This is a genomic window from Hyphomicrobium sp. 99, from assembly GCF_000384335.2.
In the GTDB taxonomy this organism is placed as follows: domain Bacteria; phylum Pseudomonadota; class Alphaproteobacteria; order Rhizobiales; family Hyphomicrobiaceae; genus Hyphomicrobium_B.
Window position 1 is genome coordinate 1,720,707 of the sequence record NZ_KQ031382.1, and the last position, 115,343, is coordinate 1,836,049.

Annotated in this window: 102 protein-coding genes, 3 tRNA genes and 1 pseudogene (2 of these 106 cut by a window edge); 74 read left to right on the top strand and 32 right to left on the bottom strand. The window is 60.5% G+C overall.

Going from position 1 to position 115,343, the window contains the following annotated elements; genetic code table 11:
- From G359_RS08295 to G359_RS08330, 8 genes are all read left to right on the top strand, one after another.
- Positions 1-2,163: the 3' portion of a GcvT family protein gene (locus G359_RS08295; protein WP_045835735.1), read on the top strand. 285 nt of this gene lie to the left of the window's left edge; the window shows 2,163 of its 2,448 coding nt (coding positions 286-2,448); its start codon lies off the left edge, out of view; it ends in the stop codon at positions 2,161-2,163.
- A 65-nt stretch (positions 2,164-2,228) separates the two neighbouring features.
- On the top strand, positions 2,229-3,164 hold the full coding sequence (locus G359_RS08300; RefSeq protein WP_045835736.1) for an ABC transporter substrate-binding protein: 936 nt from the start codon (positions 2,229-2,231) through the stop codon (positions 3,162-3,164).
- 76 nt (positions 3,165-3,240) lie between these two features.
- Complete coding sequence (locus G359_RS08305) at positions 3,241-4,293, top strand: ATP-binding cassette domain-containing protein (protein ID WP_052699487.1); 1,053 nt, start codon at positions 3,241-3,243, stop codon at positions 4,291-4,293.
- A gap of 17 nt (positions 4,294-4,310) precedes the next feature.
- Positions 4,311-6,293, top strand: coding sequence for an ABC transporter permease (locus tag G359_RS08310; RefSeq protein ID WP_197077553.1), 1,983 nt, complete (start codon positions 4,311-4,313; stop codon positions 6,291-6,293).
- 24 nt (positions 6,294-6,317) lie between these two features.
- Positions 6,318-8,729: a GcvT family protein gene (locus G359_RS08315; protein WP_045835739.1), complete on the top strand. Its 2,412-nt coding sequence runs from the start codon at positions 6,318-6,320 to the stop codon at positions 8,727-8,729.
- 17 nt (positions 8,730-8,746) lie between these two features.
- Positions 8,747-9,703 carry a choline kinase family protein gene (locus G359_RS08320; protein WP_045835740.1) on the top strand — a complete coding sequence of 319 codons (957 nt, stop codon included), beginning with the start codon at positions 8,747-8,749 and terminating at the stop codon, positions 9,701-9,703.
- 6 nt (positions 9,704-9,709) lie between these two features.
- Entirely contained in the window at positions 9,710-10,459 is a 750-nt protein-coding gene (locus G359_RS08325; RefSeq protein WP_045835741.1) for an electron transfer flavoprotein subunit beta/FixA family protein, read from the top strand.
- A gap of 23 nt (positions 10,460-10,482) precedes the next feature.
- Entirely contained in the window at positions 10,483-11,412 is a 930-nt protein-coding gene (locus G359_RS08330) for an electron transfer flavoprotein subunit alpha/FixB family protein (protein ID WP_045835742.1), read from the top strand.
- Between the two features lie 226 nt (positions 11,413-11,638).
- Here G359_RS08330 and G359_RS20410 read toward each other — a convergent pair whose 3' ends face one another.
- The 3 genes from G359_RS20410 to G359_RS08345 all read right to left on the bottom strand — a co-directional run bounded on the left by G359_RS20410 (position 11,639) and on the right by G359_RS08345 (position 13,842).
- Positions 11,639-11,806: a hypothetical protein gene (locus G359_RS20410; RefSeq protein WP_156150711.1), complete on the bottom strand. Its 168-nt coding sequence runs from the start codon at positions 11,804-11,806 to the stop codon at positions 11,639-11,641.
- A 785-nt stretch (positions 11,807-12,591) separates the two neighbouring features.
- A complete protein-coding gene (locus G359_RS08340) occupies positions 12,592-13,200 on the bottom strand; it encodes a pyridoxamine 5'-phosphate oxidase family protein (RefSeq protein WP_045835744.1) in 609 nt (202 codons plus the stop codon).
- A 42-nt stretch (positions 13,201-13,242) separates the two neighbouring features.
- A complete protein-coding gene (locus tag G359_RS08345; RefSeq protein WP_045835745.1) occupies positions 13,243-13,842 on the bottom strand; it encodes a glutathione S-transferase family protein in 600 nt (199 codons plus the stop codon).
- 108 nt (positions 13,843-13,950) lie between these two features.
- On the opposite strand from G359_RS08345, the gene G359_RS08350 reads away from it, so the two are divergent.
- The 4 genes from G359_RS08350 to G359_RS08370 all read left to right on the top strand — a co-directional run bounded on the left by G359_RS08350 (position 13,951) and on the right by G359_RS08370 (position 17,495).
- Positions 13,951-14,868, top strand: a complete 918-nt coding sequence (locus G359_RS08350; protein WP_045835746.1) for a LysR family transcriptional regulator — start codon at positions 13,951-13,953, stop codon at positions 14,866-14,868.
- Positions 14,869-15,504: 636 nt separating this feature from the next.
- Entirely contained in the window at positions 15,505-16,677 is a 1,173-nt protein-coding gene (gene glsA, locus G359_RS08360; RefSeq protein ID WP_245279963.1) for a glutaminase A, read from the top strand.
- 51 nt (positions 16,678-16,728) lie between these two features.
- Positions 16,729-17,064 (top strand): STAS domain-containing protein, encoded by a 336-nt coding sequence (locus G359_RS08365; RefSeq protein ID WP_045835748.1) that lies wholly within the window; start codon positions 16,729-16,731, stop codon positions 17,062-17,064.
- 14 nt (positions 17,065-17,078) lie between these two features.
- Positions 17,079-17,495: an ATP-binding protein gene (locus G359_RS08370; RefSeq protein WP_045835749.1), complete on the top strand. Its 417-nt coding sequence runs from the start codon at positions 17,079-17,081 to the stop codon at positions 17,493-17,495.
- Here the strand turns inward: G359_RS08370 and G359_RS19660 are convergent.
- Positions 17,485-19,524, bottom strand: coding sequence for a CHASE2 domain-containing protein (locus tag G359_RS19660; protein ID WP_052699262.1), 2,040 nt, complete (start codon positions 19,522-19,524; stop codon positions 17,485-17,487). The two genes, G359_RS08370 and G359_RS19660, sit on opposite strands and share 11 nt — an antisense overlap.
- Positions 19,525-19,668: 144 nt before the next feature.
- Here G359_RS19660 and G359_RS19665 point away from each other — a divergent pair, with 144 nt between their 5' ends.
- The 14 genes from G359_RS19665 (at position 19,669) to G359_RS08445 (ending at position 36,276) form a co-directional block, all read left to right on the top strand.
- Positions 19,669-20,469 carry a FecR family protein gene (locus G359_RS19665; protein WP_052699263.1) on the top strand — a complete coding sequence of 267 codons (801 nt, stop codon included), beginning with the start codon at positions 19,669-19,671 and terminating at the stop codon, positions 20,467-20,469.
- Between the two features lie 466 nt (positions 20,470-20,935).
- Complete coding sequence (locus G359_RS08385) at positions 20,936-21,376, top strand: VOC family protein (RefSeq protein WP_045835750.1); 441 nt, start codon at positions 20,936-20,938, stop codon at positions 21,374-21,376.
- A gap of 295 nt (positions 21,377-21,671) precedes the next feature.
- On the top strand, positions 21,672-22,853 hold the full coding sequence (locus G359_RS08390; RefSeq protein ID WP_045835751.1) for an aromatic ring-hydroxylating oxygenase subunit alpha: 1,182 nt from the start codon (positions 21,672-21,674) through the stop codon (positions 22,851-22,853).
- Positions 22,854-22,866: 13 nt separating this feature from the next.
- Positions 22,867-23,862, top strand: a complete 996-nt coding sequence (locus G359_RS08395) for a PDR/VanB family oxidoreductase (RefSeq protein ID WP_052699264.1) — start codon at positions 22,867-22,869, stop codon at positions 23,860-23,862.
- Positions 23,863-23,878: 16 nt separating this feature from the next.
- Positions 23,879-24,748, top strand: coding sequence for an NAD-dependent epimerase/dehydratase family protein (locus G359_RS08400; RefSeq protein WP_045835752.1), 870 nt, complete (start codon positions 23,879-23,881; stop codon positions 24,746-24,748).
- A complete protein-coding gene (locus G359_RS08405; RefSeq protein WP_045835753.1) occupies positions 24,745-25,356 on the top strand; it encodes a hypothetical protein in 612 nt (203 codons plus the stop codon). Before G359_RS08400 ends, G359_RS08405 begins: the two co-directional genes overlap by 4 nt.
- Positions 25,357-26,544, top strand: coding sequence for an oxamate carbamoyltransferase subunit AllG family protein (locus tag G359_RS08410; protein WP_052699265.1), 1,188 nt, complete (start codon positions 25,357-25,359; stop codon positions 26,542-26,544).
- Positions 26,545-26,600: 56 nt separating this feature from the next.
- Positions 26,601-27,536: a LysR family transcriptional regulator gene (locus G359_RS08415; RefSeq protein WP_045835754.1), complete on the top strand. Its 936-nt coding sequence runs from the start codon at positions 26,601-26,603 to the stop codon at positions 27,534-27,536.
- A gap of 6 nt (positions 27,537-27,542) precedes the next feature.
- Entirely contained in the window at positions 27,543-28,817 is a 1,275-nt protein-coding gene (locus G359_RS08420) for an amidase (RefSeq protein ID WP_045835755.1), read from the top strand.
- 58 nt (positions 28,818-28,875) lie between these two features.
- The gene (locus tag G359_RS08425) at positions 28,876-30,366 is read left to right on the top strand and encodes an aldehyde dehydrogenase (RefSeq protein WP_045837815.1); all 1,491 of its coding nucleotides are present in this window, start codon (positions 28,876-28,878) and stop codon (positions 30,364-30,366) included.
- A 262-nt stretch (positions 30,367-30,628) separates the two neighbouring features.
- Complete coding sequence (locus G359_RS08430; RefSeq protein WP_045837816.1) at positions 30,629-31,579, top strand: ABC transporter substrate-binding protein; 951 nt, start codon at positions 30,629-30,631, stop codon at positions 31,577-31,579.
- 25 nt (positions 31,580-31,604) lie between these two features.
- Entirely contained in the window at positions 31,605-33,602 is a 1,998-nt protein-coding gene (locus tag G359_RS08435) for an ABC transporter permease (protein WP_156150714.1), read from the top strand.
- Positions 33,603-33,623: 21 nt separating this feature from the next.
- A complete protein-coding gene (locus G359_RS08440) occupies positions 33,624-35,222 on the top strand; it encodes a GMC family oxidoreductase (RefSeq protein ID WP_045835756.1) in 1,599 nt (532 codons plus the stop codon).
- A 4-nt stretch (positions 35,223-35,226) separates the two neighbouring features.
- Entirely contained in the window at positions 35,227-36,276 is a 1,050-nt protein-coding gene (locus G359_RS08445) for a quaternary amine ABC transporter ATP-binding protein (RefSeq protein WP_045835757.1), read from the top strand.
- Between the two features lie 830 nt (positions 36,277-37,106).
- Here G359_RS08445 and G359_RS08450 read toward each other — a convergent pair.
- The 4 genes from G359_RS08450 to G359_RS08465 form a co-directional block, all read right to left on the bottom strand.
- Complete coding sequence (locus G359_RS08450) at positions 37,107-37,775, bottom strand: type 1 glutamine amidotransferase (protein ID WP_045835758.1); 669 nt, start codon at positions 37,773-37,775, stop codon at positions 37,107-37,109.
- Between the two features lie 45 nt (positions 37,776-37,820).
- The gene (locus G359_RS08455) at positions 37,821-38,759 is read right to left on the bottom strand and encodes a carbon-nitrogen hydrolase family protein (protein WP_045835759.1); all 939 of its coding nucleotides are present in this window, start codon (positions 38,757-38,759) and stop codon (positions 37,821-37,823) included.
- A 45-nt stretch (positions 38,760-38,804) separates the two neighbouring features.
- Complete coding sequence (locus tag G359_RS08460) at positions 38,805-40,256, bottom strand: glutamine synthetase family protein (protein WP_045837818.1); 1,452 nt, start codon at positions 40,254-40,256, stop codon at positions 38,805-38,807.
- Between the two features lie 87 nt (positions 40,257-40,343).
- Positions 40,344-41,939 (bottom strand): APC family permease, encoded by a 1,596-nt coding sequence (locus tag G359_RS08465; RefSeq protein ID WP_045835760.1) that lies wholly within the window; start codon positions 41,937-41,939, stop codon positions 40,344-40,346.
- Between the two features lie 351 nt (positions 41,940-42,290).
- Here G359_RS08465 and G359_RS08470 point away from each other — a divergent pair, with 351 nt between their 5' ends.
- From G359_RS08470 to G359_RS08475, 3 genes and pseudogenes are all read left to right on the top strand, one after another.
- Positions 42,291-43,154 carry a MurR/RpiR family transcriptional regulator gene (locus G359_RS08470; RefSeq protein ID WP_045837819.1) on the top strand — a complete coding sequence of 288 codons (864 nt, stop codon included), beginning with the start codon at positions 42,291-42,293 and terminating at the stop codon, positions 43,152-43,154.
- A 248-nt stretch (positions 43,155-43,402) separates the two neighbouring features.
- A complete protein-coding gene (locus G359_RS19995) occupies positions 43,403-43,576 on the top strand; it encodes a DUF1656 domain-containing protein (RefSeq protein ID WP_245280124.1) in 174 nt (57 codons plus the stop codon).
- A gap of 47 nt (positions 43,577-43,623) precedes the next feature.
- Positions 43,624-43,752: pseudogene (locus G359_RS08475) on the top strand (biotin/lipoyl-binding protein); the annotation flags it as partial.
- 106 nt (positions 43,753-43,858) lie between these two features.
- Here the strand turns inward: G359_RS08475 and G359_RS08480 are convergent.
- The 7 genes from G359_RS08480 to G359_RS08510 all read right to left on the bottom strand — a co-directional run bounded on the left by G359_RS08480 (position 43,859) and on the right by G359_RS08510 (position 50,117).
- Positions 43,859-45,418, bottom strand: coding sequence for an aldehyde dehydrogenase family protein (locus G359_RS08480; protein WP_371199047.1), 1,560 nt, complete (start codon positions 45,416-45,418; stop codon positions 43,859-43,861).
- A 107-nt stretch (positions 45,419-45,525) separates the two neighbouring features.
- Positions 45,526-46,662 carry an NAD(P)-dependent alcohol dehydrogenase gene (locus tag G359_RS08485; RefSeq protein WP_045835763.1) on the bottom strand — a complete coding sequence of 379 codons (1,137 nt, stop codon included), beginning with the start codon at positions 46,660-46,662 and terminating at the stop codon, positions 45,526-45,528.
- 61 nt (positions 46,663-46,723) lie between these two features.
- Entirely contained in the window at positions 46,724-48,274 is a 1,551-nt protein-coding gene (locus G359_RS08490) for an FAD-binding oxidoreductase (RefSeq protein WP_045835764.1), read from the bottom strand.
- A 14-nt stretch (positions 48,275-48,288) separates the two neighbouring features.
- Positions 48,289-48,987 carry a hypothetical protein gene (locus tag G359_RS08495; RefSeq protein ID WP_045835765.1) on the bottom strand — a complete coding sequence of 233 codons (699 nt, stop codon included), beginning with the start codon at positions 48,985-48,987 and terminating at the stop codon, positions 48,289-48,291.
- Between the two features lie 10 nt (positions 48,988-48,997).
- Positions 48,998-49,441, bottom strand: coding sequence for a c-type cytochrome (locus G359_RS08500; RefSeq protein ID WP_245279964.1), 444 nt, complete (start codon positions 49,439-49,441; stop codon positions 48,998-49,000).
- Positions 49,442-49,516: 75 nt separating this feature from the next.
- A complete protein-coding gene (locus G359_RS21110; RefSeq protein ID WP_045835767.1) occupies positions 49,517-49,885 on the bottom strand; it encodes a phage integrase central domain-containing protein in 369 nt (122 codons plus the stop codon).
- A 157-nt stretch (positions 49,886-50,042) separates the two neighbouring features.
- Positions 50,043-50,117, bottom strand: a tRNA-Asn gene (locus tag G359_RS08510).
- A gap of 347 nt (positions 50,118-50,464) precedes the next feature.
- On the opposite strand from G359_RS08510, the gene G359_RS08515 reads away from it, so the two are divergent.
- Together G359_RS08515 and G359_RS08520 are read left to right on the top strand one after the other, a co-directional pair.
- On the top strand, positions 50,465-51,214 hold the full coding sequence (locus tag G359_RS08515) for a COG4280 domain-containing protein (protein WP_045835768.1): 750 nt from the start codon (positions 50,465-50,467) through the stop codon (positions 51,212-51,214).
- Entirely contained in the window at positions 51,211-51,432 is a 222-nt protein-coding gene (locus tag G359_RS08520) for a hypothetical protein (RefSeq protein WP_045835769.1), read from the top strand. The genes G359_RS08515 and G359_RS08520 overlap by 4 nt, the downstream gene beginning before the upstream one ends.
- A 47-nt stretch (positions 51,433-51,479) precedes the next feature.
- On the opposite strand, the gene G359_RS08525 is transcribed toward G359_RS08520, so the two are convergent.
- Positions 51,480-52,079 (bottom strand): hypothetical protein, encoded by a 600-nt coding sequence (locus G359_RS08525; RefSeq protein WP_045835770.1) that lies wholly within the window; start codon positions 52,077-52,079, stop codon positions 51,480-51,482.
- Positions 52,080-52,339: 260 nt separating this feature from the next.
- Positions 52,340-52,413 (bottom strand) — tRNA-Cys (locus G359_RS08530).
- A 244-nt stretch (positions 52,414-52,657) separates the two neighbouring features.
- Here G359_RS08530 and G359_RS08535 point away from each other — a divergent pair.
- The 5 genes from G359_RS08535 to G359_RS08560 all read left to right on the top strand — a co-directional run bounded on the left by G359_RS08535 (position 52,658) and on the right by G359_RS08560 (position 60,955).
- The gene (locus G359_RS08535; protein ID WP_045835771.1) at positions 52,658-53,311 is read left to right on the top strand and encodes a protein-L-isoaspartate O-methyltransferase family protein; all 654 of its coding nucleotides are present in this window, start codon (positions 52,658-52,660) and stop codon (positions 53,309-53,311) included.
- A gap of 285 nt (positions 53,312-53,596) precedes the next feature.
- The gene (locus G359_RS08540; RefSeq protein WP_045835772.1) at positions 53,597-55,063 is read left to right on the top strand and encodes a TolC family outer membrane protein; all 1,467 of its coding nucleotides are present in this window, start codon (positions 53,597-53,599) and stop codon (positions 55,061-55,063) included.
- Positions 55,064-55,316: 253 nt separating this feature from the next.
- Complete coding sequence (locus G359_RS20910; protein WP_245279965.1) at positions 55,317-57,038, top strand: DUF2497 domain-containing protein; 1,722 nt, start codon at positions 55,317-55,319, stop codon at positions 57,036-57,038.
- Positions 57,039-57,359: 321 nt separating this feature from the next.
- Positions 57,360-58,061 carry a DUF2497 domain-containing protein gene (locus tag G359_RS08555; protein ID WP_045835775.1) on the top strand — a complete coding sequence of 234 codons (702 nt, stop codon included), beginning with the start codon at positions 57,360-57,362 and terminating at the stop codon, positions 58,059-58,061.
- A 128-nt stretch (positions 58,062-58,189) separates the two neighbouring features.
- Entirely contained in the window at positions 58,190-60,955 is a 2,766-nt protein-coding gene (locus G359_RS08560) for a valine--tRNA ligase (protein ID WP_045835776.1), read from the top strand.
- A gap of 21 nt (positions 60,956-60,976) precedes the next feature.
- Here G359_RS08560 and G359_RS08565 read toward each other — a convergent pair whose 3' ends face one another.
- Positions 60,977-61,750, bottom strand: coding sequence for an AraC family transcriptional regulator (locus G359_RS08565; protein ID WP_045835777.1), 774 nt, complete (start codon positions 61,748-61,750; stop codon positions 60,977-60,979).
- Between the two features lie 96 nt (positions 61,751-61,846).
- On the opposite strand from G359_RS08565, the gene G359_RS08570 reads away from it, so the two are divergent.
- Entirely contained in the window at positions 61,847-62,770 is a 924-nt protein-coding gene (locus G359_RS08570; RefSeq protein WP_045835778.1) for a DMT family transporter, read from the top strand.
- Between the two features lie 19 nt (positions 62,771-62,789).
- On the opposite strand, the gene G359_RS08575 is transcribed toward G359_RS08570, so the two are convergent.
- Positions 62,790-63,407: a DUF2939 domain-containing protein gene (locus tag G359_RS08575; RefSeq protein ID WP_045835779.1), complete on the bottom strand. Its 618-nt coding sequence runs from the start codon at positions 63,405-63,407 to the stop codon at positions 62,790-62,792.
- Positions 63,408-63,515: 108 nt separating this feature from the next.
- Entirely contained in the window at positions 63,516-64,640 is a 1,125-nt protein-coding gene (locus G359_RS08580; RefSeq protein WP_045835780.1) for a M48 family metallopeptidase, read from the bottom strand.
- A gap of 415 nt (positions 64,641-65,055) precedes the next feature.
- Here G359_RS08580 and ilvD point away from each other — a divergent pair, with 415 nt between their 5' ends.
- Both ilvD and G359_RS08590 read left to right on the top strand, forming a co-directional pair.
- Entirely contained in the window at positions 65,056-66,780 is a 1,725-nt protein-coding gene (ilvD, locus tag G359_RS08585) for a dihydroxy-acid dehydratase (RefSeq protein WP_045835781.1), read from the top strand.
- The gene (locus tag G359_RS08590; RefSeq protein WP_045835782.1) at positions 66,767-67,858 is read left to right on the top strand and encodes a tetratricopeptide repeat protein; all 1,092 of its coding nucleotides are present in this window, start codon (positions 66,767-66,769) and stop codon (positions 67,856-67,858) included. Before ilvD ends, G359_RS08590 begins: the two co-directional genes overlap by 14 nt.
- A gap of 74 nt (positions 67,859-67,932) precedes the next feature.
- On the opposite strand, the gene xth is transcribed toward G359_RS08590, so the two are convergent.
- Positions 67,933-68,715: an exodeoxyribonuclease III gene (gene xth / locus G359_RS08595; RefSeq protein ID WP_045837820.1), complete on the bottom strand. Its 783-nt coding sequence runs from the start codon at positions 68,713-68,715 to the stop codon at positions 67,933-67,935.
- Between the two features lie 96 nt (positions 68,716-68,811).
- Positions 68,812-69,135, bottom strand: a complete 324-nt coding sequence (erpA, locus tag G359_RS08600; protein ID WP_045835783.1) for an iron-sulfur cluster insertion protein ErpA — start codon at positions 69,133-69,135, stop codon at positions 68,812-68,814.
- A gap of 102 nt (positions 69,136-69,237) precedes the next feature.
- Between erpA and G359_RS08605 the strand changes: the two genes are divergently transcribed.
- From G359_RS08605 to G359_RS08660, 12 genes are all read left to right on the top strand, one after another.
- On the top strand, positions 69,238-70,464 hold the full coding sequence (locus G359_RS08605) for a deoxyguanosinetriphosphate triphosphohydrolase (RefSeq protein WP_045835784.1): 1,227 nt from the start codon (positions 69,238-69,240) through the stop codon (positions 70,462-70,464).
- Between the two features lie 65 nt (positions 70,465-70,529).
- Entirely contained in the window at positions 70,530-72,290 is a 1,761-nt protein-coding gene (gene argS / locus G359_RS08610) for an arginine--tRNA ligase (protein WP_045835785.1), read from the top strand.
- A 63-nt stretch (positions 72,291-72,353) separates the two neighbouring features.
- Positions 72,354-74,114 carry an SPOR domain-containing protein gene (locus tag G359_RS08615; RefSeq protein WP_045835786.1) on the top strand — a complete coding sequence of 587 codons (1,761 nt, stop codon included), beginning with the start codon at positions 72,354-72,356 and terminating at the stop codon, positions 74,112-74,114.
- A 96-nt stretch (positions 74,115-74,210) separates the two neighbouring features.
- Positions 74,211-75,233 carry a beta-N-acetylhexosaminidase gene (gene nagZ / locus G359_RS08620; protein WP_045837821.1) on the top strand — a complete coding sequence of 341 codons (1,023 nt, stop codon included), beginning with the start codon at positions 74,211-74,213 and terminating at the stop codon, positions 75,231-75,233.
- 70 nt (positions 75,234-75,303) lie between these two features.
- A complete protein-coding gene (locus G359_RS08625) occupies positions 75,304-76,140 on the top strand; it encodes a segregation and condensation protein A (protein WP_045835787.1) in 837 nt (278 codons plus the stop codon).
- Positions 76,141-76,173: 33 nt separating this feature from the next.
- Positions 76,174-77,025, top strand: coding sequence for an SMC-Scp complex subunit ScpB (gene scpB, locus G359_RS08630; protein ID WP_045835788.1), 852 nt, complete (start codon positions 76,174-76,176; stop codon positions 77,023-77,025).
- Positions 77,026-77,264: 239 nt separating this feature from the next.
- Positions 77,265-77,477: a twin-arginine translocase TatA/TatE family subunit gene (locus G359_RS08635; protein WP_045835789.1), complete on the top strand. Its 213-nt coding sequence runs from the start codon at positions 77,265-77,267 to the stop codon at positions 77,475-77,477.
- Positions 77,478-77,524: 47 nt separating this feature from the next.
- Positions 77,525-77,953 carry a Sec-independent protein translocase protein TatB gene (gene tatB, locus G359_RS08640; protein ID WP_045835790.1) on the top strand — a complete coding sequence of 143 codons (429 nt, stop codon included), beginning with the start codon at positions 77,525-77,527 and terminating at the stop codon, positions 77,951-77,953.
- Between the two features lie 4 nt (positions 77,954-77,957).
- Positions 77,958-78,788 carry a twin-arginine translocase subunit TatC gene (tatC, locus tag G359_RS08645; protein ID WP_045835791.1) on the top strand — a complete coding sequence of 277 codons (831 nt, stop codon included), beginning with the start codon at positions 77,958-77,960 and terminating at the stop codon, positions 78,786-78,788.
- A gap of 418 nt (positions 78,789-79,206) precedes the next feature.
- On the top strand, positions 79,207-80,487 hold the full coding sequence (gene serS, locus G359_RS08650; RefSeq protein WP_045837822.1) for a serine--tRNA ligase: 1,281 nt from the start codon (positions 79,207-79,209) through the stop codon (positions 80,485-80,487).
- A gap of 111 nt (positions 80,488-80,598) precedes the next feature.
- On the top strand, positions 80,599-81,363 hold the full coding sequence (gene surE / locus G359_RS08655) for a 5'/3'-nucleotidase SurE (protein ID WP_045835792.1): 765 nt from the start codon (positions 80,599-80,601) through the stop codon (positions 81,361-81,363).
- Between the two features lie 282 nt (positions 81,364-81,645).
- Positions 81,646-83,271, top strand: a complete 1,626-nt coding sequence (locus G359_RS08660) for a LysM peptidoglycan-binding domain-containing M23 family metallopeptidase (protein ID WP_045835793.1) — start codon at positions 81,646-81,648, stop codon at positions 83,269-83,271.
- A gap of 250 nt (positions 83,272-83,521) precedes the next feature.
- On the opposite strand, the gene G359_RS08665 is transcribed toward G359_RS08660, so the two are convergent.
- Positions 83,522-84,385: an ATP-binding protein gene (locus G359_RS08665; RefSeq protein ID WP_045835794.1), complete on the bottom strand. Its 864-nt coding sequence runs from the start codon at positions 84,383-84,385 to the stop codon at positions 83,522-83,524.
- Between the two features lie 227 nt (positions 84,386-84,612).
- On the opposite strand from G359_RS08665, the gene yajC reads away from it, so the two are divergent.
- From yajC to G359_RS08695, 6 genes are all read left to right on the top strand, one after another.
- The gene (gene yajC / locus G359_RS08670; RefSeq protein WP_045835795.1) at positions 84,613-84,951 is read left to right on the top strand and encodes a preprotein translocase subunit YajC; all 339 of its coding nucleotides are present in this window, start codon (positions 84,613-84,615) and stop codon (positions 84,949-84,951) included.
- An 88-nt stretch (positions 84,952-85,039) separates the two neighbouring features.
- Positions 85,040-86,659: a protein translocase subunit SecD gene (gene secD / locus G359_RS08675; RefSeq protein WP_045835796.1), complete on the top strand. Its 1,620-nt coding sequence runs from the start codon at positions 85,040-85,042 to the stop codon at positions 86,657-86,659.
- 18 nt (positions 86,660-86,677) lie between these two features.
- A complete protein-coding gene (secF, locus tag G359_RS08680; protein WP_245280125.1) occupies positions 86,678-87,649 on the top strand; it encodes a protein translocase subunit SecF in 972 nt (323 codons plus the stop codon).
- A 28-nt stretch (positions 87,650-87,677) separates the two neighbouring features.
- A complete protein-coding gene (locus G359_RS08685; protein ID WP_045835798.1) occupies positions 87,678-88,055 on the top strand; it encodes an Mth938-like domain-containing protein in 378 nt (125 codons plus the stop codon).
- A gap of 39 nt (positions 88,056-88,094) precedes the next feature.
- Entirely contained in the window at positions 88,095-88,928 is an 834-nt protein-coding gene (locus G359_RS08690; RefSeq protein WP_045835799.1) for a squalene/phytoene synthase family protein, read from the top strand.
- Between the two features lie 20 nt (positions 88,929-88,948).
- Positions 88,949-91,375 (top strand): hypothetical protein, encoded by a 2,427-nt coding sequence (locus G359_RS08695; RefSeq protein WP_045835800.1) that lies wholly within the window; start codon positions 88,949-88,951, stop codon positions 91,373-91,375.
- Between the two features lie 5 nt (positions 91,376-91,380).
- On the opposite strand, the gene trmFO is transcribed toward G359_RS08695, so the two are convergent.
- Positions 91,381-92,814, bottom strand: a complete 1,434-nt coding sequence (gene trmFO / locus G359_RS08700) for a methylenetetrahydrofolate--tRNA-(uracil(54)-C(5))-methyltransferase (FADH(2)-oxidizing) TrmFO (RefSeq protein ID WP_045835801.1) — start codon at positions 92,812-92,814, stop codon at positions 91,381-91,383.
- A 199-nt stretch (positions 92,815-93,013) separates the two neighbouring features.
- Positions 93,014-94,384 carry an Nramp family divalent metal transporter gene (locus G359_RS08705; protein WP_045835802.1) on the bottom strand — a complete coding sequence of 457 codons (1,371 nt, stop codon included), beginning with the start codon at positions 94,382-94,384 and terminating at the stop codon, positions 93,014-93,016.
- A 238-nt stretch (positions 94,385-94,622) separates the two neighbouring features.
- On the opposite strand from G359_RS08705, the gene G359_RS08710 reads away from it, so the two are divergent.
- The 4 genes from G359_RS08710 to G359_RS08725 all read left to right on the top strand — a co-directional run bounded on the left by G359_RS08710 (position 94,623) and on the right by G359_RS08725 (position 97,254).
- The gene (locus G359_RS08710) at positions 94,623-95,729 is read left to right on the top strand and encodes a DUF2157 domain-containing protein (protein ID WP_045835803.1); all 1,107 of its coding nucleotides are present in this window, start codon (positions 94,623-94,625) and stop codon (positions 95,727-95,729) included.
- Positions 95,726-96,313 (top strand): GDYXXLXY domain-containing protein, encoded by a 588-nt coding sequence (locus G359_RS08715; RefSeq protein WP_045835804.1) that lies wholly within the window; start codon positions 95,726-95,728, stop codon positions 96,311-96,313. The genes G359_RS08710 and G359_RS08715 overlap by 4 nt, the downstream gene beginning before the upstream one ends.
- A gap of 65 nt (positions 96,314-96,378) precedes the next feature.
- Positions 96,379-96,726 carry a RidA family protein gene (locus tag G359_RS08720; protein ID WP_045835805.1) on the top strand — a complete coding sequence of 116 codons (348 nt, stop codon included), beginning with the start codon at positions 96,379-96,381 and terminating at the stop codon, positions 96,724-96,726.
- A gap of 180 nt (positions 96,727-96,906) precedes the next feature.
- The gene (locus G359_RS08725) at positions 96,907-97,254 is read left to right on the top strand and encodes a hypothetical protein (RefSeq protein ID WP_045835806.1); all 348 of its coding nucleotides are present in this window, start codon (positions 96,907-96,909) and stop codon (positions 97,252-97,254) included.
- A gap of 95 nt (positions 97,255-97,349) precedes the next feature.
- Here the strand turns inward: G359_RS08725 and G359_RS08730 are convergent, their stop codons facing one another.
- The gene (locus G359_RS08730) at positions 97,350-98,249 is read right to left on the bottom strand and encodes a DUF937 domain-containing protein (protein WP_045835807.1); all 900 of its coding nucleotides are present in this window, start codon (positions 98,247-98,249) and stop codon (positions 97,350-97,352) included.
- Positions 98,250-98,507: 258 nt separating this feature from the next.
- Here G359_RS08730 and G359_RS20000 point away from each other — a divergent pair, with 258 nt between their 5' ends.
- Together G359_RS20000 and G359_RS08740 are read left to right on the top strand one after the other, a co-directional pair.
- Positions 98,508-98,954 (top strand): VrrB protein, encoded by a 447-nt coding sequence (locus G359_RS20000; RefSeq protein WP_082072877.1) that lies wholly within the window; start codon positions 98,508-98,510, stop codon positions 98,952-98,954.
- 262 nt (positions 98,955-99,216) lie between these two features.
- Entirely contained in the window at positions 99,217-101,373 is a 2,157-nt protein-coding gene (locus tag G359_RS08740; protein WP_045835809.1) for a sodium-translocating pyrophosphatase, read from the top strand.
- Between the two features lie 81 nt (positions 101,374-101,454).
- On the opposite strand, the gene G359_RS08745 is transcribed toward G359_RS08740, so the two are convergent.
- Both G359_RS08745 and G359_RS08750 read right to left on the bottom strand, forming a co-directional pair.
- A complete protein-coding gene (locus G359_RS08745; protein WP_045835810.1) occupies positions 101,455-101,709 on the bottom strand; it encodes a hypothetical protein in 255 nt (84 codons plus the stop codon).
- A 169-nt stretch (positions 101,710-101,878) separates the two neighbouring features.
- Complete coding sequence (locus tag G359_RS08750; RefSeq protein ID WP_245279966.1) at positions 101,879-102,313, bottom strand: outer membrane protein assembly factor BamE; 435 nt, start codon at positions 102,311-102,313, stop codon at positions 101,879-101,881.
- A gap of 237 nt (positions 102,314-102,550) precedes the next feature.
- Here G359_RS08750 and G359_RS08755 point away from each other — a divergent pair, with 237 nt between their 5' ends.
- From G359_RS08755 to G359_RS08785, 7 genes are all read left to right on the top strand, one after another.
- Positions 102,551-103,087: a ubiquinol-cytochrome C chaperone family protein gene (locus G359_RS08755; protein ID WP_245279967.1), complete on the top strand. Its 537-nt coding sequence runs from the start codon at positions 102,551-102,553 to the stop codon at positions 103,085-103,087.
- Positions 103,084-103,605 carry a YceD family protein gene (locus G359_RS08760; RefSeq protein ID WP_045835812.1) on the top strand — a complete coding sequence of 174 codons (522 nt, stop codon included), beginning with the start codon at positions 103,084-103,086 and terminating at the stop codon, positions 103,603-103,605. Before G359_RS08755 ends, G359_RS08760 begins: the two co-directional genes overlap by 4 nt.
- Before the next feature lie 238 nt (positions 103,606-103,843).
- Positions 103,844-104,929, top strand: a complete 1,086-nt coding sequence (gene plsX, locus G359_RS08765; protein ID WP_045835813.1) for a phosphate acyltransferase PlsX — start codon at positions 103,844-103,846, stop codon at positions 104,927-104,929.
- Positions 104,930-104,931: 2 nt separating this feature from the next.
- Entirely contained in the window at positions 104,932-105,909 is a 978-nt protein-coding gene (locus G359_RS08770; protein ID WP_045835814.1) for a beta-ketoacyl-ACP synthase III, read from the top strand.
- A gap of 128 nt (positions 105,910-106,037) precedes the next feature.
- Positions 106,038-106,343: an integration host factor subunit alpha gene (locus G359_RS08775; RefSeq protein ID WP_045835815.1), complete on the top strand. Its 306-nt coding sequence runs from the start codon at positions 106,038-106,040 to the stop codon at positions 106,341-106,343.
- Between the two features lie 72 nt (positions 106,344-106,415).
- On the top strand, positions 106,416-106,931 hold the full coding sequence (locus tag G359_RS08780; protein WP_045835816.1) for a MerR family transcriptional regulator: 516 nt from the start codon (positions 106,416-106,418) through the stop codon (positions 106,929-106,931).
- Positions 106,915-107,688, top strand: coding sequence for a 4'-phosphopantetheinyl transferase family protein (locus tag G359_RS08785; RefSeq protein WP_245279968.1), 774 nt, complete (start codon positions 106,915-106,917; stop codon positions 107,686-107,688). The genes G359_RS08780 and G359_RS08785 overlap by 17 nt, the downstream gene beginning before the upstream one ends.
- Before the next feature lie 19 nt (positions 107,689-107,707).
- On the opposite strand, the gene G359_RS08790 is transcribed toward G359_RS08785, so the two are convergent.
- Positions 107,708-108,985: a hypothetical protein gene (locus G359_RS08790; RefSeq protein WP_052699269.1), complete on the bottom strand. Its 1,278-nt coding sequence runs from the start codon at positions 108,983-108,985 to the stop codon at positions 107,708-107,710.
- Between the two features lie 8 nt (positions 108,986-108,993).
- The gene (locus tag G359_RS08795) at positions 108,994-110,352 is read right to left on the bottom strand and encodes an APC family permease (RefSeq protein WP_045835819.1); all 1,359 of its coding nucleotides are present in this window, start codon (positions 110,350-110,352) and stop codon (positions 108,994-108,996) included.
- Positions 110,353-110,656: 304 nt separating this feature from the next.
- On the opposite strand from G359_RS08795, the gene G359_RS08800 reads away from it, so the two are divergent.
- From G359_RS08800 to G359_RS19670, 4 genes are all read left to right on the top strand, one after another.
- Positions 110,657-111,688: an alpha/beta hydrolase gene (locus G359_RS08800; RefSeq protein WP_045835820.1), complete on the top strand. Its 1,032-nt coding sequence runs from the start codon at positions 110,657-110,659 to the stop codon at positions 111,686-111,688.
- Between the two features lie 200 nt (positions 111,689-111,888).
- Positions 111,889-111,966: transfer RNA gene (locus G359_RS08805), tRNA-Pro, on the top strand.
- A gap of 361 nt (positions 111,967-112,327) precedes the next feature.
- On the top strand, positions 112,328-112,669 hold the full coding sequence (locus G359_RS08810; RefSeq protein ID WP_197077555.1) for a helix-turn-helix domain-containing protein: 342 nt from the start codon (positions 112,328-112,330) through the stop codon (positions 112,667-112,669).
- 12 nt (positions 112,670-112,681) lie between these two features.
- On the top strand, positions 112,682-113,491 hold the full coding sequence (locus G359_RS19670; RefSeq protein ID WP_052699270.1) for a vWA domain-containing protein: 810 nt from the start codon (positions 112,682-112,684) through the stop codon (positions 113,489-113,491).
- Between the two features lie 410 nt (positions 113,492-113,901).
- Here G359_RS19670 and G359_RS08820 read toward each other — a convergent pair whose 3' ends face one another.
- Together G359_RS08820 and G359_RS19675 are read right to left on the bottom strand one after the other, a co-directional pair.
- Complete coding sequence (locus G359_RS08820) at positions 113,902-114,462, bottom strand: invasion associated locus B family protein (protein ID WP_045835822.1); 561 nt, start codon at positions 114,460-114,462, stop codon at positions 113,902-113,904.
- 87 nt (positions 114,463-114,549) lie between these two features.
- Positions 114,550-115,343, bottom strand: partial view of a beta strand repeat-containing protein gene (locus G359_RS19675; protein ID WP_052699271.1) — the end only. The gene runs 4,009 nt beyond the window's last position; the window shows 794 of its 4,803 coding nt (coding positions 4,010-4,803); its start codon lies off the right edge, out of view; the stop codon is at positions 114,550-114,552.

A 115,343-nucleotide genomic window follows, 5' to 3' on the forward strand; every position in this document is an offset into this window, starting at 1 on the left:
TTCGCACGCACAAAAGAGCGCCGCGCGGAATTTGAGCGGGCGGCCACCACAGCGCGATCTTTCGGCTTGCAATTCGACATCATCACGCCAGCCGAAGCGAAGAAGATCATTCCTCAGATCGACATCACTGGCATCGATTGCGCGGCCTTCGTGCCGAGTGACGGCGTCGCCAACCCGAGCGACATAACGATGGCACTCGCAAAGGGTGCGCGCCAAGGCGGAGTACAGATTTACGAGGACGTCATCGTCACCGCGATCGAAACCGATAACGGTTCGGTCGAGGCCGTGGTTACCAATCAGGGACGCATTGCCTGCGATACCGTCGTCAATTGCGGAGGCATTTGGGCTCCGGAACTTGGCAGGATGGCGGGTGTCAACGTGCCATTGCAGCCCGCGTATCACCAGTACTTCGTGACCGAAAAGATCGAAGGGCTGCAGCGTCACGCGCCGACCATTCGCGATCCAGACTATCAAACGTATTTCAAGGAAGACGTCGGAGGTCTTCAGGTCGGCGGCTACGAGTTCAATCCAATTCCCTTCGACGTGCCGCGCATTCCCGACGGCCACGAATTCAAGTTGATGGAGCCCGATGTCGAGCATTTCGAGCATTTGCTCGAAAACGCGATGCAGCTCGTGCCGGCACTTCGGAACGTGGGTGTGAAGACCTGGTTCAACGGCATCGAGTCATTCACCGAAGACGGCATGTTCATTTTGGGCGAGGCGCCCGAGGTGAGGAATTATTTCGTCGGTGCTGGCTTCAATGCGTTCGGTATTGCAGCGGGCGGCGGAGCAGGCAGAGCGCTTGCCGAATGGATCGTCGAGGGCGTGCCGGCTTTCGACATGTGGTCGGTCGACATCCGCCGGTTCGGCAACCATCATCGTTCGCGGCGCACCGTCATGGCTCGCTCGCTCGAAGGTCAGGCCGCGCACTATGCGATGGGATGGCCGCATCTTGAATCGAAAGCGGCGCGGCCGCTGCGGCGTAGCCCTCTCTATGATCGCCTAAAGGGACAGGGCTGCAGTTTCGGAGCCAAGTATGGCTGGGAACGGCCGAATTGGTTTGCACCAGCAGGCGTCGAGCCGGTCGACGTTTATAGCTTCGGCCACCAGAACTGGCGGCCTTACGTCGCCGAAGAGCACCATGCGGCGCGCAATAATGCCGCGATCTTCGATCAGACGTCCTTCGCGAAATTCATCATCGAAGGCCCGGATGCCGAAGCTGAACTGCAGCGCATTTGCGCCAACGATGTCGCGAAGCCGGTCGGCAGCCTCATCTATACGCAGATGCTCAATCAGCGCGGCGGCATCGAAGCCGACGTCACGATCAGCAGGCTCGGTGAAAACCGCTTCTACATGGTGACGGGAACCGGCTTCGCCAATCACGATGCCGATCATCTGCTCAGGAACATCACGCCGGGCGCTCGCGTGTCGGTGCAGGATGTCACGTCAGCATACGCCTGCCTCTCCGTCATGGGGCCGGCTGCTCGACAAATCCTGCAACCACTTGCCGAGGCCGATCTGAGCAATGCTGCATTTCCGTTCGCGACGTGTCAGCAGATCTTCATCGCCGGCGCGCCTGTCATCGCAGCACGCGTTACCTTCGTTGGCGAACTCGGCTGGGAACTTCATGTGCCGACCGAGTACGGGCTCACGCTCTATGACGCGATCAAGGCCGCGGGAGCTTCGTATGGAATCCGCGATGCGGGATACAGGACGATCGACTCGCTCAGGTTGGAGAAGACCTATCGCGTCTGGGCGGCCGACATCGGGCCGGATTACACGCCCTACGAAGCCGGTCTCGGTTTCGCTGTTCGCTTGAAGAAGGCCGTCGACTTCATCGGTCGCGAGGCGCTGCTGAAGGCGAAGGAACGCCCCCTGACGAAGCGTCTCGTTGCTTTCAGCGTCGATCCCGAGATCGTGCTGCTCGGCCGCGAGACCATTTACCGGGATGGCGAGCGCATCGGATGGCTGACCTCAGGCGGTTCGGGTCACACCGTCGGCCGGAGCATAGGTCTTGGATATTTGCGTTCGGAAAACGGATTGGACGACGCGATCCTCAAGTCCGCCAACAACTATGAGCTTGAAGTCAGAACCCGGCGGGTTCCGGCAACGCTACATCTCGAACCGCTTTATGACGCGCCCGGAGTGAAGGTTCGCTCCTGACGCGCCCATAAAAAGGACCGGCTTATCCGGCGACGAACCGCACGAAAGAAAACCAGGGGACTGAAATGCGAAAGACCCAGTTGTCTTTATTACTCAGCGCGATTGCCGCGATATCAGCTTCGACTTTCAGCGGCCAGACATTGGCGGCGGACTCTAGTGATCCCATCAAGCTCGTTCTCAATGACTGGACGGGCGAGCTCCTGAGCACGCGCATTATGGGCGAGGCACTGAAGCGGGAAGGAATCAAGGTCGACTACGTTCAAGCCGATGCCATGGCTCAGTTTCAAGGACTTCAGACCGGCGATCTCGACGTCGTAATGGAAGTCTGGGCGACGACGCAGAGGGATGTGTTCGAAAAGGCGTTGAAGACCGGGAAGGTCGAGAACCTCGGCGAGTCCGGCATGAAGGCCCGCGAGGAATGGTGGTATCCGGAGTACATGAAGGAGAAATGCCCCGGGCTGCCGGACTGGAAGGCATTGAAGGAGCCCGAGTGCGTCAAAGCATTCTCGACGGCCGATACCGCGCCTAAAGGGCGCTATCTCGGTGCGCCAGTCACATGGGGCGGGTTCGACGAAGAGCGGGTCGCGGCACTGGGATTGGATTTCGAAGTGATCCACGCGGGTACGGATGCGGCGCTCTTCGCTGAACTCGATTCCGCCTACGCTCGCAAAGCGCCGATCCTTCTGTGGATCTATGCGCCGCACTGGGCGCCTTCAGTCTACAAGGGTGAATTCGTCGAGTTCCCGCCCTATACGCCCCCTTGCTACGAAGAAAAGAAATACGACTGCGGCAAGCCATTTGGTCCGATCTGGAAAGCTGCCTGGTCGGGCGTGAAGGACAAATGGCCAAAAGCGCACGCCGCCATCTCGAAGTTCCAGATGCCCACGGACGAGATGAACGCACTCATCGTCAAGGTCGATCGCGACAAGCAGCCCTTGGAGGATGTTGCCGCGAAATGGCTCGATGAAAACGAAGCACGCTGGAAGGCCTGGTTTCAATAAATGAGCACCGCAGGCAGTGCTCAGCGCTGCCTGCGGATCGTCTTCCCTGATCGCGCCCCACCGGATGATCCCGACGATGAAGAAAGAGATAGGTCAATTCTCTGATAGCCCGGTGAAGCTGAGCTGCAGGAATCTCTGGAAGCTGTACGGACCCTTTCCGGAGCGGTTCGCGCAGGAATCGCAGCTTCACGAAGCTCTGAGCAGCGGACGCGAGTTCACGGCGCTCCGGGACATCAATCTCGATATCCGGGACGGCGAGATTTTCGTCGTGATGGGGTTATCGGGATCGGGCAAGTCAACGCTACTGCGCTGTTTGACGCGACTTGTGGAGCCGAGCTTCGGCGAAGTCCTGCTGGACGGCGCGCCGCTGTCGTCTCTCGACGCACAAAGCCTGATGAACATTCGCCGTCACAAGATGGCGATGGTATTCCAGAATTTCGCCCTCCTGCCGCATCTCACTGTCGCCGAAAACATCGCTTTGCCGCTGAAGATCCGCGGATCCGATACGGCAGAAATCAATAGAGTCGTTCCGGAGATGACGGCACTCGTCGGGCTCTCGGGCATGTCGCAGCGATTGCCGCATCAACTTTCGGGCGGTCAACAGCAACGCGTCGGATTGGCTCGCGCACTCGCCGGTGATCCCGAACTTCTCCTTCTCGATGAGCCTTTTTCCGCACTCGATCCGCTGATCCGACGCGAACTGCAAAGCGAAGTCATCCGGCTGCAGTCCCGACTGAAGAAGACGATGATTTTCGTCACGCATGATTTCAATGAGGCTGTCCGGCTGGGCGACACGATCGTCATCATGAAGGACGGCAAGGTCGTTCAGACGGGTGCGCCGGAAGATATCGTCGCCAATCCTGTCGACGATTATGTCGGCTCGTTCGTGGCAGGCGTCGATCAGACCCGCGTCATCAGCTGCGGCCGCATCGCGACACCCGCAAAATCCAGTTCCTATGCTGTGACAGTGGATGACCGGGCGAAAATTGTCGAAGTCGCGGATCTCGTTGCGAACTCGAAAGGCCCCGTAGGCGTGGTCGATCAAAGCGGACGCGTAAGCGGCGAGATCGACGCGACGACTGTTCTTCGCATGTTGGCGTCAGGCTCTAGAGAAAGGCTGGCGTCTTGACGATCAGGATGGACTCCATGCCGCTGAGGGATGGCGGGTTCTTGCGGGAACGGCGCTTTGGTGTCGTCATTGCGATCGCACTCGCTCTCATTCTCATCTCAACGATGGTGCCGGCCGCCGGGGTCTATCCGCTGGCGTGGAAGCTGCCGCTCGGCAGCATACTGACGTCGGTGCTCGAGGTCATCGTCGAGCAAATTTCATTCATAACCCGTGCGATCGCTCAGATCGTGCAAGCTCCACTGGTGCTCGCCTCCGGATTGCTTGTGAACGGGACGGAAATCTCGTTCGGCACAACAACGATCACGCTGCCGCCGCTGTCGTGGGCTGGAATTTCCGGCGCCGTGATCTGGGCCGGCTATTATGCGGGCGGATTCCGGCTTGCCCTGCTGCAAGCCTTGGGCTGCGCCTACCTTCTGCTGTTCGGGCAATGGAACGGCGCGATGTTGACGCTGGCGTCCGTCGCCGTTTGTGTGCCGGTTGCCGTCATATCGGGACTTCTCGTCGGCGTGCTCGCGCATCTTCGGCCGAAATTGAATACGTGGCTGTTGGCGCCTGGCCTCGACCTCATGCAGACGGTCCCGGCATTCGCCTATCTCATTCCAACGCTTCTGCTGTTCGGCTTCGGGCCTGTGGCCGCGATGATCGCGACTGTCATCTTCGCAATGCCGCCGATGGCGCGCGTGACGTGCCTGGCGCTCAACCAGACGCCGGTCGAGATCCGTGAGCTTGCGAAAATGATCGGCTGCACGGAGCGGCAGACCATCTGGCGCATTCTCCTGCCGTCGGCACTGCCATCACTGCTCGTCGGGCTCAATCAGACGGTGATGATGACCCTCAACATGGTCATCGTGGCATCGATGATCGGCGCGGGTGGTTTGGGCTTCGACGTTCTGCGCGCCTTGCGGCAACTCGATATCGATCGTGGCTTCGAAGCCGGTGCGGCGATCGTTGCGATCGCAGTGATGCTTGATCGGCAAGGCGTTGCTATCGCTCACCTCGCATGTCCGGCGGAGACATTGCGCTCGCGGCGGTGGGTGTGGATCGCGCCCGTCGTCTTCATCATCGCGATGACGTTGCTCGGCGCTGAATTCGGTTGGCTGCAGAATTTTCCCCGTGAGCTGCGTTTCTCGACCGGCGGCGTCCTCGGCGAAGCCGTGCGCTGGATCAACGTCAATTACTTCGACACGATGGAAGCCTTTCGTGTGTTTGTGCTGACGTATCTGATGAACCCGATCAAGATTCTGCTGACCACGACGCCGTGGCTCATCACTTTGGGTTTTGTCACGATCGCAGCCTATCTCATCGCCGGCTTCCGATTGGCCCTGTTGAGCGGCTTCGCGTTTGGTTTCTGCCTTGTCACCGGACTTTGGGACAAGGCGATGATCACGCTCTATCTCTGCCTTTCGGCGACAGTGGTGGCGGCAGTGATCGGCATTCCGATCGCCATTCTCGCAGCGCGCTTCGACGGTCTTTATCGGGCAACGAACGTCGCGGTCGAAGTGCTGCAGACTCTGCCGAGCTTTGTCTATCTCATTCCGGCAGTGATGCTGTTTCGCGTCGGCGATTTTGCGGCACTCCTCGCCATCGTCGCGTTTGCAATCACGCCGATCATCAAGTTCACGATGACAGCCTTGCGTGCGGTTCCTGCAGATCTCATCGAGGCGGGACGGTCCATGGGCTGCTCGAACTCGCAGTTGGACAGATACATTCTTTTGCCCATCGCGTTTCCGACGATCCTTCTCGGCATCAATCAAGCTATTCTGTTCGCGCTCGCCATGGTGGTGATCACGGCGCTCGTCGGCACGCGGGATCTTGGCCAGGAAGTCTACATGGCGCTGACGGCCGCCGATCCTGGTCGCGGCATCGTTGCCGGCCTCGCCTTGGCATTTCTCGGAATCTTCATCGATAGGCTCTTCCAAGCGGGCGTCGCCGGCTTGCAGCGCCGATCAAACGTAAACGACGGCATCGGACAAGAGCCGGTGCTGAGCGAAGTCAAATAGCAAGCAAAATAGGACCCGTAGGCAATGGTGCCGACCTCAGCGGAATTCGTAATTATTGGCGGCGGCATTATCGGCTGCAGCATCGCTTATCATCTTGCCAAGGCGGGCAAGACCGACATCGTCGTGCTGGAACAGTTTCAGCTAACGCACGGAGCGACTTGGCACGCGGCAGGCGTCGTCGGTCAGCTTCGCCCGTCGCGAAACGTCACGCGGATGCTGCAGAAGAGCATCGAGCTGTATGACACCCTCGAGGCCGATACCGGACAGGCAATCGACTGGAAGAAGGTCGGCAGTCTCCGCATCGCATCGTCGAAAGATCGAATGAAGGAGTACAAGCGCTCCGCGACGACGGCGAAATCCTTCGGTCTCGAAATGCACCTCCTGTCCCCCAAGGAGGCGCAGGATCTCTTTCCAATCATGACGCTCGATGGCGTCGAGGGCGCGACCTACATCGACTCCGACGGCTATGTCGATCCCGCGAGCTTGTGTCAGGCACTAGCGGCTGGCGCGCGCAAGCGCGGCGTGAAGTTCGTGCAAAATTGCCAAGTCACCGGCTTCAAGTCGGAAGGCCGCCGCGTCGTCGAAGTGCAGACGAGCCAAGGCAACATCCGCGCCGAGACGGTTGTGAACGCGAGCGGCATGTGGGGACACGAGCTCGGCAAGATGATGGGCACGCGGGTGCCCGCTTTCGCCGTCGAGCATCAATACCTCATCACCGATCCTATTCCCGATTTGCCTAAGGGCATGCCGACGGTTCGCGATCCCGATCTCCTTCTCTACTGGAAGCCGGAGGTGCGCGGCATCGTCGTCGGCGGCTATGAGCCGAACACGGTCGCATTTGCACGGGACGGCATTCCGGCAGGCTGGGATCAACGCCTGATCCAGGAAAACTACGAGCGCTTCGAACAGCTGGCGATCAATGCCGCCAAGCGTACGCCGGTCGTCGGCACCGTCGGCGTCAGAGCTATGATCAACGGAGCCATTCCGATTTCCGCCGACGGCGACTTTGTCATGGGGCGCGTCTCTGAACTCGACAACGTCTTCGTGTCGTGCGGTTTCATCTACGGAATCGCGGCAGCCGGTGGTGCGGGTGCGGCGATGGCCGAATGGATCCTCGAAGGCCGTCCGACCAACAACTTGTGGCCGCTCGACGTGCGCCGGTTCAACTTCCATCACAACACCAAGTACTTCATGTACGACCGTGCGATCGAGATCTACGCCAAGCATTATGCGATGAAGTGGCCGGTCGAGGAGCGCGATTCCGTTCGCAACATCCGCTGCTCGCCGCTTTATTTCCCATTGAAGGAACGGGGCGCTGTCTTCGGTTCTCGCGCGGGTTGGGAACGGCCGAACTGGTTCGCGCCTCCGGGTGTCGAAGCCGTCGACAAGCCGTCCTTCGATTGGCCGAATTGGTTCGAGCCTGTCGCAGAGGAGCATCGCCACGTTCGCGAGAGCGTTGGATTGATCGATCTTTCCTCCTTCGCGAAGATGGAAATCTTCGGTCCGGGCGCGCTCGCCAGCCTGCAGCGGTTGGCGGTCGCCGATGTCGACCGGCCGATCGGCAGCCTCATCTACACGCAGCTCTGCAACGAGCGCGGCGGCATCGAAGCCGATGTCACCTTCTGCCGCCTGGAAGAAGACCGCTTCTATGTGATCACGGGTACGGCATACGGCGACCACGACTTCGGCTGGATACGCAAGCATCTGCCGACCGACGGTTCCGTCCGGACGCTCGACGTGACGTCGGCCTATGCCGTTATCAACATTTGCGGTCCGAAAGCGCGCGACGTGCTTGCGAAGGTCGCCGAGCAGAATGTCGGTGGCGATGTCTTCAAGTACGGAGAGATGAAGCATCTGACCGTCGGCGCCGCGCCCGTGATGGCACTTCGCGTGTCGTTCACAGGCGAGCTTGGATATGAGCTGCACATTCCGACCGAATATGCAGTCCACGTCTATCGCGTTCTTCACGAGGCGGGCGCAGAGTTCGGCATCAAGGATTTTGGCTATCGCGCGCTCAACAGCCTGCGTATTGAGAAGGGATACCAGATCTGGGCGACCGATATATCGCCGGACTATTCCCCTTACGCAGCCGGCCTCGATTGGGTGATCGGAAAGAACAAGAAGGACTTCATCGGCCGCGAGGCGCTTGAAAAAATCGCCGCCGAAGGCCCGGATCGTAAGCTCTGCGTCTTCAAGCTCAGCCGCAAGGTTCCGGTCTACGGCGGAGAAGCCATCCTGCGTAACGGCAAGGTGCTCGGTGTCACGACGAGCGCCGACTTCGGACACACGGTCGGTGCGCCGATCGTTTACGGCTACGTCGCTGCTTCCGAGGCTGTCCACGAAGACTACGACATCGAAGTCTACAGCGAAATCGTCCCTGCCACGAGAGCGAGCGAACCGCTCTACGATCCGGCCGGGTCGCGCTTCACTCTTTAAAAATCAGGGGATCGAAAATGGATATCCAAGAACAGGAACGGCAGCGCCGTGCCCGCGAAGTCGCAGCCTCCGTTGTCGGCGGCGGCAGCGTTCGGCCCGAAGACGTAGCAATCGAGCTACTCGGTGGCATGACGAACCGCAATTATCTGGTGAAGGTTGCCGGCGAAACCTACGTCGTCCGCATTCCGGGCGAGGGGACAGAAGAGTACTTGGACCGCAAGGCCGATGGGCAGGCGGCGCAGATAACGTCCGATCTCGGAGTCAATGCGCACTTGGTCCACTACGATACGGCCAAAGGCGTGCAGATCACGAAGTTCATCGAGAACGGCAAGACGATGAGCGCGGAACTCTTCCAGGACCCGGACGCCGTTCGCAGGGCCGCGCTGAGTTTCCGCAAGCTCCACACGAGCGGCGCAAAATTTCACAATCGCTTCGATGAAAAGGTCATCGCGCAAGAATACCTCGACATGCTTCGCAGCAAGGGTGCGCGTTTTCCCGACGGCTACGAGCGGGTCCAGAGCGAGGCTGATGCCATTCGCGAAGTTCTGACGTCGACCTGCGGAGAACTCGCTCCTTGCCACAACGATCCGGCTCCGGAAAACCTCGTCGATACCGGCGAGCGGGTTCACATCCTGGATTGGGAGTTCGGCGGTAATAACGATCCGTTCTGGGATCTCGCGGATCTCTCCGTTGAGACGGGCTTCACCGAAGAGCAGGATCGCATTCTGCTTGAAGCCTATCTCGGACGGCCGCCCAAGGAGAGCGAGTACGGCCGGATGGTCTTGCACAAATCACTGGTCTTTCTTCTTTGGACACTCTGGGGCGTGATCCAAGAGACGAACAAAAATCCGCGTCCTGCTTATCACTTTGCCAGCTTCTGGGATTATGCAATGGACCGGTTCACGCGGTGCCAGCAGATCATGAACGCGGATAATTTCCGTGGTCTCGTCGAAGTCGTGCGCACGGGGGGCTGAAGAGCAATGAAGGTTCTCGTTCCCGTAAAGCGCGTCGTCGACTTCAACGTGAAGATTCGCGTGAAGCCCGACAACTCGGGCGTCGATCTAGCTAACGTCAAAATGGCGATCAATCCGTTCGATGAGATTTCGGTCGAGGCGGCCGTTCGGTTGAAAGAAGCCGGGCAGGCCACCGAGGTCGTGGTCGTTTCGATCGGTCCGGCAAAGGCCGAGGAAACGTTGCGGTCAGCGCTCGCCATGGGCGCCGATCGCGCCATCCTCATCGAAACCGATGACACGGTCGAGCCGTTGGCGGTCGCCAAAATCCTGAAAAGCGTCGCGGATACCGAAAAGCCGGGACTGATCATCGTCGGCAAGCAAGCGATCGATGACGATTCAAATCAGACCGGGCAGATGCTGGCTGCGCTGCTCGGCTGGGCGCAGGCGACCTTCGCTTCCAAGATCGAACTGGCCGATCAAAAGGCGGCCGTAACGCGCGAAGTCGATGGCGGTTTGCAGACCATCGAGGTCAAGCTTCCAGCGGTGGTCACCACCGATCTGAGATTGAACGAGCCGCGCTATGCTTCGCTTCCGAACATCATGAAGGCGAAGAAGAAGCCGATCGAAAAGAAAAGCGCCGCTGATTTGGGTGTCGCGACCGCGCCGCGCCTCAAAGTTTTGAAGACCGAAGAACCGGCGTCCCGCAAGGCAGGCATCAAGGTGACATCGGTCGGGGAGCTCATCGACAAGCTCAGAAGCGAAGCCGGCGTACTTTGAGATTAGAAGGAAAGAACAGAGCAATGGCCATTCTTCTTCTGGCTGAACACGACAATCGGACGCTTTCCGATCAGACCGCCAGGGCGTTGACTGCCGCCCGTGAGATCGGCAGCGAAATACATGTTCTGGTCGCGGGCAAGGATGCAAATGCAGCGGCCGGTGAAGCAGCCAAGCTTGCAGGTGTTTCAAAGGTTCTTCTCGCCGATAGCGATACTCTTGCCAACAATCTGGCAGAGCCGCTCGCAGCATTGATCGTTTCGATCGCCGGTGGTTACGACACCATCATTGCTGCGGCGACGGCCTCCGCGAAAAACGTGATGCCGCGCGTCGCTGCACTTCTCGATGTTGCGCAGGTCTCCGAGATTATCAGCGTTGTTGCGCCCGATACCTTCAAGCGTCCGATCTATGCGGGTAATGCCATCCAGACCGTGCAGACGACGGACGCCAAGAAGGTGATCACGGTTCGTGCCGCCGCTTTCCAGCCTTCGGATGCAGGCGGTTCAGCTGCCATCGGGGTTGTGCCGGCAGTAGCTGACCCGGGCTTGTCGAGCTTCGTGAAGGAAGCCCTCTCATCGAGCGACCGGCCTGAACTGACGTCCGCAAAAATCGTCATCTCCGGTGGCCGGGCGCTCGGATCGTCGGAAAAATTCAAAGAGGTCATCCTTCCCGTTGCCGAGAAACTCGGAGCGGCTGTCGGCGCCTCGCGCGCAGCAGTCGATGCGGGCTACGCACCGAACGATTGGCAGGTGGGGCAGACCGGCAAAGTCGTGGCGCCCAATCTCTACATCGCTTGCGGTATCTCGGGAGCTATTCAGCATCTCGCCGGCATGAAAGATTCCAAATTCATCGTGGCGATCAATAAGGATGCGGACGCACCCATCTTTCAGGTCGCGGACTATGGGCTGGTCGCCGATTTGTTCGACGTCCTGCCGGAACTCGAAAAGGCGCTGTGACGAGGCGGCGGCCGGATCGCAACTCGCGATGTTCTAAGGCGTGGCGTTGACTAGCGAAGCATTCCTGCTTGCAAGGAGGTGTGACGCCGGTGCGCGCTCAGCGCGTCGCTCTGCGAGGGGAGCGAGGCCAAGTTTTTCAGAATACCTCGATGAGTGGGATGCGGCACCGGCCGGCAGAGGGGCTGAAAAGCCCCGAGTTCGATGCCGGCCGATTGGAAGTTTCGTCTCACGCGGCCAGTTTGACGTCGGCCTCACGGTATCCCGAATGTGCGGTCGCGCTATTTACCTTCGCGGGTGATTGTCTCCAGCTCCATGCGTTGGAAGCCAGGGCTATCGCGAACACGGCGAACGCCGCGAGGCACAGCACGAGGTAGTACATTTCGAATATCGTCATTGTCGCCTCCCTTAGAAGAGTGAGGCGAGTTTAGAGCCGCGCACAATTGATGAATTGACTCATGTCAATTGCGAGAAGCATTCATGCTCGCAGAGCCGCAGCCGCGCGCGAGACATCCCGAGCGTTGGGCCAAGATATCTGACGAATGGCGTGAAGCTGCAGCAGGCGTGACGGAACAAGTTCCGCTGATCGAAGTCTGCGGAACGACTGGATGCGTTAAGCGATTGAGTGAATTGGCTCCGCGGGTAGGAGTCGAATCCTAAACGTAAGGTTCTGTTGCTATTGATAAATATCGCTAGGACCACTTCGATGTCCCACATTTTATCCCACACACAAACAAACTTGGTCAGAGCTGACTCTTAATCAGCGGGTCCACGGTTCGCGCCCCTGATCACCCACCAAATGCAAGAAAATCCGAGGAAGTTCTTGCGGTCAGTTTTACATTTGCAGCTGACCATCAAATTTTCGATCACGAGATGTCAGTTCTTCATCTGAAATCAGACGGGATCAACTTCGACGTGGATGTCAGCTATGGGCCAATAGCGGAAGAGCAATCTTCGGAGATTTTGCGCTCCCCAACGACTTCTAAATCCCACTAGCGGAAGTCGGCCTCACTTAGATGGGCCACGCGTACTCCGTCGCCCGCCAGGTCCGCTTTTTGGGGACGACCGGTTGAAGTTGCGGGCGGCTCGATGCGTGCTCATGACCCAAAGCGGTCATTCGCTGGGCATAGAAGTCCACTTGCTGCTATCAACCCAACACGCTCGGTGCGGGAGCAGCGCGCCCTACCCGCCCGCTCGCACCCGTGCGAGTTCCGCTTCGAGGGCAGTGATGCGCTCCTGAAGCGTCATCACCGCCGACTCCACGTCCTCGATGGCGACAAGCTGCGGGATGTGCTGCGGGCAGTTGCGGTCCCAGGCCTCGATCTCAAACACGATGCACCGCTCCGCGACGGTGTGGCCCTGCGTCGGACGCAAGCGCGCCAACAGCTCGTCGTCGTTCTCGACCACGCGCGCGCGGCCCCAGATCTTGACCCGCCGACGCCGCGCGTAATCCATGATAAAAATGAAGGCGCGCGGGTTCTCGGCGAGATTGCCCGTCGTGATGTATTGCCGGTTTCCGGAAAGATCCGCGAAGGCAAGCGTCCGCTCGTCCAACACCTGGAGAAAACCCGGCGGCCCACCGCGATGCTGGATGTATGGCTGCCCCTCGGCGTTCGCGGTGCCGAGATAGAACGATCGCGCGGCGCCGATCTGCGCGGCAAGGTCCGGCGTGACGGTACTCGCCCAGCCCTTCGCCTGCTCCATGCGTGCATACTGCGCACGTGAGCCGTTCCGCTCCTGCTCGGCTTTCACGGACGGCGTGAACGCGATGTCGGATACAGGCCGCGCCACGATTGTTACTCCAGTTCGAGTTGAAACCGCGAGCTCGCGATCTCAGATCCCCGGCATCCCGACGAAGCCCGGCAGCGCCTTCACGCGCTCAACCCAGGCCGTTACTGCAGGATAGCCATCGATCGGGACGCCGCCTTCGTGACTGAGCGCAACATACGGCATGCATGCAATGTCTGCGATCGTCACGCGGTCGAGCGCGAGCCAAGCGGTCCGCGCCAGGTGGTTTTCCATGAGCCCGAGTATGTGCTTCGCCTTGCTGCGAGCCGCATCGGCATCGAGCTTGTAGCCAAACTTGTCGTGCAGGCGCGCATCGTTGGGTCCCCGCGCGATCTCGTTCTCGGCCACCATCAACCACACCGCTACGAGCGCGAGGTCCGCGGCATCCGTCGGCAGCCAGCTTTCGCCACCCCACTTCCGCGCCATGTAGACGAGGATCGCCTGGCTGTCGCGCAGCACCAGGCCGCCGTCTTCGAAAATCGGAATTTCGCCGAAGGCATTGAGATCGACGAGCGGCGGCTTCTTGTGCACGCCGGCGAGAAAATCCACGGGAACGATATCGAGCGGAACGCCGAGCAGCGCTGCCAACAGCCGCACTTTGTAACAGTTCCCGGATAATTCGAGGTCGTAGAGCTTGGCGGCCATGTCGCGTTCCTGAAATCAGTTGTGCCCACGCACACAAGTGGCGCACCTGCGATTTATCCGGTAGACAGAAAGTAAGAGAAATATATTTGCAAAATCTGGAATAATGTCATGGACCGCTTCCGCGCCATGAAGGCCTTCGTTGCGGTCGCCGACGCAGGCAGCCTGTCGGCGGCGGCGCGCCGCATGGGCACACCACTGGCCAACATCAGCCGGCTACTTGCACAGCTCGAAGGACAACTCGACTGCGTACTCATCGAGCGCACCACGCGCCGCATGGCGCTCACGGCAGCAGGACGCGACTACCTGGATGCCTGCAGACGGGTCATCGAAACGCTCGAGGCGTCGGAGAGCCGCATAGCAGGTCAGTCCGAGGAACTCGCCGGAGCAATCGCCATAACCGCCCCCGTCAGTTTCGGCCGCCTGCAAATCCTGCCCCTTGTCACCGAATTTCTCGGCCCCCACCCGCGCATCGACGTCCGCTTGCTGCTGACCGATCGCAACATCGATCTCGTCGAGGACGACATCGACGTGGCGGTTCGCATTGGGGATTTGCGGGATTCGGGCCTGCTTGCGATGCGCGTCGGATCATTGCGCCTCGTGACCTGCGCGTCGCCGCAATTGTTGAAGGGCCGAGCCATACCCTCCTCGCCGTCGGATCTCGCGGATCGGCCCTGTATCACTTTCAGCGGACTCATGCAGGGCGGCTCTCGCTGGGTGTTCAAGAGCAAACGCCACGGCCGCAAGGCGGTACGCGTTCACCCCCGCTTCAACGTGAACACGGCCGAGGCCGCTGTTGACGCCAGTATTTCCGGAGTCGGCATCGTGCGTGTGCTGTCGTATCAGGCCGAGGCGGCGATCCAGGCCGGGCAGCTCGTGCCGCTTCTGCAGCACTTCGAGGACACGCCCATTCCGATCCATCTGGTCTACCGGGCGACGCGTTCGGATAACCCGCGCGTGAGACGCTTCGTCGAATTTGCGGCAGCGCGCCTCCGTCAGCGCCACCCGCCTCGCGCGAGAAAGCTTTAACCCCATGACAGGAGGATAACTCCCGTCACAAGCCGACCAAATGGTGCGGATGCAAACGAAGTACGAGAATCAATGGTAACGACCAGAAGCCTCGTGCGACAACCAATGAAACCGCATCAAATTGAAAGGGCGCGATCGGTGCGTCTGTGAGGTATGCGTGCCGGCCATTAAATCGCACGTCGTCGACAAAGCTTTGGCTTTCGCAACTGATCCAAGGTCATAAACCCTTGTGATCTTGTTGGTCGAAGGATCGATCCGGATAAGCTTAGGGCCGCCGGATATAATGATCTTGCCGATGCCTGGGGCTCCCCGATCGACAATCCCCATCTGGCCCCAAGCGAAGCGAGTTCACACCGACGAACATGGTGTGACCATCCTTACCCGCCGCCCGACGACGAGTGTTCTCGCCCAGGCTGCGGCGCTGATAACGTCAGCCTACGTGGGATGGCATAGAATTTGCGCTTGCTCATGCGATACCGGGGGCGCCGTTTCTCAAAAATCTCAATCGGCCGCGATACTTGCGATGAAAAAACGGTTTGTCGCCAAGCCTGCACACTTCACGGATTTGCGAAACTTATGCTCATTCGCGAGCAAGATCTGACCAAGAAATGAGCAATTTGTGTTCTGAGAGCGAAAATGGCGTTCTGGAAAAAACGAGAGGCTGGGGGCCAATCAGGACAGATGGATGATGTTTCACGACCGACCGACAAATCGGAATTGATCGATGCGAAGAGGGGCGAAGCGTTGGATACGCTTCCAGCCTCATCCGATCCACTCACTTTTGCATCTCGGGAACTGGCTGGCGAGACGACCACAACGTCCGACCACCATTCCCAAGTCGATCGGATGTTGACGGACATTTATGAGCAAGCACGCCCTCTGACCGACGGAATGCTAGCAGACTACATTCCGGAACTAGCCAAGGTGCCTCCGGACTCATTTGGTATCGCGATTGCCACGACAAAAGGACAAGTTCATACGATCGGAGACGCCGACGTCGAATTCACAATACAGTCGACGTCCAAGGCACTGACCTTCTGCATGGCGCTCGAGCTTTCCGGGCGCAAAGAGGTTCTATCGTGTGTCGGGGTTGAACCGAGTGGAGATCCGTTCAACGCGATCGAATTCAATCCGGTCACCCGCCGGCCGTTCAACCCGATGGTCAATGCCGGAGCTATCGCCATTTCCGGAATGCTCCGCGACACCCTCGGTCCAGACGCCGCCTTTGATCTCGTTCTCGCGCGATTTTCCCAGGCCGCAGGCCGGCAACTGAAATTAAATGAGGATGTATACCGTTCGGAAGCTCTCACTGGGCACCGCAACAGAGCGATCGCGTATCTTCTTCTTAGCGTCGGCGCGTTGAAAGAGCCCGTCGAGCCCGCGCTCGACCTCTATTTCAAACAGTGCTCGATCATGGTGACGGCCACCGACTTGGCATTCATGGGCGCGACTATCGCGAACCTCGGCGTGCATCCGGTCACCAATCAGCATGTTTTCGATATTGAAGCGGTACGCGACGTGCAATCGGTGATGTTCACCTGTGGAATGTACGATTACTCCGGCGGATGGGCGTACGAAGTCGGAATACCTGCGAAGAGCGGCGTCGGGGGCGGCATCCTCGGCGTGGTCAACCGTCAATTGGGGGTCGGCACGTATTCGCCGCGCTTGGATAGCAATGGCAATTCCGTGCGCGGCATTGCGAGTTTTAGGATGATGTCGGACAGCCTTGGTCTTCACTCCTTCGATCTGACAAATGCCGGCTCAGGATTCGTCAGCTCCTTTTTCACCTCCGACACCGCTGACGCATAGGGCGCTTCAGCGAACCCAACGCGACCCCAATAAAACTACTGGGAAGAAAAAATGCGCTTAGATCAAGTTGGACTGCCGGGAGACATCCTCAGAGTGAAGCTCACCGGCGCGCTCGATATCGCGGGGGCAGGCGAGATCGATGTGCCCTTCAGCACGATTTCCGGAAAGAACAATAAGGTCATCGTCGATTTTGCCGACGTTACGTTTCTCGCCTCGATTGGCATCAGGCTTCTTGTCAAGGCTGCGCGCGACATCGGCAAAAGAAACGGGCGCCTCGTCGTTTTCGGGCCGACGGCCGATGCGCGAAAGGTGCTTCGCTCGACTGGTATCGACTCTATAATTACAGTCGTCGCGGACGAAACGGCCGCAATCGCGGCATGCGCCTAGCAGACAAAGTTTAGATGAACCTAGCGGATCAAATCAGGCTCCAACCTACTGCCGCAGACGTAAAACGACTTAATGCGTGGCTCGACCAGAAGTTTGTTGAGAGTGGCATTGAGGCGTCTCTAGCCGCCGATCTGAAGCTTTGCCTCAATGAGGCTATGGCAAATCTCATTAGTTACGGTTTTAGGGATACCGTTGAACCGATGACAGTTGTGGAGATCAAGCTTCAGCGCGGCCTCGCAAACGCGACGGTCACCGACAATGGGACGTACTTCGATATCCGCCGGTGGGAATTGCCGAAGGATCGCGATTTGATGATTGGCGAGCCTGGCGGATTCGGCATCGCGCTGATCAAAGAGCGAGCCAGCCACGTCGATTATTCTCGATACGGCGGACTAAATCGGCTCAAGATCGTCTGTGCCGCTAACCCTTGAACCGCATAGCGACGCAAGTGATATCGTCTGACTGCTCCATTCCCTCCGAAAAACGTGCCACCTCTTCGGTCAATGTTTGAACGAGATCGGCAGAGGAGGTCTGCGCCTGCCGGCTCACCCATTTCACGAGCCGGTCCGAGCCAAATACTCGGCCGTCGATGTTGAAAGCCTCCGTGATGCCGTCCGTGAGCAACAAAATGCTGTCGCCAGCCACCAATTGGTGGGTTTCCGTCGGATAGTCGGCGAAATCGAAAATGCCAATGGCGGGCCCCATGTAGTGCAACGGTTTGCAGTCTTTGCCGCCAACTAGGAGAAGCGCATCGTCGTGACCTGCGCTCGACAGGTTGAGTGCGCCGGTTTCAAGGTCGAGAACGGCATAGAAGATTGTGACGAACATTCCTTCGGAGTTGTCTCGGGAGAGGATTGCGTTGACTTTCGACAGCACGCGCCCGGGATCCTCGTCCTCGACAGCTATTGTCCGAAGAACGGTGCGCGACACACTCATGAAGAGCGCAGCCGGCACGCCCTTGCCGGAAACATCGCCGACGAGGAAACCGAGCTTGGTATCGTTGACGAGGAAGTAATCGAAGAAATCGCCGCCCACCGACTTGGCGGGCTTCATGACTGCGAAGATATCGAACTTGTCAGCGAGCGGACCGCCGGGCGTTTCTTTCGGAAGAAAGGTGCGCTGAATCTGTGCAGCAGCCTCCATTTCGCGCGCAATCCGCTGCAGGGCTTGACGCCCACGGTCTCGTTCGCTTTCCGCGTGAAAATAGAGGTAACCCGTTCCGAAAATGTAGGCCGCAGAATTCGTCATTATCGGAAAGACGGCGTCGAGCAGGACCCCTTGGGAGAATGCCCAAAGGGCACCCAGGGCATACAGACAAACGGCGGCAAATCCGACGGCCGCAGCGATGCGAGGACCCGCGAGGTACACTATGGCTGCGAGCAGCAGCGCAGACGCGACGGCAAGAACAAATTCCAGTCCCTTCGCATAATCGGGCCGGAGCAACATTCGCCCATCGATCATTTGCTCAAGGGCTTGGGCGTTAATCTCGACGCCAGAGATGACCGGGTCGAGAGGCGTCGCGCGCAAATCCAGGAGGCCCGGTGCGCTGGTTCCGATAATTGCGATACGTCCGATGAGGTTATTCGCGGGGGCTTTGTCGTTCAGCACGTCAGCCGCTGAAATCGCGCGCCTCGGATCGTGATGCGAAAAGTAGAGCCAGAGTTGGCCGTCGCCATCGGTGCGGACCACCGTATTTCCGACCCCGACCGTCGTAATGCCTCTGTTGCCGGTAAAGCCGCCGTCCCCCGCCGAGCGCACACCGATGGTCTTTGCGCCATTGAAGACCCGGAGCGATTCGGTGACGAGTGATGGAAAGAGGCCGTCCGATATTTTCACCACTGTCGGTATGCGACGGAGGATTTGGTCATGATCTGGAAACCAGTTGAGGGCACCCACACCAGCTGCGGCCTTTTCGAGGACAGGAAGATTTCCGGTCGCAGCTGGAAAGCCTTGCGCGAAGTCCGCAACATTTTCGCCAATTGTCGCGAATGAAGCTTTGGCTTTTGGCGTGGAACCAGTTGCCTGCGATGTCCCGATGGTACCGAGCACGACTGGTCGAGCCCGGATGGATTCGGCGAAGATATCATCGGGCAATCCGACCTCGGCAAGCTTCGCGATGAACGGTTTTAGCTCGTCCGAATTGCGCAAAGTCTCGGGCAACTGATCCAGTGGACCCGGGGTCGCATCCGGAAAGACCATGTCAAAGGCGACGACGCGGACGCCCGCGGCGAGCAACTTATCAACGAGCTTGGCGAGAAGATCCCGTCGCCATGGCCAGTTGCCGAATGTCTCTATCGATGGCTCATCGATATCGATGATCCGCACCGGATAGTCCGGATTGGGCACGCGTGGCAGCGTCTGCTGCAGCATGTCGAAGCCGAGCAACCGCAAGCGCGCGACAAAATCGGGATTGGCCTGCCGAAGTAGGACGGCCGTTACAAGAACGCTGCCAATTATCAAGCAATACGTTGTTCGAATGCTTAACCGGCGTTTGTGGATTAGCCGCTCATTCTGCATGCGGTGTAAAAAAGCCCATGGCGCATTTCACGGCCCATGTTACATATGGGCTCATATTGAGGGAAATATAAACTTCGGGTCATCGCCATGGCGATCGCGTATTCGCTGCCTTCGCTTCGGAATAGGCGTCTTATTGCTGCGTTTTTGGTATCGATCGCGGCATCTGGCTTGCCGGCTCTCGCCGACGATGCGACGCCGGAGGTCGGTACTGCCATCACGATAAAGCGCGATGTTCTGGCGACGCTTGGCGACGACAAGCGCAATTTGCAGGAGGGTGGCCGCGTTCATCGAAGCGAGTACCTGGAAACTGGCGATGCGTCGGAGGCCGAACTCAAACTTGATGATCAAACCAAGCTTGCGATCGGCCCGAACGCTGATTTGAAGCTCGATGATTTTGTCATCGGAAAGTCTGCCGGAGTGACAAGTATCGGCGTGAACTTCCTCAAAGGGACGTTCAGGTTCATCACCGGCTCAGAGAAGAAAGACGCCTACCGTATCGAAACGCCTTCCGCGACCATCGGCGTGCGAGGAACCGTGTTTGACGTGTATGTCGACGGCAATGGCGACACCCTCGTGCTTTTGCAAGAGGGCGAAGTCAACATCTGCACCAAGACGAAATCCTGCAAGCGCCACAATACCGTTGGGCGGATCATTCACGCGACGATCGGCGGCGTACTTTCCGAGCCGCTCAGATTTTCGAAAGGCCTAATCCCCGGCATAGGAGTCGGGACGGCATTTCCATTCGTCGGCAAAACCTTGCGGATTGATCCTCTACGCCGGCTAAAGACAGCCGATATCATTGAGAATCCTGCGACTAAAGCCGGAGGCGCTGTAAAGAAGGGTGCAGGATCACTGGGACGAGCACTCCGAAAGGCGTTGCCGTTTTGACGCATGGAGGCGGAAAGAAATTGAGATCGGCAGCGCCAACATGGCGATGGGCCGCGCGATATCCAGGAAGACCTAATGGGCCATAAGCGGCTGTATGGCGAAGGGACGACGCTTGCTCACCAGCAGCACTGGCTGCAACGCATCGCGTTCATGCCACCGATATCGATCTAACACGTTGAGGTCTGATTCCGTCTGCTGCTGGCCCAAAGCGGAACTCCGAACTCGATCTGACTGGTTATCGGCGATGACTATCCCCAGAGATGGCGGACATATCATGCCCTAACACCGGGACTCGGGTCTCCGGCCACCCTCGCGTCAGCTGGCGGGTCCGGACACGCGCCGGCCGGAGCAGCATCGGCATTGCCGCTCCGCCGACCCTTGGAAGCTTGATGAACCCCCTCAGCAAATCCGAAATGCGCGGCCGCGCGAAGCGTGTATGGGGATTTGGAATCGAGGGAGCTCTGAAATGCGGTATCTGCACACAATGGTCCGGGTGACGGACCTCGAAGAGGCAATGGGCTTCTACTGCGGCAAGCTGGGGTTGGTGGAGGTGCGGCGGCGCGAAAGTGAGACGGGGCGATTCACGCTCGTCTATTTGGCCGCGCCCAAGGACCTGACCGACGCGAAGGCCTCCAACGCGCCGATCCTCGAACTCACCTACAACTGGGATCGCGAGGAATATGGTGGCGGCCGCAATTTCGGGCACCTAGCCTTTGAGGTCGACGATATCTACGCCTTCTGCACGAAGCTTGCGGATGGAGGCATCGTCATCAACCGGCCGCCGCGCGACGGCTACATGGCTTTCGTCCGCTCGCCCGAGGGAATATCCATCGAGCTTTTGCAGAAGGGCGAGAAACTTCCGCCGGCCGAGCCGTGGATCTCGATGCCGAACATCGGAAGCTGGTAACTGAAGCTGAGAGGCGGCGTGTTCGCGCGCCGGTTTCAAGCCACTTCGCTGGCTGAGATCTGTCTCCATCCAGAGAAAGCACCGATCCTGGGCTCTCCATCCAGAGCTGGTCAGGCTCCGGCTCATTCAGACCGCCTGCGGCCGGCTGTCAGCGGCCGCCCGCACGCGTGCTCTTAGGTTTTGCTGAGGTCTTGCCTTGTGTTTTTGGCGGTTTTCGTGGTGTGCGACCGAGCAATATAACTCGCTCGGCCATCGCAAAAGCATCGCAGCCAAAGACCCTAAGATGAGATCGATAATGATCGAGAAGAGCAGCTCCGCCGCAATCAAATGTCCGATTCCGCTGCATGAATTCGACAAATCCGACGGCATCAAAGGTCCGGCTCATGCGTTGCCGGGCGCCTGCTTCACCTCGAGCGAATTCTACGATTTCGAATTCAAGGCGGTCTGGGAGAAGGAGTGGTTCTGCATCGGCCGCGCCACGGACATTCCCAATAGCGGCGACTACTTCACGATCACTGTGGGCAAGGAGCCGCTGTTTGCCATTCGCGATGGTGCGGGCAACGTCAATGTGCTGACCAACGTGTGCCAGCATCGTGCCATGCTGCTTCTCGACGGGCACGGCAACACGAAGCGCATCCGCTGCCCGTTGCACTCATGGGTCTACAGCCTGGATGGCAATCTGCTTTCCGCGCCGGCGCTCAACGATGTCGACGACTTCGACAAGGGCGCCGTGTGTCTGCCGCGCATCCGCAGCGAAATCTGGGAAGGCTTCATCTTTATCACCTTCGATGAGAGCCTGGCCCCCGTCGGCGAGCGCCTTGCGCATCTCTCCGGGCAGTTGGCGAACTTCCGTATGTCGGAACTCTCCGCCGCTACGCCGTTGGAGATGATTCCCTATGACTGGGATTGGAAGATCTACGGCGACGAGTGCTACCACTGTACGCATCTGCATAGCGGCACCTGGTGCAACTTTTATCCGACGCCGGAAGACTGCATCGACGAGGACACCCACCTTTCCGATCCGGAACGCGGCATCATCGCCTATCAGCTGAAGAGCGAAGTGCTCGACCCCGCGCCGACGCGCACCGGCAAGATCCTGCATCCGCTGCTGCCTGATCTCACAAAGCTGGAGCGCTCTGGCCTGCAGTACGTCACGGTTATGCCGAACCTGCTGATCGTGACACAGTCGGACAAGGTGAAGTACTTCCTGTGGCTGCCACGCGGCCCGGAGCAATCCTATTTCGGTGTCTCCTGGCTATTCCCGAAGTCGACCCTGGAGGGGCCGAATTTCGCCGAAACAGCCGCCATGGAGAAGAACGACCTCGGGCCGGTGATGGAGGAAGACCTCTATGCTTGGAGCCGCAGCCAGGCAGGCTTGCGCTCGCGCTTCGCGCCGCGCGGACGTCTGTCGCCGAAGGAGAAGGTGATCGCCCAGTTCTACGGCTGGCTGATCGACCGCTACCGCGCCGCGTCGTGAGCGGAGTGCGTCGATGAACCAGATGAGCCCGATCGAAAAGGCCGCAGGCGAGAAGCCGGCCGCGATTTCGCTAGTCCTTGAGGTAACCGGACGCCGTTCGGTTGGCGAAGGAATTGAAGAGTTCACATTTGCAAGCGCCGACGGCGCGCCATTGCCAGCTTGGCAACCGGGCGCGCATGTCGAGTTCCTTCTTCCGCTAGCGGGCAGGACGGAAGGGCGGAGTTATTCCCTGCTCGGCAATTACTCTGATCGCCAGCACTGGCGCATCGCCGTGCAGCTGCAGCCGGAAGGGCAGGGCGGCTCGGTGTGGATGCACAAAAACGCAGTGCTCGGCGCAATGGTGCCCGCGATCGGCCCACGCCAAGCCTTCACTTTCTTGAAAGCCGAGCGTTATCTCTTCATCGCAGGCGGCATTGGCATCACGCCGCTTCTGCCGATGATTGCGGCCGTCTCGGCGCGCGGCAAATCGTGGGAGCTGGTCTATCTGGCGCGCAGCGAATCCCGCTTCGTCTATGCTGAGCAGCTGCGTGCCTATCCGGGCGGAAAGGTCCAGTTCTACGCGTCCGCTGAGCCCAATTTCGATCTGGCGGCAAAGCTCGAATCGCTGCTCGCCGGTACAGCCGTGCAAGCCTGCGGGCCGGCGCCGATGCTGGACGCTCTCGAAAAGCTGGCTGCGACTGCAAATGGGAGTTGGAGCCTTTCGATTGAGCGTTTCACCCCGCCCGAACTCGGCAATGGCGAGCGCACCTTCGAGCTGAAGCTGGCGCGCAGCAACAAAGTGCTGATGGTATCGGCCAACCGCTCGATCCTTGAGGTGCTGCGCGCGGAGGGCATCAAGATCGACTCGACGTGCCGCTCGGGCTCATGCGGCACGTGCGAGTGCGGCGTGCTCGAAGGCCGCATCGATCACCGCGACCAAGTGCTGACGCCGGCAGAGCGCGAGCGAGGCAACACCATGATGGTTTGCGTTTCCCGCGCCGCCGGCGATCGTCTCGTGCTCGATATCTAGGGGGAGTGCTTTCTCAATGATCAGAAAAGTGGTGGTGACAGGAGGATCCGGCCGAGTGGGGCGCTACGTCGTGCGCGAGCTGGCCAAGTCCTATGACGTGATCAACGCCGATCTTGTTGCCGACGACAGCGGCGTGCAGCATGAAACTGTGGACGTGATGGATCTCGATGCGCTGCGGCGTGTCTGCAAGGGCGCCGATGCGCTGGTGCATCTGGCCGCGATCGACTTCGACTGGAAGGCGGCGCCTGAGAAATATATCCGCGTTAACACGCTCGGCACTTGGCATGCGCTGCAGGCGGCGAGCGAGAACAATCTGTCAAAGGTTGTGCTGTGCTCCAGCATCTCGGCCTGCGGCCTTTCCGAAATGCGGCCCGAGTGGCGTCCGCATTATCTCCAGGTGAATGAGCGGCACGAGAATCGCCCTGTGCAGGCCTATAGCGTCAGCAAGCTGCTGATGGAGAAGATGGCGCTGAGCTTCGCGCAGGGAACGTCGATGAGCGTGCTGTCGCTGCGGCCGCTCGCGGTGGTGCTGCAGGAAACCTTCGCTCAGTATGTCGAGTTCGTCGAGGCACCCGATCGCAATTGGCTCTTCTATTACGTGACAGCCGAGGATGTCGCCCGCGCCTTTGCCGCCGCGTTGGTCTCTAATGTGCGGCAGGGCGAGTTCTTCCTGAGCGCAGCCGATACTTCGCGTCCCGAGCCGACGCTGGAGTGGTATGCCGACCGTTTCGGCGCGCTGCCCGAAATTCCCAATCCGCGCATCTTCGAACAGAACCCGCGCGCGTCGATCTTCTCGAGCGCGAAGGCACGCGACTATCTCGGCTGGGAACCCTCTTCCAACTATCTCGAAATGCGCAAGACTTTGACCAAGGAACAGACAGTATGACCAATGGTGTTCGCGCGGGCGTTGTTGATTGGACCGGTGACAATCCATTTGTCTATCTGAAGACGGACCCGTCAGGTGACTGGTCGAGCCTGTCTCTGTTCTTCCGCGTCGTCTTCTCCGACAAGGGGCGTGGCAACGTCATCCTCGTGCTCGAAAACCCCTACGATCCGGAGCGCGAAGGCCGCCGCGTGTGTCTGACCGATAATGTGCCGCTGGCGCACGACTTGATTGAGCGTTTCGTCAAGCGCTTCGGCCTGTTCCGCCCCGCGCATGCGGCGTTGGCCAAGATGGAGATCATCGGCGACGCGACCTTCAGTGTCAGCCACAGCTATCCGGGTTTTGCCACCGAGTACGCCGAGACCGCCGACGGCCGCAGCGCAAGCCTGACCTGGCGCGACCTGCAGACACCGTTTGCCGCCGACGTACCCGCCAACCAGACCCAAACGCTCGAGCACGTCATGCTGAGCATCTTCCAGCCGGCGTCTTCCGCCGAGGTGCGGGTTAACGGCGAGGTTCTGCCCGGTAGTACGGTGGAGCGCGACTTCTTCGGAGGCCGGGCGCAGTCGGCTGCATTGGCGCACAGCGAAACCTGGATCAAGGCTGAGTAGATGCACGGACAGCTCAACGACACCGGTCCGGCAACGGCCACTGCAAATGACGAGGCATTGAGGCGCGTCATCGCCACGCGTCCGCGCTGGGACGGCGTCGTGAAGATCGGCGACGTCGCTCCTCAGAAAAGCCCCTGCCTGTTCCATGCGGGCCCGGCGTACGACTCGGCCGAAGTCATTCCCGCGCCGGTGCGCAATTCGCTGGCGTTCGGCTGCCTGTATGAAGGCTGGGCAAAAAGCTGGGACGAGGCGGAAGCGCTGATCGCGGCCGGCGCGGTCGCGGTCGAACCGGCACAGGACCATGGCCTTCTCGTGCCGCTTGCAGGTGTGGCGTCACCGTCCATGGCAGCGGTCCGGATCAGCGATCCGGCCAGCGGTCGCGCACGCTATTGCGTGCTCAACGAAGGCGCCGATATCGCCACCCGCTTAGGACGGCGGGACGAGCGCCTAATGGATCAACACCGCTGGCTGAACGGCGAGCTTGCCGACTGGCTGACCGGTTGCCTGGCCGAACCGCTGGATGTGCTTCCGCTGATGCTCGAGTCCTTCAGTCATGGCGACGACGGCCACGCCCAAACCAGCGCTGGCTCCGGGCTCATCGCCAGCGCGTTGCGGCGGCGAGCCTTCGACACGCCGGGCCGCGTTTCGGAGTTTCTCAACGGGGCGGCCGCCTTCGCGTTGAACATATGGATGGCGTCGATTGCGCTTAAATCCAGCGCGGCGGAGGGAGTGGAGGGCTCGTCACTGGTGTCGCGCGCTGGCGGCAACGGCGTAACGTTCGGCTACGTGCTGGCCGGAGAGCCAGGCCGCTGGAAAATTTCGGACGCACTCAAGCCTGTCGGCACCGTCGATCCGCGCTTTGCCGGCAGCGGACCGACTGGCGCGCTTGGCGACAGCGCCGTGATCGACTTCTTCGGACTCGGCGGCATGAATCTTGCGACGGCGCCGGTCTTGGCAGCGAACCTGGCTGCTTATCTGCCCGACGACGCACTCCAGCGGGGTGCTGCCATCCTCGGCGGCAAGCATCCGGGGCTCGGTGGGCGCCTGGTCGGATGTCTGGCCGACCGAGCAGCAAAAGCTGGCAAGGGACCGATCATTCTACTTGGCATGATCGACGAGCGCGGCGAAGCGGGCCGGCTTGGCGGCGGCGTAGTGGATGTGCCGGGCTGCGTGTTTCAGACAACTTAGCCCATGTGGTGGGTGCTTTTTTTTTAAGCACGGAACCACTGGGAGGAGCCGGATCTTTGCGCTTCACACTCAAGCAACTTGAATACTTCCTGGCGGCTGCGGACGCCGGCAGCATCACCATTGCAGCGGCGCGAGCCCGGATATCGCAGCCTTCGATTTCGGCGGCCATCTCGTCGCTGGAAGCCGAGTTCGGCGTGAATCTATTCGTCCGCAATCCGGCGCAGGGCATCATCCTGACGGTTGCCGGTCAACGGCTGATGCGCGAGGTGCGGGACATCATCAACCGCATGGGCGGATTATACGTCGTTGCCAACGAGCTGAGCTCGGTGGTGCAGGGGCCGCTGTCGATCGGATGCTTGGTGACCGTCGCCCCGGTGATCCTGCCCAGCCTTCTGGAGCCTTTCCGTTCTGCGCATCCGGCGGTTCAGCTCGCGTTCGCTGATCTCGACCAGGCGGAGATCATCCGGCGCCTTCGGCTGGCCCAGATCGATGTCGCGCTGACCTACGACATGCAGCTGCCCAAGGACATCCGCTTCACCACGCTGGCGAACCTGCGGCCGCATGTGGTGGTGGCGCGCGATCATCCGCTTGCGCAGCACGAGGAGGTGCAGATCAGCGAGCTCGCGGAGTTCTCCTACATCATGCTCGACCTGCCACTCAGCCGCGAATATTTCCTCTCGGTCTTCGAGCAAGGTGGGGTGTCGCCCAACATCACCCAAGTCACGAAGAGTCCGGAGGTCGTGCGTTCGCTGGTGGCCAATGGCTATGGCGCGACCATACAGACGATGCTGCCGCGCTGTGAAATCGCGCTGGACGGCCACCCGCTGGTCAGCATTCCGCTAACCGGCAACATCTCACCCCTCGCGCTCGGCATGGCCACGCTCGAGCAGGGCGCGAGCACCGCGTCGGTGCGAACCTTCGAACAATACTGCGTGGACCGTTTCAAAGGGGGCGTTCCCGGCATGCGGACCCCCTGTGATGGCGGCGCTTAAATTCTGATGCAGGAGGGGGAACTGGATATCGCTGCTGAGCAAACGTCCGGACGCGAGCACATCGAACGCTGCCTCGCACGGATCGAGACTTTCGAACCCGAACTGCGTGCTTTCGTCGTGCGGGACGCCGAAGTGGCTCTTACTGAGGCTGCCGAGGTCAACGCGCGGGCAGACGCATCGCCGTTGGCTGGACTCGCGCTCGGGGTCAAGGACATCATAGATGCAACGCCCTATCCCACGGGGTGCGGTTCGCCGATCCATGCCGGAACCATGCCGGTACGCGACGCAGCGGCGGTGGCCCAGCTTCGTGCAGCCGGCGCGGTGGTGATGGGCAAGACGGTGACGACTGAATTCGCTTTCTTCTCGCCGGGGCCGACGCGCAACCCGTATGACGGCGCGCGCACACCCGGCGGCTCGTCGAGCGGCTCGGCAGCGGCAGTGGCCGTGGGCTTAATCGATGCCGGGCTCGGCTCGCAGACCGCCGCTTCAATTACGCGGCCGGCTTCCTTCTGCGGCGTCGTCGGCTTCAAGCCGAGTTACGGCACCTACAGCCTCGCCGGTGTCAAAGGTCTTGCGCCGTCCTTCGACACGCTGGGAGCGTTGAGCCGCGACGTCGCCACCATGGCGGCGGTGCACTCGGTTCTGGCCAATCCTATACCGGCGCTCCCGGTTACTGATCCTGCCACGCCCCGTCGTGTCGGCGTCTGCCGTACGCAATGGTGGAATAAGGCCGAGCAGGCTACGCGCGACGCAATCGCCGGTGCCGCGGCGGCATTCGCGACGGAGACCGAAGTCGAAGACGTGGACATGGCGAGCTTCGAGGATGCTGCTGATTTGCATGCGAGCATCATGGCATTCGAAGCGGCGCAGACGCTTGCCTGCGAGCTGGCCTCGGAACCTGACAGGCTGAGTCCCGTGCTGCGCGGCATGCTCGAAACCGGCACGCGCATCGGACGCGCCGAGCATGTGCGCAATCTGCGACGCGCCGAGGAGCTGCGGGCGCGTGTCCGGGATCTGACCGAACGTTATGACGTGTTGCTTGCTCCGGCTGCAGTGGGCGAGGCTCCGCTCGGTCTCGGCGCCACCGGGGATCCAATCTTCAGCCGCGCCTGGACGCTGCTACGGCTGCCGGCGATCACCTTGCCGGGATTTGTCGGGCCCGCCGGTTTGCCAGTCGGCGTGCAGCTGATCTCCGGCCTTCATGACGACGAACGCCTGCTCGCGCACGCCCTGTGGGCTGAGCGACTGCTGCCCCGGCTCGCGCCGCCTTCTCACTACTGATCTGCGTGACGGGCCCTCGGACACGCACACCGAATTCAGCGACCATTGAGGAATGCATATGACCAGTTACGCTAAGCACGATTGGGTTGCGCTCGCACAAAAGATCTCGCCCCGGACCGAGGCATTCATCAACGGTAAGTTCCAGCCGTCGGCGAGCGGGCGGACGTTCGACAGCATCAACCCGGCAACGGGACAGGTGCTCGGGCAGGTCGCGGCTTGTGGCGCCGAGGATGTCGACCGCGCGGTAGCGTCCGCCCGGACTGCTTTTGAGTCCGGCGTGTGGTCGCGCGCTGCACCGTCCGAACGCAAAGCCGTGCTGCTGCGGCTGGCCGACCTTTTGCGCACGCATCTCGATGAGCTGGCTCTGCTGGAAAGCCTCGACATGGGTAAGCTGGTGGTAGACGCCAGAACCTATGACGTGCCGGGTTCGGCAGATCTGTTCCAATGGTACGGCGAGGCCGTCGACAAGATCTACGACGAGGTTGCGCCGACCGATCCGGGAAATCTGGCACTGGTGCGCCGGCAACCGCTTGGCGTGATTGGCGCGGTTGTGCCGTGGAATTACCCACTCAACATCGCGACCTGGAAATGCGGACCCGCGCTCGCCGCTGGCAACAGCGTGGTGCTGAAGCCCGCCGAACAGTCGCCTCTGACAGCGCTGCGCCTGGCCGAACTTGCCATGGAGGCCGGCCTGCCCGCGGGTGTTCTCAACGTCGTTCCGGGCACTGGACCGGAGACGGGCAGGGCGCTCGGACTTCACATGGACGTCGACTGCTTGGCCTTCACCGGTTCGACGGCCGTGGGCAAGGCCTTCCTCGGCTATGCGGCGCAGTCGAACATGAAGCAGGTCTGGCTCGAATGCGGCGGCAAGTCGCCCAATCTGGTGTTCGAGGACGTGGAAGATATCGATACCGCGGCGGAGATGGCGGCGTTCGGCATCTTCTTCAACCAGGGCGAAATCTGCTCGGCAAATTCGCGGCTGTTGGTGCAGAACTCCATCAAGGACGAGTTCATCGAGAAGCTCAAGGAGAAGGCGGCGGGCTTCCGACCCGGTAACCCGCTAGACCCGGACTCCACCATGGGCGCAATCGTCGATGCCCGTCACACAGCGCGCATCGAGGGCGCCATCAAGGCGGCACGCGAGACCTCGCGTCTGGTGCTAGGTGGCGAGCGCATGACCATCGATGGCGGCGACTGCTTCATCGAACCGACCATCTTCGTCGACGTCGACCCGAAGGACCCGCTGTCGCGTGACGAGATTTTCGGACCAGTGCTGGCGGTGACAGGCTTCGACGACGAAGCCGAAGCCGTGACGCTGGCCAACGATACAATCTACGGCTTGGCCGCTTCGGTGTGGACCAGCAAGATCTCGCGCGCTCACCGCGTGGCGGAGGCGCTCAAGGTGGGCACTGTCTCGGTCAACACCGTCGACGCGTTCAGCGCGCAGACTCCGTTCGGCGGGGTCAAGCAGTCGGGCATGGGCCGGGACCTGTCGTTGCACGCGCTCGACAAATACACCGCGCTGAAGACGACCTGGATCAAGTTTTGATCGCAAATCGTTGCGCGCGGGCGATCAAATCGAGGCGAAATTCATCTGCTCAATGGCGATGTCAAACTGAGGAGGCTTCTCAGGGATTCATATTTGACCGTTGATCTGGATCAATACTGAATGAGCGTGCTGAAGGTGGGCGCTCATCAGGATAAAAAAATAGAGCAGCGCGAAGCGATTGCTCGTGACCTACGCTCGGGGGATGTCTGTCCAAAACTACAAGAACCGCACGGCTTCTTTTTCAAAGGTGAAACAAAGAACGATGCAGAATCCTCTCAAGTCGACGTTCACCCGTCGCACATTCTCGCTTGTCGCCGGCGCAATGGCCGGCGCCTTCATGCTTTCGTCGAGTGCCCTGGCGTTCACGCCGGAATCTTCGGATCCGATCAAGGTCGCTCAGCACGATTGGGCGGGTAGCGAGTTTAGCACGGCGCTGTTGGTGCGGTTGCTGAAGGAAGCGGGTTACAATGCCGAGCCCGTGACCATCGATGCGAGCTCTGTCTATACGGCGCTCGAGAATGGTGATGTCACTTTCCAGCCGGAGTCCTGGACCACGAGTCACCCGGAATTGCCGCCGCTGCTTAAGGCCGCCAAGATGACCAATGTCGGCGAAATCGGCCTTCTAGGCATGGATCGCTACTGGTATCCCGACTACGTCAAGGAACAGTGCCCTGGCCTGCCTGACTACAAGGCGCTGAAAGACTGTGCGAAGCTTTTCGCTACGCCCGAAACTGGCGGCAAGGGCCGCCTGCTGGCATTTCCCGAGGACTGGGGCGGGTTCGACGAGCAGCGTCTCGCCAGTCTAGGCTTGAACTTCGAGGTCGTGCACGCCGGTTCGGAAGCCGCGCTACTGGCGGAAGTGAAGTCGGCCGTCCAGCGCAAGGTTCCCATCCTTGCGTGGCTCTATGAACCACATTGGGCTCCCTTCGTCTTCAAGGGCGAATATGTGGAGCTGCCGCCTTATTCCGACGAATGCTTCGCAAACAAGAGCTACGCTTGTGAGAAGCCGAAGGGTCCGATCCTGAAGCTGGCCTGGAACGGCGCCAAGGAAAAGTGGCCGCACGCCTACAAGATCTTCGAGGCAGTCAAGCTCGACAACAAAGAATATGCCGAGGCGCTGATAGACATCAGCCTCAACGGCAAGAGCGTGCCTCAAGCCGTCGATACCTGGATGCAGAAGAACAAGGACCGTTGGACCGCCTGGCTCCAATAAGCGACGAAGAGTGCGGGTGGTGACATTGACCTATCAGCTTTCGATCTCACCACCCGTCCCTGCACCTGCGCGCGCATACAAGGCGCGGCAGGTTGGAATAGTCGCAAGCCTTCTGGTGATCGCCGCTATCTACATGCTGGCGCCATTCCTGCCGGCTTGGCTCGTGGCGTGGCCGCGCGAATACATCTTGCCGGCCGCGAAATACCTGAGCTCCGGACTGAAGTGGATTTCAGAGAGCCACATCGTCGGCGACGTGGCGCTCAAGGATTTAACCCGCTCGCTTTCGGCCGTCATCGAATGGCCGACCAAGATCATCCAGGTCGTCCTGGTCGATGGCATCTACAAGGGCTTCGGCTCCCAGCAGGTTACCATCGTGCCGCCGTTGTCATGGCTCGGGCTTTCGGTGGCCGCCGTGTTGCTCGGCTGGCGGCTGGCCGGTGCACGCCTCGCTTTTCTAACCGCGTTCAGCGCATGCTATCTGCTCGGCTTCGGCCTCTGGCGCAGCGCTATGCAGACCATATCGCTTCTCACCATTGCGGTGCCAATTGGTGCCGGACTTGGGCTTTGGCTCGGCATCATGCTGTGGCGCCGCCCGAAGATTCAGACACCGGCACTGCTGGCCTTCGACCAGCTGCAGACCATGCCGATCTTCGCCTATTTGGTGCCGCTTATTGTCTTCTTCGGACTCGGCTATTCCCCCGCCATCCTGGCAACCGTCATCTTCGCCGTGCCGACGATGATCCGTACCACGGTGGCGGGCCTCAACCTTGCGCAAAATTCGATTGGCGAACTCGCCCACTCGGTTGGCTGCAACCGGCGGCAGGAGCTGTGGACGATCCTCATTCCGACAGCGCAGGCCGAACTGCGCGTGGGCATCAATCAGATCGTGATGCTGTCGTTTTCCTGCACCGTGCTGGCCTCGATGGTGGGAACCAACGGGTTGGGCTACGACATTTTAGTTGCCCTTAGGCAGCTCAATATCGGCCGCGGCCTCGAGGCAGGCCTGGGCATCACGCTGATGGCGATCCTGCTCGACCGGTTTTTCCAGAGCTCGGTCAAACGCGCTAGCGGCCGCCGCATCGCGCTGCGGAATTTCCTGATCATCATCGGCGCGGTGCTACTGGTGCCGACGGCCGCGTCGCTGTTCGTGCCGCAGCTGGCCGTATTCCCGGCCGAATGGAATGTATCGACGGGCTCCTTTGCCGACAACATCGTGGAATGGACCAACGTCAATCTGTTCTGGCTGATGGACGGCATCAAGAACGGGCTACTGATCCATGTACTGATCCCGGTCAAGACCTTCATGGTTGGCATTCCATGGATCGTGGGCGTGCTGTTCGTTTCGCTGCTTGGCTATCTCATCGGCGGGTGGAGGCGGGCGCTGCTCGTGGGCTCGCTGATGCTCGCGATCGCGGCGGTTGGCCTGTGGCAGGTGACCATGCTGACGATCTACCTCTGCTCCGTCGCGGTGGTCACGGCTTCCCTGTTCGGCATTCCGCTCGGCATCCTTGCCGGCCGTAGCCGCACCGCCGCCGGCATCATCATGCCTATCGTCGATACGCTGCAGACGCTGCCAGCCTTCGTCTACCTCATCCCAGTGATCATGTTCTTCGGTGCCGGCGAATTCCCTGCGTTCGTAGCCATCACCGCCTATGCGATCTGCCCGGCTATTCGCTTCACCGAACTCGGCATCCGCGGAGTTCCGGAGTCGCTCAAGGAAGCGGGCACGCAGCTCGGCATGACCTCGCTGCAGCGGTTGTTCAAGATCGAGCTGCCAACGGCAGCGCCACAAGTGCTGCTGGGTTTGAACGGCACCATCGTCATGGCGCTGGCCATGCTGGTGGTCACCGCGCTCATCGGCACCAAGGACCTGGGCCGCGAGACGCTGAGCGCGCTGGCCAAGGTCGACCCCGGTCAGGGCCTCACAGGAGGCCTGGCGATCGCATGCCTGGCCGTGATCGCCAATCGCCTTGTGGGCGGGCTCGCCGAAATCCGCCTCGCCGCCCAGACACCCCGTTCCTAATCGTGATGGAATAGAGAATACATGACCTATCAATACATCATCGTCGGTGCCGGTTCGGCCGGCTGCGTGTTGGCGGAGCGTCTCAGCGCCGATCCGAAAAACCGGGTCCTACTGCTTGAGGCCGGTAACTGGGACCGCAAGCCGCTCATCCACATTCCGGCCGCGCTGCCGGCAGTGGCCCCGAACCTGAAGTTGAACTGGGGCTATTACACCGAGCCGGAGCCGCATCTTCACAACCGCTCGCTGTTCTGGCCACGCGGCAAGACGATCGGCGGGTCGAGTTCGATCAACGGTATGGTCTATACGCGCGGCAATGCCGGCGACTACGACCGCTGGGCCAATCTGGGTGCCGAGGGCTGGTCTCACCGGGAGGTGTTGCCCTACTTCAAGCGTGTCGAGGCCAATGAGCGGGGAGCCGGCCAGCATCATGGCGCGGACGGCCTGCTGCGGGTCACACGCGCGCGCCGTACGTCTGCATTGTGCGACATGTTCGTGGATGCCGGAAAGCAGGCCGGCTATAAGCTCAGCGACGATTTCAACGGCGAGGACCAGGAAGGCTTCGGCGATTTCGATGCAACCGTCTATCGCGGGCGGCGCTGGAGCACGGCGACTGCCTTCCTGCGGCGCGCGCGGGCACGTCGCAACCTTACCGTCATCACCGGTGCGCTGGCTTCGCGCGTTCTATGGAAAGGCTCGCGGGCGGTCGGCGTGGAGTATCGTCGCCGCAACAAGATCGAACAGGCGCATTGCGAAGGCGAGGTCATCCTGTCGGGCGGGACGATCAACTCTCCGCAACTGCTGCAGCTTTCGGGCGTCGGCCCAGCCGACCATCTGCGCAAACTAGGTATTCCGGTGGTGGCCGACCGCGCGCAGGTGGGAGAGAACCTGCAGGACCATCTGTGCGTCTGCCTGATGTCGCGGATCACCAAGCCAATCAGCCACTATCGCTGGCTGCATCCGGTTCGCGGCACGGCCGTGGCATTGCAATATGCAGCGACCCGGACCGGGCTCGCCGCGCAGGCGCCGCTGTCAACGGGGGCGTTCCTGAAGAGCAGTCCCGAGCTTCAATATCCCGACCTGCAATTGCATCTGACACCAGCGCTGGTTACCAGCCACGACAGCTCGTGGCCGAATGAGCACGGCCTGACCATCTACATCAATCACGGCTATCCGGCGAGCCGCGGCTCAGTGCGGGCGGCAAGCAGCGATGCCGGTATGCATCCGCGCATTTTCGCCAACTATCTCTCTGCACCCGGGGACCTGCCGATGCTGCGGCAGGGCGTGAAGATGACTATGGACGTTTTGGCGCAAAATGCCTTCGACGGGGTGCGCGGCACGGCGCTGACGCTGCGTCATGGTCCGGTTTCGGACGCTGAGATCGACGAGTTCATCCGCGCTCAGGCAGAGACCGTCTACCACCCCGTCGGCACCTGCCGCATGGGCAAGGACGACGACGCCGTCGTCGATCCTCAGCTGAAAGTGAACGGGGTCGAGGGCCTGCGCGTGGCCGACGCCTCGGTGATGCCCGCGCTGATCAACGGCAACACCAACGCCCCAACGATCATGATCGCGGATCGCGCCAGTGACATCATTCTTGGGATTGGCGAATACAGCAGATGACCGCATGAACAAGACCCAGACGAAACCGAAGCTATTGGTCCGTGGCCTATGGAAGATTTACGGCCCGGGTGCCGATTCCATCTTCGCGGGGAGGGAAACGCCACCGACGGACGAGGAGCTTCTCAAGCACAATCTGTTCGGTGCCGTCCGCGGCGCGTCCTTCGAGATCTGGCCGGGCGAGCTGATCACGGTGATGGGCCTGTCGGGCAGCGGCAAGTCGACTCTCGTGCGGACGGTCAGTCGTCTGATCGAGCCCACCTATGGCCAAGTGTGGATCGACGACGAGGACCTGCTGGCCGCCTCGCCCAAGCGCCTGATCGAGCTGCGCCGCCACCGTATGGGTATGGTGTTCCAGAACTACGCTCTGCTTCCGCACCGCACGGTGCTGGAGAATGTGGCGCTGCCCCTGGAGGTGCGCGGCGAAAGCAAGGCCAAGCGGGAGGAACGGGCGCGGCAGATGGTGGAGCTCGTGGGTCTCAAGGACCGCATCGAGCATTTCCCGACGCAGCTTTCCGGCGGCCAGCAGCAGCGTGTCGGCATAGCCCGCTCGCTTGCTGTCGACCCCGACATCTGGTTCCTCGACGAGCCTTTCTCGGCGCTCGATCCATTGATCCGCCACGAGCTGCAGGAGGAGCTGCTGCGGCTGCAGAAGATCGTCAAGAAGACGATCCTGTTCATCACGCATGACTTCGACGAGGCGATACGGCTGGCCAATCGCATAGTCATCATGGAAGGCGGCCGTATCGTCCAGATCGGCACGCCCGAGGACATCGTGCTCAATCCCAAGGATGATTACATCGCGAACTTCACCAAGAATGTGCGGCGCGCCAACGTCATCTCCATCGGGTCGCTGGCGAAGCCGATCGGTGACGTGACGGGCATCGGCACGACCGTGCCCGCGACGGCCAGGGTAATCGATGTGGCCGAGAAGGTGCTCGCGGCGCTCGGCCCGGTCGGCGTTGTGGACGCCACTGGAGCAGTGATCGGCGCAGTGACGCGCGAGGTTGTGATCGCCGTGCTGCTCGAACGGCCGGCCGGCGCTACAGCGGCCTGAACTGGAACAGGCATTTCCGTCACGTAGCGTTGCGTTCTCTAAGCCGGCTCATATCTTGCACTCTCAAGGACACCGCGGCGGCGGACCTACGCTCGAAGATGAGCTTGCGTGCTCCTCCCGCACTGACCTCTGGACAGGTTTCTCTGAGCCGGAAGGAGGAGCCTTCCTTCCGTTTACCTCGACGGTGATGTATGCCGTCGAAGCGGGCCGCGATTGTCATCCGCGGGGGCTATGGGGCTTCTGCAGGCCGACGAATGCCCGATGGCTTTCGAAACCCACGGCCTGAAATCACAGAACGACTCCTTCTGGCCCATCGCGTCAACTGATGGTTGTCTGCTTTCGAGTGCGTCTCGGACGCTATCGAGGCCAATCCGAACAACGGGGCTTTGGACGACCGGACGTCCGCTTTCTCGGCAAAGCTGCCTTCAGCGACTGTCGTCTTTGCCGAGATAGCGGACATCCAACGCTCGATCGCGAATACCAGTCATGTCGGTTCGTGGCGCGTCAGCTGCTCATCGGTAAGCGGACGTTGCTGGTTTGCAGCTATGGGCCACAAGCGGACGTTGATGGAATTTGAAAAACGTCGGGGTTGCCTAAATTCGGGCGCGATGATCGAAAGTCAGCCCTCTGCAAGTGGCAGGTGTTGCGGAGCGCGCAGGCAAGCCGTCGATTCGATGTATCCAATCCCGAAGGCTCGCGTTTGTGTATTGGCCTCCATTATCAACTAAAGCGGCGGCCGCCGCGACCGGCACCAAGGCGTAAGCCGAGGTAGCGCGATGCTGTTTGGGCGTTTTCAAGAGGTTGCGTTCGATGTTGGGCCTGTCTGTTCTTCAGTTGATCATCATCCCAAATACTTCGTCAATTAACTCGAAGGCGCGTCTTTCAATCTGCCGGGCATGGCTCTCGGCATAGACTGTCGCTTCTTGCAGTGCGAATTTATCTGGACCGGTCATCGATGTCCGGTACGCGGCCCACTGATGCAAAAGATCGCTCGATATCTCGGGGTGAAATTGAACTCCGACAGCCGATCCCTGGCGGAAAGCTTGGATCGTGTTCTGGTCGCTGGCAAAAATCTCAACGCCCTCAGGCAGAGTGATGGAATCGCCATGCCAGCGCAGCCAAGGACCTTCCCAGATTGAATTGACGGCGTGGTCGTTGACCATCCAGCCGCGATACCGATGGCCCATGGGCGCAACCGTTCCACCCAATGCCGTGGCCATCAGCTGCGCGCCGAAGCAAATGCCAAAAACGGGAACGGAGTTGGCCATGAGCCGCCGCATCAGAGCGCGCTGGCGCGCAATCCATTGAACATGCGTCTCATAGACCCCGCGACGAGAGCCGAGGAAGATGACGACATCATCGACAATGTGCGCAAGATCCGTCGTGACCACATCTTTCGGCGATAAGACTTGCCGGCAGGTCCAGCCTTTGGCGCTAATATATTTTTCGACCAATCCGGCAGGACCGTATGCACTGTTCTGAATAACAGTAACTTTCATAGTGCTCACTTGAATGTCGTTTGCGGGACGTCGTCGGTGTGACCTTCAGCGCCAAAGCTTACCGGTATCGAAGCGTTCGCCGCGAATTCGAAGATCGAAGATGTCGGGGCGATGGTAGTGTCCCGTCACGTCGAAGAGCTGGCGGTTTTCGTAAACTTCTTGGACGTCGATGGTGTGTGTGATGAGCCCCTCCAGGCCGACAGCCGGCGCGATAACGGTCGTTCCATCCGGCGCGACCAGCGATGAGCCCCCGTTAAAGATGACGTCATGGCCTTGAGCGATGAGTTCAGCTTTGAAAGGAAAATCATCGGGAATATCGCTCATTGAGAGCAATCCGTGCACGCTCAACGACCACACGCGTCCTTCGCGCGCCGTCGCGCCGACGATCCCCTCGGCCACGGCGGCATTGCCGGGCCAGAGGCTGATGTGGAGTTCCTCGCCACCGCTGTAGAGGGCGAAGCGCGCCATCGGCATCCAGTTCTCCCAGCAGCAGAGCCCGCCGACTTGGACGCCCGCGATGCGATGAGTCCGCAGCTGATGCGCGTCGCCGGGAGCCCAGCACAGCCGTTCGTCATGCGTCGGCATCAGCTTGCGATGTACGCCGAGCAAGCCCTCCTTCGCGTCGATCTTGAGCAACGAGCAGTAAAGCGTGCCACGCCCGATGCTGCTGCCACGTTCGTTGAAGCCGAGGAAAACGGAGACACCGTAATCGCGGGCGGCTTCAACGATCTGCTGCACTTCCGGAGAGTCCGCCTCCATCGAGGCTTCGAGGAAGCGGGCGTACGCATTGCTTTGCATCGGATTGCCGAACGACGCCGCGTCCGTTCGGCACAACCAAAAAGGATAGCCACTGACGAATGCCTCGGGAAAAGCGAGAAGATCGACCTTCTCGCTCGCCGCCTGCCGGATTGTATCGATGACCTTTGCAATAGTCGCAGGCTTGTTGAGCCACACGGGGCGGATCTGAGCAGCAGCGATTTTCAATACGGCCTCCTGGACGTGACACTTCGAAAGATTTGACGTCCAAGCTTAATACATCTCGAAATATTCCTTTTGCTCCCAATCGGTGACGGCTGCCAGAAAACGCCCAACCTCGTAATCTTTCAGCATGACCATATAATTCCAGAATTTTTCTCCGAGGGCCTCGCGAATGACCGCGTCTTTTCGAAATCCCTCGATGGCCTCCATCAGGCTACGAGGCAGGACGGGTGCATCAGCCAGGTACGCCGCCAATGCCGGCTTGCCCGGGTCTTTCTTCGTGGCCACCCCATCGAGTCCGGCGATGAGCTGCGAGGCTATGTAGAGATATGGATTGGCCGTCGGTTCACCGATCCTGTTTTCGACGCGGGAGGCCGGATCGCCCGGGCCACCGATCACGCGCACCATCGCACCGCGATTTTCGAGCGCCCATCCGGCTTTAAATGGCGCGAAGCCATCCGGCCGCTGCCGCTTGTAGCCATTGATCGTCGGCGTCGTCATGAGAGATGTTCCTGCCGCGTGCTGCAGAATACCGCCAACGTAGTTCATACCAAAGTCGGATAGCGGTCCCTCGCCATCCTCAGCCATGAAAATATTCGTCTTGTCCGCAATGCGCCGGATCGATTGGTGCATGTGCCAACCACTGGGAAATACATTCGGAATTTGCGGATGGGCCATGAATGTGGCGTGATAACCGTTGCGGCGGCATATCTGCTTAACAGCCGATCGAAAGAGCAGCGCGCTATCGGCGGCCTTCATAGCCGTCATCGGACTGAATGTTATCTCGCATTGGCCGGGGCCCCACTCATCCTCGACGGTCGCAAGCGGCAAACCGAGCGCCTCCAAATTGGATTGAAGCAGGCGCAGCACAGGATCGATCTCGTCCCCCCGGTTCTCGGTCAGATACTGATATCCATGCGACAGCATCGAGACGAGCGGCGGCTCCGGGGGGTATCCGCTTTCTTCGGGCTTTAAGCGCGCGTCTTCAAGCTTGAAGATATAGAACTCGAACTCAAGTCCGACGACCATCTCAAGGCCCTTCTCCTCCAACCGTTCGATCTGAGCGCGGAGGATCTGGCGCGTGGAAAGCGGGCAGGGCGTGCCATTCGAAAGGTAGGCATCGCTAATGATCCAACCGGTGTCGGGCGCCCAGGGCAAAACGTGAAACGTCAACGGATCGGGCACAAGGACGCCGTCCGGCAAGCCGATCATCTCGGGGATATTGAGATTATTGGAATCGCCGAAAGGCGTTACGATCGGATGGTTGGTCGTGTCGAAAATTGCGGTGACGAGCTGGAAATCCTTGCCGCTGCGCAAGCTCGACTTGAACTCGGCGGCCGTGACGGTTTTGCCGCGCACGATGCCGTGCTGATCGCCCCACCCGATGCGGACGTATTTTATGTTCTCAGCCTCGATCCGGGCGAGCACTTCTACAGCCGCGCGTTTCTGCTCCTCGCTCCAGAGCCCGTGATCTTCAATGAACTGTGGTTGTCTTACGGCCATTTTCCTGTCCCTCGATTGTGATCCGTGATCGTTCCTTGCTTCGGCGCGCGTCTCGCGCCGAAGCAACCAATTCCATCGTCCCATGTATTAGCTCTCGCCGCGTTGGGCGGCCGCAAGCGTTCCCTCAGGGATGCCCCGGTAGATCAGCCGCCCGATTTTCTCGAACTTGCCTGGGTCGGTCTTTTTGATAATGAGTGCGCCGGCGAGCCCAACGAGGAATATTCCGATATCGAGGGGGATGATCCACTCAGCGAAGGCGAAGCCGCCTCCTAGAAAATCCATGTTGGTGGCACACAGGTAGAGCGCGAACGTCTGCGATAGAAAGGCAAGCAAGGGTGCGACGAAGGTCGACCAGCGACCCGACTCTGCGGGATGATTTTTCTTAAAGTAGGCGATGACCGCAAGCGATACGATCGCCTGCGCAGCGAGCACGAGAACCGTGCCCATCAACGCCATCAAGCTGAACAGGCCCGCATAAGCATCTGTTTTCGGATCATCGGAGCCGATGAAGATCGCAAACGCCGCAATCACCAGTATCGCTAGAACCGACTGCACGAAGGAAGCAATGTACGGCGTTTTGTGAACGATATGTGTGCGGGCCAAAGCCTTGGGAAGGACGCCTTCACGTCCCAGTGCGTAAAGATACCGAGCTGCTGTGTTGTGGAACGCCATGCCGCAAGCGAATGAGCTCGTGAGCACCAGATAGCTCATCAATGATGTCGTCCAAGGCCCAATCAGTTTCGCAGCGGGATCGAAGAAAAACGTCGCGGAGTTATTCTGCGCGGCATCGATCAACGAATGAAAGTCGGGGTATGCTGAAACCACAGCCCATGATGTGATCGTGTAAAAAATGCCGAGTGAGAGCACCGAAACGTAAAGCGAAATCGGCACGATCTTTTTCGGGTTGATCGATTCTTCGGCATAGTTGGGCGCCATCTCAAAGCCGACCCACGACCAGAAGGCGAAGAACAGGCCGATACCGGCTGCGCCGCCAAGCAGCTTCCCGTCGGCGGGGAATCCTTGGAACGCCGCAAGGGGATTGAGAGCCGCCATCGATGCGGTCACGCCGTTCCCCGAATGCGCGAAAACTCCGACGTCGAAGATGACGAGAATAAACACCTCTGCGACCAGTGCGATGCCGAGCAATGCAGCCGAGATCTGCACCTCGAAATATGTCAGCAGCGAAATCAGGGCGACCATCCCTATCGCGATCGGCGCCCAGGGAACGTTGACACCAAAGAGTTCGGCCAGCTTCAGGTTCATGAAGTAGGCAAGGCCGCCTGCGAGTGCCGGCTCGAAAATGGCATAGGCAGCGACGGCGCAGAAGCCGAACGCCATGCCCATTTCCCGGCCGAGCCCATGACTGATGAACGAATAGAAACCACCGACTGCCGAGACCTTTGAAGCCATCGCGGCGTAGCCGATGGAGAAGAGCAGCAGGATGAGGGTCGCGACCAGAAACGCGGCGGGTGCGCCGATACCGTTCCCGTTACCGACCACAATCGGAATGTTGAGCAAGCTCGCCGTGATGGGTGCAGCGCCCGTCAGTGTCATGAAGAGGACGCCGATCAAGCCAACTGCCCTGGGCTTGAGAAGGTGAACGTTCTTTTGTTGGGTGACGTCGAACGTCGAACTATCCGCAGGCCGGACGGCGACCGTGCTTCCCCTGGTGGTCGAATGCATCTGCTGTCTCCTGATTGACCCCGAGATCCTCGCTGGAAGCCGACGCCTTTCTGGGTGCCGGCTTTCATCAGGCGCATTGCAACCATCGTACCAAATAGAACAAGTCTGGCGATATGTCCGACCGTATGTTCTATAAGTAACAGAATTCCTGTACCAAATTGAACAATAAAAATACGTGGTTCGCGCAATTAATCTCTGCATGGGCTGATCTTAACGGCCTAATCGAGGCAGCGCTGCACGAAATCTGGGCGTAAAAAGCTAAATCTGCTGTACTATTTGGCACAGCTTTCACATTGTGCCGTACCCATGCAGCTGATAGCCCGCAGGAGCTGCGATACCATCCGAGGATCCATGACAGCGTCGCCGCACACCGTAGCTGAAATGATTAGACGGCAGCTCGAAGGGCTGACCCCAACCGAGCGGAAAGCCGCGCTCGTTCTGCTTGGCAACTACCCTGTTCCGGGGTTGCAGACCGTCGCGCAGTTTGCCAAGCAAGCCGAGGTGAGCAATCCCACGATTTTGCGTCTCATCTCGAAATTAGGGTTCAGCGCTTATGCCGATTTTCAGCAGCGCCTCAGAGACGAGCTCGAGGACCGGCTGCGTTCGCCGCTGACGAAAGACGTGCGTCCGAGTGAAGTGACTGATGGCGAAGACGCTACTGCCTACTCCGCCTACTGGGCTTCCGTGACCGAAGCCATGTCGGCGTCCCGACATCTCATTCGCCCGTCCGAATTCGACGGCACTATTGCGCTTCTTTCCGATGGACGCCGACCAGTCACCATCTTAGGCGGCAGGCTAACGTCGAGCTTGGCCATGCAAATGTATCTGCATTTGCGCGAGCTTCGTTCTGACGTGCATTTGATCCAAAGCCAGACGGGCTCCTGGGCCGAGCATCTGCTGGATGTGAATTCGTCTCATACCTTCGTGATCTTCGATATTCGCCGCTATCAAGACGATGTCGTCCGTATGGGCCAGGAAGCGTCGGCGCGAGGCGCCAAGCTCATACTGTTCACGGACGAATGGCTGTCTCCGCTTTCGGCGGTCGCAAAGCACGTCTTCGCGCTACGAATAGCCGTCAATTCGAACTGGGATTCTTTTGCCCCCCTCTCCGCGTTGATCGAGGCCATGATCGCGCGTTTGAGCGCGCTCCGCTGGCCCGAAATCAAAATGCGCATAGAGGAGCTGGAAGCAGCACGTCGAAAACTAGATTTGTAAGATGGCGAATTTTCTGGCCAAGCCAGCATGAATGTCTGCACTGGGTCAGGAACAGACGTGGGGTGTGGAGTTGCCGAAGTTCTGCTTATTCCTCCTTAGCGGAACCCCCATTGGAGATTACGTAAAACGGGCGAAGCCTGTGACCACTCCTGACGATCATCGACTTCTCTCGACGACGTCAAAGTGTAAAACCCTGCTCGGCGGCCGCTTTTTTGCCGACAACCAAGGCTTCTGCCTGACGCAACGCGATTCGAAACGATCTCGTCTGGACGGTACTCGCCTTCCTTATGATCCTACCAATGAGGCGCGCACTGGCTGCGTCTGGAATTTATACCTACGTTTGGCATCGTCCGTTGTTTGACATCGCGCTTTACGTGGTCACTGTCGGTGTCGTTGTTGCAACAGCGAGATCCCTGCAATGACAAATCTCTCCTTGCGGAACATTCCTCGCGGTGCTGTCGGCGCGCTCGCGCCGTGGACGCGCATCCGCGCCGACGTCGTCGCCGTGGCTCCCGATGTGTCGGGTCTAGTGACCGAGGTGCTCGTCAGAGACAACGATAAGGTCAAGGCCGGCGATGTACTGTTTCGTGTCGATCCCGGCTCGATGCCGATTATGTGCGGTACACGAATTTGAGCTTCGCAACAGAAAAAAGAAGCGGCCAAATCGGCTGAAACCGCCTATTCTTACCCATGTGGCAAAGCATCTAAAAGGGATAGGCGCCCTGCTCATGCCGGATGGTCACCCAATGGTCTCTAGTGAACTCGTGAATGATCCACTCGCCCCCAAATCGCCCGATACCGCTGTTCTTCTCGCCTCCGAACGGACCGGTTGGCGTGTCATCCACGCTGTGGTCGTTGACGTGGGTCATGCCGGCCTGCACGCCCAGTGCAAATTTCAGCCCGCGCTCTTCGTCGCGAGTGAATACAGCACTTGAAAGACCGTACTGAGTGTCGTTCGCAACCAGCAACGCCTCAGCTTCCCCACTCACCTTGATAATCGACACGATCGGACCAAACATTTCGTCCTGCGCGACCTGCATGTCGTTCTTGACATCGACGAAGACATGCGGCGGCAGTACCTGCCCCTCCGGCTTTCCGCCGACCAACTGATGCGCTCCGGCGGCGCGAGCGCCTTCTATGTGCGCAATGTGCGCTTTCAGTTGCTTTTGGTTGATGACCGGACCGATGGAGACCGCAGGGTCCTTGGGATCCCCGTACTTCAGCGTTTTTACATGCGTCGTGAATTGATCGACGAATTCGTCGTACACCTTGGCATCGACGATGATGCGGTTCGTGCTCATGCAGATCTGGCCTTGATGCAGGAATCTGCCAACAACGCTGGCGCGCGCGGCATGCTCGACATCGGCGTCATCCAAAACGACACAAGGCGCGTTGCCGCCGAGTTCCAGCGCGACCCGCTTAATCTGAGGACCGCTCATTGCGAGTCCTCCGATGTGCCGACCGACGCGTGTGGATCCGGTAAACGAGATAAATTTGGGAACCGGGTGCAAAGTGAACTGATCGCCTATCTCGTCAATGGGCCCTATCACGACGTTGAGTAGGCCAGGAGGCAGGCCCGCTTCCTCATAGATTTTCGCGATCAGTAGTCCGCCTGTCACGGGCGTATCTTCGGCGGGCTTGAGAACGACTCCATTACCAAGAGCCAATGCAGGGCCGACAGAACGATTGGACAGGTGCATGGGAAAGTTCCACGGGCTGATCACGCCGATCACACCAAGAGGCTGACGGTATGCCCGGCTCTCCTTCCCTGGTTCGTCAAGGGGGAGTATCCGGCCTTCGACCCGATAGGGGAACGATATGGCCTCCCGCGTCATGGCACAAACGGACTGCCACTCTAGCTCCGCCTTGACGTGAGTGCTGCCCGATTCCCGGATCAGCCAGTCCACGATCTCCTCGTGGCGTGCTTCCATGATGCCGAGGGCGCGGATCATCACGGCGGATCGTTCTGAAGGCAGCGCCGCCGCCCATCCGATCTGCGCTTTTGCAGCGGACTGGTAGGCGTCGTCGAGATCATCCTTATTCGCCATGGAGATCTCGACGAGAGTTTCCCCCGAGTACGGGTCTGTGTCTCTCTCTGTTCCGCCCTGTCTGCCGGCTCGCCAGGAGCCGCCGATGTATTGCCCGTCGAAACCTGCGTAACGCGGCGGCGCTGCAGGAGACGCATTCGTCTGTGAAGTCTGCGATCCCCTGGGGACATTCTTGGCGGCTGTTGACATATACTTCTCCACTGCAGTAGCGCGCATGCGGAACAGAATTTCCTCCGCGTGACGGGGCCTGAAAAGCGGCATTGGGACGGCCCCTCGGACAGCCGCCGCCGATTGAACTGCTGAAGTTAACGCAACAACGCCCTTCAGGCCGCGGTCCGGATGCGGATGATGGGCTTTATGGTTTCGCCCTTCTCGCTGTCCTCGGCTGCTTCATTGATCTCGTCGAAGGAATAGAACTTGACGAGCTTGTCGAAGGGAAAGCGTCCCAGCATGTAGAGATCAACGAGGTGCGGGATGAAAATGTCGGGCACACTGTTACCCTCGATGACGCCGCAAATGGTCTTGCAGTTCTGCATCAGGTCGTTGGGGTCGATCTCGACATTGATGCCGGGCTTGGTCACCCCGACGATGGCGCATTTGCCGCGCGGCCGGAGCGCCTCGACAGCGGCGCGCACCAGTTCGGGACGTCCGGTCGTATCCAGCGAATAATCGACACCGGACCCGGTGATCTGACGGATCACCTCGACGGCATTCTGCTCGCGTGTATTGATGACATGGGTGGCGCCGAGCGACTTCGCAAGTTCGAGCCGTGACGGCACGACGTCGATGGCAATGATGGTGGTCGCACCGGTGGCGGCCGCGGCCAACACGCCGCTCAATCCCACCGCCCCGGCGCCGAAGACGGCAAGGCTGCCGCCCGGGCCGACCTTCAGCGCATTCAGCACGGCGCCGGCGCCGGTCTGGATACCGCAGCCGAGCGGTCCAAGCAGCTCGAGCGGTGCATCCTTGCGGACTTTGACGACATTGCGCTCGTTGGCGATCGCAAAGGCGCTGAACGAGGACTGGCCGAAAAAGCGGTCATTGAGCATGTGGCCGTCGTGATCCGACAGCGCGTGCGAGCCGTCATGCCGATGTCCGGAGAAGTTCAGATCGTTGAAGTTCTCGCAACTTGCCGGCGCGCCCTCCTGACAGGCCCGGCAGCGGCCGCACGACAGGAATGTGAGAACGACATGGTCGCCAGACGCGACCTTTACCACATCCGCGCCGATCGCCTCGACGATCCCGGCGCCCTCATGGCCGAGCACGATCGGTTGCGGCACCGGAAAGACTTGATCTCGGGCCACCATGTCCGTGTGGCACATCCCCGTCGCGACGATGCGAACCAGCACTTCGTCGTGCTCCGGCGCTCCGAGCTTCACCGTCTCGAGTTGGAACTTCCCGCCTTTCTGCCGAACGACCGCCGCTTCGATACGATCTGTGGACGGGCTACTGCCGTACATTACGCAGAACCTTTTCTCTGACGATTATGGAACATCCCTGACCAAGCGCCACGGATGACGATTAAACCTCGATGCCCGACTTGCCTGGGGCAAAGATGCCATTCGGATCGAGGGCGCGCTTAAGAGTGCGGTTGATGTTGCGCTGCACGGGACCATATGCCTCCGCGACGCGGTCCATGAAGGCGTTGTTCACGCGGTAAACGCTGTAGCCTTGCTTCGCGAACTCATCGAGCAGCTCGGCGAAGCAGTCGTAAGCGCGCTTCATCTCTTCCGGATCGGTACGGTCATACAGCACGTCGACGATGTGGTGCATGGCGCGCTGGCCGACGATGAACTCGCCGACATAGTCGAGGCCGTACTTATTGAGGCTCCTGGTCGCCAGATCGACCTGCTTAAGCGTCTCCGAGCCTTTGGCTTGGCTCACCGGCGCGAACCACATGGAGCCGCCGCCGCCCCGCCAGTTATACAGGCCGAACTCGGTCATCGTCATGTTGCCGCGCATCAGATCGGCGCGGTACTTGAAGGCAGGGTCTTGACCCGCCTGCTCCTCGGTAACGATCTCGCCCTTGCCGGAAGCCTTGACCAGATCGGTGATGATCTTCCAGTTGACGTCGACCTGTTCCTGGGTGCCGTACAAAGCCGCATAAGCGGTCCAGGCGCCGATCTTGCGTTCGTCGCGGATGCGCTGAATGATTTCCTTGGAGGTGGCGCCCTTCTCATCAGTGAAGTCGGAGCGCCGCACCGTGGCGCTGGCTTCGTAGAGGGTGCCGACAAGCACCACCCCGTTGGGGATGACGCCCCGTATGCTCAGCGGGCGGAACATCTCCACCAGATCATTGATGTCCTCGTCCTTCGCGTACTTGATGGCGAAGGGTTTGTAGACCGGCGGTTCGGGCATCAGCCACAAGCCCATCTTGGTCACGATGCCAAAGTTGGACTGAGTGAAGATGCCATCGAGATAAGGGCCGTAGCCCCACTTGAACACCTGCCAAGTGTTGGAGCCCTTAACGCCTCCCATGGCAGTGCGCAGCACTTCACCACTGGCCAGCACCACTTCCATACCGCACGAAAACATGAAGTGCTCGGAATATGGTGTGTAGCCGACGCCGCGGTCGAGCGTGTTGCCGACCGGGCCGACGATGGCCGACGGAGCCGGCGGGTCAACCCACAGCTTGTAGCCCTTTTCCTTGAGGTAATCGACCAGCTGCTGGTAGGTCACGCCCGGCTCGATCAGGGCGGTGCACAACACCGGGTCGACTTCGATAATCTTGTTCATCTTCTTCAGGTCGAGGATCACCTGGCCGCGATGGTGCGGCGCCGCGGTGCCGTAACCGAAGTTGTGACCGGTAGAAACCGTCCACACCGGGATTTTGTGTTCGTTGCAGATCGCCACGATACCTTGCACCTGCTCCACCGTCGTGGCGGTCACAGCGGCCGAGGGCGCGAAGTCGGCTTCCGGCTTCGGCATCATGATCTTCATGTAGGGCGCGAGTTGCTCGTCCTTGACGAGGACGGCTTCGTCTCCAAGCAGTCTCCGGAATTTATCGATCGATTTCTGAAACTCTTGCTGCGGGACTCCACGCGGGAGCACCGCGTAATTTTGCTCGGCCATCTGCGTGGATCCCTTTACGACTCGATCGAGAACGAAACAAAGCTGCCCAACAAAGGTAATGTATCGGCGTCAACCAGCGGTGCGCTCGCGGCCTGCGAGCTACCCACCGAAGCAAGGGCGAAGCCCAGGGTCGCGGGCCACTGGCTGGCTTCTATGGCTGCTCTCTCTTGCAGCTGAGCCGGCAGTTCCCAGTGCAGCTTCGCGCTATTGATGCGCTGTTCGTCGAGTCTGTATGGCGTGCCGCAGGACCTCAATTGCTGGCCAAGCTGCGCCGAGCAGCAGTCGGCTGCCTCCGTGCTCAGGACGCGATGGCGCGAGTGTCCCCCGTCTGTCGAATGCTGGCCCAGCCACTGCAGACGCGCGCCTGCCGAACGCGCGAGCTGGACAATGAAGGCGCCGCTCGCGTCATCCACAAGGCCAATCACTCGAATCGGCCACTCGGAACGCAGCCACTGATTGAAAGCCTGCACAAAGCCGACGCTGAGATCCGTGCGCTGGACCTCCACGATCTTTCCCTGGGGCGCCGCCGCGATACCCTGGAGGAAGCCAGATCGTTCGACCGTGCCACTGATCAGCGTCAAGAGCGGCCGCGTCGGCTGCGCCTGATCACCGGGCATCGCATTGGCCAGGGCCAAAACTGGACTGTTCAAGGTCACGCCCGCCAGGCTCGTCAATGCGATGCCATTGAGAACGGAACGACGTTCGACGTCCATTGTGCGCTCCCTATTTTTTGGTCGCAGGCGTTTGTGACACGTAGTTGGCAATGTCCTGCAGGGACCGGTCGTCGATGAAAGATGCGGAAAAGGCCGGCATGGCTCGAAAGCCGTGACGAACCACCGTCGTGATGTATTCGGGAGGCAAGTGGCGTCCTGTGATCACGGGGCCGACCCCGACTTGATGGCAATAACCACAGACTTTGGAATAGATATCTGCGCCGCCTTGCCATTTGCCGTCGCCCGCGGCGGATGCGACCGATGAGACTATGACAAGGGAGAGGGGGATACCGGCTGCGCGGATGCGTTTGAGAGAAGTGCTGAGCACCATTACATCCCCTTGCTTCAACGCGAGATTTTTAGTCTTGAGCACGCGCTCTAAGTCTTCAGCGCTGGCTGGATCGGGCGCGCCGTTATCGCATTGAGATGTTGGTGCCGGACTGTCAGCAGACATGCACCACCATGTTCAGCGCTCTCTTGGAAGGAGAGAAGAACTCCCAATAGATAAGAAATCCTTCAGCCTAAGGATTCACTTCTTCGGATTTCCATTGTCCGTGCACGGCGAGTAGATCGAGCCCGAGCTTAATGCACGGCGCGCTGTCGGCATCACGAAGGATAGAGATGAACTTTGGAAGCTCGCTGTAAGGAGAGCAGCGAAGTGCTCCGTCGTATCGCCCCGCTTCGGGAGGCCGATGACAGCTAGCCTGCAATGATTTTCGCCGCTCCGCTGACCATCTGCGTTAGCGTGATCGAGAATGATACGGATGCGCTGGAGCACCTTTCGACCGGTTTCCGGTTTGGTGAGCCAGATTGGCAAAAGGATCTTGAGAACGTCGGTGCTCTCGACCTTGTTGGCGGCCCGATTTCCGATCACCGGAAAGGCGTACCGCTCAAGCATTGTGAGCCACTGGACTGAGGATTTACTGCCCCCGTCGCCACACAATTTCGTGGCTTGGACCGGATCAGATCGGACTTCTCAACACCGACGTGGGGCCGGAATATATCGGAGAAGCAGAGGCTTGAAGGGGTAACTGGGCTGTCTCGGACTTGGCTGTTGGCTCCGCGGGTAGGATTCGAACCTACGACCATCCGATTAACAGTCGGACGCTCTACCACTGAGCTACCGCGGAATGCCGGAAAGCGCCCCGAATAGCAGAACGTATCTGCGATGGCGAGACCTTTGGGTCATTTTGTTTCGTGCTTTCAACGACGCCAGACGGCGACAAGTGGAAGCACGTACGTCGAAGGCTAAAAGCCGGCGCGAAATCAAAGAGCTCACGCAGGTCCATGGTCCTTCGGACAGGGCGAGGTTGGTAGCCTTCTTTGCCGGGACGCGCAAGGGCTGAAACCCGATCGGCGAGCGATTATGTTGCGGTCATTCGCGCCCGTCGGTTTCATGGTAGTTTCGCTGCCATTCCGCCTGAAGGATCAGCGGGATCGCGTGATTGCGTGGGCCTAAGATTTGGAATGTTTGTGAATGAGCAATTTCTCGATTGTATGGCCGGCAATCGCCACGGCGTTTCTGGCCTCATTGGTCGAGGCAGTCGAAGCCTTCACCATCGTTCTTGCCGCCAGCACGCTTCGGGGATGGCGTCCTGCAATCTTGGGCTCTGCGGCTGGCTTGGCGGCGCTGGCGTTGATCGTTGTCGCGCTCGGTCCGCTTCTCGACATCTTTCCCATTCACGCGTTGCAATTCGTCATCGGCGTCCTGCTTTTGCTGTTTGGCATGCGGTGGCTGAGGAAAGCCATTTTGCGCGCCGCCAGCATCATTCCGCTGCATGACGAAGCGCTCGCCTTCGCTGAGGAAACGGAAACCATCCGTGAAGAAGCCGCACGCCATAAATCCCAGCTCGATTGGATCGCGGGCCTGGCCTCGTTCAAGGCCGTCTTGCTCGAAGGTCTCGAGGTCGTGTTCATCGTGATCGCAGTCGGATCGGTGCGAGACATGCTCTGGCCGGCGAGCGTTGGCGCGCTCGCGGCATGTGCGCTCATTCTGTTGATCGGCCTCGCAGTTCACAAGCCGCTGTCGCGTGTGCCCGAGAACGCCCTGAAATTTGCTGTGGGCATCATGCTGTCGGCGTTCGGTGTGTTCTGGACAGGAGAGGGGCTTGGCATCGCGTGGCCAGGACAGGATCTGGTGATCCTTGCATTCGCCGTGGTGTTCTTAATTGCCGGGCTCGCGCTTTCGGCTGTGCTCCAGCGGAGAGACGGGAGGATCCCACAATGACGACGATGCGTGAAATCCTCAACGGTCTGATCGGCCTCTTTCTCGATGATGAGTTCCTGGCCGTTGCAATCCTCGCCGTCGTGGCGGTCACGGCCCTTCTCAGCCTCGGATTTGAAACTCGCCCTTGGTGGACGGGCGCATTCCTGCTCGTCTCCATCGTCTTTGTTTTGGCGGGAAGCGTTTTGCGAACAGCCCGAAAAAGCGCTCGGCGAAACTGAATTCCTGCATCGACGAAAGAGACGATCCCCGTGTCGCTTCGGTGCAACTAAGAGCGCCTGTTCGTATATGGCCACTTTGCTTTATGGCGAATAGTGTCGATCAATCGATTTTTTTTGCCCAGGTTGTGACGCACCGTCCACTCGTCCACGGCCGCGTCAAGATCCCCTTCTGCGCCGATCCATTCTAGAAATTTCGGAAACTGCTCGTTCGCGTCTTCCATGCGAATCCGCATCACTTGAGACTTGTCCGAAATGAAGTGTTCAATATTCTTCGTAACAGTATCAATGAATTCCATTATCCATTCGATCGAATCCGGCTCCTTCGGATTCATATGAATTCCGTTCCGGTAAGCTTTCACGATGGACGCTTTTTTCTTCCATCGGCGATTATAGCTTTCGGCCACCCGCGCAGGATCTCTCGTTAGGTGTACGTAATAGGCGTCGTCACCGAATCGCTCTTCCAGCCTTCCAAGCATCCATGAAAGCCGATTGTCAGACTCAATGTGATTATCCGGATAGTTCAGCCTTTCAAAACCTTTCAGCCGTGCGCGAGTTTCGTGGCCACTGGAGAAATTATTGATGTGCTTGCAGGCCTGCGCAAATGTAGTGCTTCCGCACCGACCTGTAGAAAGAACGAAAACTCTCATTGTTGAACCCAGAATCGCAGTCTGTACTGCATAAGTTTGCGTCGTGATTTGCAGATATTCGTTTGCCGCAAATCAAGCCAATCCATCAAGCTACTCTTTTTGTTTCGTGCGGCTCGCGCCTCGCAACGCGCTGAATCGGCGACACGCGGTGTCCCCGATTTTTGTCCCGACTTGTAATGCGTTTCCTGCGCAACTTGCGCGTCCGACGCGTCTTCACCTGCGCCAGTAGTGGATCTCACGGAATTTCGGGGAAATGAGTTTGGAGGCCACGCCCGGAATTGAACCGGGGTACGCGGATTTGCAGTCCGCTACGTAACCACTCCGCCACGTGGCCTCTCTGCGTTCGTGCGGCTGTCCCTGGTAAAACACGGCTCCGAAAGTTTCGGAAAAGCTTACACTGGACCAAGACGAGACACCCGCCGACCGAGCGCGCATCTAGCATAGACCAGTCTCCCCTTACAAGCCGTTACAGTAATGAACGAATTTTCCACATGCGACGGCGTTCCCGTCGCGCTCGTGTGGCCCGTCGTCTATAGAGATACTCTCGATGACGAATTTCGCGGGCGGGGAGACGAGCAATGGCAGACGTCGCATTGCAGCGCAGGAATATGGTCGAAAGCCAGGTCCGTCCGAGCGACGTGACCGACCGGCGCATCATGGCGGCCATGACGGCGATCCCGCGCGAGACATTTCTTCCGGCCCGCCTCGCGAGCCTCGCTTATAGCGACGAGCGGTTGACGATCGCGCCCGAACGGGAAGCCTTGCCGCCGCGGGTGCTTGCGAAGCTGATCCAGCTCGCAGAGCTCGAGGCCGGCGACAACGTGCTCGTGATCAGTGCGTCGGGCTACGCAGCGGCCCTAGTGACTCAGATGGCGAATAAAGTCGTGGCGCTCTTCGCCGACAATGAAGAAGCCAAGGCCGCCAAGGAGGCTTACGCTTCGCTCGCCATCGGCAATGTCGCAGCCGTCGCTGGGGCAGCGGCCTCGGGCTGGCCAGCCGGCGCGCCCTACGATGTCGTTTTGATCGAAGGCGGCATCGAGAAGGTGCCGCGCGCCATCGAGGATCAGCTACGCGAAAACGGCCGCTTGGTCTCGATCTCGTTAAATGACAAAATCGGCCGTGCTGTGCTCATGCATAAACGGGGCGGGCTATTCGCGCGACGCGACGCATTTCAGGCTGCAGCACCCTTGTTGTCTGGTTTTGCAGAAGCCCGGCCTGCTTTCGTCTTTTAACTCCTGTGAGTATGCTGCAAACGGGCCACAGGCGGGTGTGTTTCGGCGCTGACAGACGGGATTCATAAGCGTAGACGTTAAGGGGGAAGCTTCGGGGGAAGCGCGAAAAAAGCAACTCTTTCGAAGAAATTAACGGAGCCTACTGGCGTGGCGTGAAACGCGCCATAAGTTATCCGGCGGACTTCACGGGACTGAAACCGGTTAGTTGATCCAGATCGAATCGGCTAGACGGAGTAATTGGGGGACCACTCTCTTCAGTAGGGGCAGTGAGTGGTGTGCAGGTGGATGCAATTGGCTAAAACCAAAGTCAAAGTAGCTCGCAACGACGCGACCTCGGTCGGGCGTTACGCTTCGAAAGCCCTGCTGGCTTTCGCGATCGGCGTCGCTATGACGGCGACCGCGCAGGCCGAGACGCTCATCGACGCGCTGACAGCCACTTATCAATACAGTCCAACGCTTGATTCCGCACGCGCCACGCAGAGAGCGCGCGACGAAGATATCTCGAGAGCTAATGCGGGTTATCGCCCGGATATCAACGCCTCCGCCAACGTCGGCCGCGAAAGAAACACCACGACATCGCCGTTGGCGGGTGGAACGACCCGCAATGTTGGTTCTCCGCGAGGGTATGCTCTCGACTTGGTGCAGCCGCTCTTCACCGGCTTTCAAGTTACGAACGCCGTCAACGCCGCCGAAGCCAACGACCGCGCTGGGCGCGAGACACTGAGGCAGACGGAGCAGCAGGTTTTGCTGGATGCCGTAACCGCTTTCGGTGACGTGACCCGAGACCAGGCGATCGTTAAGCTCAACGAGAATAACCTGAAGTTTCTCGACGCCGAATTGAAGGCCCAACGAGATCGCTTCAGCGTCGGCGAAGTGACCCGAACCGACGTTGCGCAGTCCGAAGCACGCCGCGCCCTCGGTCAGTCGGACCTCGATCAAGCCAGAGCCAACCTGAAGTCGAGCCGCGCCATTTTCGAGCAGGTCGTCGGCCATCCGCCGGCGGGACTGGTGGAAGCAAACCCGAATACGAAGCTCGTCCCGCGCTCGCTCGATGACGCCATCGCGATCGGCACGAAGGAAAATCCGCAGGTCGTCCAGGCTCTTTATCTTGAGCAGGCACAGCGCTTCACGGTCGATCAGATCCGTGGAGAGCTGCTCCCCCAGGCGCAACTTGAAGCAAATTATACGGATCAGTTCGACCCCAGCGAAGGTATCGACGAGGCAACCTCGGCGTCCATCGTCGGCCGCGTGAACGTTCCGATCTATCCGGCCGGTGGCGAAGTCTATGCTCGCGTGCGTCAGGCCAAGCACAATCACATCGCAGCGCTTCAGCAAATCGAAGTGTCGCGCGCGGCTGCGCAGTCGCAGGTCGTGCAGGCATGGGCGCAGCTGCAAGGCTTCAAGGCCCAGCAGGAATCCGACAAGGCTTCGATCGTCGCCAACACCACCGCTCTCAACGGCGTCAGGGAAGAAGAGCGGGTCGGCCAGCGCACCGTTCTCGACGTGTTGAACGCCCAGCAGGAACTGCTTCAGTCACAGGTGAACCTGGAGACCACGAAGCGTAACATTCTGGTCGCTTCCTACACGGTGATTTCCGCAATCGGGCGCCTGAGCGTCTCCGAGGTTGGCGCAGCGACGGCGGTTTATAATCCGGAAGTTCATTACCTCGAAGTTCGCAACAAGTGGTTCGGCTTGGACATCACGCATGGCGACGGCCGCCAGGAGCACGTGGACGTCGCGCCGATCAAGTAATCGGCGACGAACGTATACTTTGCCGGGGCTGGATTTTTTGCCCGAAAGATTTAGATTTCAATGTGCCGCCGCCTTGAGAGCGCCGCTCTCCGGGGATAACTGCTCGTGAGATCGTTGCGGATTTTCCGCAACCTGCCACCATGCTGGATCTCGAAAGGGCCTTGGTGAGTCCAAGAGAGGGCAAGAGCGGGTTGGGTGCGGTGGTTTCGTCATGCTGTCGGCGAAGACGGCCGAGTTGCGAAAAAGGTAGGGTATGTCGAGACTTGAATCCACTGCCGAGCCGAGTATGGAGGAAATCCTCGCCTCGATCCGCAAGATCATCGCGGAGGATTCGTCAGGTCTGAGATCGCCGTCTTCTTCGCCATCGTCCACGTCCTCTCCAAGACCGGGCGCGCCTTTTTCTCCCGCGATGAGACCATCGGCCGCCCCGTCGTCGTCGCCCGCTCCGCAGCGTGGATTTATGTCGCGCGAGGCTTTCCTGAAGTCGTCGCAGCCGTCCGATGCAGAGCCCGAGATCAAGCCGGTCCTGGCACCCTCGAATTCCGCTCGCTCTATCGATGCCGACAGCCGGCGCGTCGACACCGCATCGCCATCACCATCGCGCTCTCGCGCCGCGGATGAGAGGAACGACACGACCATTCCCGCAGCCAAGGTCGAGCGACGGGAGCCTTCGTTCACGCCGATTGAAAAAAATGATTTCCATAGCGTCGAGCCCGCAGCCAAGCCCCTGAACGGCTCGGCGTCGAAAGATAGCATTTCGATTGAATCGATCACGATCCAGTCGATTTCGATCGAAACCGTCGCCAAAAAAGCTGAGCCTGCAGAGCAAGCCGTGGTGCTCGATGCGGAACCGGTCGAAGTGCATCCCATCATCGAATCCGACGCTGCGCGGATCGAGGCGCAGCTGACCGAGCTATTGAATGACGATCTGAATGCTCTGCTCGAAGGTCGCGACTCGCCGATATCAGACGCAATCGTCGCCCAAGCTAAGGAAGTTGAAAAGTTGTCGCCTGAGGCGCCTTCAAAAGCGCTCGCGGATCTCGGCGAGACCGCCGACGCCGTTGATCCATTTGCCTTCGATCTTGGACCTTCTCCATTTGCGAAGATCGCTCCCAAGACCGAGCCGGAGCCGAAGCCCGAACCCAGGATCGAGCTGAAGACGGAGCCAAAATCTGACCTGAAGCCCGAGCCTAAAGTTGAACTGACGGCCGAGCCCAAGTTTGAGACCAAGCTCGAACCGAAGATCGAGCCCACGTTCGAATCCAAGCTTGAACCGAAAATCGAAACAAAGGTCGAGCCGAAGTTTGAATCGGCGCGCCCGATCGAAGTCACGCCAGCACCACAGTCGCCGATAACGCCGTTTGAGCCGCCCCTCGCCGCGCCTCGCCCGTCCTATTTCAGTGACAACAAGGCAGCGCCTGTGAACGGTGCGGCCAACGGCTCGCACGCGGGCTATCCTTTCGAGACCGCGAAGGCCCCGATCTTCGGACACACGGAGCCGCCCCCGCCGAAGCCCCGTCAGACGTTTGCCGTGCCGAGCGTGTCCGCCACGCTTGGACCATCCCGCAAGCTCGAGCCGCTATCGGAAGCGTTCCGTCCGACGTTCGGTCTCAGCCACCAGGAAAAACCACTCCCGACTGCTGAACTCGCACCCGAGCCGGCGCGCGCGCCCGAACCAGCTCGGCAACCAGAACCCGTTCAGTCGCCGGAGTTCGTTCGCGGCAATCCCACGCCATCGGCTGCGCCCGCACTACGGAGCGAGCCGAACGACACCGCGCTGCAGACGTCGGCATTTCCCCCGCTATCGACCGAATTGAGCGGCGGAGACCGCCCGATGGAGGACGCGGTCGCCGATCTCTTGCGGCCGTTGCTCAAAACGTGGCTCGCCGAAAATATGCCGAAGATCCTCGAGCGGGCGCTTCGCCGCGAAATGTCAGAACGGCTGTTGCCAGGACAGAAGAACCCCCGCGAATAGCGCATTGATCAGCGCCGGAAAATTCGCCGCCATAATTGTGGTGGCGGATAGCCGCGTCCATACTCCTGTTGCTACAACAAATTTTTTTCTTGCGAGTGTCTTTCGCCACACGGTTGCCTCGACATCGTCCTAGCGTGACTTTCGAGCGGGGGGACGCTTCGATCACTGCGTAAATGATCGGGACGCCCGCTACGTCACTGGGTTGATGGGGCGCATTTAGACAAATCTCATCTGTCCAGAAGCGACGAACCGGAGGGGCATCAACGGGGCTGCCGACGCGGTTCTGCGAATTTGAAGTTCGTACGCAGAAGAGGAAGCGTCATGACAATGATGAATGGTGCGAAGCACGACGTCGAAGATATTCTGGCATCGATCCGGACCAGCATCGCCGATCGATCTCCGATGTTCGAAAGTGAGAAGCGCGAGGTCCGCATTACGACCCTGCGCGGCCGAAGCACGATCGCAGATGAAGCCGCGGAGTTCGAACTGCCGGCGATATTCAAGACGGTGGCGCAGAACACCTCCGAGCGGCCCAATTTACTTGGGAGGCTGAGTGAAGCATTGGCATCAAGTGGACACCAGGAGCGCGAACGCTCCCGCACGGTAATTCCTTTCGAACCGGCACATGGCCGCATGATCGAGCCGCCGCCGGTGACCCTTCATCCGGTCAAGGAAGATGAGGTAGCTGTCGAGAAGATCTCCGCCGAGAACGACAGCATGAAGCGCAACATGCCGACGTTCTTCGACACACGCTTAAATCGCATGAGCGCGATGTCGCGGCCGGTCGAAGAACCCCGGGTTGAACCCGCACCGCAGCCCCCGGTAGAGCTCCAGCAGCCGCCCCGGCTGCCCGAAGTTCGCCCATCCTCAGAGCTGGCGGCCGACGGCGTCGACGATGTGGCGGCCCAGCTTTTGCGGCCCATCCTGAGACAGTGGCTAACCGAGAACATGCCCAAAATCGTGGAGCGGGCCCTCTTGAACGAGGCGGGCGGCACCCCGCCAAGCGGATCTTCGCGTCGTTGACGCGAGGATCAACTACAACCGGACAATTTCCGGCCATTAGGGAGCGACGGTTGACAGCCGGCGAAGGTCGGCCGTACGACCGGGGTCCAAAACCTCGGCCCGATAGCTGATAAGCGACGCTCCCACAGATGCTTGAAAAGACTTTTCGACCGGCCGAAATCGAGCCGCGTATCAATTCCGAATGGGAGAAGGCCAACGCCTTCAAAGCCGGACGGAGTTCATCCGGTGGCAAGAACGCTGCCTATTCGATCGTAATCCCGCCGCCGAACGTGACGGGCTCGCTCCACATGGGGCATGCCCTAAACAATACGCTGCAGGACATTCTCGTCCGCTTCGAGCGCATGCGCGGCCGCGACGTGCTCTGGCAGCCGGGCACCGACCACGCCGGCATTGCGACTCAGATGGTCGTCGAACGCCAGCTCGCCGCTGAGAAACAGCCCTCGCGCCGCGAACTCGGCCGCGAGGAATTTCTAAAGCGCGTCTGGACGTGGAAGGAAGAGTCGGGCGGCACCATCGTCACGCAGCTGAAGCGCCTCGGCGCATCCTGCGACTGGAGCCGCGAACGCTTCACGATGGACGAAGGCCTGTCGAAGGCCGTCGTGAAGGTCTTCGTGCAGCTCTACAACGAAGGGCTGATCTACAAAGACAAGCGCCTCGTCAACTGGGACCCGAAGTTCCAGACCGCGATTTCCGATCTCGAGGTCGTGCAGGTCGAAGCCCGCGGAAAATTCACGTGGTCGAAAGAGAGCGGCGAACCGTTTGACGCGGCCGCGCTCGCGAAGGTCCTCGCCAAAGACCCCAGCGGCCACATGTACTATTTCCGCTATCCGCTGGCGGCCAAGGTTCAGGGCTACGACAAGGATTACATCGTCGTCGCGACGACGCGGCCTGAGACGATGCTCGGTGACACCGGCGTCGCCGTCCATCCCGAAGACGAACGCTACGCGGCGCTGATCAAAGCAGGCGCGAAAGTGAAGCTACCGCTCGTCGGCCGCGAGATCCCGATTGTCGCCGACGAATATTCCGATCCCGAGAAGGGCACGGGCGCCGTGAAGATCACGCCCGCGCACGACTTCAACGACTTCGAAGTCGGCAAGCGTCACGATCTCGCGCAAATCAACATTCTCGACGCCTACGGCAAGATCAACGACGAGGCGCCCGAAGCCTATCGCAAACTCGATCGCTTCGATGCACGCAAGCAAGTCGTCTCCGATATCGATGCGCTGGGTCTGCTCGAAAAGATCGAGCCGACCGGACATACGGTGCCGCACGGCGATCGCTCGGGCGTCGTCATCGAGCCGTGGCTGACGGACCAGTGGTACGTCAACGCCGAAGAGCTCGCGAAGCCCGCGATCGCCGCCGTCGAAAGCGGCAAGACCAACTTTGTCCCGAAGAACTGGGAAAAGACCTATTACGAATGGATGCGCAACATTCAGCCCTGGTGCATCTCGCGCCAGCTCTGGTGGGGCCATCAGATCCCGGCGTGGTATTCCCCGGACGGCAAATACTTCGTCGCCGCCACCGAAGCCGAAGCCAAAGCTTTGGCCAACAAGCACTACGGCAAAGACGTCGCTTTAACGCGTGACGAAGACGTCCTCGACACGTGGTTCTCCTCCGCGCTCTGGCCGTTCTCGACACTCGGCTGGCCGGAGGAAACGCCCGAACTCAAGCAGTATTACCCGACGAGCGTGCTCGTCACCGGCTTCGACATCATCTTCTTCTGGGTCGCCCGCATGATGATGATGGGCCTCCACTTCATGAAGGAGGTTCCCTTCAAGGACGTCTACATCCACGCCCTCGTTCGCGACGAGAAGGGGCAGAAGATGTCGAAGTCCAAGGGCAACGTCATGGACCCGCTCGTCCTGATCGACGAGTTCGGCGCCGACGCGTTGCGCTTCACGCTGGCCGCGATGGCAGCGCAAGGCCGCGACATCAAACTCGCGAAGTCGCGCGTTGAAGGCTATCGCAACTTCGCGACCAAGCTCTGGAACGCCTCGCGCTTCGCCGAGATGAACGAATGCGTGCGCCAGCGCGATTTCAATCCGAAGTCGGCGTCCCTTACATTCAACAAATGGATCATCGGCGAAACCGAGCTGACGGCAAAGGCCGTCACGAGCGCGCTCGAAACCTACAAGTTCAACGAAGCCGCCGCAGCGATCTATGATTTCGTCTGGGGTCAGTTCTGCGACTGGTATCTTGAGCTGATCAAGCCTGTGCTCGCTGGCGACGACGAGGCTTCAAAGGCCGAAACCCGCGCCGTGACGGCCTGGACGCTCGATCAGATCCTGAAGATGCTGCATCCGTTTATGCCCTTCATCACCGAAGAGCTTTGGGACCACATGGTCGAATACGGCGTGAAGCGCGACACCCTTCTCGTCGTCAGCCAGTGGCCGAACCTCGAAGGTCTCGTCGAGACGGATGCCGTCGACGAAGTGAATTGGCTCGTGAACCTCGTTTCCGAAATCCGTTCGGTGCGAACGGAGATGAGCGTCCCGGCAGGCTCCAAGATCCCGCTCGTCATCGTCGGCGCTGACGAGAAGATCCGAGAGCGCGTCCGCCGCAATGACGAGACGTTGAAACGTCTCGCGCGCATCGATGAGATCGACTTCGAGGAAACGGCACCGAAGGGCGCTGCCCTGGTCGTCGCCGGAGAAACGACGGCCGCGTTGCCGCTCGCTGGCATCATCGACATGGCGGCGGAGAAGCGTCGTCTCGCCAAGGCCATCGAAGGCGCCGAAAGCGACCTCAAGAAGATGGACGCCAAGCTCTCCAATCCGCAGTTCATCGAGCGCGCCAAAGAAGAAGCGATCGAGGAAGCGAAGGAGCGGAAGGCCGAACTCGAAGCCGAGATCCAACGCTTCTCGGCAGCCCTCCGCCGCTTGGAAAGCGTCTGACAACCGCTTCCGATTTGCAGGCTATTTGTAGAAAGCGCTCGGCGTCGTGCCGAAGTGCTTTCTAAACATCGCGGTGAAGGCGCTTTGGCTCGCGTAGCCACTGTCCGCGGCGACGTCGATGATTTTATCGCCACGAGCCAGACGTTCGAGCGCTGAGAGCAAACGCGCTTGTTGACGCCACTGTCCGAACGTCAGCCCCGTTTCCTTCAAAAACAGCCGGTGAACGGTTTTGGACGTCACGCCAAAACCCTCCGCCCACTCTTCGGCGGTGCGGACGTCGTCAGGGGAGAGAAGCAGAGCCTCGCAAATGGTCCTCAACCGCGAGTCGTCGGGCATCGGCAGATGCAGCGGCAGTACGTCCAGCTCGCGCAGCTCATAGAGGAGAAGCTGCATGAGGCATTCGTCGCGCGAGCCGCTGGCGTAATCGACGGGAACCTTCACCGCCGCAAGGATCAGTTCGCGCAGCAGCGGGCTAACGGCGATCACGCAATTGCCTCGGGGCAGGTGAGGCGAGGCATCCTGATCCACAAAAACAGTGCGGATCTTCACGTCTCCGCGCATTTCGACTTCGTGTTCGAGCCCCGCCGCAAGCCAGACCGCACGGTTGGACGGGACGACCCAGGAGCCCGCCGGCGAGCGAACGATCATGACGCCCGAAACGGCGAAGAGTAGCTGCGCGCGGGGATGGCTGTGCCGCCCCGTCGAAGACCCGCTCGGATAGTCGACCTCCATCGCAGCCATCGGGCGCTGGGTCGCGTGAAAATCCAAGTGACGTGAAAGAATGTCTTCGAGCATGTCCCGATCTCGATAAGGCCGGTTACTTTAGCGTGAGACTGACCAGATCCGAAAGCCCTACGACCCAAGGCCCATTCCGTAGGGACATCGGACACCATGCTCAGCCAAAGACTTGCTTTTCTCTATCCATTCCTCGCCATCGTTCTCTGGGCCGGGAACGTCATCGTTTCGCGCCTGTCGGCGCACACCATCGGACCGCAGGCGATCACGTTCTATCGTCTGCTGTTCGCGGTCATCCTCATGAGTGCGTTTGTCGGCCGGCCGGCGTGGCGAAATCGAACGGCGATCTGGCCGCATATCGGCGAGTTCGCCATCCTCGGCTTTCTCGCGATGTGCCTGTTCCAAAGCCTCTCCTACCTCGCGGCCGAGACGACGACCGCGACGAACATGGCTGTGTTTACGGCGCTGACCCCACTGCTGACGGTCGCGCTAAGCGCGGCGCTGCTTGGCGAACCGCCGACCTATGGCGTGGTCTTTGGCGGCGCTATTTCGTTCGGAGGGCTTCTTTATCTCGTAAGTGGAGGCGATATCGCCGCATTGCCGAGAAACGGCGTCCACCCGGGCGACGCGCTGATGCTGATCGCGGCGCTCGTCTATGCACTTTACGGCGTGTTGCTGAAACGCTGGAACCTGCCGATCACCGGTTGGCAATCGACGTACATGCAGGCGCTCTGCGCGTTGACCGCGATGTTTCCGGCATTCCTCGCCACCCCCGCGCCGCTCCGTCAGCTGAATGCCGAAACATTGCCGTTGATCGCGTATGCAGGCGGCCTCGCGTCGGTCGTGCTGCCGTTTCTATGGATCCGCGGCGTTCAACAATTAGGACCGAGCCGCTGCGCCGTGTTCATGAACCTGCTGCCGGTTCTGACCGCTGCTGCTGCCATTGTGATGCTGGGAGAACCGGTGAAGATTTTCCACGTCATCGGTGCGGCTCTGACGCTTGCCGGAGTCGGATGTGCACAAGTTTTTCAGAAACCGATTTTCGCCCCGGCCGGCGTGCAGGGGGCAAACAGCGGATGAGAGGCGGGAACGGGGCGCCTTAGAGCGCGCCCTGTTCCGTGCTCGAAAAGCGCTGCACCGCGTTCTTCGCCGTCGCCAGGAATTTGATGCGAAGCTCGGTGAGCTTCCAGCCGGCGGGGCGAAGTTCAAGCTTGCCGAGATAAATTCGCGTCGGGTCGAGCTTGTCTTCCATGTCGATTTCAAAGCTCGTCAGGCTCGTGAACTCCGCGCGCTTCACGCGAGCCCACGCGCGCGAGATGCGATCCATGATCGGCAACGTTTTTGCCTCATCGCCCTCGCTTGCGACGAGATCGCGGTACTTGGCTCTGAGCGTGAAGAGCTGAGGAAGGCCCTCAGGCGTCACGTACTTCTCAACAAGACCATCGACGGCGCTCTGACCCAGATAGGCTTTAAAGCGCGTCCAAAGCCCGGTGCTGGCGGCCGGATCGTTTTCAGGATCGGGAAGACCGAGCGCGATCTGAGCAATCGAAGGCTTCAGCGTTTCGCGCACCGTCGGCCACTCGATGGCGGTCGAGAGGTAGTTGGCATCGCCATTGCGAACGGCTTCCCGAATGCTCCAAGCGGTCGCGAACGGTGACCCGATGTAAATCGATGCGGCGAGCAGAAAAAATCCGACGACGCAGAAAATCGCCTTCATGCAAAGTCCCGTGGCTAGCGCGAGCAGTGGTGCCGTCCATCCTCTTACGGATGGATTCTGACGAACTTCAGGCTGGCGAAAACGTGTCACTGTCCGCGTGCGAGGCCGCTAGGTCGCGTCTTCCGGAGCGCGCGTTTTCTTGCAAATCGATTTGAGGTCCTGCCAGTCGCTCGCGTCGAGTGCGGGGCTCGAGGGATAATCTCGCTGCTCGCTGACGAGCCGCGCACGTTCGGCAGGTAACGGATGCGTGCGGAACCAGCTGAAGGCGCCCGGAGCCTTGTCGCCTTCCTCAGCTTCCAACTTCATCACCCGCGTGAAGAAATTGCCGAGACCTTTGGGAGAAATGTCGGCCGCCTTGAGAAGTTCGAGGGCGTGTTTGTCGGCCTCACGCTCGGCCCCGCGCGAATAGCCGAGCTGCGCGAGCATGAGGCCGACGTTGGCGAGACCGCCGCCCGTCGTGCCGCCAAGCATGACTTCGAGCGTCGCGCCGAGCCCAAAGCCCCGGATGATCGCGGCCTCGGGATGCAATTCGATTCCGTGACCCATTTCATGGGCGAGAACTCCGGCGGTCTCGTCGGGACTTACTGATTTGTCGAGCAGGCCCTTGGTCAAAACGATCTGGCCGCCGGGCACCGCAAAAGCATTCATCAAAGGCCAGTCGTAAACATGGACGCTGAACGGGATGTTTCCCGGCACGCCTTTCGATAGCCGCTCGGTCAAACGCGTCAGGGCCGCAAGACCGGCGGGGTCGATGCATTCCTTGTGACCTTCGGTCATCGATTCGCGCGTGGCTTTGCCGAGCCGCTCGCGCCAGCTGTCGGGCAGCGCTTTGGCGATCGATTTCGCCGGGCTGACGCCGGCCAGATAGGCCGCAAAAACCAGCGCCGCGATGATGGCGAGAAGAAAGAACCACATTCGCTTTTCGCGAAGCCATGCAGCGCGTGCGGAAAGATGCGGTGCTCGCAATCTCAGCTCCGCCGCGAATCGCGCTCCCTGCACGAAGAGCGACGCGCCGGGCTCGTCTTTCGACATCAGCAGAACATCGATGGCATTCGGCCGGATGGGCTCTTCGGAGCGGAGCTGGCCGTAGGACCAGATATGGCGAGGTTTGTCAGCGCCAAGGTCGACTTCGACCCCCGTCACGCCGAGGGAAGCAGTGCCGTCCAGGGGCGGCGAACCCCGGCGGGCAATAAAGCGGCAATAACTCGGATCGGGTGCGGCGCCTGATGACATGAAACGTCTTCCGCGAAGGTTGGAGCCAGCCGATCAGCACGAATCGGCCGCGCCCGTAAAGAAATGTCTCGCGCACGCCAAAGTCGGGCCCTTGTCGCGACGAAATCTCAGCCCAAATGGCAGGTCATTGGCTGTCGTCGGCGCAACACGCCATGACAGAATTTATACCAGCGCAGAGCCTCGTTAAGGATAAACGTCCGCTTGCATAGCTGATGTGGCGGTTTAGCAACTTTCGGGATACATCGCGCCACTTTCGAGCCACAATGACCGCGCACCTGCTGGCAGCGACGTCTGCTAATGCAGCGTCACTTTTTAACAGGCAGAGCACTTTCGCCGAGCCACCGCGACTGGCATCCCTGCGCCATCCAAAGTCGGATGGGGATCGATAAGGGCTAGGATGCCCAAAGAGGAATAAATGGACGCCAAGACGTTCGATAAGTCGAAGTTGCCGAGCCGCCACGTGACGGAGGGTCCGTCGCGGGCGCCGCATCGGTCCTACTACTACGCGATGGGCCTGACCGAGGAGGACATCAAGCGTCCCTTCGTTGGCGTCGCTTCGTGCTGGAATGAAGCCGCCCCCTGCAACATCTCGCTGATGCGCCAAGCACAATCGGTGAAGACAGGTGTTCAGGAAGCCGGTGGCACGCCGCGTGAGTTCTGCACCATCACCGTCACCGACGGCATCGCGATGGGCCATCAGGGCATGAAGTCGAGCCTCGTGTCGCGCGAAGTCATCGCCGACTCGATCGAGCTGACGATGCGCGGCCACTCCTACGACGCACTCGTCGGCGTTGCCGGTTGCGACAAGAGCCTACCGGGCATGATGATGGCGATGCTCCGCCTCAATGTCCCGAGCGTCTTCATGTACGGCGGATCGATCCTGCCGGGCCGCTTCAAGAATCGCGACGTCACCGTCGTCGACGTCTTCGAAGGCGTCGGCATGCACAACGCCGGCAAAATGTCCGCGGAAGACCTGCACGAGCTCGAATGCGTCGCGTGCCCGTCAGCTGGTTCTTGCGGTGGCCAGTTCACAGCGAACACAATGGCTTGCGTTTCCGAAGCGATCGGTTTGGCGATCCCGGGCTCAGCCGGAGCGCCCGCTCCGTTCGAAAGCCGCGATGCCTACGCTCAGGAAAGCGGCCGGGCCGTCATGCGTCTGATCGCCGACGGCATCCGTCCGCGGGACATCTGCACGCGCAAAGCCTTTGAGAACGCTGCGATCGTCGTCGCCGCGACCGGCGGCTCGACGAATGGCGCACTGCATCTACCCGCAATGGCCCACGAAGTCGGCATCGATTTCGACTTGTTCGACGTCGCCGAGATCTTCAAGCGCACGCCCTATATCGCCGACTTGAAGCCCGGCGGAAAATACGTCGCCAAGGACGTCTACGATATCGGTGGCGTTCCGCAGATCCTCAAAGCTCTGCTCGAGGGCGGGATTTTGCACGGCGATTGCCTGACCGTGACCGGCAAGACACTCGCGCAAAATCTCGAGAGCGTGAAATTCAATCACGATCAGAAAGTCGTATTTCCGGTTTCCAATCCGATCACGCCGACGGGCGGTGTGGTGGGCCTCAAGGGCTCGCTCGCACCCGACGGCGCGATTGTGAAAGTCGCAGGTCTCAAGACGCTGAAATTCCGCGGTACGGCATTGTGCTTCGACTGTGAGGAAGATGCGTTCCAGGCGGTCGAGGATCGGAAGTACAAGGATGGCGATGTGATCATCATCCGTTACGAGGGACCGAAGGGCGGTCCGGGCATGCGTGAGATGCTGTCGACGACGGCCGCACTTTACGGCCAAGGCGCTGGCGACAACGTTGCACTCATAACGGACGGTCGCTTCTCCGGCGGTACGCGCGGCCTCTGCATCGGCCATGTCGGTCCCGAAGCAGCCGTCGGTGGCCCGATCGCGCTCGTTGAGAACGGCGACATCATCACGATCGACACTGAGACGGGCACGCTCGACCTCGAGGTCAGTGAGGAAGAGCTGGAGAAGCGGCGCAAGAACTGGAAGGCCCCGCCCAACATGTATCAGTCGGGCGCGCTGCGGAAATTTGCAGACCAAGTGGGACCGGCGAGGTACGGCGCCGTAACCCATGCGGGAGGAAAGGCGGAAGTTCACTGCTATGCGGACATTTAGGCTTGCACTTGCGGGAAGCGTTGCGTCTCTTCTGATGCTCGGCTCGGCGATGGCGGGAGACGTTGTCTTCCGCTCGCCGGACGATGCGATGAAGCAAGGAATCTCGGCGTTCAACGGCGGCTACTACGAGCTGGCGTTGCCCGCCTTTGAAGCCCTTGAGCCCTCGAAGCCGCAGTTGGCGCGTTTTTACATGGCGCGCATCTACGGCGATAACGAAGGCGCCTATACCGATCACGGTAAAGCTTTCCGCTTGTACAAGTCGCTTGCAGACGAACTGCAGGACGTCGATCCCGACGACGATTCTCTCGCTCCCATCGCCGCCAAATCGCTGACTGCCGTTTCGACGTATTTGAGAAGTGGCCTTGTCAGCGCTGGCCTGAAGCCCGACGTCGAGGCGGCAAACCGCGCTTTGCAGCGTGCCGCGCTCACGTTCAACGACGAGGATGCCCAGTTCGAACTCGCCAAAGTATTTCTGAGAGGCGAGGGACCGGACATTTCGATCGCGGGCTTCGAAGATCAGTCGAGCAAGATTGCGAACGGCCGTCATTGGCTGTCGCGGCTATCGCAAGCCGGTCATCCGGGCGCACAAGCCTTTCTTGCTGATCTGATGTGGCGCGGAAAGTTCGTAGAAAAGAACCCGGCGGCAGCGCTCAACCTCATCGACGTTGCCGTCGCCAACGCGCCGCCAAGCGAGCGCGTGTGGATCGAGGACATTTATCAGAACATCTTCTGCAATGCAGGCGAGGGCGTTCGTCAGCAGGCGACGGGACGCGTCGCCGAATGGCATAACCTCTACGGCCGCAGACCCGCAGTGCTCGACGGCAAGGACGGCCTCGATGATTTGTCGCCCGAACCCGTGAGAACGTGCTCCAACGGCGAACTCGTTCGTCCGATGGGTGTCGCGATGCCTGCAACTGCGCAACAAATGATCACGTCCGCGCCGTCGGTTTCGCCTCAGCGAAGCTCTGTCATTCCTGCGGGAGCGACGACGCTGCACCCGGCGGGGCAGTCGGTGCCTGCGCTGTCGTCGTCATCACCAATGCTTGGATATGCGCCCGACGGCGCCACGGCTCGCTGAAATTTTCCCCGTTTGGCGGCCGGCTCCCCGCAGGGGAGTCGCCAAACGCAAACGTAAAGCCGTCGCCAAACGCATCAAGGATCCAGCTTGATCCACACCGGTACGTGATCGGAAGGCTTTTCCTGCGCCCGCGTATCGCGATCGATGCCAGATGAGCGCAAGAGATCCGCGGCCTGGCCCGACAGCAGCATGTGATCGATGCGGATGCCGTCATCCTTCTGGAATGCGCCGGCCTGATAATCCCAGAACGTGTAGACGCCGGGTCCCGGATGGCACGCGCGAGTCGCGTCGGTGAAGCCGAGATTAACCAGCGTCCGCCACGCCGCCCGGCTCTCCGGCTGGAATAGCGCGTCGTTCACCCAAGCCTGCGGACGTTTCGCATCCTCGTTTTCGGGGATGACGTTGAAGTCACCCGCAAGGACGAGCGGCATCTCATTTCCGAGCAGAGCCGCAGCGCGTGCCTGCATCCGCTTCATCCAGGCGAGCTTGTAAGAAAACTTCTCGGTCCCGATCGGATTGCCGTTCGGCAGATAGAGCGAGACGACGCGAACCATGCGGTCGCCGAGCGCAACGGATGCTTCGATCCAACGCGCATGTTGATCAGTATCGTCGCCGGGCAAGCCCCGCGTCACATCCTCGAGCGGAGATTTCGAAAGAATCGCGACGCCGTTGAAGCTCTTCTGGCCATTGGTCACGACGTTGTAGCCGAGGTCTTGAAACGCCGAAGTCGGAAAGCCTTCGTCGACCGATTTGATTTCCTGAAGACAGACGACATCCGGCGCGTGCTGGCGCAAGTATGTAAGCGCCGATTCAAGTCGCGCCTTGACGCCGTTTATGTTCCAGGTTGCGATGATCATGGCGAAGGAGTGATGTTCGAGCGAATGGGAAACGGTTCGCGGCAAACCGGGAACCAGATGTGCCACTCAAACCGGGACAAATCAAATCGGGAAAGATCAGATCGAAAAACTGGTGCCGCAGCCGCAGGAAGCGGTCGCCACGGGGTTCGAGATCTTGAACGAGGCGCCGATGAGATCGTCCACGAAATCGATCTGGGCGCCTTCCATGTATTGCGCCGAAACCGGGTCGATCACGACGACCGCCCCATTTCGCTCGATGACGAGGTCGTCATCGGCATGGTTGCCGACAAGATCGAACTTATATTGGAAACCGGAGCAACCGCCGCCCTCGACCGAAACGCGCAAAATAGGCGCTTCCGCCTCGGTCGCGGTGATTTCGGCAATTCGCGTCGCGGCGCGTTCTGTGACGGTAATGGTCATCGGGTATCGATCGGTTGCAGGCAGTTAACCACCCACTAGCGGTGGCGGTACGCAAGAGATAGGAAAGCGGCAGACGAAGTCAAATCCTAAGCGCATTGAACGATGGTAGCGAGCCTTAAACCGGTCGCCGAGACCCTGGATTACGGGCAAAATCTAAAGCCCGGGGAGCGCGCGCCGGCGCCCTATGCCGCGAGCGGGGCCGCTTCGCGCGGGCGCTATCACGCCGAATCGGAATGCGGGGCACGCAGCCCTTTCCAGCGCGATCGCGACCGCGTTCTCCATTCCACTGCCTTCCGGCGCCTGACCTACAAGACGCAGGTCTTCCTGCCGCACGAAGGCGATCACTTTCGAACGCGGCTAACCCATTCGCTGGAAGTGGCGCAGATCGCCCGCACCATTGCGCGCCAGCTTCGCCTCGACGAAGATCTGGCTGAGACGATCGCGCTCGCCCATGATCTCGGACACTCTCCGTTTGGTCACGCGGGTGAGCGGGCGATCGATACCCAAATGCACCCGTTCGGCGGCTTCGATCACAACGCCCAATCGCTTCGCGTGGTGACGACGCTCGAGCGTAAGTATCTGGCGTTCGACGGACTGAACCTCACCTGGGAAACGCTCGAAGGGCTCGCAAAACACAATGGCCCCGTTCCCGCGAACTCCCCCGTCGCCAAAGTCGCGCGCCACATCGAAGCATGGTGCCCACTGAAGCTCGATCAATGGCCCTCTGCCGAAGCCCAAGTCGCGAGCCTCGCCGACGACATCGCCTACCTCTCGCATGACGTCGATGACGGGCTCCGCGCCGGCCTGATCACATTTGAGAAGCTCGATGGCGTTCCGCTGGCCGGTCCGATCGCGAACGAGGTGAGGGCCGTCGCGCGCGATGCCGAAAGCGGTCGAGCCATTTACGAGGTGACACGGCGCATGATCACCGCGATGGTCAGCGACGTGGTTACCGAAAGCCGGCGTCGGCTCGCCAAATTGACCCCCGGATCACCCGACGACATTCGCGCTGCAGGCCATGCCGTGATTGCCTTCTCGGACGCGATGACCCTCGATCTCGCGCATCTGAAGACCTTCCTGTTCGGTGCCGTCTATCATCACCGGCGGGTTCTCGACGTCATGGAGAAGGCGGAAAACGTCGTCCGTGACCTGTTTCAGAAGTACAATTCCGATGCCGCTTCGCTGCCCGCCGGATGGCGCGAGGCGCTGAGGGGGCTCGACGAACGGCACCGGGCCCGCGTCGCTTGCGACTTTCTGGCAGGCCAGACCGATCGCTACGCCCTCGCGGAGCATCGCCGCCTGTTTGACGCCACCCCGGAACTGGGATAGGCGCGAAGCTCAAGTTTCATCGCCAAATGGGCCACAGGCCCAAAGACCAAAGGCATCTACCTTTTATGAATGTTTTCGCTGACGTCGTAGCCCGCGTCCGAACTGCGCTGACGGAACTTCAGTCCGAGGGAGTTCTGCCCAAGGACCTCGCCCTCCCGGCCTTCGACGCCGAGCCGCCGCGCGACGCCAGTCACGGTGATGTCGCCGTCAACGCTGCGATGGTGCTCGCCAAGCCCGCGAAGATGAAGCCGCGCGATATCGCGGAAGCTTTGAAGGCCAAGCTCGAAGCCGCGCCCGACGTCGCCAAGATCGATGTTGCGGGCCCGGGCTTCTTGAACATCACCTTCAAAAGCGACGTCTGGCAGGCGCTGATCCGTACGATCCTGAAGCAGGGATCGGCTTACGGCGCAGGCGGAACGGGCCACGGCGAGAAGCTCAACGTCGAATACGTCTCGGCGAACCCGACCGGGCCGATGCACGTCGGACATTGCCGCGGCGCCGTTTTCGGAGATGCGCTGGCGAACCTCCTCGTGTTCGCAGGCTTCGACGTTGCGCGCGAATACTACATCAACGACGCCGGCGGCCAGGTGAACGTCCTCGCACGTTCGGCCTTCCTCCGTTACCGCGAGGCGCTGGGCGAGAACATCGGCGCCATCCCTGAGGGACTTTATCCGGGCGAATATTTGAAGCCCGTCGGCGAAGCGCTGGCAGTCGAACACGGCCCGTCGCTCCTTGATATGCCGGAAGAGCGCTGGCTGCCGCTCGTCCGTTCGTTTGCGATCTCCAAGATGATGGAGATGATCAAGGACGATCTCGCCGCGCTCAACATTCGTCATGACGTCTTCTTCTCAGAAGCTTCGCTGACGTCGAACGGCCGCGATCAGGTCAAGGCTGCGATCGAAGTTCTTCGGCACAAAGGTCTGATCTACGAAGGCACGCTCGAAAAGCCCAAGGGTCATGACGATGCCGAATGGGAAGATCGAGTCCAGACGCTCTTCAAATCGACGGCCTACGGCGACGACGAAGACCGCGCGCTTCAGAAGTCTGACGGCAGCTACACCTACTTCGCGGGCGACGTCGCCTACCACTACGACAAGTTGCAACGCGGCTTCCGCCACCTGATCAACGTCTTCGGCGCCGATCACGTCGGCTACATCCCGCGGATGAAGGCGGCCGTCGCCGCGTTGTCTGACGGCGCAGCCGATCTCGATGTCAAGGTCGTACAACTCGTCAGGCTCTTCAAAGCCGGCGAACCCTACAAGATGTCGAAGCGGGCGGGCACCTTCGTCACGCTGCGCGACGTGGTCGATGAAGTGGGCCGCGATCCGGTCCGCTTCATGATGCTCTATCGGAAAAATCAGGAGACGCTCGACTTCGATTTCGCGAAGGTGACGGAGCAGTCGAAGGATAATCCTGTCTTCTACGTGCAATATGCGCATGCTAGGGCGGCAAGCGTGCTGCGGAACGCAGTCGAGCAGGTGCCTGGATTGGACGTCTCCGCCGAAGCGCTGGAGAAGGCCGACCTGTCGCTTCTGACCGATCCCGGCGAACTCGATCTGATCCGGCGTCTCGCAGGATTCCCGCGGCTGATCGAGGGCGCGGCGACCGCGCACGAGCCGCATCGGCTGGCATTCTATCTTTACGATCTCGCCAGCGCTCTCCACACCCAATGGACGCGAGGCAACGATTCGCCACATTTACGATTTATTCAGTCAAATGACGGGGTTGCGACGTCGGCGAGGTTGGGGCTGATTTTCGCGACAAAGACGGTGATAAAATCGGGGCTTCAAATCCTCGGCGTCGAGGCGCCCGAAGCGATGCGCTAAGGTCTCGAATCGACGATTAGGCGCAACCACTGCTTTGCGCCCCACTTTAAGGGGGTTTCCGCGATGTCCTCGCAGAACGCATTTCCCGGGCCGAACGCCAGCAGGCTGGCTGCCCGCCCCAATGCGCAGGCGAACAACACTCAGCCGCCCTGGGTCAATCCACAGGCGACGGCGGGCCGTCCGCAGCAACAGCACCCGGATAATGGCAATGGCTGGCCGGGCCACCAGCAGCCCGCACCGGCAAATCCGAGCTTCCCGCAGCCGGGATTCGGCGCTCACGCTCCCGAGCAGCAATCGGCCTTCGGTCAGTGGAGCGAGCTTCAGCCGACGCAAGCCCCGAATCGCGGAAATTATGGCGGCTATCAGCAGCAAACCGTTGCTGAACAACCAGACCCTTATGCACCGCAGTTCGAACCCTACGTGCCCCCGTCACGGCCGAGCTTCGCCCCGCAGCAGCCGGCTCAGAGCTACGGAAACCAACAGCAGCAACCGGCGCCTCAATGGCCGGCCCGCGATCTTGACCCGCACGGGTTTGATAACGGCGGCTACGCCGCGCCGGGCTTTGCTCCGCAGCCCGCCCGGCAGCAGGCGGCGCATGCACAGCCCACGTTTGGGCAGCAGCAGTATCATGAGAACGAACTGAGCGCCGCCGATTGGGCCGGCCCTCACGACACTTTCGCCCCTGACTCCTACCAGCAGAATCGCGGTGACGCCCATCTTGGCTTCGGCCAGGCCGAAGGCGGCGAAGTCGAGCCCGTCTATGCCGAGGAAGACCTCGAATACGAAGACGAGGAAGAGGCCCCGCGCGGCCGCCGCCCGCTGATGATCGTGGCGGCTCTGATCGGCGCCATCGTGATCGGCGGCGGCATGGCATACGGCTATAAGAAGATTTCGGGCGTAGCCAATCCGCAGGGTGACCCGCCTGTCATCAAGAGCGCGGAATTCCCCTCGAAGACGAAGCCCGCCGATGCAGGCGGCAAGCAGTTTCCCTATTCCGACACGAAGATCATGGGCCGTCTCGGCGACGGCACGTCGTCGGCTCAAGCGGACGAGGCGAACAATTCCCAGGGCGCCGCGCCGGAGAACTCCGACAACCAGGCGAACGCATCGCCGAGCGAAGATAGCAGCGGCGCGCGGAAAGTTTCGACCCTCGTCGTCGGCCGCGACGGCTCCATCCAAGCACCGCCGCCCGCTCCCGAGCCGGAACGTGCGCCCCCGCCGGGTGACACCGGCGTTCCAGGTACGTCGCTTGTCGACTTCGGCCAGCATCAGGGCATGGGAATACAGCCTCCCGTCGCCGTCGTGAGCGGACCGCCCGTACGGCCGACGCCGTTGAACGCAGAGCCGGCGCCGGCCGCGGCAGCCGTCTCGGCAAAGAAGGTGAAGCCCGTCAAGATCGCAAAGGTCAACTCGGTCGACACAACCGGCAGCGTTGATGACGCCGCTGAAGCGCCTCCTGCCGTCCCGACCAAGAAACTGAAGAAGGTCGCCCGCGCCCAGCCGACGGTCGAAACGGACGCCACGGCGGATGCTCCGCCGGTCGTCGCGTCGTCGGGAGGAGGAGCCGGGTTCGTCGCGGTGCTTGCGTCCATTCCTCGTTCCGGAACAAGCCGCATCGATGCTCTGAAGCGCTTCGCCGACATGCAGCAGAAGTACGGAAGTGCGCTCGCTGGCAAAACGCCGGACGTCGCCTCCGCCACCCTGACGAAGGGCGCCTACGATCGCCTGGTTGTCGGGCCGCCCGGATCGCGCGAAGAGGCGAGCAATGTTTGCTCGCAGCTGAAGGCGCAAGGGTACAAAGATTGCTGGGTGACCTCCTACTGATATGTTGAAGGTCCGCGGTATTTGCCCGGCTGGTGCACCCGCACCGGCCGGTTGCGTTTGATAGCCAAGACATCGGCCTCGGAGGGCCAAGCTGCGATGGTCGCAAGCCTCATTGTTGGCCTCTCTGGCGTCGCCTTGACGGACGACGAGCGTCGTTTCTACCGCGACGTCCAACCCGCCGGAGTGATCCTGTTCGGCCGCAACGTCGCCGACACGGAACAGTTGAAGCGGCTGGTAGAAGACGTCCGCGACGCTGTCGGCCGACAGAATTTTCTCGTCCTGATTGACCAGGAAGGCGGCCGCGTCCAGCGCCTGAGACCGCCGATCGCACGATCCCTTCCGCCCGCCGCCGCCTATGCCGAACTCTACGCTCGCGATCCTGAAGGCGCGAAGCGCGCAGCCTTCGCCGTGGCACAGCTGACGGGCGAGGAGCTTCGGGCGTTCGGCATAACGATGAACTGCGCGCCGGTCGCCGACCTCCCCGTAGAAGGGGCCCACGAGATCATCAGCGACCGCGCCTATGGCTCGACCGTAGCAGAGGTCGTCGCACTGGCACGGGCCGTCGCTGACGGCTATCTCGCGAGCGGTGTCGTTCCGGTGATCAAACATATCCCGGGTCACGGCCGGGCGACGGCCGACAGCCATCTCGCATTGCCCGTCGTTGCAACCCCACGCGAAACGCTGTCAGAAACGGACTTCGTGCCGTTCAAGGCGCTTTCGACCATCCCAGCCGCGATGACAGCCCACGTCGTCTATTCGGCGATCGATGCGGAAAATCCCGCCAGCACCTCGGCAATCGTGACGAGGGACATCATCCGCGGCGAGATCGGCTTCGATAACCTTCTGATGAGCGACGATCTCAGCATGAAGGCCTTGAGCGGGCCGATGCGCGCCCGCGCCCAAGCCGTCATTGCCGCAGGGTCCGACCTCGCGCTCCACTGCAACGGCGATCTCGACGAAATGCGCGCAGCCACGGAAGGCGTGCCCCCGCTCGAAGGGCGCGCCGCGGAAAGATTTGAGCAAGCCTGCGCTTGCATTGGCCAGATCGAACCTTACGATAGGGGGGAGGCTCTACAACTCCTCGCAGGCCTCCTGGGCCAGCAGACTCCGGTTGTCTGAATCAGTGTAGTGTCGAGGTCGCGCATCGAAACGAGAGCGGCGCCCGCCACAGAAACATAATCGAGACCCGATGGACGAGACGGCAACGCAAGGCGAAAGCGGAGATTCCGGCTGGGACGTCTCGGGCCTTGAGAACATGCCGGCCGAGGGCGAAGCCTTCGTCGTCGACATCGAGGGCTTCGAAGGCCCGCTCGACCTCTTGCTGGCGCTCGCCCGCACCCAGAAGGTCGATCTGACGAAGATCTCGATCCTCGCGCTCGTCGAGCAGTATCTGGGGTTCATTGCCGAGGCGCAGCGCTTGAAGCTCGAACTCGCCGCTGACTACCTCGTGATGGCGGCTTGGCTCGCATATCTCAAATCGCGCCTTCTGCTGCCGAAGGAAAAGGACACAGCCGACACCACGACGGCTGAAGAGTTGGCGCAGCGTCTGTCGTTCCGCCTGATGCGGCTCGAGGCGATGCGCGACAAGGCGGCGATATTGCTGACAAGGCGGCGTCTCGACCAGGATGTCTTTGCGCGCGGCGCTCCGGAGCACGTCAAGGTCACACGTGACACGACCTACACCGCGACGGTCTACGATCTGCTCAAAGCCTACGCCGACCAGAGGAAGCGCACTATCCGCGTTGTCCATGTCGTCAAGGCGCGGCGCGTCTGGTCGATCAAGGAAGCGCGGACACGCCTCGAAAGGCTGGTCGGAGCAACGGAAGGCGACTGGGCGCAGCTCGATCTTTTCCTCGAGCAATACCTGCCGCGAAATGAAGAAGAGCGTTCGGCACTTGCAAGTTCGTTCGGCGCGACCCTCGAGATGGCCCGCGAGGGGCTGATCGAGCTTCGCCAGGATGAGCCGTTCGCTCCGATTTATATGCGCAAACGCGAAGCTGGAGCGACTTGGGAAAAGATCGGCTAGCGACGCCGAAACGATAAGGGACTCGAAAACGCCATGGTTCCGCCGAGACTGACGCTAGTGTCGGACAATACGCGCGAGAAAGGTGAAACGGCTCCAAGCGACGACGCAGAAGCGGCGCGCGACAGTGGACCGTCCTCTCCGCTAAGCGACCCCGACTCCGCCATCGACCACCTTTCGAAAAGCGCTGGGCGCGAGAAATTGCGCCGCCTCGAAGCGATGCTTTTTGCGTCATCCCAGCCGCTCGACGCCAAGTCGCTGGCCCGCTGCCTCGACGCCAACGATGACGTCCATTCCCTGCTGATCGCGCTGCAAGCCGAATACAAAGATCGCGGCGTTGTGCTCGTCCGCGTCGCGGGCCGCTGGCAGTTCCGCACCGCTGACGATCTCTCGTTTCTGCTCGAACGTCAGCAGAAGGAAGAGCGGAAGCTCTCGAAGGCGGCGCAAGAGACGCTGGCGATCATCGCCTATCACCAGCCCGTCACCCGGGCCGAGATCGAAGACATCAGAGGCGTATCGACCTCGCCCGGCACGCTCGACGTGCTGATGGAAACCGGTTGGATTCGTCCGCGCGGACGCCGCAGGGCGCCGGGCCGGCCACTGACCTACGGAACGACCGAGGACTTCCTCATCCATTTCGGCCTCGACAATATCAAGGATCTGCCGGGCCTCGCCGATCTCAAGGCCGCGGGCCTTCTCGACGCCAACCTGCCGCCAGGGTTTACCGTGCCATCGCCGACGGATGTTGCCGCGCTCATGCCGGATGAGCTTCCGCTGACAGATGACGGCGATGAGGAGGAAGAAGAGCAGAAAGTGCTCCCCCTGGACCACGACGGCGAAGAGCCGGACGAAGAGGAAGACGGCGCCAAGAAAGAGGGCGAAGACTGACCGCCGTTCGCCAGTGGACCAAGGCCAACATTACCTATCATTAATTTGGACAGCGATCGTCCCTTGATGTCAAGCAAAGCGGGCCTAAGCCGTCCTGGCGATTAAGAATTTCGCAAACTCAGTTCCTCACTGGGCGTTTGCAAACCTTGCCCCGCTCTGGCGGTTCTGCGATAAGGTCCTAAATACGAAGAAGCGATCAGCTGTTGGCCACTGCCAAGCTGCCGCCGAGAGGTCTCTCAATGGGTTTTAGCGCGCAACATATTCTCCTCCTCCTGGTCATTGCTCTGCTGCTTTTTGGCCGCGGCAAGATTTCGGAGTTGATGGGCGACGTCGCCAAGGGCATCAAGAGTTTCAAGAAGGGCATGGCCGAGGACGAAGAGCCTGTGGTCAAGCCTGCGCCGCGTACGATCGAGAACGAAGCTATCAATCCGGACCGCACCAAGGTCGGATGATCCCTTCACACTCATAGGTTCGCGGCTGATCCCGACAAGGTTGCTCGATGTTTGATATCAGCTGGAGCGAGCTTCTGATCCTTGGGATCGTGACGCTGGTTTTCGTCGGCCCGAAGGAACTGCCGGTCTTCATGCGGACGCTCGGCCGCTACGCTGGGATCGTGCGCCGCCATGCCAACGAGTTCAAAGGCCAATTCGATGCCGCCATGCGCGAAGCCGAGCTCGACTCGATGCGCAAGGAAGTCGAGCAGATGCAAAGCTCGATCAACTCGGAAGTCATGAAAGCGAAGACGGCGATCCACGACGCCAGCACGGCATCGAACATAGAGCCGAACGCCAGCACCCCGCCGGCTGCATCTTCGCCTCCGCTACCCGCGCCTCCGATGCCCGCACCACCTTCAGCTCTGCCGCCGTCGCCCGAGGTGATTGCGTCGCCCGAGAAATCTTCTGCCACCGCAGAGCGGACGGAGTCCTAGCGCAATGCAGGAGCGGTTACCGCCGTCGGCAACAGGCCCGGGCATCGAACCCTTGCGCGAAGGCCAAGAGGATATCGACGCCAGCAAAGCGCCATTGCTCGATCACCTGATCGAACTGCGCCAGCGTCTGATCTATGCGCTCGGCGCCTTCGTCGTCATGTTCTTCCTCTGCTTCGCGGTTGCTGGTCACATCTACAACGTTCTTGTCTGGCCCTACATGTGGGCGTCCGGCAACGACCACGTGAAGCTGATCGCGACGCACTTCCTCGAACAGATCATGACGCAGGTGAAGCTCGCGATGTTTGGCGCAGCCTTCCTGTCGTTCCCCGTCGCCGCGACGCAAATCTATAAGTTCGTCGCGCCGGGCCTCTATAAAAACGAACGCCGCGCCTTCCTGCCGTATCTGATCGCAACGCCCGTGCTTTTCGTCATCGGCGCGATGATGGTCTACTTCATCGCGATGCCGGTGTTGATCCGCTTCTCGATCGGCCTCACTCATATGTCGGGCGAGGGCGTGCCCGAGATCGAGCTGCTGCCGAAAGTATCGGAATACCTCTCGCTGATCATGACGCTGATCTTCGGCTTCGGCATCGTCTTCCAGCTGCCCGTCATCCTGACGCTGCTGGCGCGCACGGGACTGGTAACGTCGGAAACGTTGGCGAAGGGACGACGCTACGCGATCGTCGCGATCTTCGCCGCCGCAGCGCTTCTCACGCCGCCGGATGCCTTGAGTATGTGCATCATGGCGTTTCCGACAATCGGGCTTTATGAAATCTCAATTCTTGCTGTCCGCTTCGTTGAGAGACAACAGGCGAAAGCCAAGGCGCAGACATAGCAGCCATTCGTTTGTGCACTGACGTAATTGCGCGCGTTCCACAAATGCCGCAGTAACGCATCCCGATCATCAAACATACTTCTGGAAGCGAGCGTCGCATCGGCGAGCGGGGCTCGTTGTGTCTCCAATTGTGTTTAGGAGTTTTTTGATGACCACATTTTTGAAAGTCTTCTTTGCCTCCGTGGCACTGTCCTCTGCCGCCGGCACCTTGGCGAGAGCCTCGTCAAGCGATGCGGGGACAGTCGCGGCCTGCCAGGCACACGATTTGACTCAGTTCGGGATGTGGGACTGCCATTAAAGCCCCGCTGGGATGGCGTCCGCTATCGCGGGCGCCATCCTTGTTCTTCGCAACCCTGGACCGGGGGAAAAGCATCGTATAGGACGGCTTCACGCACACCCGCACGCGAAGAGGCCTCCCGTGTTCGACATCAAATGGATCAGAGACAACGCCGCGACTTTCGATGAAGGTCTGCGCCGGCGCGGGCTCGAGCCTCAGGCGGCGAGCCTGATCGCGCTCGATGAGAAGCGCCGGGCGCTGCTGACGTCACTGCAGGAAGCGCAATCGCAGCGGAATGCGGCCTCCAAAGAAATCGGCAAGGCGAAGGCCGCGAAAGACGAGGCGACCGCCTCGCGACTGATGACCGAAGTCGCCGAGCTCAAGCAAGCGATCGCCAAAGGCGAGGAAGACGAGCGCCAGCTCGACGCGGAAATTCGCGACGCACTTTCAGTCATACCGAATACGCCGCGCGAAGACGTGCCGTTTGGAACGGACGAGAAAGGCAACGTCGAAGTTCGCAAGGTCGGCACACCTGGAACATTTGACTTCGCCCCGAAGCAGCATTTCGAGATCGGCGAAGCGCTGGGCCTGATGGACTTCGAAGCCGCGCAGAAAATTTCGGGCGCCCGTTTTGTCGTCACGAAAGGCGCGATCGCCCGCCTCGAACGCGCCATCGGCAACTTCATGCTCGATCTTCATACGGGCGAGTTCGGCTACACCGAAGTCAACCCGCCGCTGCTCGTGAAAGATCAGGCGGCCTACGGTACCGGCAATCTGCCGAAGTTCGCCGAAGATCTCTTCAAGACGACGAACGACTTCTGGCTCATCCCGACCGCCGAGATCCCGCTGACGAACCTCGTGCGCGAGCAGATCCTCGATGAAGCGCAACTGCCGAAGCGCATGACCGCGTGGACGCAGTGCTTCCGCTCCGAAGCAGGTGCCGCTGGGCGTGACACGCGCGGCATGATCCGCCAGCATCAATTCACGAAGGTCGAACTCGTCTCCGTCGTCACGCCGGACAAGGCGCTCGAAGAGCACGAGCGCATGACGGCGTGCGCCGAAGAAGTTCTGAAGCGCCTCGGCCTGCCATTCCGCACGATGCTTCTGTGCACCGGCGACATGGGCTTCGCCTCGCAGAAAACCTACGATATCGAAGTTTGGCTGCCGGGACAGAACACCTATCGCGAGATTTCGTCCTGCTCGGTGTGCGGCGATTTCCAAGCCCGGCGCATGGACGCGCGCTATCGCCCGAAGGACGGCGGCAAGCCGGTGTACGTCCACACGCTGAACGGTTCGGGCCTCGCTGTCGGCCGCACGCTGATCGCAGTTCTCGAAAACTATCAGCAAGCCGACGGCAGCGTCGTCATCCCCGAAGCCCTTCGCCCCTACATGGGCGGCCTCGCCCAAATTCAGAAAGCCTAATTCTCGCTCGGCTCCTGGTCAGAGAAGCAGCTGGGCGAAATCAACACTTCCCGCCCGGCGGCCGGCTCCGCGTAGCGGAGTCGCCGGGCGGAACGAAAAAGAGAGACCTTCATGAGAATTCTGATCACCAACGACGACGGCATCAATGCGCGGGGGTTGGAAATCCTGAAAGCCATCGCGCTCGGCATCTCGCCGGATGTCTGGACGGTCGCGCCAGAGACGAACCAATCGGGCACGTCGCATTCGATGACGCTGCATACGCCGCTTCGCCTGCGCACGCTCGATGAGCGCACGCACGCGATCGCAGGCACGCCGACGGACTGCGTGATCATGGCTGTGCGCCATGTGCTGAAAGGGCAGCCGCCTGATCTCATTCTGTCGGGCGTCAACCACGGCTCGAACCTCGCCGAGGACATCACCTATTCGGGCACGGTCGCTGCAGCGATGGAAGGCGCGATCTTGGGTGTACCCTCGATCGCGCTGTCGTTGATGATGGGATTTGAAGAAGGCTCCCGCCGCGCGATTTGGGATACGCCGCTCGCGCACGCTCCCTCGCTGATCAAGAAATTGCTGCAAGAGAAATGGGCCCCGAAGTCGCTCATCAACATCAATTTCCCGGATGCCGATCCCGAGGACGTCAAAGGCGTCGCCGTCACGACGCAGGGCGTGAGAGATCAGGCGCTGCTCGATATCGACAGCCGCACCGATCCTTGGGGCACGCCATATTTCTGGTTCGGTTTCGAACGGCGGAAGTCGACGCTTGTCCCGGGGACTGATCTTGCGGCCATCGCGGAAAACAAAATTTCTGTCACGCCACTGAGCATCGATCTGACCAACCACGGCGCGTTGAAATCATTGAGCAGCAGCCTGAGCTGATCCCGGGCCGCCGTTGCTACAACTCATCGAAAGTCGCCGTAAAGACGAAATCCTTCCGCGAATAGAGCGTAATCCTCAGCTATTCCGATAAAACTCCGGCGATGTGCAACGCATCGTCGAAAGTCACGGTCATTCCTAAACGGGCCGCGTTTCTCTGGGGCAGGGCGCGCGGCTCACCGCAAGCAGTGCAACTCGGGGCATCAAATTTAAATCGCACGGGGGACGTTTACTCCCCGTTAACCGGTTAAAGGTTAATGGATGGTGCGAGTAGAGGTGCGTACCATGATGAGTTGTTTTGGCGTAGGCCAGTGCGGGCGCTTGAGCCTCAAGTCCGCCAGCGCCGTTTCTCTAATACTTGCAAGCATTACCCTGGCGGGCTGCAGCGCGGATGTTACGCGCTTCGACAGCACGTCATTCAATTTTAACGATGATCCCGGCACGAGCAGCACACCGGTGCCGCCCGAACCCGTGCGCACCGGTTCACTAAGCGATAACCAAACCCTCGGCGGTTCGTCTCCGCGCGGACCGTATGGCGCTGGCGCTTCGTCCGTCCAGGTTGCGGCACTCCCAGAGGCCACGGGCGATCACGGCGCGTCCTACACGCCGCCTCCGCCGCCGCCAGTCACTTCGCAGCCCTATCGTGCAGCCAAGCCCTTTGCCCGCACAACACGCGAGGCGAGCCAGGCTCGCGACACCGCGCCCGTCCAGCAGGCGGCACCGCTCGCCAGAGGCGAAATGATCGAAGTCCAGCCCGGCGATACGCTCTATGGATTGTCACGCCGCCATCAGGTTTCACTCACCGAATTGACGTCGTTGAACGGACTGAGCAATCCGAACCTGAAGCCCGGGCAGAAGCTCTATTTGCCCGCCGCCAACGGTTCGTCCGATCGCAGCAGCGTCGCCGCGGCGAAGGCCGTCGAGGCCGCTACGCCCTTGCCCGCACCGCTCTCTCCCGCCGCGCCCGACGTCGCCTCGCGCTACAACGCAACCTACACCGTGCGACCCGGCGATTCCCTCTACGGCATCGCTCGGTCGAACAAGGTCAAATTTGCAGAGCTTCAGCAGGTGAACGGCATCAGCGACCCGCGTCGCGTGAAGCCCGGCATGGTACTGAAAGTACCAGGCGAAGGCGCGCGCGAAGCGCCCTCTCGCATGGCCGACAGCACGCCCATGCAGCCGCCATCAGTGCCGTCTGCGCCTTCGTTTGCGTCAGCATCTGCAGCATCTGCACCGCAGGCACCGCCGCCATCCGCAGCGCCATCTGCGACGGCTGAGGTACCGCCGATCACTCCGAGCCCGCCGGCGCGCTATGGCGACGCGACGACGATGCAGCCGACGGTCATCAACAGCGAGAAGCGCGTCGCATCGCTTTCCGACAACAAGGTGACGGATGCGTCTCCTGACGTTCCGCCCGCGCCGCCCGCCGATAAGCCCGCACCAGCCGATAAGCCAGTGCAGCCTGAGGAGAAGGTCGCTGTTTCAGTTCCCTCCGCAGTCGCGGAAGGCGCGAGCAACGCGGCGAACAATTCCGGCAAGCTGCGTTGGCCGACGAGCGGCAAGATCGTTGCAGGCTTTGGCGGCCGCCCCGACGGAACGCACAACGACGGCATCAATCTCCAGGTGCCGCTCGGAACGGAAGTCCACGCCGCGGAGTCGGGCATCGTCGCCTACGCAGGCAGCGAGCTCAAAGGCTATGGCAACCTCGTGCTCATTCGCCACGACAACGGCTGGGTCACCGCCTACGCGCACAACGACGAATTGATCGTGAAACGCGGCGACAAGGTCAAGCGCGGACAGGTGATATCGAAAGCCGGCAAAACCGGCTCGGTGGATCAGCCGCAAGTTCACTTCGAATTGCGTCAAGGCTCGAAGCCGGTCGATCCGATGCCGTATCTCGAGAAGCTCTGACGCTTGCGTCTAGCGCGGGGGAAAACGCGCTGGCACAGAGGGAAGACTGGGGGCCGGATCGATTGATCCGGCTCTCTTTTTGTTTGGCGCTACGTCATCCTCGGCCAAGCGCGCCATTGGCGCGTCGAAGGCCGGGGATCCAGCGCAAGACTCGTCGAAGACGCCAAATGTTTTGTGCCTTCGGCTACTCTAACGCTGGATCCCCGAAAACGCGTCGCTTCGCTCACGTCTTCGAGGATGACGATGGAATCTAAATCTTATCCGTAGACGTTTCGGTCCGCCCCGCGAGATCTTGCACGTATTGCCAGGCGACACGGCCCGACCGAGCCCCGCGCGTCGTCGCCCATTCGAGCGCGTCCCGCTCCAGCTCCTCACCCCCGACCTTGATGCCGAAGTGTTCGACATAGGCGCGAACCATCGCGAGATAATCGTCCTGGCTCGCGTTGTGAAAGCCGAGCCAGAGCCCGAAGCGATCCGAAAGCGAAACTTTTTCTTCCGTTGCTTCGCCCGGGTTGATCGCCGTCGCCCGCTCGTTGTCGATCATGTCGCGCGGCATGAGGTGACGGCGGTTGGATGTCGCGTAAAAGATCACGTTTTTGGGACGGCCCTCGATACCGCCATCGAGCACGGCCTTCAGCGATTTGTAGCTTGTGTCGTCGTGATCGAAGGAAAGATCGTCGCTGAAGACGATGAAGCGGAACGGCGAAGCTTTGAGGATGGCGAGGCACTTCGGCAATGAGCCGATATCCTCGCGATGGATCTCGACGAGCTTCAGTCCGCCGCTGATGCTTAACGCGTCCGCATGCGCCGCTTTCACAAGGCTCGATTTGCCCATGCCGCGCGCGCCCCAAAGCAGGGCGTTATTGGCCGGAAGGCCAGCCGCGAAGCGCCGCGTATTGTCGAGCAGTATGCCCGCAGTCCTGTCGATGCCCTTGAGAAGCTTCAACGGAACGCGGCTAACCTCCGGAACCGGTTCGAAGCTCGCCGTATCGGCTTGCCACACGAATGCGTCGGCGGTGGTGAAATCGGCGCTCCGGAGCGGGGGAGGGCTCAAACGCTCCAGAGCGTCTGCGATCCGCTCCAGCAGCGGGCGATAGGCATCTGCGTCTGTCATTAATGATTTTCCAGGAGGACAAAAGCCCGGCGCGCTATAAGCCGGGAAAAGCGTGTTTAATCGCTGCCTAAGCCACTGCCAACGGTCTTTCACAACCCTATGCGAGGTTGCAAAAGGGCCTCGGACCACTATAGTCCGCCCGAATTTGAGGGGCTCCTCCCTCCGGCCCATTGGGATCCGGGGCGGTAGTGCTTATTTCAATCGCATCCAGAGGACTATCCTTTCCAATGTTTACGACTTCCGCATTCGCGCAGACTGCCGCAGCCAGCCCCATGGATCCCCTGGGCGGCCTTCTGATTCCGATGCTGGCGATGCTGGCGATCTTCTACTTCCTGCTGATCCGTCCGCAATCGCAGCGCGCGAAGCAGCTCCGCGAGCGTTTGAACGCCGTCCGGCGCGGCGACACAGTCGTGACCGCTGGAGGTATGCTCGGCAAGGTTACGAAGGCCTCTGACACGAGCGACGAAATCGAGGTCGAGCTCGCCGACAATCTGAAGGTCCGCATCGTGAAGGGCACCCTTCTGGAAGTGCGCACCAAGGGCGAACCTGTCAAAGACGCAACGTGATTGACCGTCGCCCGCGTGCGAGAACGTAGCTGCGCCAGGTGCGCAAGTTTTGATCCGCGCATCTCCTAACGCCTGAGACCCTATTCCGATGCTGCAATTCACACGCACGAAAATCATTCTGATCCTGCTGACCTGCCTCGCAGGCTTCCTGGTCGCGATGCCGAACTTCTTCTCGAAGGAGACGGTCGCGTCGTGGCCGTCCTTCATGCCGAAGAAGCAACTGCCTTTGGGTCTCGACCTTCAAGGCGGCGCGCATCTCCTGCTCGCGATGGATCAGGACGAGATCAAGAAGGATTGGATGAACAACTTGCGCGATGAATCGCGCAAGCTCCTCCGCGATGCGAAAATTGGATTTACCGGCATCGGCGTCCAGGGCACGCAAATCGTCGTCAAGCTCGCAAAGCCCGAGGAGCGGGACGCAGCGATCAAGCAATTGGATAAGGCGCGGCAATCGATCGGCAGCGCCGTGCTCGGCACCGGCGGTTACGATATCGAGGTTTCGGCCGGCAACGATCCTGGCACGATCATCGTCAAGCCGACGGAGGCGGGCCTACGCGCGCGTATCTCTAACGCCGCTGCCGCGTCGATCGAGACGATCAACCGCCGCGTGAACAATCTCGGCACGTCGGAATCGACGATCGTGCGTCAGGGCACCGACCGCATCCTGATCCAGTTCCCCGGCCTCAAGGACACCAAGGAGCTGAAGGCCCTCATTGGTGAAACCGCCAAGCTGACCTTCCACGAGGTGCATCCCTCGCTCAGCGCCGAAGAGGCGAAGCAGACGAGCATTCCCGCAGGCTACAAGATCTACCCCGGCGACAGGAGCGAAGGCCCCGCAGAATATCTGCTGCGCGAGCAGCCCGTCGTGCAGGGCGATGACCTCGCCGACGCGCAGCCGGGCTTCGACAGCCGCACCAACGAGGCGGTAATCAACTTCCGCTTCAATCAAAGCGGCGCGCGCAAGTTCGGCAATTTCACGAAGGATAATGTCGGCAAGCCTTTCGCGATCGTGCTCGATAACAAGGTGCTTTCAGCGCCCGTTATCCGCGAGCCGATCCTCGGCGGTTCCGGCCAGATTTCCGGCAGCTTCGATGTGGATAGCTCGAACCGGCTCGCCGTTCAGCTCCGCTCCGGCTCGCTGCCCGCGAAGCTGACGATTGTCGAAGAGCGCACGGTAGGTCCGTCGCTCGGCGCCGACTCGATCGCTGACGGCAAACGCGCCGGCATCATCGGCGGTATTGCGGTCATCATTCTAACGGTCCTCGCCTACGGCACGTTCGGCATCTTCGCCTGCGTCGGCCTCGTGGTGCACTTGATCCTGACGCTCGCGCTCATGACCCTCATCGGCTCGACATTGACGCTGCCCGGCATCGCAGGTTTGGTCTTGGGTGTCGCGATGGCCGTCGACGCAAACGTTCTGATCTACGAACGCATCCGCGAAGAGTTGCGGGCCGGCAAATCGCCGATCGCCGGTATCGACGCAGGGTTCCAGCGCGCCTTCGTGACGATCGCCGACAGTCAGCTGACGACGCTGGCTTGCGCGCTCATCATGTTCTGGCTGGGCTCTGGTCCGATCCGCGGCTTCGCCGTGACGCTGACCATCGGCATTCTGACATCGATCTTCGCGTCCGTGACCGTCGTCAGACTGCTCATCTCGTTCTGGCTCAAGGCTCAGCCCAAGGGCCGTATCCAAACCGTGCCGGTCTAGGAGACCACTTCCGTGTTGATGAAACTTATTCCGGTCTTCAAGGGCTTCGACTTCTTCCCGCACGACCTGAACTTGCCTTTCATGAAGTTTAAGGCGCCGGCGCTGGTCGCGTCTGTCGTCGCGATGCTGGTCTCCATCGGCCTCTGCATGACGTTAGGCTTGAACTATGGCGTCGACTTCAAGGGCGGCTCGCTGATCGAACTGCAGACGAAGAGCGGCAACGCCGATATCTCCGCGCTGCGCGACAAGCTCAACGCGCTAGGATTCGGCAACGTTCAGATCCAGGAATTCGGCACGCCGAACGACGTGCTCGTGCGGCTCGAGGAGCAGCCGGGCGGTGAAACGGCCCAGCAGCCTGCCGTCCAAAAAGTCCTCGACTCGACCAGCGCCGACTACGTTCAGCGCCGCGTCGAAGTCGTTGGTCCCGCCGTATCGAGCGAATTGCGCATGACCGGCTTCATCGCGGTCGCCGCAGGCATCTTGGCGATCGTTTGTTACGTCTGGTTCCGGTTCGAATGGCAGTTCGCATTAGGCGCCGTCGTCGCCCTGAGCCACGACGTGCTGTTGACCGCGGGCATCTTCTCGCTGTTCCAGCTCGAATTCGATCTCTCGACCGTCGCCGCACTTCTGACCATTCTCGGATACTCCGTGAACGACACCGTCGTCGTGTCGGACCGAATTCGTGAGAACTTGCGCAAGTTCAAGAAAATGGAGCTGAACCAGCTTCTGAACCTGTCGATCAACGAGACGCTGTCGCGCACTATCCTGACGGGTGTGACGGCAATCGCAGTGTTGGTCTCGCTCTACATTTTCGGCGGCGAAGTCATCCGCAGCTTCAACCTCGCGATGCTCTTGGGCGTCGTGATCGGCACCTACTCGTCGATCTTCATCGCCGCTCCGCTGCTGGGTTACCTCGGCGTCAAGCGCGATTGGAGCGACGCTGCTGCGAAAGCGGTCGCCGCCACCAAGACGAGCCGCGCCAAGGCCTGACGCGGCACGAACGAGGAACGCCGCCGTTATGCCGCCCGAGGTCGCCCGCTATCCCTATGAAACGGCGATCACGGCCTACGGCAACGGCGGCTTCCGTTTCGCGGAGATGAGCCATCGCGGCTCGATCATCTGCCTGCCAAGCGGCGTTCATGCCTGGACTGCGACGAGCGTCGAAACGCTCGATGCGAAAGACATCGACTTTCTTCTGAGCCGCCTCGAGCCTCCGATCACGGTCCTCCTCGGCACGGGCGAGAAGCAGCTTTGGCCGTCACCCGAAGTCTATTCGGCATTCGCGAAAGCCGGTATCGGCCTCGAACCGATGTCGACAGGGGCCGCAGCGCGCACGTACAACATCCTGATCGCTGAAAAGCGAACGATCGCAGCGGCGCTGATCGCAGTTCCGTAGCGGCCGCCTAACCTAGCGCCTCCAATCCGCGAGTGACGTGTGACGAACTCCGATACGCGAGCGATCGATTTCGATGCGGTACGATTGGCCGCTCGAACATACGCGCCGGATCGCTTCTATGCGGCGCTCTTCGCACCCATTGAGGCGCGCGAAGATCTCATCGCACTAGCAGCGTTTACCGGCGAGATCGAACGCATATCGCGGCAAGTCAGCGAGGCCGCTCTCGGTGAAATTCGTGTCGCGTGGTGGCGCGACTCGTTTCTGAGTCGAGGCGAAAGCGGACGTTCCGGCAATCCCACGCTCGATGCTTTCGCGGAAGTCGTTCGCCTCCGCGCGCTTTCCCTCGGGGCTATCGAAGACTATCTCGCAGCTCATGCGGACGATCTTTACGGCGAGCCGCCGGCGAACGATGCCGAACTCGCCAAATCGATGCGCATCATCGATGGCACGCCGTTCCTATTCGCGGCGTCGATCCTCGGGGTTACGCTGGATGAGCCGCTTATCGACGCCGCGGCCCGCGCTTCGGGCTTCGCCCGCATAGGCCTCGAACTGCCGTATGCTCTCATGCGAGGCCGGGCGCTGCTGCCGATAGCCCGATCACCCAACCCTTTTGGACCGGATGAGCCGGAAGATTGGCGCCCGCAAGCGGCATGGCTCGCGAGCGAGGGACGCCGAGCGCTCGCCGAAGTGCGACAGCAAATCAAGGGCAAACCGAAGGCCGCTACAACGGCTTTCTTACCGCTTGCCCTCGTGGAGCCCTATTTTCGCGCTTTGCAGAACCCTCGACACGAGCCGGCGCGCGACATCTTGGAAATCGCGCCTATCGCTCGATTGTGGCGTATTGCACGCGCGCATTGGTCAGGTCGCATCTGACGGCCAAGCGAAGAGGGCAGATGGGATTTTTCTCAAGACGGGCGCTGCGGGCACTCGCAGCAGGGCTGTTCTTTTCGCTTTTGTGGACTGCCGCAAGCATCCTTGCGCCGGATCAGGCCGAGGCAGGCTCGCCCGTCATCGCCTGGCGCCTCGAGAACCCCTTCCGCTTCTTCACTGATCCGCATGATACGGAAGCCCACCGCGCCACCTATCGCGCTCTGGGCCCGGCAGAGCGTAGCACTCCGATTTTGTCGGCAGAGCACGCGCTTCAGAGCGGCGATCGCGACGGCTGGGCCGCATCGATGTTCCGCAAGACGTGCTGGAACAACAACCGCTTCAAATGCGACGCCTACGACGATTACATCAATCCGTCGAACCACGCCGTCATCGTTCAGGTGATGGGCGTCGACGACGCATCGACGCTCACCTGCAGATGGCTGACGGCGCCGCGCGGCGATTCCAAAAATCCTCGCGGCGAAGCAATCACGCAATCGTGCAGCGAGCAGGCGCGCTTCGTCGTTCCCTACCCCGGCGGCATGATGGTGACCGTTGAAATCGGCGGGAGAGAAATTGCCAAATCGCTGATCAAGGTTCGCGACATTCTGGTTGCCGGAATGGGCGACAGCTTCGCATCCGGCGAAGGCAATCCCGATCGCGCCGTTCGCTTTTCGCGCGAGCGCACATCGGACTACAGCACCGTCGGATTTTATAGCGGCCTGACTGGATATCCCGCGCGCATCGGGCCATGGCGCGATCTCGGCGATAAGACCTTCATCAAGGAGAACGCGCGCTGGCTCGATCAAGCCTGCCATCGCTCCCTCTATTCCGAGCAGTTGCGAACAGCGTTGCAACTCGCCATCGAAGATCCGCATCGCGCCGTGACGTTCGTCGGCGTTTCGTGCGCAGGCGCCGAAATCACCGACGGACTTTTTCTTCGGTACAAAGGGAACGAATGGGTCCCCGACCCGCCGCGCCTTTCGCAAATCTCGGCGGTCGCCGAAGCGCAATGCGGGAACAATCAGACCCAGGCTCTCGATCTTCCCGAGGCCTTCCATATGAACGGTACAATTCCCGAATTACAGAACATCATCCTCCGCAAGTGCCCTCAGGATGACGCGCGCAAAATCGACCTCGTGTTGCTCTCCATCGGCGGCAACGACATAGGCTTCTCGCGCCTTGTGGCAAATGCCGTCCTCTCAAACGAATCTCTGCTGCGGGAACTCGGCGGCTGGCTCGGCCAAGTTCACGGCGAGGCGGAAGCCTCCGCCGAACTCGATACCCTGGGTGCGCGCTATAAGTCGCTCAACCGCGCCATTCACAGCATCCTCTACGTGCCCTGGCAGGAGAGCGATCGCATATTGCTCGTCGCCTATCCGGGGCTCGCCCTTGACGGTGACGGTAGCCAAATGTGCGGCAGCGGCAACGCCGGCATGGAGATCGTGCCCGACTTCCAATTGGACCGGACCAAGCTGAAGCTCGGCACGTGGTTCGCCGACAAGCTGCATCGGCTCATGCGCGACAGCGCTCATGAATTCGGCTGGACGTTCGTTGAGACGCACCGGCGCGCATTCATCGGCCGCGGGATATGCGCGGGCTTGAGTGTCGAAGGCGTGAGCGAGGTCGATGACCTTCGGCTTCCGCGCAAGATCGACGGAATGTGGACGCCCTATAACCCGGCCGATTATCAGCCTTACGCTGCGCGTCAGCGTTGGTTTCGCACGCCGAACGACGCCTTCATGACGGGCAATTTCCACGTCGCTGCCGGATTGTTGACGAAGGTTCTGCGCATCGAGCCCTTCGCGCCGTTCCAGCTTGTGTTGGCGTCGACGTACTCAGGTGCGTTCCATCCGACAGCTGAAGGTCAGGCCGCCATCGCCGATGCCGTCGTCGACAAAGCACGTGCAGTGCTCGCGAAATACGGAGCGGGACCGGATGCCGATCCGACGGGCTACACGGTGCCGTCGCCTGAAGATGTGGCCGCGCCCGCAGTCCCTGAACCCGATGCGCAAATTCCGGATATCAATTCGCTGTTGGCCAAGCAGCCCGTCGATAAAGGCGTAACGAGCGCGGGGCCGGCAAAGCCTTCAGGTCCGCTCAACGCTTTGCCTGCTGCCGCTGCTACAGGTCCCGACGATGAGGAAACGCCATCCGGCCCGACCGTTGGCGTGACGTCGGGTCCTGAGGACGAGGTGCCGTCGCAAGCCGTTGTCGGACGGCCCGCGACGGAGACGGCGGTCGTTCCCGCAGTGTCGTCTCCCGCAGCCGCGCCCGAGGGCACACCGATTGAACTCCGCCCGCTCAACCGCGGCACGGAGCAGACGCACTCGGAACCGGTACAGGCAGCCCCGCCGAGCCCAGCCCCGGTGAGCCCAACCGCGCCGAGCGATGCGCCATTCACGCCGCAGCGTTTTGCACCGGCTTCAGGTGCCGCGACGAGTGGACAATAAGATCTTCAAGCGGATCGTTTTGCTGGGATAGCGTCGCCAAGCCAGCCCGCGAGATCGGCAAGCGCGCGGCGCGACATCGTCCGCTTCTTTTCCCGCCCGCGCTCCGGCCCCTTGAGCCGTTGACCGTTTTGATCGTGCGTCGGATTGACGGCGAGGTCGGGAAGCAAACCGTAGTTGATGTTCATCGGCTGGAATGAGCGGGCAGCGCCGCGCTCGCTGTCGTCGCTGATCAGATGTCCGCCGGTGATGTGATTGAGGAGCGCGCCGAGCGCCGTCGTCGCGGGCGGCGCGGTGGAAGCAGCACCCGTCGCGTCCGCGGCAGCGAAGCGCCCCGCGAGCAAGCCGATGGCCGCGCTCTCGATGTAGCCCTCGACGCCCGTGATCTGGCCCGCAAAGCGCAGGCGCGGCATCGCCTTGAGCCGCAACGAACGATCGAGCAGCTTCGGCGAATTGAGATACGTGTTGCGATGAAGGCCGCCGAGGCGCGCGAATTCCGCGTTTTGCAAACCGGGGATCATCCGGAAGATGCGGACCTGCTCGGCGTGCTTCAGCTTCGTCTGAAAGCCGACCATGTTCCAGAGCGTGCCGAGCGCGTTGTCCTGGCGAAGCTGAACCACTGCATAAGGCCAACGTCCCGTACGCGGATCGTCGAGTCCGACAGGCTTCATTGGTCCGAACCGAAGCGTCTCGCGCCCGCGTTCCGCCATGACTTCGACGGGCAAGCAACCGTCGAAGTACGGCGTGGACGACTCCCATTCCTTGAAGGACGTCTTCTCGCCCGCGAGAAGCGCATCGACGAACGCCTCGTATTCCTCTTTCGACATCGGACAATTGAGATAGTCCGCACCCGTCCCCGCAGGACCGGCCTTGTCGTAACGTGACTGAAACCACGCGATCGACGTGTCGATGGAATCGCGATGAATGACGGGCGCAATCGCGTCGAAGAACGCGAGCGAGTCTTCGCCCGTGAGCGTTGCGAGCGCCGCGCTCAACGCAGGCGACGTGAGCGGTCCCGTCGCGACGATGACGTTCGCCCAATCGTCCGGAGGCAAACCGTCGAGTTCCCCGCGCACGATCGTAATCAGCGGATTAGCCGAAATGCGCGCCGTCACTTCCGCGGAAAACGCGTCGCGATCGACGGCGAGAGCGCCGCCTGCCGGCAGCTTGTGCTCGTCCGCAGCGGCCATGATGAGCGAACCCGCGCGGCGAAGTTCCTCATGCAGCAAGCCGACCGCGTTGTTCTCCCAATCGTCCGAACGGAATGAGTTCGAGCAAACAAGTTCCGCAAATCCATCGGTCTTGTGAGCTTCCGTCGAGCGAACCGGCCGCATCTCGTGCAGCACGACGGGCGTGCCAGTCGCCGCGATTTGATGGGCGGCTTCCGAGCCCGCGAGCCCGGCGCCAATGACGTGTACGGCGGATGGTTTAACGGTATGCACAGTGGCTCCACGGCGTGGGAACGATGTTCCGGTGAGTATTTGAAGCGAATGGCCCGGTGCTCATCGACGATGCGCAGGAAGCACCCGAGCGGCCTGTCGCCCGATACTTAAGCGGGCGGGCACGGGCTTGCAACGAGTTGTGGCGGTTGCGCTGTTTTCGACCAGCTTTTCTGGGCCGATCTGCCATTAGGCCGCGGGTTTAGCCCGCGAAATAATCCCACGTCAGCTTCACATTGAGCGCGATGATCGTCACCGCAATGATCCCAGCCGCAATGGTGAGCCAGCGCGGCGAGACGAGATCGCCAAGCTTGCTGCGGCTCGCCGTGAACTGCACGAGCGGCACGATTGCGAAAGGAAGCTGCAAGCTCAGCACGACCTGCGAAAGGATCAGCAGCTTCGCCGTTTCAGCCTCGCCGTAAAACAAGGTTACTCCGGCCGCAGGTAGCAGCGCGACGGAACGCGTGATGAGCCTGCGCTGCCAAGCCGGCAGCCTGATGTGCAGAAAGCCTTCCATGACCGTCTGGCCTGCGAGCGTCGCCGTGACGGTCGAATTCATGCCGCAGCACAAAAGCGCAATGCCGAAGAGCGTCGGCGCTATCGCCGATCCGAGCAGCGGATGCAGTAGCGACTGCGCCTGGCCAAGCTCCGCCACGCCGGTGTTTCCCGATTTGTAGAAGGTCGCGGCGGCGAGGATCAGGATCGACGCGTTGATCAAAAGCGCAAAGCTCAAGGCGACCGTCGAGTCGATCGTCGCAAATTTCAAAGCTTCGCGCTTCTCTCTTGTCGAGGTTCCGAAAGCGCGCGTCTGCACGATCGCCGAATGCAGGTAGAGATTATGTGGCATGACCGTTGCGCCGATGATGCCGAGCGCCAGATAGAGCATCTCGGGATTGCGCACGATATCCGTCGTCGGCGCGAAGCCGCGAATGACGGCACCCCATTCCGGATCTGCGAGCGCGATCTGAACGGCGAAGCAGATCGCGATGACGCCGAGCATGGCGATGATGAAAGCCTCGAGATACCGGAAGCCCAGGCGCTGCAACAGCAGCACGACGAAGACGTCGAGAGACGTCAGCAGCACACCGATCTCGAGCGGGATGCCAAACAAAAGATTGAGACCGATGGCCGTTCCGATCACTTCCGCGACGTCGGTCGCGATGATGGCAATTTCAGCCAGAAGCCAAAGTGGAAATGCGGCCCATCGGGGATAGCCGTCGCGGCAGGCCTGCGCCAGATCGCGTCCGGAGCCGATCGCGAGGCGCGCGCAGAGCGATTGCAGGATGACCGCCATGATGTTCGACAGGAGCGCGACGAACAACAGCGCGTAACCAAATTTCGATCCGCCGGCGATGGACGTCGCCCAATTGCCGGGATCCATATAGCCGACCGCGACGAGGTAGCCGGGACCGAAGAACGCTGTGAGACGCCGCCAGGAACTCGCATGGCCGGCAACCTGAACGGTCCGGAAAACTTCCCCCAGCGAGCGTTCCAAAACAGGCTTCCGCCAGCTTCCGTCAGCAGAGACGACTGCATCGGCCGGAGGAGCGGCAGTTTCCGTTCGGGCGTCCATCAAGCCACCTTTTGCAAATGACAATCATTCGCAACTAGAGTGGTCGAGAAGAGGCTTGGCGTCAAGAACCGGGGCGAGGGGGCTGCTGTGACAAATGCGGTAAGCTCGAAATTGGGATAAATCGCGAGAGGCGGGGGAATTAGCCGGCATCACGGCGCTGCCGCGGTCTAGCCAACGCCTTGCCTCCGTGGTCCACCATCAATCCCATAAAGTCGCGATTCCGGTGGTGAAGCCTCAAATGTGGTCCCCGTATAAAAGACGTATCAAGCGCGATCTCGAGCGCTGGCAGTCCAATGGCTGGGTGAGCGGAGAGGGGCGGGCGGCGATCCTTGCCGACGTCGAGAGCAGCGGACGTGAACTAGGGCTGGCTCCGGCACTCGGAATTCTCGCAAGCATTCTTTTCGGGTTCGCCGCGATTTCGTTCGTCGCTGCCCACTGGGAGGACGTGCCTCGGCTCGGCCGCCTGCTATTGCTGCTCGCTCTCGTGTGGGCCGGTTATGGGGCGGCAGGATGGCTCGTCTCGCGCGGGCACACTTTGCTGGCCGATGCAGCCGTGTTGTTCTCTTGCGGAATGTTCGGCGCCAGCATCATGCTGATCAGCCAGATGTACAACATCGGCGGCAACCCATCGGACGGCGTTCTGATGTGGTGGATCGGGACACTCTTCGCCGGAGCCTTGCTGAGATCGAATCCGGCGCTTGCCCTGACGATGGTCCTCGTCTGCGTTTGGTCGTACTTCGAAACGTCAGAAAAGAACGGGGTCCACTGGGCATTCCTTATCGGTTGGGGTCTCGTCACCGCCGCTTTCATATGGCAACGCTGGCGGCCCGGTCTCCATCTCTCCGCGCTGACCTTGGCAGCATTCGTCATTTCGCTCGGCTACCAACTGGACGGGGGACATGCGCATGGGCTCGTTGCCATAATCGGCGCGCTCGCTGCTGCGGCCGCCGTCGCGGCGGAAAAACTGCGGCCGGATATCGATGAAGCTCTCGACCATATCGCAGCACCGCTTTTCGCGTACGCGCTCGCCGTCGCTGTCTCCGGACTATTCGCGTTGCAATTCTTAGAGGTCCCATCACTTGGAAACCTCATCGCGCTTGCTACGATATCGCTGATCCTGATCCTTGCCGCCATCGCCTACGCGCTGTCGACCGGAAACCGTGGCGCGCTCTGGATCGGCTATATCGGCTTCTCGGCTGAAATCCTGACCCTGTACGGCGTCACGGTCGGTTCCATTCTCGGGACGTCGCTGTTCTTCCTGATTGCAGCGATCATCGTTTCGCTTTTGGCGTATGTGGCCTTGCGATTGGCCAGGCAGAGCGCAAGCACAGGACGACCGGCATGATCAGCAAGCAAAAATTAGTCTGGCCGCTGGTCGCGGTCGTGGCAGTCGCTCAGTCGGCAGCTCTCTTCGATATGGTCTACGCGCGCGATCGCCTTCTGAAGACGGGACGCGAAATTACACTTGCCGTCCAGCCGCTAGATCCCCGTGATATTTTCCGCGGCGATTACGTGACGCTCGGCTACGACATCAGCGGGCTGAAGAAGTCGACCACCGAAACGGACCCCGACTTCAGCGGCCTCTCGCGCGGCTCGATGGCGTACGTCACCCTTGCCCCGGCGCCGGATGGCAAGTGGACTGAGACGCATGTGGGGAGCCGGTACCCATCTCAAGTTGCACCCGGGGAGGTCGTCCTCAAGGGCCGCGTAAAGTATGTCTGGAATGCCGGCAACGACGCGGAAATGACCATCCAAGTGCGCTACGGCATTGAAAATTACTTCGTTCCCGAGGGCACGGGCCGCGCCCTGGAGGATAAGGTCAGGTCCCATGAGATCAAGGCGATCGTCGCGGTTGCCAGCGACGGCACCGCAGCACTCAAGGGTCTGATCGTTGACGGTGAGCGGCACGAGGACCCACCGCTTCTTTGAGGCTTCAGGCATGCCCGGCCACCTGCTATGAGGCGGCCGGACAAAACCGGAAATGGAGACCTCAAGTGACCGTCACCCGCTATGAAACTTCACCCGTCTATTCGAAGGTCACGGAGGCCAACGGCTTCGTGTTTACGGCAGGCGTTATTCCGACGGACCTTTCCAAGGACGTCGAGGGCCAGACCGCCGAAGTGCTCGCCGAGATCGACCGTCTCCTGGCGCTCGCCGGTACCGACAAGACGAAAGTCGTGCAGGCGACTGTCTGGCTCAACGACATCCGCCATCGCGATGGCATGAACAAAGCCTGGAGCGTGTGGCTCGACGGCAAGGGCGCACCCGCTCGCGCATGCGTCGAAGCCAAGGTCATCGATCCGAGAATGCTCGTCGAGATCTCGGTCGTCGCCGTCAAGTAAACTTGAGAACTGCCGGAGCGCGAATGAAGAGTTTGCGCTTCGGCAAAATATCTGTGCCCCGATTACCTCTTACGAAGAAATTCTTCTGCGGCCGCTCGAAAAGCTATCGAGAGCGTCGCTGAATCTGCGAAATACGCGGATGGGGGATCTGCCCTCGAATGTCTTCGGAGACGGGAAAAAATGATTCGCTTCGGATTGATGAGGCCGGCGTTCGCCGTGGCCGCGCTTTTTGCCTGCGCCGCCCCCGCGTTCGCAGACGAAACGGGCGTAGCTGCTATTCACGAACAGCGCCGCGAGGGCGGCCGCACGTGCTTCGTCGACCATTACCACTATGGGTCGAGTTCGGGCCAGCCGTCGAAGAAGGCGGCTCTCGCTGTCGGCATCAAATCCTGGGCCGACTTCACCGATTTCGAATATGGTTCGAACTGGGCACACTGGGGCCGCGCAGCGGAGAAGAGCGCGAAGTGCTCGCAAGCTGGAATCGGCGGTTCCTGGAGCTGCGATCTCAGCGCCAGACCTTGCCGCTAATGGAACCCTGCCACTAGGGGCAGTTTTCCTCGGGGTATAAGAAGGCCGCGCTTTCGAGCCGGCCTTTTTCTCTTTTGGATCGAAGGGAAGGCCGCCTAGCGCCGCCCCAAAACTTGCCCGAGCACACGGCGCGCGGTCGACGCGAGCCAGCGGACAAGGAAAAGCTTGATCATCGTGCCAACGACGCCGCTGTTTGAGCCGAGGAGATTTCCGAGGATCGAGCGGATGACATTTTCCAAAGAGCCGCCGTCGGATCCCGGAACCTGCTGACCGCCGCGGCGAACGATATCGGGAAGACGGCTATACGGGTTGTCTTCAGGCTCGGACGCCGGCCCGGGACCCGGATATCGATTGCGCCGTCCGAGACCAGGAATATCATCGCCCGGAACCGGTAGAGGACTGCCGCCGTTGATCGGTCCGCGCGGTTTTTCCGGCCCGTTCCCTCCGAAGGGCGGCTGCACATCGGGTTTTGAGTACACGTCTCTTCCACTTGGCGGAAACGTATCGCCCGGCATGGGCAACGGACTTCCGCCTGCACCTGAAAACCCCGGGAGGGTGCTTGCAACCTTCGCGATTGCGGGGGCCGATTGCCGTTGCAGTTCGCCAACCATTAGGGTCGCGACCACGGGCAAAAGCTTTTGGACGGTGGCGGCGTCGACGCCCGAGGTCGATGCAGTTCGCGCTGCGATTCCGCGGCTTACATGCTTGTTGCCGATCAACACATTGAGGATCTGATCACCGTTCGCAGCAACGTCTGGCGAGGTGAAATCCGCGACATCGGACGGCGTGCGGCTGGCGCCCGGCGAGGTGACGAGTGAAAGCACGTCGGCCACACCGCCGCGCGAAAGCATGGAGCGTTGGATGCGGGCTTGGAGTTCATCCGCAAGCGAATAAACGGCGCTTCGTGCGCTTTGCTCGTCGATATGAAATGCATCGGCTATTCTTCCGATGAGTTCTTGTCCCGTTGCACTCCGGAAGCTGTCATCAATGGTCACGCCGGCCTCCGGTGATGGTCGAACTCGTGAGCTACCTAGCACGGCGGCCAACTGGTGACAGCATTCGCGAAGTATTCGCGATACAAGTCGTCTATGACATTGTTCGTCGATCGCTGCATGCGTTTTACTGATGCGAAGAAGGTACAGTGATGTGCCCGACAAACACGAGCAACCGGAGCGGGGCAATAGGCGTATAAAGTGCACCGGGCGTACGCCCGGAGAAGATGTCTAAGGGCGAATGCCCCTGTGGAGAGACAGATGCGAAAGCTCGTAATGTCCTTGTCCGTACTCGCGGGACTTCTGATCGCGGGAACACTTCCTGCGTCCGCCAACGCGGCGGCCGGTTTAACAGCAATGCATTTGAAGGTCGAAAAAGCTTCGGGCCTCGTGACTGAGGCCCGCTGGCATCGTGGGTGGGGTCATCGTGGGTGGGGTCACCGAGGATGGCCCCATCACCGCGGCTGGGGTCGCGGTTTGTATTTCGGATTTGGGTGGCCATACTACTACGGCTACTACCCCCGCTATCGCTACTATGACGACGACTATTACGGCGGCCCATATTATGGGTACGGCTATGGCTACGGCCACCGTCATTGGCGCCATCGCGGTTGGGGCCATCGTGGCTGGCATCATCGCGGATGGGGCGGCGGCCGGCACCACGGCGGCTGGGGCCACCGCGGACATGGCGGCCACCACCGTCGCTAGAATTGATCCAAGTTCTCAGATGACTTTCGAGCGGTCCGCGCGGATCATCCGTCCGGACCGCTTTTTGCGGGCATTCGCTCATCGCCCGAGTTGCAACACTGCGACACTTTTGGCATGGTCCGCGCGGCTCTCTGCCGACAACGCAATATTGAGAGAGCAAAATGCCGGGGGCGGGATGCTGTTTCGGCAGCGCCTGAAAGCACCTGGAATGCGGGTCTGATCGAACGGACCTCGATGGAAGCGTGCCAAAAGGGACCACTCAATGAGCAATATACTTTGGGGGATCATCGCCTGCGGGGCGTTGTCGATTCTCTACGCATTTATAACCGCGAAAAACGTGCTGAGTGCCGACCAGGGCAATGCCCGGATGCAGGAAATCGCGGCCGCCGTCCGCGAAGGGGCGCAGGCCTATCTCAATAGACAGTACCGCACGATCGGCATCGTCGGCGTCGTGATTTTCGTATTGGCGTGGCTGCTTCTGGGGCCGCTTCAGGCATTTGGATTTTTGATCGGCGCGGTGCTCTCGGGTCTTGCCGGCTTCATCGGCATGAACGTGTCGGTCCGGGCCAACGTTCGAACCGCTCAGGCGGCAACCGTCTCGCTCGCCAAGGGGCTCGATATCGCCTTTAAGGCCGGTGCCATCACCGGCCTTTTGGTTGCTGGCTTGGCGCTGCTCGGCGTCGCTGTCTACTACGCATTCCTGACGGCAGGACTTGGCAAGGAAGCAGGTAGCCGGGACGTCGTCGACGCGCTCGTCTCGTTGGGCTTCGGCGCCTCGCTCATCTCGATCTTCGCCCGTCTCGGCGGCGGCATCTTCACGAAAGGTGCGGACGTCGGCGGCGATCTCGTCGGCAAGGTCGAAGCCGGCATCCCCGAAGACGATCCACGCAATCCCGCAACCATCGCCGATAACGTCGGCGATAACGTCGGCGACTGCGCGGGCATGGCGGCGGACCTCTTCGAAACCTACGCCGTGACGGTCGTCGCGACGATGGTTCTGGCCGCTATCTTCTTTGCTGGTCAGCCAAACCTCGGCGCCTTGATGCTTTATCCGCTCGCCATTTGTGCGGCCTGCATCGTGACCTCCATCGTCGGCACCTACTTCGTGAAGCTCGGCACCAACGGTTCGATCATGGGCGCGCTCTATCGCGGCGTGATCGCATCGGCGGTTTTGTCGATACTCGGTCTCTACGTTGCCACTGAATATGTGCTCGGCGGTTTCGGAGACGTCGGTACGGCAGCTGGACAGACCATTTCCGGCTGGAACCTGTTCCTCTGCGGTCTCGTCGGCTTGGCGCTGACAGGCCTCATCGTCTGGATCACCGAATACTACACCGGCATCGGATACCGTCCGGTGAGGTCGATCAGCCAGGCGTCCGTTACCGGACACGGCACCAACGTGATCCAGGGTCTCGCAGTCTCTCTTGAAGCCTGCGCGCTCCCGACGATCGCAATCGTCGCCGCCATCATCGCGACCTATAAGCTCGGCGGTCTCTTCGGCACGGCGATCGCGACGACGACCATGCTCGGTCTTGCCGGCATGATCGTTGCCCTCGACGCCTTCGGTCCGGTGACGGACAACGCCGGTGGCATTGCCGAGATGGCCGGTCTTCCGAAGGAAGTACGCCGCTCGACTGACGCACTCGACGCCGTTGGCAACACGACGAAGGCCGTCACGAAAGGCTACGCGATCGGATCAGCCGGTCTCGGCGCCCTCGTGCTCTTCGCCGCCTACAATTACGACCTGCAGCACTTCATCGCCGAGGGCAACGCTCCCGGCGCGACGGGCTACCAGTTCTTCAAGGACGTGCAGGTGAACTTTGGCCTCGACAATCCCTACGTCGTCGCCGGCCTCCTGCTCGGTGGTCTCATCCCGTTCCTGTTCGGCGGTCTCGCCATGACGGCTGTCGGCCGCGCGGCGGGCTCGATCGTCGAAGAGGTGCGCCGTCAGTTCAAGGCGAACCCCGGCATCATGAAGGGCACGTCCAAGCCCGACTACGCCCGCGCCGTCGACTTGCTGACGCGTGCAGCGATCAAGGAAATGATCGTGCCGTCGTTGCTTCCGGTTCTCTCGCCAATCGTGCTGTTCGTCGTCGTCAACGCGATTGCGGGCAAAGGCGCGGCATTCTCCGCGGTCGGAGCGATGCTGTTGGGCGTCATCGTCACCGGCATCTTCGTCGCCATCTCCATGACGTCGGGCGGCGGCGCCTGGGACAACGCCAAGAAGAGCTTCGAGGACGGCTTCGTCGACAAGGACGGCGTCAAGCACATGAAGGGTTCGGAAGCCCACAAGGCATCCGTAACCGGCGATACGGTCGGCGATCCCTACAAGGATACGGCCGGTCCAGCCGTCAACCCGGCGATCAAGATCACCAACATCGTGGCGCTCCTGCTGCTCGCCGTGCTCGCGCACTGGTAATCGGCGACGCGCCTGAAACGTCGAAGGCCCCGGAGCGAACTCCGGGGCCTTTTTATTTTTTGCCCGACGAAGAGAGCAGGGCTACCCCACCAGATTCGGATCTTCGCTGTCGTGCTCGTGCCCAATGGCTTTGAGTAAGCGCTTGTCGAGAAGTTCGGGCTTCAGAAGCACCTTTTCCGAGTGCACATCTTTCACCGCCGATCGCGGCAAGACGAACTCTCCGGCGTTCTCCACGTAAATGACGATTGAGGTTGGCGTGACTTCGCGGACGGCGCCAATGCCGTCCTTGCCGTCCGCCAGGAAAACCATGAAGCCAACTTCGATGTATCCAGTCATTTGCTACCCCGGCGCGATTGCGTTGAGGGCCGACCATGGAACGAGGCGCCGGCGCTGGGTGAATCTGCTTCTTCCACGGCGCCGTTTCAAGCGCGGCGCCGCGGTTGGTAAACTATGGCAATTCCTGTCGATTAAACGACGAACCGGATCAGGCTAACAAATGGCTTTCTCAGCCGCCGCCGAAGAGCTGCTGCTTGCCGAGGTTGCGGAAGAGCGCCTTCAGGATGCCCTCGTCCTTGCCGCCAGGAGCCGGCGTCTTCCGGCCGATGAAATCGAAGATCTTTCCGTCTTTCAGTCCGTAATTGGCAATGCTGTCGACCGTGCCGCCTTGATTGAAATAAACGGCCACCACTTGCCTATCGGTCTCGGTCGGAAGGAAAAACGACTTCTGACTGTCGGTGCTCGATATGTAATAGAAGGCTCGCCCGTCGCCGACCACGGCAGTGGTCGCAGGAGTGCCAAGCGCCGTGCGCACCTGATCCTGGCTCATCCCGGCCTGGACGGACTGCAGGTCCGTTGCCCGGAACTGCTGACCGTGTTTGGTGATCGTTGGCGTGCCGCACGCAGCCAGCATGACGGTTGACGCGACGACCGCCGAGGCCAATAAGCCCGATCGGAATATCGCGGTTAAATGCCGACTTCTTTGGCCGTGCTGTCTCATTTGAACTTTCATTGGCGCGAATCTCTTCGCCCTATCGCCGACGAGTGTTTAGATTGTGCGTGAAAAGCCGGCAACTGCGCGCCCCCGTGGCCGCCCGGTATGATCCCCAGACATTTGTTCTGCTCATGCTGCTAACCGAGGACCCCAACGATGTTGCGATGGCTGACGCAGCGAGCCGATATGAGCCGCAAAGCAGAAGAGCTTTATGGCAGCGTCGTGACCGCGGCGCGGCAACCGGCTTTTTACGGCCACCTCGGCGTCCCGGACACACCGGAAGGCCGGTTCGAGCTGGTCGCGCTCCATCTTTTTCTGGCGCTTGAGGTCCTGCGCGGTAAGGGAGCCGCCGCAGAACAGCTGGCCCGGCGGACGATTGAAACATTCGTCGTCGATATGGACGATTGCATGCGCGAGATGGGGGTGGGGGATCTAACGGTGCCGAAGAAGGTTAAGCGGGCAGCGGCAGCCTTTTACGAGCGCGCCGCAAGTTACCGCAACGGCTTGGCCGAGGGCGGAAGCCCTCAGCTTTCCAAAACCCTTCGCGGCTATGTTTTTGGAGGCTCAGAGGACCGGGAAGGGGACGCCACCGCACTTGCGGTCTATATGCAGGCCGCTTCATCGGCTCTATCGGACCACGCATTCGATGTATTCGTGAAAGATGGAATTGCGAGCCGGCTGCTCGCCTCCGCCACACCAAAACGCAAGGTATCAACGACGTGACTGACCAATTGAATTGGATCGAAAAATCGACGGACATTCCGGCAGGTGGATTGCAGCGCGAACGCGAGGCGACGCCCGCGGAGTGCCAAGCCATTGCGCAGGCTCTCGATATCCTGAAAGTCGGCAGCCTTTCCACGCACTATCGCATCAACGCGATTGCCGGAGATGGCTACCGGCTGCGCGGCACGGTCGTGGCAGTCGTGGAGCAGGCGTGCGTGGTGTCACTTGAGCCCGTCAGCGGCAATGTAAACGCCAATTACGAGGTCGAATTCTTCCCCTCGGTTGACGCCCCGGAAGGTGAGGAGGAGGAAGCCAGCATCCTCGGTGTCGCCGACGTCGAATTGCTCGAGCACGGCGTCATTCCCGTTGGACGGATCGTCTACGAGACGTTGTCAGCTTCCCTCGATCCCTATCCGCGCCGACCCGACGCCGAGTTCAATTGGCAGGACCCAAAGGCAGCCGAGCCCGAAAAGGTGAGCCCCTTCGCAGCCTTGTCCAAGCTCAAGACGGACCGGTGATATCGGGCATCCGATAAGGCTGGGGGGGCGGTACGCCACCCTATCCGGCGGTCGTATGTGGAGAAAAAGTCAAGCGAAAACCGGAAGATGTGAGTGCTTCTGTCACGAGGCGCGATTTCGCCTTGTGGGCGAGCCTCAAAAGGCTATGGTCTCGCCGAATTTCGGGGACAGATAGACCCATGCCGGGTCTGGCACTACTCCTCTGTGCCAATACGACGTCAACGGCAATCGACAAGAAATGGCGAGTCCAAAGACTATTGCACTCGACGCAATGGGTGGCGATCACGGTCCGGAGGTTGTGATCCCCGGAGCCGCATTGTCTCTCGAGCGTCAACCTGCGCTGAGTTTCATCCTGTACGGCAACCAGCCCCGTATCGAAGCCGCGCTTGCCCAGCACGCGGCGCTTCGAGCGAAGTCGCGGGTCGTCCATACCGATCACGTGATCGCCATGGACGAGAAGCCGAGCCAGGCCCTGCGGCGCGGCAAGGGCTCCAGCATGTGGCTGCCGCTTGAAGCCGTGAAGTTGGGTCAGGCAGACGCAGCGGTCTCGGCCGGAAACACCGGCGCCCTGATGGCTATCGCCAAACTCGTGCTTCGGCCGATCGCCGGCATCGAACGCCCGGCCATCGCAGCCATCTGGCCGACCATAAAATCGGAATGCATCGTGCTCGACGTCGGCGCCAACATCGGCGCGACCTCGGGCCAGCTCGCTGATTTTTCGCTGATGGGCGCCGCGATGGCGCGCGCCGTGTTCCACATCGAAAGGCCGTCCGTCGGTCTGCTGAACGTCGGCACTGAAGAAATGAAGGGCAACGAGGACGTGAAGGCCGCGCACGCGCTGCTGAAGTCCGTCGATGCCCTGCCGCTCGAATATAAGGGCTTCGTGGAAGGCGATCAGATCGGCCGCGGCACGGTCGATGTTCTTGTCGTCGAAGGCTTCGCCGGAAACATCGCACTGAAGACCGCCGAGGGCACGGCCAAGCAGATCGGCGCCTATCTCCGCGCCGCGATGACGAGTTCTGTGCTGAGCAAGATCGGCGCCTTCCTCGCGCAAGGTGGTTTCCGCGTACTGAAAGACAAAATGGATCCACGCCGCGTCAATGGCGGCACGTTCCTCGGCCTCAACGGCATTGCGGTGAAGAGCCACGGCGGCACGGATGCCTTTGGATTTGCGAGCGCCGTTGATCTTGCGTACGAGATGGCCGATTCCGGACTGATCGCGCGCCTGACGGCGGATATCGACAGTTTTCATCATAGGCTTTCGGCTGCTGGCGGCGGTTCGCAGCCGCAAGGCGCAACCGGTACTCCGCTCGGAAAGGCATAGAATTGGCAGTCCTTCGCTCCGTCATCCGTGGCGTCGGCGCGCATCTTCCCAAACGCGTCGTGACCAACAATGACCTCGCAAAAATCGTCGATACGAGTGACGAATGGATCCGAGAGCGATCCGGCATCGTCACGCGCCACATCGCCGATGAAAATGAGCTGACATCCGATCTCGGCGCCGCTGCCGCCAAGCAAGCTTTGGTCCGGGCAGGGATCGATCCGATCGATATCGATCTCATCATCTGCGCCACCGCGACACCCGATCGAACGTTTCCCGCGACGGCGGTGAAAATTCAGTCGATGCTCGGCGTTACCAAGGGCGCTGCCTTCGACGTCCAGGCGGTGTGCTCGGGCTTCGTCTACGCTTTGACCATCGCCGACAACTTCCTCAAGACCGGGCAATCAAAACGCGCCCTCGTCATCGGCGCCGAAACCTTCTCGCGCATTCTCGATTGGTCGGACCGTTCGACCTGCGTGCTCTTCGGCGACGGCGCGGGCGCTGTCGTGCTCGAGGCGCAGACGCAGCACGGCGCGCGCGACGATCGGGGAATTCTCGCAACGAAACTTCGCTCGGACGGCCGCTTCGAGGACATGCTCTACGTCGACGGTGGCCCAGGATCGACGAAGACCGTCGGCCACGTGCGTATGAACGGCCGCGAGGTGTTCCGGCACGCAGTTCAGAAGATTTCCGGCGTCATCGAAGAGACCCTCGTCGAAACCGGTTATGCTCCGGACGAGATCGACCTGTTCATTCCCCATCAGGCCAACAAGCGCATTCTCGACGGGATCGCCAAAAAGCTGGGCGTCGCCCCCGAGAAGATCGTGATGACGCTCGATCGGCACGGCAATACCTCGGCGGCGTCAATCCCGTTGGCACTGAACGACGCGTTCGAGGCCCACCGGGTCAAGGAAGGCAGCCTGATCCTGATGGAGGCCATGGGCGGAGGCTTCACATGGGGCGCCGTCCTCGCCCGCTGGTAACCAAATTGGTGCGCTGCAGCGTAGAAAGTCGTGCTTTTTCAGTTGCTTGTTAGCTCCTCCCGTTGACCCCGCGACCAACCGCCGCTACCATCGCGCGCTGGAGCAGATGCTTGGGCTGGGAGAACGAGATGGTGGGCAAGACGTTGACGCGGGCCGATCTTGCGGAAGCCGTCGTTGAAAAAGTTGGGTTGCCGCGCAATGAGAGCCAGGACCTCGTTGAGCGCGTGCTCGATGAGATTTCGGGAAGCTTGGCGGAAGGCGATGCGGTGAAGCTATCGTCCTTCGGCTCGTTCGGTATCCGCCAAAAAGGCCAGCGGGTCGGGCGCAATCCGAAGACGGGCGAGGAAGTCCCTATCACGCCACGACGCGTTCTGGTTTTCCGCCCATCGAACATTATGAAAGACCGTATCAACAAAGGTCACGCGAAGCGCTGAGAACCGATTGCATCGCGATCGAACTGAGCGTTCAATCGCCAAACATGCGGGCATGCGCGAGGGCGATGATTCATGAACAAGTCGGCGGAGGCATTTCGCACGATCGGAGAAGTGGCTGACGAGCTGCAAATCCCGAAGCATGTCCTGCGCTTTTGGGAGGGAAGGTTCCCGCAAATCCGTCCGATGAAACGTGGCGGCGGCCGCCGCTACTATCGGCCGGAGGATATGGAGCTTCTGCGCGGCATCCGCGCCTTGCTTCATGCGGAAGGCTACACGATACGCGGCGTCCAAAAAATTCTGCGCGAGCATGGCGTCGATCAGGTCAAGGCAGCAGCGCATCGCGTAGCGGCGGCGCAGGCTGCAACGCCGGCCGAACCCGCCGCCCGCAAGCGCGGACGCAAGCCGGTCGCGAAGGCTGCAGCAGCCGAACAGCAGACCAATGCCCGGGACGAGAGCCCCGTACCGGCAAAGGTTCAGATCCTGACCGCAATTCGCGAACTCGAAATCGCACGCGCCATACTCCTTGGTCAGCCCCTCAACGCCGTTGAAAACGGCGACTTGAAGAAACCGCGTGCAGGCCGGTCATAAGGATCGAGGCGCGGCAGAAACAAATATGCCGTCGCGTCTCGCAGCCGTGAGCGATCTCGAAGTATTCTTCGTCGATCTGGCCAAATCGGCATCGCTCCTGGATGCCGAGGAAAAGGCGACGCCCCGCCTTTCTGTATCCGATCACAACCGCGTCGCGTCCATGTCCGGTGACGGTGAAGGACGGCGGCTCTGGCGTAATGCACGCATCGCAACTCGCATCGTGCTGGAACGCGCGGGCGGTCCAGGCATCCGGCAAGTCGACTTCGAGATTGAACCTGGAGGGCGACCGAAGCTCCCCGCAGGATCTCCGGGGTTCAACGTCTCGCACACCGGCGAAGCAGCTCTCATCGCGGTATCGAAGAACGCGCCGGTCGGTGTCGACCTCGAAAGAAAAGAGCGCAGCATCAAAATGTCCGGCGACCGGCGGCAGCGGATCATCGCCGCCGCTGAGCGGATTGGTTCTGATCGGCAACTCTCTCCGATCCTCGATACGGACGTCATGAAGGCCTGGGTACGTCTCGAAGCGGCCGCCAAAGCGCTCGGCATTGGCATCGGCCGGCTGCTGACGGAAGAGGGCGTTGTCGGCAGCAAAGCACGAAGCCAGCCGCACGGCGCTAGGGACGCCATGGAGGTCAGACTTCTCGACGTCGGCGAGAGTTACGTCGCGGCTATCGCAGCCGAACGCCTTCCGGAAAAAATCGACGTGCTTTCGTTTCCGGCGGATGACCTCGACGGGTTTATCCCGCAACGATCATAAACCGGAAACGTACGCGCGATCAGGGCGAGTAGCCGAATATCTGGAACGGATTGCTGACGGTCTGCTGCTTGTGGCGACGGTACCGTGGACGTGACGGCGTATCGGCCTTGGCCTCGACCTTGGGCTTAGAACCAGAAGCCTCGACTCCGCTCTTCTTCCCAGCGGCCACAGGCTCCGACTCGAATGCGGTCGCTGACGGATCTTTGACGGCAAGCAGGATGTTCGACTCCATCGGCCGCCAACGATACCCGAGGCTGAAATCGATCGGTGTCGATTTTTCCTTCGCGAAAACCTCTTTGAGCTTCCCCTGATATTGGCCGGCGAAAAGGTCTATCGGACCGACGTAACGGCCATATGGATGAAGCTGCCACCCCTGCGCGAAGAAACGCACCGGGATGCCCGAGTCGTCTTGAAGCAGCGACACGCTGTGCGAAAGCAGGAAGTCGCGAACAGTCGAGAAATTATCGGAGTGCATCAGATACGACGCGCTCTTGAGGAAGGCGTCGCCATGCCCGAGCTTGTCGCCGAACGTCAGGAAGCCGCTCGTCTTGATGCCGCTGTCCGACAAGTCAGTGCTGAAATAATAAAGCGTGCGTTTCTTGCCGACGTTCGGATCGGAGAAAATGATCTTCGCGCCCTTGCCGGTCGGGTTCGCAATATTCTCTTCGACCGGATGCAGCGTGCCGTCGCTCTGAAGATCGAACAGCGAGATGTCGTAGATCGTCTTGCCCGAGCGTGCGAGGAACGTCATCAACACAGGGATCGTGCCGTTGAGCTTCGCGCGGCTGAAATCGATGCGCATCGATTTTGTCCGGAAGAAGCTGTAGCTCATCACCGAGTCCAACGACGACCGAAGGCCGCGAAGCGAGCTTGCGATTTCGCCGCGCGAGAACTTCCGCAGATCCGGAATTTGGCCCGGAGGCTCGAGGCCCGCCATTACATAGGTATCGGCCGATGGAAAGAATGCGTCCGCGTAAAGGAAGTCCGGCCCGCTGAAGAGGTAGAACAGCACCGACTGCCGGTTATTGAAATCGCGCGAGACCATGGCGCGGATCTTCGACAGCTGGCGCCTTTCGAGACCCTCCCAGGCCGAGTCGAAGCTTTGCGCGTACTGCTTCCAGTATCCGTCGTTCGTGTAAGTGGCGAGAGGCGAGCCCGGCGACGGCTGCAGTCCCGCGATGAAGCGGGCCGTATCGTTGATGCTGGCGCTCGGCTCGGCGCGTGCGGATACGGCGACGATTGAGGATGCAATGGCCACTACGGCGGCAATCGCAACGGTGACGCGCATTCTAGCCATGTTTAATCCTATTGAGGTCTTGCATCACTCATCAAACGCCAATGGGAAATGGCATAAACGGCCAAACCCGTCAGCATGATGGCAAGACCAGCCAGCGACTGCAGAGGACGCTCGACAACGAGGTAATACATCATGAAAGCGGTCACACCGAGGAATATCAGCGGCGTGATCGGGTAGCCCCAGGTCCTGTACGGCCGCGGCAAATCGGGTGACGTCCAGCGCAGCACGATGACGCCCAGCACGGCGAGGAATGAGCAAAGCGTGAGACTGAACTGGATCGTGTCGAGAATTGCCTCGAAGCTCTGTGTCATGAGCAACAGGGTGACGATGCCGAGCTGCAATAGAATTGCCGCCCTCGGAACGCCGTCGCTCGTCGTGTGCGAAAGAGCGCGAAGCATCGCATGATCCTTCCCCATCGCCATCGTGACGCGAGGGCCGATCCAGGTCATGGCGCTGATGGAAGAAACGAGGCCGATGCAGATCAGGCCGCCGACGATCCGGCCGCCGATTTCGCCGAAAATGTGCTTCCCGGCGACGAGTGCGACGTCGAGCTGGCCGGCCATCGCCGAGATCGGCGTCGTGTATAGAAACACCGCATTGAGCGCGACATAGCTCGTGATGACGATCAAGGTCGCTGCAACGATCGAACGTGGCAGACTGACGGAGGGTTCGCGAATTTCACCCGCGATATACGTCGCGGCGTTCCAGCCGGAATAGGCATACATCACGAACACCAAGCTCACCGCGAATGGCGCGCTCGCGATATAGCCCATGTCGTCTGCCGACGGCGCGAACGAAATGGGCTGCGGAGTTCCGCACGCGAGCCCCGCGATGATGAGTGCGAGGATCAGAGCGCCTTTGATGATCGTCGAGATGTTCTGGAACTTGCTCGAATGCTGGATGCCGCTGAGATGGATGGCCGTCACGATCCAAACGACGCCAAGCCCAAGAAAAAGCGGCGAGATGTCGGGAATGATCGCTTTGAAGTAGACGCCGAAGGCCATCGCCGCGAGGGCGATCGGAGCAGAAAAACCGAGTGTTGCCGATATCCATCCCGCAAGAAAGCCGATGGCCGGATGATAGATGCGGGAGAGAAAATTGTACTCGCCGCCCGACCGCGGAAAAGCCGCTGCCAATTCCGCGTAGGCAAGCGCGCCGCAAAGGGCTGCAACGCCGCCGATGACCCAGAGCAACAGCACTGAGAACGCCGATGGAATGCTCGCGACTTGAAACCCGAGGCTAGTGAAAACGCCGATGCCGATCATGTCGGCGACAGCGAGAGCAGTAGCTGTAACCGTCGAAACTGTCCGGATGTCGAGCCCAGGGGCGATCGAGGACGGTGCGCGGATGCTGGCGGCAGTTGTCATTGAAGGAGCTTAACCGTGGCCGATTCGACGGACAGTATTGACTCGGGTGTAGAGCAACAACTGCCGATAGAACATGTTAAAAGCCCGTTGCTAAAATACATCTAGCGCGTTGCGCGGAGAGTTCGGTTCACGCCATGCCCACAGTGGGGCATTATGTCGTCGCTTTTACGTACGGTGGCGGGTCTCACGAATTGAACAACTTTGGACCTTAGAGCCACTCATCGATTTATAGCCGAATCGCGGCGGACTATTCTGCGTGAGGGTAAACGCAATTCTAATGAATGAAGACGGGGTGTCGTAGCGCATGGCGCCGACGACCACAAACTGCGGGCGACGGACGTTTCTTGCGCAAGCTCTCGGCGCAGGCCTCGCATGGACGCTGAATGCTTCAGATGCTGGCGCAGTAGCCAAGACGGGCAAGAGCCCGGCCGCGCCCTCCAAAACACAAGTTCAATCGAGAAGCGGCCCGACCAAGACCGCGAAAACAGCGCTCGTGCCCTTCGATACCGCGCCCTTTCCGTATCATGGAACGATGCCGGGTTCGAACGCGCCGTTCCTCAATGTCGATGAAAACGGCCGCAAGGGGCATCGGACCGGGTCGGGGCGCGTCTATTGGGAAGATCAGACCTACAACGATAATCGGGTGCTTCTGCACATTCCGAAGGGCTTCGATATCCGCCGCCCGGCGTTGATGATGGTCTTCTTTCACGGCCACGGCGCAACGCTCCAGCGAGACGTGCTTGCGCGCCAGAAAGTGCCGGATCAGATTTCGGCATCGAACGCCAATGTCGTTCTCGTTGCGCCTCAGCTTGCCGTCGATGCAGCGGACTCCAGCGCAGGCAAATTCTGGCAGCCCGGCGTCTTCGGACGTTTCATCGGCGAGGCCGGACAGCAACTCGCGCGCCTGCACGGGGACCGCAAATCGCTCCGCACGTTTGCGAGCATGCCGGTCATCGTCGTCGCCTATAGCGGCGGATACGTCGCGGCCGCGTCTGCCATCGAGCGCGGCGGCCTGAAGAAGCGCGTCCGCGGCGTCGTGCTTTTGGACTCGCTCTATGGCGACCTCGACAAGTTCGCTCATTGGATAGAGGCGGACCCGTCCGCATTCTTCGTCAGCGTCTACCTTGGCTCCACGCGCAATCAGAACGCCCAGTTCGAGGGTATACTCGCCGCGCACGACGTCGACGTCAGCCCGCAGATAAACACGCGGCTGGCGACCGGCGGCGTCGCGGTGGTTCCGGGAGGCGACGTGCGGCATCGCGATCTCGTGACCCACGCCTGGGTCGAAAATCCGATCATCGACATCCTGAAGCGGCTACCCGAATATCGTCGTTAAGAGGTCTGGCGCATCGCGGGCCCGCGACCCAAGGTCCGCGGTCGGGCCTCACAGACCAGGGATACACGGCCTTCCGGGTACATCGTCCTTGACGGGGGTGATCGTTCCAGGTACCCAACGCCCAGATCGACCGGCCAGATCGACCGGGTGGCCTCCCTGACGCGACGTTCAGGCTGAAGGGGCCATCGAGATTTCCAAATCGGAGCGTAGCGCAGCCTGGTTAGCGCACCAGTCTGGGGGACTGGGGGTCGGAGGTTCAAATCCTCTCGCTCCGACCAATCTTTTTCATGGGTATAGCGCCAAGGCGCTCCGCAATCGAGGCGATGCTCTACAGCGGGCGCCTGTGAATTTTTTCAATTCTCCTCCTCAGTCAACTCAGGCTTCATCGGCGTGGGTGGTTCCTCGATGATCCGAGCGCATCGCCGTGCAGGCGATGCAAACCAAGTCTCACCGAAAATTCATCAGCATAGCGCTTTTCGGCGCGCCATTTGACGGCAGGCCGCAGAGCTGTCTCTTCCACCCGCAAAATCCGCGGCAACGATCTAGTTGCACGCTCTTGAGGCCGATGACGGGGCCAAAAACAAAAAAAATCGACGCGTTGCACTTGACGCAAGTCGATGGTTGCATCACATGCAAGTCATGTCGAAGCAACCGAAGTCCAAAACCGTCGATGAACGCCTCGCCGAGATACGCGAGCGCTTGAGTGATGCCAGACGGTTGTCGGGGCTGACACAAACGGCCATCGCCGAGGCGATGGAATTGTCCAACAGCCAATACTCGCGGCTGGAAAGCGGCAGCACCGAAATGACGCTGCGCCAATTCCTGATCGCCTGTGAGGAAGTGCACCTCGACCCGGCCGCCGTGCTCGGCGCTCATGAGGAGGCCGCAATTCAGAGCCTCCGCAGGCGTCTTGTCGATACGGAGACGAAGCTCGCGGCCATCCATCGGGTGCTTGGCAAGAAGGACGTCTGGGAAACCTGAAAGGATACCCGCATGACCGAAACGAGCACGACCGACGCGACCGGCAACACGACCATCGTCATGATTCTTGATCGCTCCGGCTCGATGTCGAGCTGCCGCGAAGCGACGATCACCGCCGTCAACAAATACCTGAAGGACTCGAAAGCCGACGCGACGCTGAAGGACGCCGATTTCGAGCTGGTGATTTTTGATACCAACTCCATCGACACGATCCGCGAGGGCAAGATCGCCGATGCGCCGGAACTCACTGCCGCCGACTTCGTGCCCCGTTCAGGTACCCCGTTGCTCGACGCGGTCGGGCGCGGCATCAGCAAGATCGACGCTAAGCTCGCGGCCAGCAATGGCGAGAAGGCGATCCTGGTCGTGGTGACAGACGGCGAAGAGAACCAGAGCCGGAAGCACACCTATGAAAGCATCGAGGCCTTGATCACCGACCGACAGGAAAAGGGTTGGCTGATCCTGTTCTTGGGCGCCGGGCTCGCCTCGGCGCAGCAGGGCACCCGCATGGGCATCCGTCAAGCGAACGTCGCCAACATCGGACTCGATGAAGCAGCGTTTTCTGAAGCCATGACGGCCATGTCGGTGTCGAACGTTCGCTATGCCCGCTCGCACTTTGAAGACGCCAAGGCCTATGCCGGCTCGGAGAAGTTCACCAAGCAGATGCGCAAGCGGATGGGCGACGCGTCCGGCGGCAAGGGCATCGTCGATGTCGACGCCCTTGATGATCTGAAGAAGGCCATCAATCGCGGCCAGCCGGCCGCCGCTCCGAAACCCGAGGACATTTGGGTTCAGAGCGGCTCCGACGACATCTGGGGCAGCTAAGAAACAGCGCGCTCCTGTGTTTAAGGCCGGGAGGGATCCCGGCCTCCGAACTTCAGGGCCGGCGGCAATGGAACCCTCGTCGAAGCGTCCAAACCCTTCGCCGCAGCCGTCGTCGTCAACCAGGGGCCCCCTACGAGCAATAGCTCACCGGTGATGGCATGAAGGAGCATCCGCTTCGCCCACGCAAAAAACCAAAAATGAGCCAGCTAAAAATTTTAGATTGAGGCTGTTAACGCCAGATCTACCGCCAAATGGCGGTTGTTTCAGTAAAGCTACCTGATATTCAAATCAGTGACTTAGGCTCAAACGATCATCCTGGGGGACTGGGGGCCGGAGGTTCAAATCCTCTCGCTCCGACCATTAAATTCCTGGAATTTAGACACGACGAACCGTGTCTCGGAAGAAATCCGTTAATTCTTCACTTCCTGGACGTATGCGGCCAACGCCTTTGGAAAACCGTTCATCGAGAATTCGATGTTTACCGGTTTCTTTTGGAGCGACTCGATGGTGACGCGCAATTTGCTGGCCGCTTGCATCTCCGAAATTTCAGTCGCGGAAAATTCCACAATCGATAGGCAGCCATTGGCAACACACGTGACGAATTCAAGTGTGATTGGCGACGCGTCGCCAATCTGAAGCTGGCCGCCCTTGTTCACTGCGAACCCAAGCGGAGCAGTGATGTTTCCTATGCTTTTTCCGCTCGCATCTCTTCCGATGGATAGTGACGACAAGAAGCGGCCGGTTTGCGTTTGCGAGAGAGTTTGAGACAAAGCACAGGTCTTGGGCGATCCGTCTTTTTGAGCGCAAGCAACGACCCAGTCGCCAATCGTCTGCTTGGTTTCCTTTATCGGGCTTTCAGTCGTCGCCTTTACCGGCCGAAGCATCGCCTTTTTTGCGGGCTCCGCTTGAGCGAAGGCGAACGACGTTGAACCTAAAACCAAGAGTGCGACGAGCGCATTGCGTCGAGGCATGGCGAAACTCCCGCTAAATCTTTGAGGTTTGAAAATAAAAAGAGAAACGGGGGCCTTGCCGACCCCCGTCTCGGTCAGTTCCAGCGATCACCAACCTACGCGAACTCCGACCTGTCCGGAGTATCCGATGAGATCGTCCTCGCCGAAAAGGAAATTGCCTTTCGCGAAGGCGCTGGTGCCGCTGTTGTCCAAAGTGAACAGGTTTACACCACCAGAAACTTCGCCCAGGGCACCTGTCGTATTGTCGTTCGCTGAGAGCTTGAAGCCGTTGCTGGTCAGTGAAGCGGTGTTATCGCCTAAGAATTCATACAAACCGCTCATACCGAGGAACGGCTCGACACGATAGGCCGAATGGACGAATGCAGTGCCTACCCGAACGCCGATGCGGCCGAGGAGACTATCGCCGTCATCGAAGTTCACTTCCGTTCCATAAAGGTTGAGCGAGTCTACGTTGGTGCGAACATAAGAGAGAGTTGCACCCGGCTCGATGAATGTGCCGAAGCCGAGGTTCGTCCTATAGCCGCTATCGATCGTAAAGCCGTACGACGCGAAGCTGCTGTTGTCTTTGGCGCTCAGGTTAGTTGTCCAATTGGAATAGTCCACGGTGCCGATATCGGCACTGAACTTACTATCGACGAACCAGCCGCCGTTGAGATAGGTGGCGTAGGCACCCACCGTACCGGCATCGAAGCCAACGTTGGTCGTCGACTTCGAGAAGTCGAGATCAGAGTGGGTGTATCCGCCAAGGACGCCGAACACCCAAGCACTGGTCCCAGTCGCCGTCGCTTCTCTGAAGCGTACAAGATCGACGCCGCCGACAACGCCGTAGCCAGTCTGGTTTGTGTCGATGCCGTAGTGGAAGCTCCGGTCATAAAGCGCGA

Excerpts from the sequence above, each read along its gene's own strand:
- tatB (WP_045835790.1), top strand. The coding sequence starts at position 77,525 with ATGTTTGATATCAGCTGGAGCGAGCTTCTGATCCTTGGGATCGTGACG.
- G359_RS08400 (WP_045835752.1), top strand. The coding sequence starts at position 23,879 with ATGATCAGAAAAGTGGTGGTGACAGGAGGATCCGGCCGAGTGGGGCGC.
- G359_RS08430 (WP_045837816.1), top strand. The coding sequence starts at position 30,629 with ATGCAGAATCCTCTCAAGTCGACGTTCACCCGTCGCACATTCTCGCTT.
- G359_RS08710 (WP_045835803.1), top strand. The coding sequence starts at position 94,623 with ATGTGGTCCCCGTATAAAAGACGTATCAAGCGCGATCTCGAGCGCTGG.
- G359_RS08715 (WP_045835804.1), top strand. The coding sequence starts at position 95,726 with ATGATCAGCAAGCAAAAATTAGTCTGGCCGCTGGTCGCGGTCGTGGCA.
- G359_RS19670 (WP_052699270.1), top strand. The coding sequence starts at position 112,682 with ATGACCGAAACGAGCACGACCGACGCGACCGGCAACACGACCATCGTC.
- G359_RS08810 (WP_197077555.1), top strand. The coding sequence starts at position 112,328 with ATGTCGAAGCAACCGAAGTCCAAAACCGTCGATGAACGCCTCGCCGAG.
- G359_RS08580 (WP_045835780.1), bottom strand. The coding sequence starts at position 64,640 with ATGTCATCAGGCGCCGCACCCGATCCGAGTTATTGCCGCTTTATTGCC.
- G359_RS08310 (WP_197077553.1), top strand. The coding sequence starts at position 4,311 with ATGCCGCTGAGGGATGGCGGGTTCTTGCGGGAACGGCGCTTTGGTGTC.
- G359_RS08605 (WP_045835784.1), top strand. The coding sequence starts at position 69,238 with ATGGTAGCGAGCCTTAAACCGGTCGCCGAGACCCTGGATTACGGGCAA.
- G359_RS08565 (WP_045835777.1), bottom strand. The coding sequence starts at position 61,750 with ATGCTCGAAGACATTCTTTCACGTCACTTGGATTTTCACGCGACCCAG.
- scpB (WP_045835788.1), top strand. The coding sequence starts at position 76,174 with ATGGTTCCGCCGAGACTGACGCTAGTGTCGGACAATACGCGCGAGAAA.
- G359_RS08660 (WP_045835793.1), top strand. The coding sequence starts at position 81,646 with ATGATGAGTTGTTTTGGCGTAGGCCAGTGCGGGCGCTTGAGCCTCAAG.
- G359_RS08350 (WP_045835746.1), top strand. The coding sequence starts at position 13,951 with ATGGACCGCTTCCGCGCCATGAAGGCCTTCGTTGCGGTCGCCGACGCA.
- G359_RS08315 (WP_045835739.1), top strand. The coding sequence starts at position 6,318 with ATGGTGCCGACCTCAGCGGAATTCGTAATTATTGGCGGCGGCATTATC.
- G359_RS08590 (WP_045835782.1), top strand. The coding sequence starts at position 66,767 with ATGCGGACATTTAGGCTTGCACTTGCGGGAAGCGTTGCGTCTCTTCTG.
- G359_RS08395 (WP_052699264.1), top strand. The coding sequence starts at position 22,867 with ATGAACCAGATGAGCCCGATCGAAAAGGCCGCAGGCGAGAAGCCGGCC.
- G359_RS08820 (WP_045835822.1), bottom strand. The coding sequence starts at position 114,462 with ATGCCTCGACGCAATGCGCTCGTCGCACTCTTGGTTTTAGGTTCAACG.
- G359_RS08320 (WP_045835740.1), top strand. The coding sequence starts at position 8,747 with ATGGATATCCAAGAACAGGAACGGCAGCGCCGTGCCCGCGAAGTCGCA.
- G359_RS19665 (WP_052699263.1), top strand. The coding sequence starts at position 19,669 with ATGGCGATCGCGTATTCGCTGCCTTCGCTTCGGAATAGGCGTCTTATT.
- ilvD (WP_045835781.1), top strand. The coding sequence starts at position 65,056 with ATGGACGCCAAGACGTTCGATAAGTCGAAGTTGCCGAGCCGCCACGTG.
- G359_RS08745 (WP_045835810.1), bottom strand. The coding sequence starts at position 101,709 with ATGACTGGATACATCGAAGTTGGCTTCATGGTTTTCCTGGCGGACGGC.
- G359_RS08775 (WP_045835815.1), top strand. The coding sequence starts at position 106,038 with ATGGTGGGCAAGACGTTGACGCGGGCCGATCTTGCGGAAGCCGTCGTT.
- G359_RS08740 (WP_045835809.1), top strand. The coding sequence starts at position 99,217 with ATGAGCAATATACTTTGGGGGATCATCGCCTGCGGGGCGTTGTCGATT.
- secD (WP_045835796.1), top strand. The coding sequence starts at position 85,040 with ATGCTGCAATTCACACGCACGAAAATCATTCTGATCCTGCTGACCTGC.
- G359_RS20000 (WP_082072877.1), top strand. The coding sequence starts at position 98,508 with ATGCGAAAGCTCGTAATGTCCTTGTCCGTACTCGCGGGACTTCTGATC.
- G359_RS08445 (WP_045835757.1), top strand. The coding sequence starts at position 35,227 with ATGAACAAGACCCAGACGAAACCGAAGCTATTGGTCCGTGGCCTATGG.
- nagZ (WP_045837821.1), top strand. The coding sequence starts at position 74,211 with ATGGTCGCAAGCCTCATTGTTGGCCTCTCTGGCGTCGCCTTGACGGAC.
- xth (WP_045837820.1), bottom strand. The coding sequence starts at position 68,715 with ATGATCATCGCAACCTGGAACATAAACGGCGTCAAGGCGCGACTTGAA.
- G359_RS08725 (WP_045835806.1), top strand. The coding sequence starts at position 96,907 with ATGATTCGCTTCGGATTGATGAGGCCGGCGTTCGCCGTGGCCGCGCTT.
- G359_RS08465 (WP_045835760.1), bottom strand. The coding sequence starts at position 41,939 with ATGCATTCGACCACCAGGGGAAGCACGGTCGCCGTCCGGCCTGCGGAT.
- G359_RS08755 (WP_245279967.1), top strand. The coding sequence starts at position 102,551 with ATGAGCCGCAAAGCAGAAGAGCTTTATGGCAGCGTCGTGACCGCGGCG.
- G359_RS21110 (WP_045835767.1), bottom strand. The coding sequence starts at position 49,885 with ATGCTTGAGCGGTACGCCTTTCCGGTGATCGGAAATCGGGCCGCCAAC.
- G359_RS08625 (WP_045835787.1), top strand. The coding sequence starts at position 75,304 with ATGGACGAGACGGCAACGCAAGGCGAAAGCGGAGATTCCGGCTGGGAC.
- surE (WP_045835792.1), top strand. The coding sequence starts at position 80,599 with ATGAGAATTCTGATCACCAACGACGACGGCATCAATGCGCGGGGGTTG.
- G359_RS08525 (WP_045835770.1), bottom strand. The coding sequence starts at position 52,079 with ATGAGAGTTTTCGTTCTTTCTACAGGTCGGTGCGGAAGCACTACATTT.
- G359_RS08440 (WP_045835756.1), top strand. The coding sequence starts at position 33,624 with ATGACCTATCAATACATCATCGTCGGTGCCGGTTCGGCCGGCTGCGTG.
- G359_RS08500 (WP_245279964.1), bottom strand. The coding sequence starts at position 49,441 with ATGTCTGCTGACAGTCCGGCACCAACATCTCAATGCGATAACGGCGCG.
- argS (WP_045835785.1), top strand. The coding sequence starts at position 70,530 with ATGAATGTTTTCGCTGACGTCGTAGCCCGCGTCCGAACTGCGCTGACG.
- G359_RS08305 (WP_052699487.1), top strand. The coding sequence starts at position 3,241 with ATGAAGAAAGAGATAGGTCAATTCTCTGATAGCCCGGTGAAGCTGAGC.
- G359_RS08460 (WP_045837818.1), bottom strand. The coding sequence starts at position 40,256 with ATGGCCGTAAGACAACCACAGTTCATTGAAGATCACGGGCTCTGGAGC.
- G359_RS08560 (WP_045835776.1), top strand. The coding sequence starts at position 58,190 with ATGCTTGAAAAGACTTTTCGACCGGCCGAAATCGAGCCGCGTATCAAT.
- G359_RS08540 (WP_045835772.1), top strand. The coding sequence starts at position 53,597 with ATGCAATTGGCTAAAACCAAAGTCAAAGTAGCTCGCAACGACGCGACC.
- G359_RS08345 (WP_045835745.1), bottom strand. The coding sequence starts at position 13,842 with ATGGCCGCCAAGCTCTACGACCTCGAATTATCCGGGAACTGTTACAAA.
- erpA (WP_045835783.1), bottom strand. The coding sequence starts at position 69,135 with ATGACCATTACCGTCACAGAACGCGCCGCGACGCGAATTGCCGAAATC.
- G359_RS08520 (WP_045835769.1), top strand. The coding sequence starts at position 51,211 with ATGACGACGATGCGTGAAATCCTCAACGGTCTGATCGGCCTCTTTCTC.
- G359_RS08615 (WP_045835786.1), top strand. The coding sequence starts at position 72,354 with ATGTCCTCGCAGAACGCATTTCCCGGGCCGAACGCCAGCAGGCTGGCT.
- G359_RS08420 (WP_045835755.1), top strand. The coding sequence starts at position 27,543 with ATGCAGGAGGGGGAACTGGATATCGCTGCTGAGCAAACGTCCGGACGC.
- G359_RS20410 (WP_156150711.1), bottom strand. The coding sequence starts at position 11,806 with ATGACGATATTCGAAATGTACTACCTCGTGCTGTGCCTCGCGGCGTTC.
- G359_RS08535 (WP_045835771.1), top strand. The coding sequence starts at position 52,658 with ATGGCAGACGTCGCATTGCAGCGCAGGAATATGGTCGAAAGCCAGGTC.
- G359_RS08635 (WP_045835789.1), top strand. The coding sequence starts at position 77,265 with ATGGGTTTTAGCGCGCAACATATTCTCCTCCTCCTGGTCATTGCTCTG.
- G359_RS08325 (WP_045835741.1), top strand. The coding sequence starts at position 9,710 with ATGAAGGTTCTCGTTCCCGTAAAGCGCGTCGTCGACTTCAACGTGAAG.
- G359_RS08515 (WP_045835768.1), top strand. The coding sequence starts at position 50,465 with ATGAGCAATTTCTCGATTGTATGGCCGGCAATCGCCACGGCGTTTCTG.
- yajC (WP_045835795.1), top strand. The coding sequence starts at position 84,613 with ATGTTTACGACTTCCGCATTCGCGCAGACTGCCGCAGCCAGCCCCATG.
- secF (WP_245280125.1), top strand. The coding sequence starts at position 86,678 with ATGAAACTTATTCCGGTCTTCAAGGGCTTCGACTTCTTCCCGCACGAC.
- G359_RS08570 (WP_045835778.1), top strand. The coding sequence starts at position 61,847 with ATGCTCAGCCAAAGACTTGCTTTTCTCTATCCATTCCTCGCCATCGTT.
- G359_RS08495 (WP_045835765.1), bottom strand. The coding sequence starts at position 48,987 with ATGGACGTCGAACGTCGTTCCGTTCTCAATGGCATCGCATTGACGAGC.
- G359_RS08330 (WP_045835742.1), top strand. The coding sequence starts at position 10,483 with ATGGCCATTCTTCTTCTGGCTGAACACGACAATCGGACGCTTTCCGAT.
- G359_RS08365 (WP_045835748.1), top strand. The coding sequence starts at position 16,729 with ATGCGCTTAGATCAAGTTGGACTGCCGGGAGACATCCTCAGAGTGAAG.
- G359_RS08410 (WP_052699265.1), top strand. The coding sequence starts at position 25,357 with ATGCACGGACAGCTCAACGACACCGGTCCGGCAACGGCCACTGCAAAT.
- G359_RS08695 (WP_045835800.1), top strand. The coding sequence starts at position 88,949 with ATGGGATTTTTCTCAAGACGGGCGCTGCGGGCACTCGCAGCAGGGCTG.
- G359_RS08370 (WP_045835749.1), top strand. The coding sequence starts at position 17,079 with ATGAACCTAGCGGATCAAATCAGGCTCCAACCTACTGCCGCAGACGTA.
- G359_RS08490 (WP_045835764.1), bottom strand. The coding sequence starts at position 48,274 with ATGGCCGAGCAAAATTACGCGGTGCTCCCGCGTGGAGTCCCGCAGCAA.
- G359_RS08485 (WP_045835763.1), bottom strand. The coding sequence starts at position 46,662 with ATGTACGGCAGTAGCCCGTCCACAGATCGTATCGAAGCGGCGGTCGTT.
- G359_RS08685 (WP_045835798.1), top strand. The coding sequence starts at position 87,678 with ATGCCGCCCGAGGTCGCCCGCTATCCCTATGAAACGGCGATCACGGCC.
- G359_RS08705 (WP_045835802.1), bottom strand. The coding sequence starts at position 94,384 with ATGGACGCCCGAACGGAAACTGCCGCTCCTCCGGCCGATGCAGTCGTC.
- G359_RS08425 (WP_045837815.1), top strand. The coding sequence starts at position 28,876 with ATGACCAGTTACGCTAAGCACGATTGGGTTGCGCTCGCACAAAAGATC.
- G359_RS08405 (WP_045835753.1), top strand. The coding sequence starts at position 24,745 with ATGACCAATGGTGTTCGCGCGGGCGTTGTTGATTGGACCGGTGACAAT.
- G359_RS08795 (WP_045835819.1), bottom strand. The coding sequence starts at position 110,352 with ATGACAACTGCCGCCAGCATCCGCGCACCGTCCTCGATCGCCCCTGGG.
- G359_RS08300 (WP_045835736.1), top strand. The coding sequence starts at position 2,229 with ATGCGAAAGACCCAGTTGTCTTTATTACTCAGCGCGATTGCCGCGATA.
- G359_RS08800 (WP_045835820.1), top strand. The coding sequence starts at position 110,657 with ATGGCGCCGACGACCACAAACTGCGGGCGACGGACGTTTCTTGCGCAA.
- G359_RS08480 (WP_371199047.1), bottom strand. The coding sequence starts at position 45,418 with ATGCGCGCTACTGCAGTGGAGAAGTATATGTCAACAGCCGCCAAGAAT.
- glsA (WP_245279963.1), top strand. The coding sequence starts at position 15,505 with ATGGCGTTCTGGAAAAAACGAGAGGCTGGGGGCCAATCAGGACAGATG.
- G359_RS20910 (WP_245279965.1), top strand. The coding sequence starts at position 55,317 with ATGTCGAGACTTGAATCCACTGCCGAGCCGAGTATGGAGGAAATCCTC.
- G359_RS08665 (WP_045835794.1), bottom strand. The coding sequence starts at position 84,385 with ATGACAGACGCAGATGCCTATCGCCCGCTGCTGGAGCGGATCGCAGAC.
- G359_RS08470 (WP_045837819.1), top strand. The coding sequence starts at position 42,291 with ATGACAGCGTCGCCGCACACCGTAGCTGAAATGATTAGACGGCAGCTC.
- G359_RS08575 (WP_045835779.1), bottom strand. The coding sequence starts at position 63,407 with ATGAAGGCGATTTTCTGCGTCGTCGGATTTTTTCTGCTCGCCGCATCG.
- tatC (WP_045835791.1), top strand. The coding sequence starts at position 77,958 with ATGCAGGAGCGGTTACCGCCGTCGGCAACAGGCCCGGGCATCGAACCC.
- G359_RS08555 (WP_045835775.1), top strand. The coding sequence starts at position 57,360 with ATGACAATGATGAATGGTGCGAAGCACGACGTCGAAGATATTCTGGCA.
- G359_RS08390 (WP_045835751.1), top strand. The coding sequence starts at position 21,672 with ATGATCGAGAAGAGCAGCTCCGCCGCAATCAAATGTCCGATTCCGCTG.
- G359_RS08385 (WP_045835750.1), top strand. The coding sequence starts at position 20,936 with ATGCGGTATCTGCACACAATGGTCCGGGTGACGGACCTCGAAGAGGCA.
- G359_RS08790 (WP_052699269.1), bottom strand. The coding sequence starts at position 108,985 with ATGGCTAGAATGCGCGTCACCGTTGCGATTGCCGCCGTAGTGGCCATT.
- G359_RS08450 (WP_045835758.1), bottom strand. The coding sequence starts at position 37,775 with ATGAAAGTTACTGTTATTCAGAACAGTGCATACGGTCCTGCCGGATTG.
- plsX (WP_045835813.1), top strand. The coding sequence starts at position 103,844 with ATGGCGAGTCCAAAGACTATTGCACTCGACGCAATGGGTGGCGATCAC.
- G359_RS08780 (WP_045835816.1), top strand. The coding sequence starts at position 106,416 with ATGAACAAGTCGGCGGAGGCATTTCGCACGATCGGAGAAGTGGCTGAC.